This is a genomic window from Streptomyces sp. NPDC001700 (assembly GCF_053596435.1).
The window spans coordinates 1-113339 of the sequence record NZ_JBSFGE010000028.1 but is presented as its reverse complement, the minus strand read 5'-3'; the positions used below and the strand labels follow the sequence as shown (position 1 = coordinate 113339).

General features: G+C 73.5%; 100 protein-coding genes and 1 pseudogene (1 of these 101 running past the window's edge). 56 read left to right on the top strand and 45 right to left on the bottom strand.

Going from position 1 to position 113339, the window contains the following annotated elements:
* Positions 1-126 carry the 5' portion of a GAP family protein gene (locus tag ACWC5C_RS35665; protein WP_450882394.1) on the bottom strand. Its footprint begins 507 nt before the window's first position, so the window shows 126 of its 633 coding nt (coding positions 1-126); its start codon is at positions 124-126; its stop codon lies beyond the left edge, outside the window.
* A gap of 186 nt (positions 127-312) precedes the next feature.
* On the opposite strand from ACWC5C_RS35665, the gene ACWC5C_RS35660 reads away from it, so the two are divergent.
* Positions 313-696 carry an SHOCT domain-containing protein gene (locus ACWC5C_RS35660; RefSeq protein ID WP_385442284.1) on the top strand — a complete coding sequence of 128 codons (384 nt, stop codon included), beginning with the start codon at positions 313-315 and terminating at the stop codon, positions 694-696.
* A gap of 223 nt (positions 697-919) precedes the next feature.
* Here the strand turns inward: ACWC5C_RS35660 and ACWC5C_RS35655 are convergent, their stop codons facing one another.
* Positions 920-1984 carry a LacI family DNA-binding transcriptional regulator gene (locus tag ACWC5C_RS35655; RefSeq protein ID WP_450882392.1) on the bottom strand — a complete coding sequence of 355 codons (1065 nt, stop codon included), beginning with the start codon at positions 1982-1984 and terminating at the stop codon, positions 920-922.
* Between the two features lie 156 nt (positions 1985-2140).
* Between ACWC5C_RS35655 and ACWC5C_RS35650 the strand changes: the two genes are divergently transcribed.
* Positions 2141-3115 (top strand): ROK family protein, encoded by a 975-nt coding sequence (locus ACWC5C_RS35650; RefSeq protein WP_450882390.1) that lies wholly within the window; start codon positions 2141-2143, stop codon positions 3113-3115.
* 62 nt (positions 3116-3177) lie between these two features.
* Positions 3178-4788: a serine/threonine-protein kinase gene (locus ACWC5C_RS35645; RefSeq protein ID WP_450882389.1), complete on the top strand. Its 1611-nt coding sequence runs from the start codon at positions 3178-3180 to the stop codon at positions 4786-4788.
* A gap of 57 nt (positions 4789-4845) precedes the next feature.
* Here the strand turns inward: ACWC5C_RS35645 and ACWC5C_RS35640 are convergent, their stop codons facing one another.
* Positions 4846-6927 (bottom strand): NPCBM/NEW2 domain-containing protein, encoded by a 2082-nt coding sequence (locus ACWC5C_RS35640; RefSeq protein ID WP_450882387.1) that lies wholly within the window; start codon positions 6925-6927, stop codon positions 4846-4848.
* A 210-nt stretch (positions 6928-7137) separates the two neighbouring features.
* On the opposite strand from ACWC5C_RS35640, the gene ACWC5C_RS35635 reads away from it, so the two are divergent.
* The 4 genes from ACWC5C_RS35635 to ACWC5C_RS35620 all read left to right on the top strand — a co-directional run bounded on the left by ACWC5C_RS35635 (position 7138) and on the right by ACWC5C_RS35620 (position 11357).
* Positions 7138-8421 (top strand): ABC transporter substrate-binding protein, encoded by a 1284-nt coding sequence (locus ACWC5C_RS35635; RefSeq protein ID WP_450882385.1) that lies wholly within the window; start codon positions 7138-7140, stop codon positions 8419-8421.
* Between the two features lie 12 nt (positions 8422-8433).
* Complete coding sequence (locus ACWC5C_RS35630; protein ID WP_385442296.1) at positions 8434-9348, top strand: carbohydrate ABC transporter permease; 915 nt, start codon at positions 8434-8436, stop codon at positions 9346-9348.
* Positions 9345-10208 carry a carbohydrate ABC transporter permease gene (locus ACWC5C_RS35625; RefSeq protein ID WP_385442298.1) on the top strand — a complete coding sequence of 288 codons (864 nt, stop codon included), beginning with the start codon at positions 9345-9347 and terminating at the stop codon, positions 10206-10208. Before ACWC5C_RS35630 ends, ACWC5C_RS35625 begins: the two co-directional genes overlap by 4 nt.
* Positions 10209-10322: 114 nt before the next feature.
* The gene (locus ACWC5C_RS35620) at positions 10323-11357 is read left to right on the top strand and encodes an NUDIX hydrolase (protein WP_450882382.1); all 1035 of its coding nucleotides are present in this window, start codon (positions 10323-10325) and stop codon (positions 11355-11357) included.
* Between the two features lie 9 nt (positions 11358-11366).
* On the opposite strand, the gene ACWC5C_RS35615 is transcribed toward ACWC5C_RS35620, so the two are convergent.
* Positions 11367-12728 carry a M20/M25/M40 family metallo-hydrolase gene (locus ACWC5C_RS35615; RefSeq protein WP_450882380.1) on the bottom strand — a complete coding sequence of 454 codons (1362 nt, stop codon included), beginning with the start codon at positions 12726-12728 and terminating at the stop codon, positions 11367-11369.
* A 149-nt stretch (positions 12729-12877) separates the two neighbouring features.
* On the opposite strand from ACWC5C_RS35615, the gene ACWC5C_RS35610 reads away from it, so the two are divergent.
* Positions 12878-14083, top strand: coding sequence for a geranylgeranyl reductase family protein (locus ACWC5C_RS35610; RefSeq protein WP_385442305.1), 1206 nt, complete (start codon positions 12878-12880; stop codon positions 14081-14083).
* A 7-nt stretch (positions 14084-14090) separates the two neighbouring features.
* On the opposite strand, the gene ACWC5C_RS35605 is transcribed toward ACWC5C_RS35610, so the two are convergent.
* Entirely contained in the window at positions 14091-14543 is a 453-nt protein-coding gene (locus ACWC5C_RS35605; RefSeq protein ID WP_450882378.1) for a nitroreductase/quinone reductase family protein, read from the bottom strand.
* A gap of 140 nt (positions 14544-14683) precedes the next feature.
* Between ACWC5C_RS35605 and ACWC5C_RS35600 the strand changes: the two genes are divergently transcribed.
* The 3 genes from ACWC5C_RS35600 (at position 14684) to ACWC5C_RS35590 (ending at position 17477) form a co-directional block, all read left to right on the top strand.
* Entirely contained in the window at positions 14684-15382 is a 699-nt protein-coding gene (locus tag ACWC5C_RS35600) for a TetR/AcrR family transcriptional regulator (RefSeq protein ID WP_450882376.1), read from the top strand.
* An 89-nt stretch (positions 15383-15471) separates the two neighbouring features.
* Positions 15472-16806 (top strand): sensor histidine kinase, encoded by a 1335-nt coding sequence (locus tag ACWC5C_RS35595; protein WP_450882374.1) that lies wholly within the window; start codon positions 15472-15474, stop codon positions 16804-16806.
* A 5-nt stretch (positions 16807-16811) separates the two neighbouring features.
* Complete coding sequence (locus ACWC5C_RS35590; RefSeq protein WP_450882414.1) at positions 16812-17477, top strand: response regulator; 666 nt, start codon at positions 16812-16814, stop codon at positions 17475-17477.
* Positions 17478-17502: 25 nt separating this feature from the next.
* Here the strand turns inward: ACWC5C_RS35590 and ACWC5C_RS35585 are convergent, their stop codons facing one another.
* The 4 genes from ACWC5C_RS35585 to ACWC5C_RS35570 form a co-directional block, all read right to left on the bottom strand.
* On the bottom strand, positions 17503-18402 hold the full coding sequence (locus ACWC5C_RS35585; protein WP_450882372.1) for a DUF2797 domain-containing protein: 900 nt from the start codon (positions 18400-18402) through the stop codon (positions 17503-17505).
* The gene (locus tag ACWC5C_RS35580; RefSeq protein WP_450882370.1) at positions 18399-18644 is read right to left on the bottom strand and encodes a DUF6332 family protein; all 246 of its coding nucleotides are present in this window, start codon (positions 18642-18644) and stop codon (positions 18399-18401) included. Before ACWC5C_RS35580 ends, ACWC5C_RS35585 begins: the two co-directional genes overlap by 4 nt.
* A 58-nt stretch (positions 18645-18702) precedes the next feature.
* The gene (locus ACWC5C_RS35575) at positions 18703-19437 is read right to left on the bottom strand and encodes a maleylpyruvate isomerase family mycothiol-dependent enzyme (RefSeq protein WP_450882368.1); all 735 of its coding nucleotides are present in this window, start codon (positions 19435-19437) and stop codon (positions 18703-18705) included.
* Between the two features lie 61 nt (positions 19438-19498).
* Positions 19499-20731, bottom strand: a complete 1233-nt coding sequence (locus ACWC5C_RS35570; RefSeq protein ID WP_450882366.1) for an MFS transporter — start codon at positions 20729-20731, stop codon at positions 19499-19501.
* Here ACWC5C_RS35570 and ACWC5C_RS35565 point away from each other — a divergent pair.
* Complete coding sequence (locus ACWC5C_RS35565; protein WP_385442321.1) at positions 20722-21975, top strand: ROK family protein; 1254 nt, start codon at positions 20722-20724, stop codon at positions 21973-21975. The genes ACWC5C_RS35570 and ACWC5C_RS35565 overlap by 10 nt on opposite strands.
* 6 nt (positions 21976-21981) lie before the next feature.
* On the opposite strand, the gene ACWC5C_RS35560 is transcribed toward ACWC5C_RS35565, so the two are convergent.
* From ACWC5C_RS35560 to ACWC5C_RS35545, 4 genes are all read right to left on the bottom strand, one after another.
* Positions 21982-22569: a DUF4865 family protein gene (locus ACWC5C_RS35560; RefSeq protein ID WP_450882364.1), complete on the bottom strand. Its 588-nt coding sequence runs from the start codon at positions 22567-22569 to the stop codon at positions 21982-21984.
* Between the two features lie 38 nt (positions 22570-22607).
* On the bottom strand, positions 22608-23189 hold the full coding sequence (locus ACWC5C_RS35555) for a TetR/AcrR family transcriptional regulator (RefSeq protein ID WP_450882362.1): 582 nt from the start codon (positions 23187-23189) through the stop codon (positions 22608-22610).
* A 98-nt stretch (positions 23190-23287) separates the two neighbouring features.
* Complete coding sequence (locus ACWC5C_RS35550; RefSeq protein WP_450882360.1) at positions 23288-23923, bottom strand: ATP-binding protein; 636 nt, start codon at positions 23921-23923, stop codon at positions 23288-23290.
* A 186-nt stretch (positions 23924-24109) separates the two neighbouring features.
* Positions 24110-24436, bottom strand: a complete 327-nt coding sequence (locus ACWC5C_RS35545; RefSeq protein WP_385442328.1) for a hypothetical protein — start codon at positions 24434-24436, stop codon at positions 24110-24112.
* 175 nt (positions 24437-24611) lie between these two features.
* Here ACWC5C_RS35545 and ACWC5C_RS35540 point away from each other — a divergent pair, with 175 nt between their 5' ends.
* Positions 24612-25733, top strand: a complete 1122-nt coding sequence (locus ACWC5C_RS35540) for a PLP-dependent cysteine synthase family protein (protein ID WP_450882358.1) — start codon at positions 24612-24614, stop codon at positions 25731-25733.
* A gap of 36 nt (positions 25734-25769) precedes the next feature.
* On the opposite strand, the gene ACWC5C_RS35535 is transcribed toward ACWC5C_RS35540, so the two are convergent.
* Together ACWC5C_RS35535 and ACWC5C_RS35530 are read right to left on the bottom strand one after the other, a co-directional pair.
* Positions 25770-26240 carry an SRPBCC family protein gene (locus ACWC5C_RS35535; protein WP_450882356.1) on the bottom strand — a complete coding sequence of 157 codons (471 nt, stop codon included), beginning with the start codon at positions 26238-26240 and terminating at the stop codon, positions 25770-25772.
* 44 nt (positions 26241-26284) lie between these two features.
* On the bottom strand, positions 26285-27136 hold the full coding sequence (locus tag ACWC5C_RS35530) for a DeoR/GlpR family DNA-binding transcription regulator (protein WP_450882354.1): 852 nt from the start codon (positions 27134-27136) through the stop codon (positions 26285-26287).
* A 556-nt stretch (positions 27137-27692) separates the two neighbouring features.
* Between ACWC5C_RS35530 and ACWC5C_RS35525 the strand changes: the two genes are divergently transcribed.
* Positions 27693-29729, top strand: coding sequence for a hypothetical protein (locus ACWC5C_RS35525; protein ID WP_450882412.1), 2037 nt, complete (start codon positions 27693-27695; stop codon positions 29727-29729).
* Here the strand turns inward: ACWC5C_RS35525 and ACWC5C_RS35520 are convergent.
* The 5 genes from ACWC5C_RS35520 to ACWC5C_RS35500 all read right to left on the bottom strand — a co-directional run bounded on the left by ACWC5C_RS35520 (position 29699) and on the right by ACWC5C_RS35500 (position 36314).
* Positions 29699-32140, bottom strand: a complete 2442-nt coding sequence (locus ACWC5C_RS35520) for a right-handed parallel beta-helix repeat-containing protein (RefSeq protein WP_450882352.1) — start codon at positions 32138-32140, stop codon at positions 29699-29701. The genes ACWC5C_RS35525 and ACWC5C_RS35520 overlap by 31 nt on opposite strands.
* Positions 32141-32342: 202 nt before the next feature.
* Complete coding sequence (locus tag ACWC5C_RS35515) at positions 32343-32945, bottom strand: Rv1733c family protein (protein ID WP_450882410.1); 603 nt, start codon at positions 32943-32945, stop codon at positions 32343-32345.
* Positions 32946-33036: 91 nt separating this feature from the next.
* A complete protein-coding gene (locus ACWC5C_RS35510) occupies positions 33037-34680 on the bottom strand; it encodes a GAF domain-containing protein (protein WP_450882408.1) in 1644 nt (547 codons plus the stop codon).
* 184 nt (positions 34681-34864) lie between these two features.
* Positions 34865-35752, bottom strand: coding sequence for a universal stress protein (locus tag ACWC5C_RS35505; RefSeq protein ID WP_450882350.1), 888 nt, complete (start codon positions 35750-35752; stop codon positions 34865-34867).
* Positions 35753-35846: 94 nt separating this feature from the next.
* Complete coding sequence (locus ACWC5C_RS35500; RefSeq protein ID WP_257231666.1) at positions 35847-36314, bottom strand: ATP-binding protein; 468 nt, start codon at positions 36312-36314, stop codon at positions 35847-35849.
* A 209-nt stretch (positions 36315-36523) separates the two neighbouring features.
* On the opposite strand from ACWC5C_RS35500, the gene ACWC5C_RS35495 reads away from it, so the two are divergent.
* Both ACWC5C_RS35495 and ACWC5C_RS35490 read left to right on the top strand, forming a co-directional pair.
* Positions 36524-36973 carry a cyclic nucleotide-binding domain-containing protein gene (locus tag ACWC5C_RS35495; protein WP_450882348.1) on the top strand — a complete coding sequence of 150 codons (450 nt, stop codon included), beginning with the start codon at positions 36524-36526 and terminating at the stop codon, positions 36971-36973.
* Between the two features lie 134 nt (positions 36974-37107).
* The gene (locus tag ACWC5C_RS35490) at positions 37108-37827 is read left to right on the top strand and encodes a response regulator (protein ID WP_385442343.1); all 720 of its coding nucleotides are present in this window, start codon (positions 37108-37110) and stop codon (positions 37825-37827) included.
* 313 nt (positions 37828-38140) lie between these two features.
* On the opposite strand, the gene ACWC5C_RS35485 is transcribed toward ACWC5C_RS35490, so the two are convergent.
* On the bottom strand, positions 38141-38986 hold the full coding sequence (locus tag ACWC5C_RS35485) for an MOSC domain-containing protein (RefSeq protein ID WP_450882345.1): 846 nt from the start codon (positions 38984-38986) through the stop codon (positions 38141-38143).
* A gap of 135 nt (positions 38987-39121) precedes the next feature.
* Positions 39122-39634: a DUF6643 family protein gene (locus tag ACWC5C_RS35480; RefSeq protein ID WP_385442347.1), complete on the bottom strand. Its 513-nt coding sequence runs from the start codon at positions 39632-39634 to the stop codon at positions 39122-39124.
* Positions 39635-39845: 211 nt separating this feature from the next.
* Here ACWC5C_RS35480 and ACWC5C_RS35475 point away from each other — a divergent pair, with 211 nt between their 5' ends.
* Positions 39846-41168: a TerD family protein gene (locus tag ACWC5C_RS35475; protein ID WP_450882406.1), complete on the top strand. Its 1323-nt coding sequence runs from the start codon at positions 39846-39848 to the stop codon at positions 41166-41168.
* 10 nt (positions 41169-41178) lie between these two features.
* Here the strand turns inward: ACWC5C_RS35475 and ACWC5C_RS35470 are convergent, their stop codons facing one another.
* Positions 41179-42384 (bottom strand): glycosyltransferase, encoded by a 1206-nt coding sequence (locus tag ACWC5C_RS35470; RefSeq protein ID WP_450882404.1) that lies wholly within the window; start codon positions 42382-42384, stop codon positions 41179-41181.
* Positions 42385-42695: 311 nt separating this feature from the next.
* Here ACWC5C_RS35470 and ACWC5C_RS35465 point away from each other — a divergent pair, with 311 nt between their 5' ends.
* Positions 42696-43499 carry a glutamate racemase gene (locus tag ACWC5C_RS35465; protein ID WP_450882343.1) on the top strand — a complete coding sequence of 268 codons (804 nt, stop codon included), beginning with the start codon at positions 42696-42698 and terminating at the stop codon, positions 43497-43499.
* A 72-nt stretch (positions 43500-43571) separates the two neighbouring features.
* A complete protein-coding gene (locus tag ACWC5C_RS35460; RefSeq protein WP_450882341.1) occupies positions 43572-44144 on the top strand; it encodes a hypothetical protein in 573 nt (190 codons plus the stop codon).
* A 362-nt stretch (positions 44145-44506) separates the two neighbouring features.
* Here the strand turns inward: ACWC5C_RS35460 and ACWC5C_RS35455 are convergent, their stop codons facing one another.
* Positions 44507-45577, bottom strand: a complete 1071-nt coding sequence (locus ACWC5C_RS35455; RefSeq protein WP_450882339.1) for an O-antigen ligase family protein — start codon at positions 45575-45577, stop codon at positions 44507-44509.
* A gap of 207 nt (positions 45578-45784) precedes the next feature.
* Here ACWC5C_RS35455 and ACWC5C_RS35450 point away from each other — a divergent pair, with 207 nt between their 5' ends.
* The 3 genes from ACWC5C_RS35450 to ACWC5C_RS35440 are packed head-to-tail and all read left to right on the top strand — an operon-like array spanning position 45785 to position 49114.
* On the top strand, positions 45785-46264 hold the full coding sequence (locus ACWC5C_RS35450; RefSeq protein ID WP_450882337.1) for an NUDIX hydrolase: 480 nt from the start codon (positions 45785-45787) through the stop codon (positions 46262-46264).
* Between the two features lie 55 nt (positions 46265-46319).
* A complete protein-coding gene (locus ACWC5C_RS35445; protein ID WP_450882335.1) occupies positions 46320-47180 on the top strand; it encodes a 3-hydroxybutyrate dehydrogenase in 861 nt (286 codons plus the stop codon).
* Positions 47165-49114 (top strand): helix-turn-helix domain-containing protein, encoded by a 1950-nt coding sequence (locus ACWC5C_RS35440; protein ID WP_450882333.1) that lies wholly within the window; start codon positions 47165-47167, stop codon positions 49112-49114. Before ACWC5C_RS35445 ends, ACWC5C_RS35440 begins: the two co-directional genes overlap by 16 nt.
* Positions 49115-49158: 44 nt before the next feature.
* Here ACWC5C_RS35440 and ACWC5C_RS35435 read toward each other — a convergent pair whose 3' ends face one another.
* From ACWC5C_RS35435 to dhaK, 4 genes are all read right to left on the bottom strand, one after another.
* Entirely contained in the window at positions 49159-50553 is a 1395-nt protein-coding gene (locus ACWC5C_RS35435) for an MFS transporter (protein WP_450882331.1), read from the bottom strand.
* 171 nt (positions 50554-50724) lie between these two features.
* A complete protein-coding gene (locus ACWC5C_RS35430) occupies positions 50725-51153 on the bottom strand; it encodes a PTS-dependent dihydroxyacetone kinase phosphotransferase subunit DhaM (protein WP_450882329.1) in 429 nt (142 codons plus the stop codon).
* Entirely contained in the window at positions 51150-51785 is a 636-nt protein-coding gene (gene dhaL / locus ACWC5C_RS35425) for a dihydroxyacetone kinase subunit DhaL (RefSeq protein ID WP_450882327.1), read from the bottom strand. Before dhaL ends, ACWC5C_RS35430 begins: the two co-directional genes overlap by 4 nt.
* Before the next feature lie 97 nt (positions 51786-51882).
* Positions 51883-52875: a dihydroxyacetone kinase subunit DhaK gene (dhaK, locus tag ACWC5C_RS35420; RefSeq protein ID WP_450882325.1), complete on the bottom strand. Its 993-nt coding sequence runs from the start codon at positions 52873-52875 to the stop codon at positions 51883-51885.
* 142 nt (positions 52876-53017) lie between these two features.
* Between dhaK and ACWC5C_RS35415 the strand changes: the two genes are divergently transcribed.
* Complete coding sequence (locus tag ACWC5C_RS35415) at positions 53018-55162, top strand: pyridoxamine 5'-phosphate oxidase family protein (RefSeq protein ID WP_450882323.1); 2145 nt, start codon at positions 53018-53020, stop codon at positions 55160-55162.
* Between the two features lie 105 nt (positions 55163-55267).
* The gene (locus ACWC5C_RS35410) at positions 55268-56446 is read left to right on the top strand and encodes an acyl-CoA dehydrogenase family protein (protein WP_450882321.1); all 1179 of its coding nucleotides are present in this window, start codon (positions 55268-55270) and stop codon (positions 56444-56446) included.
* Positions 56447-56477: 31 nt separating this feature from the next.
* Here ACWC5C_RS35410 and ACWC5C_RS35405 read toward each other — a convergent pair whose 3' ends face one another.
* From ACWC5C_RS35405 to ACWC5C_RS35395, 3 genes are read right to left on the bottom strand one after another with little or no spacing between them, the layout of a single operon-like run.
* Complete coding sequence (locus ACWC5C_RS35405) at positions 56478-57191, bottom strand: AAA family ATPase (protein ID WP_450882319.1); 714 nt, start codon at positions 57189-57191, stop codon at positions 56478-56480.
* Between the two features lie 31 nt (positions 57192-57222).
* Positions 57223-58032: an SDR family NAD(P)-dependent oxidoreductase gene (locus ACWC5C_RS35400; RefSeq protein ID WP_450882317.1), complete on the bottom strand. Its 810-nt coding sequence runs from the start codon at positions 58030-58032 to the stop codon at positions 57223-57225.
* On the bottom strand, positions 58029-58946 hold the full coding sequence (locus ACWC5C_RS35395) for a helix-turn-helix transcriptional regulator (protein WP_450882315.1): 918 nt from the start codon (positions 58944-58946) through the stop codon (positions 58029-58031). Before ACWC5C_RS35395 ends, ACWC5C_RS35400 begins: the two co-directional genes overlap by 4 nt.
* 247 nt (positions 58947-59193) lie before the next feature.
* Here ACWC5C_RS35395 and ACWC5C_RS35390 point away from each other — a divergent pair, with 247 nt between their 5' ends.
* The 6 genes from ACWC5C_RS35390 to ACWC5C_RS35365 all read left to right on the top strand — a co-directional run bounded on the left by ACWC5C_RS35390 (position 59194) and on the right by ACWC5C_RS35365 (position 65902).
* Positions 59194-60090 carry an oxygenase MpaB family protein gene (locus ACWC5C_RS35390; RefSeq protein WP_450882313.1) on the top strand — a complete coding sequence of 299 codons (897 nt, stop codon included), beginning with the start codon at positions 59194-59196 and terminating at the stop codon, positions 60088-60090.
* 32 nt (positions 60091-60122) lie between these two features.
* Entirely contained in the window at positions 60123-61724 is a 1602-nt protein-coding gene (locus ACWC5C_RS35385; protein WP_450882311.1) for a phytoene desaturase family protein, read from the top strand.
* A gap of 92 nt (positions 61725-61816) precedes the next feature.
* Positions 61817-62920, top strand: coding sequence for a nitronate monooxygenase (locus tag ACWC5C_RS35380; RefSeq protein ID WP_450882309.1), 1104 nt, complete (start codon positions 61817-61819; stop codon positions 62918-62920).
* A 39-nt stretch (positions 62921-62959) separates the two neighbouring features.
* Positions 62960-64540 carry an acyl-CoA synthetase gene (locus ACWC5C_RS35375; RefSeq protein WP_450882307.1) on the top strand — a complete coding sequence of 527 codons (1581 nt, stop codon included), beginning with the start codon at positions 62960-62962 and terminating at the stop codon, positions 64538-64540.
* A 40-nt stretch (positions 64541-64580) separates the two neighbouring features.
* Positions 64581-65270, top strand: coding sequence for an alpha/beta fold hydrolase (locus tag ACWC5C_RS35370; RefSeq protein WP_450882305.1), 690 nt, complete (start codon positions 64581-64583; stop codon positions 65268-65270).
* Between the two features lie 35 nt (positions 65271-65305).
* On the top strand, positions 65306-65902 hold the full coding sequence (locus tag ACWC5C_RS35365) for a chorismate mutase (RefSeq protein ID WP_450882303.1): 597 nt from the start codon (positions 65306-65308) through the stop codon (positions 65900-65902).
* Here the strand turns inward: ACWC5C_RS35365 and ACWC5C_RS35360 are convergent.
* Genes ACWC5C_RS35360 through ACWC5C_RS35350 form a run of 3 tightly spaced genes read right to left on the bottom strand, consistent with a single transcriptional unit; the run spans position 65899 to position 68922 of the window.
* Complete coding sequence (locus ACWC5C_RS35360; RefSeq protein ID WP_450882301.1) at positions 65899-67404, bottom strand: tripartite tricarboxylate transporter permease; 1506 nt, start codon at positions 67402-67404, stop codon at positions 65899-65901. The two genes, ACWC5C_RS35365 and ACWC5C_RS35360, sit on opposite strands and share 4 nt — an antisense overlap.
* Position 67405: 1 nt before the next feature.
* Positions 67406-67912, bottom strand: a complete 507-nt coding sequence (locus tag ACWC5C_RS35355; RefSeq protein ID WP_450882299.1) for a tripartite tricarboxylate transporter TctB family protein — start codon at positions 67910-67912, stop codon at positions 67406-67408.
* Positions 67909-68922: a Bug family tripartite tricarboxylate transporter substrate binding protein gene (locus tag ACWC5C_RS35350; protein WP_450882297.1), complete on the bottom strand. Its 1014-nt coding sequence runs from the start codon at positions 68920-68922 to the stop codon at positions 67909-67911. Before ACWC5C_RS35350 ends, ACWC5C_RS35355 begins: the two co-directional genes overlap by 4 nt.
* 175 nt (positions 68923-69097) lie before the next feature.
* Between ACWC5C_RS35350 and ACWC5C_RS35345 the strand changes: the two genes are divergently transcribed.
* Positions 69098-70171: a DUF5937 family protein gene (locus ACWC5C_RS35345; protein WP_450882295.1), complete on the top strand. Its 1074-nt coding sequence runs from the start codon at positions 69098-69100 to the stop codon at positions 70169-70171.
* A gap of 112 nt (positions 70172-70283) precedes the next feature.
* On the top strand, positions 70284-71126 hold the full coding sequence (locus ACWC5C_RS35340) for an alpha/beta hydrolase (RefSeq protein WP_450882293.1): 843 nt from the start codon (positions 70284-70286) through the stop codon (positions 71124-71126).
* 7 nt (positions 71127-71133) lie between these two features.
* Here ACWC5C_RS35340 and ACWC5C_RS35335 read toward each other — a convergent pair whose 3' ends face one another.
* The gene (locus ACWC5C_RS35335) at positions 71134-72744 is read right to left on the bottom strand and encodes an acyl-CoA synthetase (protein ID WP_450882291.1); all 1611 of its coding nucleotides are present in this window, start codon (positions 72742-72744) and stop codon (positions 71134-71136) included.
* Between the two features lie 164 nt (positions 72745-72908).
* Here ACWC5C_RS35335 and ACWC5C_RS35330 point away from each other — a divergent pair, with 164 nt between their 5' ends.
* The 5 genes from ACWC5C_RS35330 to ACWC5C_RS35310 all read left to right on the top strand — a co-directional run bounded on the left by ACWC5C_RS35330 (position 72909) and on the right by ACWC5C_RS35310 (position 77294).
* Positions 72909-73715 (top strand): crotonase/enoyl-CoA hydratase family protein, encoded by an 807-nt coding sequence (locus ACWC5C_RS35330; RefSeq protein ID WP_450882289.1) that lies wholly within the window; start codon positions 72909-72911, stop codon positions 73713-73715.
* A gap of 30 nt (positions 73716-73745) precedes the next feature.
* On the top strand, positions 73746-74705 hold the full coding sequence (locus tag ACWC5C_RS35325) for a Zn-ribbon domain-containing OB-fold protein (RefSeq protein WP_450882287.1): 960 nt from the start codon (positions 73746-73748) through the stop codon (positions 74703-74705).
* Complete coding sequence (locus ACWC5C_RS35320; RefSeq protein WP_450882285.1) at positions 74706-75767, top strand: thiolase domain-containing protein; 1062 nt, start codon at positions 74706-74708, stop codon at positions 75765-75767.
* 8 nt (positions 75768-75775) lie between these two features.
* A complete protein-coding gene (locus tag ACWC5C_RS35315; protein ID WP_450882402.1) occupies positions 75776-76942 on the top strand; it encodes a thiolase domain-containing protein in 1167 nt (388 codons plus the stop codon).
* 106 nt (positions 76943-77048) lie between these two features.
* Positions 77049-77294, top strand: a complete 246-nt coding sequence (locus ACWC5C_RS35310) for a DUF397 domain-containing protein (RefSeq protein WP_385442440.1) — start codon at positions 77049-77051, stop codon at positions 77292-77294.
* A 4-nt stretch (positions 77295-77298) separates the two neighbouring features.
* Here the strand turns inward: ACWC5C_RS35310 and ACWC5C_RS35305 are convergent, their stop codons facing one another.
* Together ACWC5C_RS35305 and ACWC5C_RS35300 are read right to left on the bottom strand one after the other, a co-directional pair.
* Positions 77299-78027 (bottom strand): leucine-rich repeat domain-containing protein, encoded by a 729-nt coding sequence (locus ACWC5C_RS35305; protein WP_450882282.1) that lies wholly within the window; start codon positions 78025-78027, stop codon positions 77299-77301.
* 58 nt (positions 78028-78085) lie between these two features.
* Entirely contained in the window at positions 78086-79171 is a 1086-nt protein-coding gene (locus tag ACWC5C_RS35300) for an isoafricanol synthase (protein ID WP_450882280.1), read from the bottom strand.
* A gap of 247 nt (positions 79172-79418) precedes the next feature.
* Here ACWC5C_RS35300 and ACWC5C_RS35295 point away from each other — a divergent pair, with 247 nt between their 5' ends.
* The 3 genes from ACWC5C_RS35295 to ACWC5C_RS35285 all read left to right on the top strand — a co-directional run bounded on the left by ACWC5C_RS35295 (position 79419) and on the right by ACWC5C_RS35285 (position 85473).
* Positions 79419-82340 carry an ATP-binding protein gene (locus tag ACWC5C_RS35295; RefSeq protein ID WP_450882400.1) on the top strand — a complete coding sequence of 974 codons (2922 nt, stop codon included), beginning with the start codon at positions 79419-79421 and terminating at the stop codon, positions 82338-82340.
* Between the two features lie 280 nt (positions 82341-82620).
* Positions 82621-83121, top strand: coding sequence for a hypothetical protein (locus ACWC5C_RS35290; protein WP_009713271.1), 501 nt, complete (start codon positions 82621-82623; stop codon positions 83119-83121).
* Positions 83122-83136: 15 nt separating this feature from the next.
* Positions 83137-85473, top strand: coding sequence for a glycosyl hydrolase family 95 catalytic domain-containing protein (locus ACWC5C_RS35285; protein WP_450882278.1), 2337 nt, complete (start codon positions 83137-83139; stop codon positions 85471-85473).
* 1 nt (position 85474) lies between these two features.
* Here ACWC5C_RS35285 and ACWC5C_RS35280 read toward each other — a convergent pair whose 3' ends face one another.
* Positions 85475-87505 carry an N-acetylmuramoyl-L-alanine amidase gene (locus ACWC5C_RS35280; protein WP_450882276.1) on the bottom strand — a complete coding sequence of 677 codons (2031 nt, stop codon included), beginning with the start codon at positions 87503-87505 and terminating at the stop codon, positions 85475-85477.
* A 146-nt stretch (positions 87506-87651) separates the two neighbouring features.
* Complete coding sequence (locus ACWC5C_RS35275; RefSeq protein WP_450882274.1) at positions 87652-88755, bottom strand: aminoglycoside phosphotransferase family protein; 1104 nt, start codon at positions 88753-88755, stop codon at positions 87652-87654.
* Between the two features lie 312 nt (positions 88756-89067).
* Between ACWC5C_RS35275 and ACWC5C_RS35270 the strand changes: the two genes are divergently transcribed.
* Positions 89068-90582: a DNA-binding protein NsdB gene (locus tag ACWC5C_RS35270; protein WP_450882272.1), complete on the top strand. Its 1515-nt coding sequence runs from the start codon at positions 89068-89070 to the stop codon at positions 90580-90582.
* A 56-nt stretch (positions 90583-90638) separates the two neighbouring features.
* On the opposite strand, the gene ACWC5C_RS35265 is transcribed toward ACWC5C_RS35270, so the two are convergent.
* A complete protein-coding gene (locus tag ACWC5C_RS35265; RefSeq protein ID WP_450882270.1) occupies positions 90639-92108 on the bottom strand; it encodes a PP2C family protein-serine/threonine phosphatase in 1470 nt (489 codons plus the stop codon).
* A gap of 331 nt (positions 92109-92439) precedes the next feature.
* Between ACWC5C_RS35265 and ACWC5C_RS35260 the strand changes: the two genes are divergently transcribed.
* The 6 genes from ACWC5C_RS35260 to ACWC5C_RS35235 all read left to right on the top strand — a co-directional run bounded on the left by ACWC5C_RS35260 (position 92440) and on the right by ACWC5C_RS35235 (position 102407).
* A complete protein-coding gene (locus tag ACWC5C_RS35260) occupies positions 92440-93864 on the top strand; it encodes a HEAT repeat domain-containing protein (RefSeq protein WP_450882268.1) in 1425 nt (474 codons plus the stop codon).
* A 286-nt stretch (positions 93865-94150) separates the two neighbouring features.
* Positions 94151-95293 (top strand): glycosyltransferase family 4 protein, encoded by a 1143-nt coding sequence (locus tag ACWC5C_RS35255; protein ID WP_450882266.1) that lies wholly within the window; start codon positions 94151-94153, stop codon positions 95291-95293.
* A complete protein-coding gene (locus tag ACWC5C_RS35250; RefSeq protein WP_450882264.1) occupies positions 95290-96474 on the top strand; it encodes a glycosyltransferase in 1185 nt (394 codons plus the stop codon). The genes ACWC5C_RS35255 and ACWC5C_RS35250 overlap by 4 nt, the downstream gene beginning before the upstream one ends.
* Positions 96471-98153 (top strand): GDSL-type esterase/lipase family protein, encoded by a 1683-nt coding sequence (locus ACWC5C_RS35245; RefSeq protein ID WP_450882262.1) that lies wholly within the window; start codon positions 96471-96473, stop codon positions 98151-98153. The genes ACWC5C_RS35250 and ACWC5C_RS35245 overlap by 4 nt, the downstream gene beginning before the upstream one ends.
* Positions 98150-101797 carry a hydantoinase B/oxoprolinase family protein gene (locus tag ACWC5C_RS35240; RefSeq protein ID WP_450882260.1) on the top strand — a complete coding sequence of 1216 codons (3648 nt, stop codon included), beginning with the start codon at positions 98150-98152 and terminating at the stop codon, positions 101795-101797. The genes ACWC5C_RS35245 and ACWC5C_RS35240 overlap by 4 nt, the downstream gene beginning before the upstream one ends.
* A 205-nt stretch (positions 101798-102002) precedes the next feature.
* Entirely contained in the window at positions 102003-102407 is a 405-nt protein-coding gene (locus tag ACWC5C_RS35235) for a WhiB family transcriptional regulator (RefSeq protein ID WP_450882258.1), read from the top strand.
* Here ACWC5C_RS35235 and ACWC5C_RS35230 read toward each other — a convergent pair.
* Positions 102320-103342 carry an iron-containing redox enzyme family protein gene (locus ACWC5C_RS35230; RefSeq protein ID WP_450882256.1) on the bottom strand — a complete coding sequence of 341 codons (1023 nt, stop codon included), beginning with the start codon at positions 103340-103342 and terminating at the stop codon, positions 102320-102322. The genes ACWC5C_RS35235 and ACWC5C_RS35230 overlap by 88 nt on opposite strands.
* On the bottom strand, positions 103342-103599 hold the full coding sequence (locus tag ACWC5C_RS35225) for a hypothetical protein (protein WP_450882254.1): 258 nt from the start codon (positions 103597-103599) through the stop codon (positions 103342-103344). Before ACWC5C_RS35225 ends, ACWC5C_RS35230 begins: the two co-directional genes overlap by 1 nt.
* Before the next feature lie 132 nt (positions 103600-103731).
* Here ACWC5C_RS35225 and ACWC5C_RS35220 point away from each other — a divergent pair, with 132 nt between their 5' ends.
* Together ACWC5C_RS35220 and ACWC5C_RS35215 are read left to right on the top strand one after the other, a co-directional pair.
* Positions 103732-104412, top strand: a complete 681-nt coding sequence (locus ACWC5C_RS35220; RefSeq protein ID WP_450882252.1) for a HemK2/MTQ2 family protein methyltransferase — start codon at positions 103732-103734, stop codon at positions 104410-104412.
* A complete protein-coding gene (locus tag ACWC5C_RS35215) occupies positions 104372-104680 on the top strand; it encodes a CDGSH iron-sulfur domain-containing protein (protein ID WP_450882250.1) in 309 nt (102 codons plus the stop codon). Before ACWC5C_RS35220 ends, ACWC5C_RS35215 begins: the two co-directional genes overlap by 41 nt.
* On the opposite strand, the gene ACWC5C_RS35210 is transcribed toward ACWC5C_RS35215, so the two are convergent.
* Genes ACWC5C_RS35210 through ACWC5C_RS35200 form a run of 3 tightly spaced genes read right to left on the bottom strand, consistent with a single transcriptional unit; the run spans position 104668 to position 106963 of the window.
* The gene (locus tag ACWC5C_RS35210) at positions 104668-105549 is read right to left on the bottom strand and encodes a 5-oxoprolinase subunit C family protein (RefSeq protein WP_450882248.1); all 882 of its coding nucleotides are present in this window, start codon (positions 105547-105549) and stop codon (positions 104668-104670) included. The genes ACWC5C_RS35215 and ACWC5C_RS35210 overlap by 13 nt on opposite strands.
* On the bottom strand, positions 105546-106199 hold the full coding sequence (locus ACWC5C_RS35205) for a 5-oxoprolinase subunit B family protein (protein ID WP_450882246.1): 654 nt from the start codon (positions 106197-106199) through the stop codon (positions 105546-105548). The genes ACWC5C_RS35210 and ACWC5C_RS35205 overlap by 4 nt, the downstream gene beginning before the upstream one ends.
* Positions 106196-106963, bottom strand: coding sequence for a LamB/YcsF family protein (locus ACWC5C_RS35200; RefSeq protein ID WP_450882244.1), 768 nt, complete (start codon positions 106961-106963; stop codon positions 106196-106198). The genes ACWC5C_RS35205 and ACWC5C_RS35200 overlap by 4 nt, the downstream gene beginning before the upstream one ends.
* Before the next feature lie 135 nt (positions 106964-107098).
* Here ACWC5C_RS35200 and ACWC5C_RS35195 point away from each other — a divergent pair, with 135 nt between their 5' ends.
* The 7 genes and pseudogenes from ACWC5C_RS35195 to ACWC5C_RS35165 all read left to right on the top strand — a co-directional run.
* Positions 107099-107854: a GntR family transcriptional regulator gene (locus ACWC5C_RS35195; protein WP_450882242.1), complete on the top strand. Its 756-nt coding sequence runs from the start codon at positions 107099-107101 to the stop codon at positions 107852-107854.
* Between the two features lie 123 nt (positions 107855-107977).
* Positions 107978-108703, top strand: a complete 726-nt coding sequence (locus tag ACWC5C_RS35190; protein ID WP_450882240.1) for a DUF969 domain-containing protein — start codon at positions 107978-107980, stop codon at positions 108701-108703.
* A complete protein-coding gene (locus tag ACWC5C_RS35185) occupies positions 108700-109668 on the top strand; it encodes a DUF979 domain-containing protein (protein WP_450882238.1) in 969 nt (322 codons plus the stop codon). The genes ACWC5C_RS35190 and ACWC5C_RS35185 overlap by 4 nt, the downstream gene beginning before the upstream one ends.
* Positions 109669-109703: 35 nt before the next feature.
* On the top strand, positions 109704-110348 hold the full coding sequence (pcp, locus tag ACWC5C_RS35180; protein WP_450882236.1) for a pyroglutamyl-peptidase I: 645 nt from the start codon (positions 109704-109706) through the stop codon (positions 110346-110348).
* A complete protein-coding gene (locus ACWC5C_RS35175) occupies positions 110345-111424 on the top strand; it encodes a DUF2891 domain-containing protein (RefSeq protein WP_450882234.1) in 1080 nt (359 codons plus the stop codon). The genes pcp and ACWC5C_RS35175 overlap by 4 nt, the downstream gene beginning before the upstream one ends.
* Before the next feature lie 117 nt (positions 111425-111541).
* Positions 111542-113077, top strand: a complete 1536-nt coding sequence (locus ACWC5C_RS35170; protein ID WP_450882232.1) for a hypothetical protein — start codon at positions 111542-111544, stop codon at positions 113075-113077.
* Positions 113078-113339 (top strand): annotated as a pseudogene (locus ACWC5C_RS35165) (hypothetical protein); the annotation flags it as partial.

The window sequence follows — 113339 nt, the reverse complement described above, 5'->3', positions numbered from 1 at the left end:
CGCCACCCCCAGCAGAAACGCCGCCGACACCCGCACCGGGCGCGCGGTGGTCACCAGGATCACGTCGGCCACGATCTGCGGCCCCGCCATCATCGTGATGGCGAGCGGGAGAATCTGGAGGTCCATGGCCTGCCCTTCCGGCCCCGTCCGTCCTGCCTCCATTGGCACGCGGCCGGGGCGGCGGCGCACCTGGTGATGCGCCGACCGGGGCCCGTACTCCGACCGGTGCGGCGCGCCCGCCGCCGTACGCTGGATACGTCGGCTCCGGTGGTGGCATCGGTCCCGCCGGGCATGTCCGACGGGAGGCAGACCATGGACTACCCACTGCTCAATGTGTTCTGGACCACGATGTGGATCTTTCTGTGGGTCCTGTGGCTGATGCTGCTCTTCCGGGTGATCGGGGACATCTTCCGCGATGACTCGCTCAGCGGCTGGGCCAAGGCGGGCTGGTGCGTCTTCGTCGTCGTCCTGCCCTTCCTCGGCGTCTTCGTGTACCTGATGGCACGGGGTCGTGGGATGGGCGGACGCGAGATGAAGCGGGCTGAGCGGGCGGAGGAGGAGTTCCGCGAGTTCGTCCGGGGGACCGCGGGAACGAGCCACGCCGAGGAGCTGTCACGGCTCGTGGAGCTGAAGAACCACGGTGACATCACGGCCGAGGAGTACGAACGCGCCAAGGCCAAGGTGCTCGCCGCCTGAAGGGAGGCCCGGGACACCGCGGCCGACGGGGTGCCGCCCTCCTGTGAGCGGCCCGCGGCGACCGGTGCCTGCGCGGCCTGGGGGCTCGCCGCGCGGATCGTTCGCGTACGGCGTCCGGTCGTCGCCTCTCCCGTCCCGTCGGCTGGGGTCTCCCGGGCCTCCGCACCCACCGTGACGTGGGCGGCGGCCCGGGGCAACCGGGGCGGGGCCGTTCGCGACGTGCTCAGGACAGGGACGGGGGCAGCTCGCCGGAGCCGCGGGCGATCAGCCGGGTCGGCAGTACGACCCGCTGCGGTTCGCCGCTCGCGCCGTCGAGGCGGCGGAAGAGCAGATCCGCGGCGGTGCGGCCGAGCTGGGCCGCGTCCTGGGCGACCACGGTGATGCCGGGGGAGAGCAGATCGGCGAGTTCGAAGTCGTCGAAGCCGACCAGGGCGACGGGGGCGGCGGGGCCGGGGCGCTCGGCGAGGACCCGCACGACGGTGACCGTCACCCGGTTGTTGCCCGCGAACAGCGCGGTGACCGGCTCGGCGGCGTCCAGCATGGCGGCGGCCGCGCCGCGCACCCGCTCCGGGTCGGTCGGGCCGAGCGAGAGCCAGCCGTCGTGGACCGGCAGCCCGGCCCCGGCCATCGCGGCGTGGTAGCCGCGCAGCCGCTCGGCGGCGGTGTGGATGCCCGGCTGGTCGCCGAGGAAGCCGATCCGGCGGTGGCCCCGGGCGATCAGATGGGCGACCGCGTCCCGCGCGCCGCCGAAGCTGTCGGAGAGCACCGCGTCCGCGTCGATGCGCCCCGCCGGGCGGTCGACGAAGACGGTGGCGACACCGGCCGCCATCTCGGGGGCCAGATAGCGGTGGTCGTCACCCGCCGGAATGACGACGAGGCCGTCCACCCGGCGCGCGCACAGGGCGAGCACCAACTCCTGCTCGCGGACCGGGTCCTCGGCGCTGGAGCCGTTGATCAGCAGCGCGCCATGGGACCGGGCCACCTCTTCGACGGCGCGGCTGAGCGGACCGTAGAACGGGTCGGCGAGGTCCTCCAGGACCAGGCCGACGCTCGCGGTGCGCCCCTTGCGGAGGATGCGGGCGCTGTCGTTGCGGCGGAAGCCGAGCGCGGTGATCGCCTCCCGCACCCGGTGCTCGGTGTCGGGGGTGACGCCCGGCTCGCCGTTGACCACGCGCGAGACCGTCTTGAGGCCGACCCCGGCCCGGGCGGCTACGTCCTTCATCGTGGGCCGGGAACCGTAGCGGTGGGGTGGCGTGGCGGCGGCGGTGTCCCGGGCGGTCTCGGTCACGGTGTGCTCGTCCCGTCGCTGGTCGTCGTGGCGGAAGTGGCGGAAGGGGTGTCGAGCATAGCCTCTGGACAACGTTGTCAGCGGCAGGGAAGACTGTAGCCCGATCCCGACGACACCGACCGATGACACCGACGCCCACCAGGAGAGTCGACAGCCATGGCACGTGACCTCATCGCCGCGCTGGACATCGGCGGCACCAAGATCGCGGGCGCCCTGGTGGACGGCGGCGGCAAGCTGGTCGTACGGGCCCGGCGCGCGACCCCCACGCAGCCCGATGGCACGGCGGTGATGCGGGAGGTCTCCGCGGTGCTGGGCGAACTCGGCTCCACCGCGCACTGGTCCCGGGTGGCCGCCGTCGGCATCGGCAGTGCGGGCCCGGTGGACGCCTCGGTGGGCACCGTCAGCCCCGTCAACATCCCCGGCTGGCGCGACTTCCCGCTGGTCGCCGGGGTCCGGGAGACCACCGGCGAGCTGCCGGTCACCCTCGTCGGCGACGGACCGGCCATGACCGCCGCCGAGCACTGGCAGGGCGCGGCGCGCGGGCGCGCGAGCGCGCTGTGCATGGTGGTGTCCACCGGCGTCGGCGGCGGGCTGGTCCTCAACGGGCGGCTTTACCCCGGCCCCACGGGCAACGCCGGGCACATCGGCCACATCAGCGTCGACCTCGACGGCGATCTGTGCCCGTGCGGCGGGCGCGGCTGCGTCGAGCGCATCGCCAGCGGCCCCAACATCGCCCGCCGGGCGCTGTCCGGCGGCTGGCGGCCGGGCCCGGACGGCGACACCAGCGCCGCGGCCGTCGCCGCCGCCGCGCGCGCCGGTGACCCGGTCGCGCAGGCCTCCTTCGACCGCGCGGCACAGGCCCTGGCCGCCGGGATCGCCGCGACCGCCGCGCTCGTCGAGGTCGAGGTGGCGGTGATCGGCGGCGGGGTGGCGGGCGCCGGTGACGTGCTCTTCGCGCCCCTGCGGCGCGCCCTGCGCGACTACGCGACCCTGTCGTACGTGCGGGGGCTGGAGGTCGTACCGGCGCAGATGGGCACCGACGCGGGCCTGGTCGGCGCGGCCGCCGCGGCGGCCCAGGACCAGCGGCTGGAGGGGTTCGCCCCGGCGGGCGCGCCTGGCGAGTCGAGTTGAGCCGTGCTGTCACCGGCTACCCCTAAGCTGTTCGCTCACTGCTGGCGATGGCGAGGGAGCCGATGGTGGCACCGGGGGACATGGGCGGTGATCTGTCCGGCAGGCTGCTGGGCGGTCGCTATCGGGTGACGGGGCAGCTCGGCCGTGGCGGCATGGGCGTGGTCTGCCGAGCGGTGGACGAAGTGCTGGGCCGGGAGGTCGCGGTCAAGGTGCTGCGGGCCTACACCGACGCGTCCGGCGCGGAGCTGGCCGATCTGCGCACCCGGATGCAGCGCGAGGCGCGCGCCGCGGCCCGGATCCGCCATTCGGGTGTGATCACGGTGCACGATGTGGCGGACGAGGACGGGCTGCCAGTCATCGTCATGGAGCTGATCGACGGCCCGTCACTGGACGACCTGATCGACGAGCGCGGCGTCGTCGACCCCCTGGAGGCCGCCCGGATCGGCGCGAAGGTGGCCGACGCGCTCGCCGCGGGCCATGACGCCGGGGTGCTGCACCGCGATGTGAAGCCGGGCAACGTGCTGATCGACCGCGGCGGCCGGGTCGTGCTCACCGACTTCGGCATCGCCAGCATGGAGGCGCCCGACGACGGCGCGACCACCAAGCTGACCCGCAGCGGCGAGCTGATCGGCTCGCTGGACTACCTGGCGCCGGAGCGCGCCCAGGGCCAGGAGCCGGGCCCGGCCTCGGACGTATGGGCGCTGGGCATGACGCTGTACGCGGCGGTGGAGGGGTCGTCGCCGTTCCGCCGCACCTCCGTGTGGTCGACGCTGACCGCGATCGTCACCGAGCCGCTGCCGGAGCCCCGGCTGGCCGGTCCGCTGGGGCCCGTCCTGCGTGAGCTGATGGACAAGGACCCGCAGCGGCGTCCGACGGCGGCCGAGGCGCGGCAGCTGCTGGAGGCCGTCGCCGCCGGTGCCGCGCCGGAGCCCCGGCCGTCTCCGCCGCGGATCTCGCAGGTCCCGCGGACTCCGACCGCACCGGATCTCGCGGCCGCGCCGCCGGATCCCGCGCCCGCGCCCGCGCCGGGGCGCGGGCGGACGCGGGTGCTGGTGGCGGCGGCGGTCGCCGGGGTGGTGCTCGTCGGGGGCGGCGTGACGTACGCGCTGCTCGGCGGCGAGAGCGATGAGCCGACGACGGGCCAGTCGGGTCAGTCGGACCAGTCCGGCCGGTCGCCGCAGCCGACACGATCCGGAACGCCCGCGTCCGGCGAAGCGCCCCGCGAGGCGACGGGCGAGGCGGACCCGAGCAGCCCGCCCTCGCCACCGGCCTCCCGCGCACCGGGCGGCGCGGAGGACGGCACGCCGGACGGCAAGGACGGCGGCGAGGATGACGACAAGGGCGACGGCGGCAAGGCCACCGCCTCCCCGTCCTCCACCTCCGGCACCGCCCCGGCGTGCAGTGACATCGGCGGCGGCAAGTACAACTGCGTGGTGTGGCGCGACGCCACGTCGCACACCCACGGCGGCGAACCGGTCGGCGCGCTCAAGCAGGGCGTCAACTACTTCTACTGCCAGGAGAATCTGAACCGCCCCGAGCGGTACGGCAAGTGGACGAACGTCTGGTGGGCGAAGACGGACGACGACAACGGCAACAAGGACGTGTACGTCAGCGACGTGTACATCCGGGGCGGCGACAACGACCGGCCCATCCCCGGGCTGCCGGTCTGCTGAGGCAGCCGTAGCGGCCGTACGGGGGAGCGGGCCGGTCATCGTCGTCTCGACCTGACGTCAGCAGCTGAACGCCGCGTCCGCCCAGTCGCCGTGGTCGCTGGTGACGTCGTCCCCGCCGTCGGTGACGATGAGCCGGACCGTCGCCGCGCCGTCGATGTCGGCGGTGATGGCCTTGGCCGGGTCGGCGTTGGTCAGCGGGCCGGTCGACAGCGCCCTGGTGCCGTCCGCCCACACCTCGAAGGCGACCGTTCCGGCGGTGCCCTCCTCGTCGTCCACGCCGACCTTCGCCGTGAAGGCGGAGCATTGGCCACCGGTGTAGTACGTGACCTCGCTGGGCGCGTGCACGCCCAGGCCCTTGGCGTAGGCGGTGCCGTCGAGGGTGATCGGATGGCCGTCGCCCGCCGCGTTCTCGCCGACGCTGGTGTCCTTCTCGACCGGGCCCCAGCCGTTGGACGCGGTCAGCCACGGCAGATCGCTCGCGTAGTTGGCACCGGAGGGCGGGGCGACCACCACGTTCACCGGCACGGGCAGTTCGGTGGAGACCGCCTCGCCGCGCGCCGAGCGGTAGTCGGCGCGCACGGTCAGGTCGTACGCCCCGGGCTTGACGTCCTTCGGCGCGGTGACCTGCCAGCGGGGGTTAAGCTTGCTGCCGCCGGGCAGGGTGGCGGCCCGGGTCGGCGAGGTGGTCTTGATCCGCCAGCCGTCGGGGCCGGTGAGCCCCACCCGGGCCTGGTGGGCCGGGGTGCCGCCGAGGTTGCGGAGCGCCGTCTCGACCGGTGCGGTGTCTCCGGCCTCGGTGAACGGGGCGGCGCCGACGCCGAGTTCGGCGGCGGGCGGGTACGAGGCCCAGCGCCGGTCGGCGGAGACCCGGTAGAGCACCGTGCCATGGGCCGGGACGGTGGCCGCCACGGAGCCCGTGGTGTTCTGGTCCTGGTGCCGCCACAGGTCGCGCAGCCGGTATCCGTCCGCCTGCGGCAGGCCGAGGCGGGCGGCGGTGGTGGTGATGCGCTGCGGCCGGTCGGACTCGTTGAAGAGGGCGACGGCGCGGCTGCCGTCCGCCATCTCCTTGGCGATCACCCAGCGCCCGCCCTCGGAGGAGAGCACGGTGCCCTGCTTGCCCAGCGGGTCCTGGTCGACGGCGATGACATCGCGGTTGCCGAGGATCTCGAACGTCTTGGCGTCGGCCTTGCGCAGATCGGAGCCGATCAGCAGCGGCGCGGCCATGACCGACCACAGCGAGAAGTGGCTGCGGTACTCGGTGTCCGTCATGCCGCCGTTGCCGACCTCCAGCATGTCGGGGTCGTTCCAGCGGCCGGGCCCGGCGTACGGGGCGAGCGGCAGGTTCTTCTTGGCGATCGACAGCATGCTGCCCCAGGTATCACTGATGTCGCCGGTGGTGCGCCAGAGTTGGCCGACATCCGCCGCCCATTCCCACGGCTTGTTCTGCCCCCATTCGCAGATGCTGTAGACGATCGGGCGCCCGGTGGTCTCGGACGCGGCCTTCAGCGCGTCGCGCATGGTGCGGTAGCGCTGCTTTGCGTCTACGCCCTGGTTATTGCAGTTGTCGTACTTGAGGTAGTCGATTCCCCAGTCGGCGAACTGCTGGGCGTCGGACCTTTCATGGCCCAGCGCGCCGGGGAAGCCCGCGGTGTTGCAGGTCTTGGTGCCCGCGCTGGTGTAGATGCCGATCTTGAGGCCCTTGGCGTGGACGTAGTCGGCGACGGCCTTGATGCCGTTCGGGAAGCGCACCGGGTCCGGGACGAGCTTGCCGTTCGCGTCGCGCTGCGGGAGCGCCCAGCAGTCGTCGAGGTTGACGTAGGTGTATCCGGCGGCTTTGAGCCCCTTGCTCACGAAGATGTCGGCGATGCCCTTGACCATCGCCTCGTTGAACTCCGCCCGGCAGTGGGTGGAGTTCCAGTTGTTGAAGCCCATCGGCGGGGTGAGCGCGAGCCCGTCCCCGGGCGCGGCGGTCTCGGCGGCCGGGGTGGCCGGGGCAGCTTCAGCGGCCGCCGGGGCGGGCTGGGCAGCGGCGGCCGGGGCGGCCACGGCGGGGAGGGCGAGACCGGCCGTGCCGAGCAGTGTGGCGGCCAGTCCTCCGATGACTCGGTGTCTCGCGGTACGTAAAGAGCGGTGGCGCATGATGCGGATCCTCCGTTCTCAACGGGTGACGCAGCGTTGCGGACGCGTCACATGCGAGCGTTTACGGTAGGCCTTGTTGGAGTCTGTTGGAAGAGATGCGATAACAGTTGTTCGATATCTCGTCCAAACCCTTGACTATGCCGCCTCTTGCCCGATGGGATCCAGCCACTCGCGTTCGGTTGTGTTTGATTGATCCTCTGTGGAGGGCCCATGGCACAGTCATCGTCAGGACATCGGATCTCCCGCCGTACGTTGCTCCGCGGCACCGCGGTCGGAGCCGGGGCGGTCACCCTCCCGGCGCTCCTCACCGCCTGCGGCGGTCCGGGCAATGAGGTGAAGATGGGCTCCAACGCCTCGGACGCCGTGCCCCGCAAGGCGTTCGCCGAGGTGTTCGCGGCGTACGAGAAGAAGTCCGACAAGAAGGTCAAGGTCAACACCGTCAATCATGAGGCCTTCCAGGAGGGCATCAACCGCTATCTGAAGGGCACCCCGGACGACGTCTTCATGTGGTTCGCCGGATACCGCATGCAGTTCTTCGCCGAACAGGGGCAGCTCGCCGAGATCGACGACCTCTGGAAGGGCTTCAGCGGTTTCTCCGACGCGCTCAAGAAGCAGTCCACCGGCAAGGACGGCAAACAGTACTTCGTGCCGTATTACTACTACCCGTGGGCGGTCTTCTACCGGAAGAGCGTCTTCGAGCAGCACGGCTACGAGATCCCCAAGACCTTCGACGCGTTCCGGGCGCTCGCCAAGCGGATGGACAAGGACGGCCTCGACGCCTTCGCCTTCGGCGACAAGGACGGCTGGCCCGCCATGGGGACCTTCGACTATCTCAATATGCGGGCCAACGGCTACGACTTCCATGTCTCGCTGATGGGCGGCAAGGAGTCCTGGACGGACCCCCGGGTCAGAAACGTCTTCGACCTGTGGCGCGGCCTCATGCCGTACCACCAGCAGGGCGCCAACGGGCGCACCTGGCAGGAGGCGGCACAGAGCCTGGCGCAGAAGAAATCCGGCATGGCGGTCTTCGGGCTGCCCCACCCCGGACAGCAGTTCTCCGCCGCCGACCGCGACGACCTCGACTTCTTCCCCTTCCCCGAAATCGACTCCGCCTACGGCCAGGACGCGGTCGAGGCGCCGATCGACGGATTCCTGCTGGCGAAGAAGTCCAAGCGGCAGAAGGAGGGCAAGGAACTGCTGAAGTACCTCGCCACCCCCGCCGCCGAGGAGATCTACCTGAAGCGGGACCCCAACAACATCGCGTGCAACGACAAGGCGGCCACCTCGTCCTACAACGCGCTGCAGAAGAAGGCCGTGGCGCTCGTCTCCGGCGCCAAGCAGATATCGCAGTTCATGGACCGCGACACCCGGCCCGACTTCGCGTCGCAGGTGATGATCCGGGCGATCCAGCAGTTCATCAACAAGCCGGATGACATCGACACCCTGACCAAGGACATCGAGTCCCAGAAGAAGACCATCTTCGCCGACAGCTAGGAGAACCGCGCCGTGCCGCTCACCACCGCGCGGCGTGCCAAACGGCGGGGACCGCGGAGGTTCACCTCCCGCGACCTCGCCGTCATCGGCGTGCTGCTGGGCATACCCGTCCTGCTCGACCTGGTCCTGGTCTGGGGCCCGACCCTCGCCTCCATCGGCCTGTCCTTCACCAGCTGGGACGGGATCGGCGACCTCCGCTGGGTCGGCTTCGACAACTACCGGAACCTGTTCACCGAATATCCGCCGTTCTGGCCCGCCGTCCGCAACAACCTGCTCTGGGTGGCCTTCCTCGGCCTGGTCGCCACGCCCTTCGGGCTGCTGCTGGCCGTCCTGCTCGACAAGGGCGTCCGGTTCAGCCGCTTCTACCAGTCGACCCTCTATATGCCGGTCGTGCTTTCGCTCGCCATCGTCGGCTTCATCGCGCAGCTGGTCTTCTCCCGCGATCAGGGCGCGCTGAACGCGATTCTCGGCAACGAGAGCCATCCGGTGGACTGGATCGGCGACCCCGACCTCAATATCTGGATGGTGCTGCTGGCGGCCGCCTGGCGGCACACCGGGTATGTGATGATCCTCTATCTGGCCGGGCTCAAATCCGTCGATCCCTCGCTCAAGGAAGCCGCCGCGATCGACGGCGCGAGCGAGACCCAGAGTTTTTTCCGGGTCGTGCTGCCCACGCTGCGGCCGGTCAATGTGATCGTCGGCGTCATCACGGTCATCGAGGCGCTGCGCGCGTTCGACATCGTCTACGCCATCAACCACGGCCGCAACGGCCTGGAACTGCTCTCCGTACTGGTCACCGACAACATCATCGGTGAGGCCAGCCGGATCGGATTCGGCTCCGCCATCGCCGTCGTCCTGCTCACCGTGTCCCTGGGATTCATCGTGACCTATCTGGTCCAGGAACTGCGAGGGGAGAAGAAGGGATGATCGCACGGGTCCGCCCCGGGCGGCTCGGTCTGCACGCGTTCCTGATGACCGTCTCGCTGGCCTTTCTCGCCCCGCTGCTGCTCGCCGTCTACGCCTCGCTGCGGCCGTACGAGGAGACCGCGAAATACGGCTATTTCTCGCTGCCGCGCAATCTGTCGTTCGACTACTACCGGCAGGCGTTCAGCGACTCCGGAATGAGCAAGTACTTTCTCAACTCGATCCTCATCGCGGTCCCCGGAGTGCTGCTGACGCTGTTCCTCGCGTCCTTCGTGGCCTTCTCCGTCACCCGGCTGAAGATGCGCGGCGGGCTCGTCCTGCTGATGGTGTTCACGGCGGGGAACCTGCTGCCGCAGCAGGTCATCGTCACCCCGCTCTATGTCCTGTTCACCAAGATCGAGCTGCCCTACTGGATGTCGGACTCGATGACGATGTACGACTCGTACTGGGCCGTGATCGCCGTCCAGGTCGCCTTCCAGGTCGGGTTCTGCGTCTTCGTCCTCGCGAACTTCATGCGCACCCTGCCGATCGAGATCATCGAGGCGGCGGTGGTGGACGGCGCGGGGGTGTGGACGCGGTACTGGCGCATCACCCTGCCGCTGTGCCGCCCGGCCCTCGCCGCGCTCGCCACGCTGCAATTCACCTGGATGTACAACGACTTCCTGTGGGCGCTCGTCTTCATCTCCGACGGCGACAAGCTGCCCGTCACGTCCGCCCTCAACAACCTGCGCGGGCAGTTCTTCACCGACTACAACCTGCTGGCGGCGGGCTCGGTGCTGGTGGCGCTGCCCACGGTGCTCGTCTTCCTGCTGCTCCAGCGCCACTTCATCGCCGGGCTCACGCTCGGCGCCAACAAGGGCTGAGAAGCCTTGCGGGGACGCCCTGCGACGGCGTGATCCGTCACTCAGTCGGATTCGGGCGTTTCCGTGGCAGGGTGATGCGGGCAACTGTCAGGAGGCGATGGATTAGGGGGAAATGTGATCGTCTGGCTGAACGGTGCGTTCGGCGCGGGGAAGACCACCGCGGCCCGCGAGCTGGTGGACTTCATGCCCGGCAGCACGTTCTACGACCCGGAACTGGTCGGCAACGGACTGCGCATGATGCTGCCGCGCAAGCGTCTGGAGCAGGTCTCCGACTACCAGGACCTGCCGTCGTGGCGGCGGCTGGTCGTGGACACCGGGGCGGCGCTCATCGCGGAGGTCGGCGGCCCGCTCGTGGTTCCGATGACCGTCCTCAGACAGGAGTACCGGGATGAGATCTTCGGCGGCTTCGCCGCCCGGCGTATCCCCGTGCGGCACGTTCTGCTGCACACCGATGAAACGATCCTTCGCCGACGCATAGCCGAGCGCGAGGAGATACCGGGCGACGCGGACGCCAGCGCGTCCGTGCGCCGCTGGTGTCTGGACCACCTCGCGCCCTATCGCGCGGCCCTGAACTGGCTGACCAACGACGCCCATGTGGTCGACACCACCGGGCTCACCCCGCGCCAGACCGCCGAGCACATCGCCGACGCGGTCCGTGAGGGCGCCGGGAAGTGCGACATCGTGCAGACGCCCGAGCCGACGGCCGAGACCCTGGCGGCCGGGGTGCTGCTCTTCGACGAGGCCGACCGGGTGCTGCTCGTCGACCCCACCTACAAGCCCGGCTGGGAGTTCCCCGGTGGCGTCGTCGAGCGCGGCGAGCCGCCGATGTGCGCCGGGCGCCGCGAGGTGGCCGAGGAACTGGGCGTACGGCTCGACGAACCGCTGCGGCTGCTGGTCGCCGACTGGGAACGCCCCCAGCCGCCCGGCTACGGCGGCCTGCGGCTGCTGTTCGACGGCGGCCGCCTCACCACCACCGAGGCCCAGAAGGTCCTACTGCCCGGCGGGGAACTGCGCGGCTGGCGCTTCGTCACCGAGGCCGAGGCCGCCGACCTGCTGCCGCCGGTCCGGTTCAACCGCCTCCGCTGGGCGCTGCGCGCCCGCGAACAGGGCCGCCCGCTCTACCTGGAGGCGGGGGTTCCGGTGGGCTGACCGGCCGATTCAGGCCTTCTTGCCGGTCGCGTACGCCTCCAGGAACAGCGCTTCGGTCAGCGAGAGCTTCTCCAACTCCTCCGGCGAGACGCTCTCGTTGACCGCGTGGATCTGCGCCTCCGGCTCGCTCAGGCCGATCAGCAGGATCTCCGCCTCCGGGTACAGCGAGGCGAGCGTGTTGCACAGCGGGATCGAACCGCCCTGGCCCGCCGTCGCCATCTCCTGGCCGTCGTACGCCACCCGCATGGCCTCGCGCATCGCCTCGTACGCCGGGCTCCCGGTGTCCGCGCGGAACGCCTGGCCCTGGCCGACCTGCTCCACCGCGACCCGCGCGCCCCACGGCGCCGCCGCCTCCAGATGGGCGGACAGCAGCCGGTTCGCCTCGGCCGCGTCCACGCCCGGCGGCACCCGCAGGCTGACCAGCGCCCGCGCGCTCGCCTGGACGGAGGCGGTGGCGCCGACGACCGGCGGGCAGTCGATGCCCAGTACCGTGACGGAGGGACGGGCCCAGATGCGGTCGGCGACCGTGCCCGAGCCCATCAGCTCGACCCCGTCCAGCACCCCGGCGTCCTTGCGGAAGGCCTCCTCCGCGTACTGGAGGCCGTCCCAGGCCGTCTCCGGGGCGAGGCCGTCGACCGTGGTCGAACCGTCCTCCGCGCGCAGCGAGTCCAGCATCCGGATCAGCGCGGCGAGCGCGTCCGGGGCGGCACCGCCGAACTGGCCGGAGTGCAGATTCCCTTCGAGGGTGTCCACCGATACGCGCAGCATCGTCATCCCGCGCAGGGTCGCGGTGACGGTCGGCAGCCCCACCCGGAAGTTGCCCGTGTCGCCGATCACGATCGCGTCGGCGGTCAGCAGTTCCGGATGCGCCTCGGCGTACCGCTCCAGGCCGCCGGTGCCCTGCTCCTCCGAACCCTCCACGATCACCTTGACGTTGACCGGGACGCCGCCGTGCTCCTTCAGCGCGCGCAGCGCCGTCAGATGCATGATCAGGCCGCCCTTGCAGTCCGCCGCGCCGCGCCCGTACCAGCGGCCGTCGCGCTCGGTCAGCTCGAAGGGCGGGCTGAGCCAGGCGTCCTCGTCCAGCGGCGGCTGCACGTCATAGTGCGCGTAGAGCAGGACGGTCGGGGCACCGGCCGGGCCGGGCAGGAAACCGTAGACGGACTGGGTGCCGTCGGGGGTGTCCAGCAGCGCCACGTCCTCGAACCCCTCGGCGCGCAGCGCCGCCGCGACCCACTCCGCCGCCGCCTCGCACCCGCTGCGCGGGAACTGCGCCGGGTCCGCCACCGACGGGAAGGCCACCAGCTCGGCCAGCTCGGCCAGGGCGCGGGGCTGCAGTGCGGCGACGGTGGCGGCGAGGTCCTGTTCCATGGGGGAACGCTCCTGGTTTACGCGGCGTTGAGGGGTGGTGTGCGGAGTGGTGCGGTGCGCCGATCATCCCACAGCAGGTTCGGCCACCGGCGCGCCGTAGGATGCCCGGTAGGCGCAATCAGGACGGGCGATTGGGAGCGGAAGCACACGTGAGCAGCGACAACGCAGCCCCGGACAAAGAGACGGTATGGGACGTCGTCGTGGTCGGCGCGGGGCCCGCGGGTGCCTCCGCGGCCCACGCCGCGGCGTGCGCCGGCCGCCGGGTGCTGCTGCTGGAGAAGGCCGAACTGCCGCGCTACAAGACGTGCGGCGGTGGCATCATCGGCCCCTCGCGCGAGGCGCTGCCGCCCGGTTTCGAGCTGCCGCTGCGTGAGCGCGTCCACGCGGTGACCTTCTCGATGAACGGGAAGCTGTCCCGGACCCGCCGCTCCAAGCACGCGCTGTTCGGGCTGATCAACCGGCCGGAGTTCGACGCCGGTCTGGTCGAGGCGGCCAAGGACGCGGGCGCCGAGGTGCGCACCGGCGTGAGCGTCACCCGGGTTGAGCAGCACGGCCCGTCCGTGCCGGACCGCCGCACCGTGGCGGTCGTCCTCGGGGACGGCGAGACGGTGCTGGCGCGGGCCGTGGTCGGCGCGGACGGCAGCGCGAGCCGGATAGGGGCGCATGTCGGGGTGAAGCTCGACCAGGTGGACCTGGGCCTGGAGGCGGAGATCCCGGTTCCGGAGACGGTCGCGGAGGACTGGGCGGGCCGGGTGCTCATCGACTGGGGCCCGATGCCCGGCAGTTACGGCTGGGTCTTCCCCAAGGGCGACACGCTGACCGTCGGCGTCATCTCGGCGCGCGGCGAGGGCGCGGGCACCAAGCGCTATCTGGAGGACTTCATCGCCCGGCTCGGCCTCGCCGGATTCGAGCCGAGCATCTCCTCCGGCCATCTGACCCGCTGCCGCTCCGACGACTCGCCGCTCTCCCGGGGCCGGGTGCTGGTGTGCGGGGACGCGGCCGGGCTGCTGGAGCCGTGGACGCGGGAGGGCATCTCCTTCGCGCTGCGCTCGGGCCGTCTCGCGGGGGAGTGGGCGGTACGGATCGCCGAGGCGCACGACGCGGTGGACGCCCGGCGCCAGGCCCTCAACTACGCGTTCGCGATCAAGGCCGGTCTGGGCGTGGAGATGGGCGTCGGCCGCCGGATGTACGCGGCGTTCGCCCGCCGTCCCGGGATGTTCCACGCGGCCATCACCGGCTTCCGCCCGGCGTGGCGCGCGTTCACGAAGATCACGCGCGGTACGACGACGCTGGCCGACCTGGTCCGTACCCACCCGGCGGCGCGCCGGGCGCTGGCGGCGATGGACAAGAAGTAGCGGAGGCTCAGGCGTCCGTGACGGTGACGCGGAAGACCGGGTGCATGAGGGCGATCCGGGCGAGTTCGGCGTCGTCGGAGGTGGCGGTCACGCCGTCGAAGAAGGCGCCGACCTCCCACCCCCACCGCTTCAGATAGGCCCGCAGCACCGCCGCCTTCTCCTCGCCCTCGGGCAGCTCGGCGGCGGTGAACGGCCGCGTCCGGCGGCCCTTGCGCAGCTGCCCGCCCCTGGCCGCCCGCAGATTGCGCACCCACTGGGCGTTGCCGCGCGCCGAGACGAGATACCGCTCGCCGTCCAGGGCCAGCGGGTTGACCGGGACGCGCCGCATCGCCCCGCTGGACCGGCCCGGAACGGACAGCTCCGCCGCGCCGAAGAGGCTGAGCCCGTGCCGCGCCAGCCACGCCACGGCACCGTGGACGGGCACCTCGAAGCGGCGGGGCTCGATGTAGTGCTGCGTCATGACGTCCTCCGTCTGCTGCGGTGAACCACCCGCGAGAGCGGTGCTCTCGTTGAAGAGCATTGTGCGCAGAGGTCCCGGAACATGGCAAGAGCGGTGCTCTCGTTTTAGGGCGCCGATCCGAGAGATGGCAGACTGTACGCATGACCGCGATCCGAGGGGCCAGGGAACGGGCCCGCGCCGAAGTGACCGCCGCCATCAAGGAAGAGGCGCGCCGCCAGCTGGCCGACCAGGGCGCGGCCAAGCTGTCGCTCCGGGCCGTCGCCCGCGAGCTGGGCATGGTCTCCTCGGCCCTCTACCGCTACTACCCGAGCCGCGACGAGCTGCTGACCGCGCTCATCGTGGACGCGTATGACGCGATCGGCGCCGCCGCCGAGGCCGCGCTCGCCGCGACGCGCGGCGACGACGCCCCCGTGGCGCGCTGGACGGCGGTCTGCCGGGCGGCCCGGGGCTGGGCGCTCGCCCACCCGCATGAGTACGCGCTGCTCTACGGCTCCCCGGTGCCCGGTTACTCCGCGCCCGAGGCCACCAACGCCCCCGCCGCCCGCATCGCCCTCACCCTCGTCGCGGTCGCCCGCGACGCCCATGCCGCGGGTGCCCTGCGCGTACCGGAGGCGGCGGAGCTGCCGGAGGGGGTGCGGGCGGACGTCGCGGCCCTGACCGACGTCCTCGACGCCGAGCTGCCCGCCGAGGCGCTGGCGGCGCTCGTCGCGGCGTGGGCGCAGCTCTTCGGGCTGATCACCTTTGAGCTGTTCGGCCACTTCCATGGGGTGGTGGCGGCGCGGGAGGAGTTCTTCGGGCACACGGCAGCCGCCCTGGGGCGCCAAGCGGGCCTCCGGTAGCGGGCCCCTGCGGGCTACTCCGGTGGGAGTACGGGCGATCACCGCGCACGGGGGACGCCGTTCGCGGGTGGCCGGTCTAGCGTTGCCGTATGCACGAATTCACGGGGGAGCGGGGGCCTGGGCACGGGCCTGGTAGCGAACCGGGGCGCGGTCCGGGCGGGTGGTGGCGCGGGGCGCCCTGGTACGGCGGGCCGTTCGGCCCGCCGGGCACCTCCGTGCCCTGGCGCTCCTCGCTCGCCGTCGCCGTCATCCAGCTGGTGGGCACGGGGTTCGCCGCCCAGCGGCAGCCCGACCGCACCGACCTCGGCCCCGGCCTGTACGCGCTGCTGCTGGCCGGGCCCGCGCTGCTGCTCCTGCGCCACCGCCATCCCCGGCTCGCCGTCCTCGGCGTCTCGGCGGTGACCTTGGGCTACCTCGCCGTGGGCGGGCCGAACGGCCCGGTCTTCCTCAGCGTCGTCGTCGCCTGCGTCGCGGCCGTCGCCGCCGGGCAGCGGATGGCGGCCTGGTGCGCGGTCGGCGCGCTGTGGGCGGGGCGGCTGCTCATCGCGCACTGGCTCTACCGCTGGCTGCCGCCGCCGGGCGACCCGTCCGCCGGTTGGGGGCAGGAGGCGGCGGTCGCGGCCTGGGCGGCGGCGGTGCTCGCGGCGGCCGAACTCGTCCGCGTACGGCGCGAGCAGTGGGCCCGCGAGCGCGCGGAGCGGGCGGCGGCGGTACGGCGCCGGGCGGACGAGGAGCGGCTGCGGATCGCCCGCGAACTGCACGACGTCCTCGCCCACAGCATCTCGGTCATCAACGTCCAGGCGGGGGTCGGCCTCGCCCTCCTCGACCAGGACCCTGAACAGGCCCGCACCGCCCTGACCACCATCAAGGCGGCCAGCAAGGAGGCGCTGGGCGAGGTACGCCAGGTCCTGGACACCCTGCGCGCCTCCGGCGCCGCGCCGCGCCAGCCCGCCCCGGGCCTGGACCGGCTCCCGGAGCTGACCGAACAGGCGGCGGGCGCGGGGCTGACGGTGGAGGTCGCGACGCGGGGCACCCCGGCCGCCCTGTCGCCGGGCACGGACCTGGCCGCGTTCCGTATCGTCCAGGAGGCGCTGACCAACATCGTCCGCCACTCGGGCTCGCGGACCGCGCACGTCCGGTTGTCGTACGCCCCGCAGGAGCTGGAGCTGCGGGTGGACGATGACGGCCCGGCGACCACGCACGACACGGCGGACCGCGCGACGGGCGGCGGCAACGGCCTGGTCGGCATGCGCGAGCGTGCCGCCGCCCTCGGCGGCACGGTCGAGGCGGGCCCCCGCCCGGACGGCGGTTTCCGCGTGCACGCGCGCATCCCGCTCACCGCCGCGCCCGCCACCGCACACGATGCGCCCAAGACCGCCGCGCCCCACGCGCCCAAGACCGCCGCGCCCGAGGAGGCACCGTGAGCCGAGTGATCCGCGTCCTGCTCGCCGACGACCAGCTCCTGGTCCGCGCGGGCTTCCGGGCGCTGCTGGCCGCCCAGCCGGACATCGACGTGGTCGCCGAGGCCGCCGACGGCGAGCAGGCCCTGAAGGAGGTGCGGGAGCGCCGCCCCGATGTCGTGCTCATGGACATCCGCATGCCCCTCCTCGACGGACTCGCCGCGACCCGCCGGATCACCGCCGACCCCGCTCTCGCCGAGGTGAAGGTGATCATGCTGACCACCTTTGAGCTGGACGAATACGTCTTCGAGGCCATCCGTGGCGGCGCCTCCGGCTTTCTGGTCAAGGACACCGAACCGGAGGAACTGCTGCGCGCGGTGCGGGCCGTGGTCGACGGCGACGCGCTGCTGTCGCCCGGGGTCACCCGCCGCCTCATCGCCGAGTTCGCCGCCCGCTCGAAGGAGCCCGCGCCCGCCTCCGTCCTCGCGGAACTGACCGAGCGGGAACGGGAGGTGATGGCCCTGGTCGGAATCGGCCTGTCGAACGAGGAGATCGCGCGGCGGCTGGTCGTCAGCCCGCTCACCGCCAAGACCCATGTGAGCCGCACGATGGTCAAGCTGGGCGCGCGCGACCGCGCCCAACTCGTCGTCCTCGCCTATGAGTCGGGACTCGTACGCCCCGGCTGGCTGGGCTGACCTCCCCAGCCCGTGGCGCGGCGCGTCAGAACAGCGCCTCCGGACGCGCGGCCTCCCGCGCCGGAACCTCCACCGGGGCCGTCGTCTCCGCGTCCGCCGGGGCCGCGCCGAGTGGACGGCCCGCCAGCAGTCGGCCGTCCAGCAGCAGGGCGCGGCCGTCCGACGTGGTCAGCTGGATGTCCGGGCCCGCCACGCCTTCGACGCGCCCCGCCACCGTGCGGTCGGCGGCGAGCCGGATCACCCCGTGCACCGGACCCAGCCGCTCCAGATGGAACGCCTCGTCGTGGTGGACCGGTGCGAAGGCGGTGACGGCCAGCGACTCCGGCAGACCGCCGAGCCCGCGCGCCCGCGCGTGCAGCGCCGCGAGTTCGGCGGCGCGGTGCTCCCGGGGCGGCGGCGCCTCCCGGGCGGCGCGCTTGGCCGCGTACGGAAAGCGGTCCGGGACGCCGAGCGCGGCGCCCAGCACGGCCTCCGCGCGGCGCGCGGCCATCAGCGGACCCCGGCCGAGCAGCGCGTACGAGAGCGCGGCCTGCTCCAGCAGCCGTACGCCCTGCCGCTCGGCCGCCGTGATCCCGGCCTTGACCAACCCCGGCCCGAACCAGGCGAGATAGACGTCGTACGGGCGGGGGTCGTCGGTGCGGGTGTCGGCGGCGACCGAGTACGAACGGTCGAGCCGGGCGCAGTCCGCGCACTGGGACGAGACGGCGGACGCCGACACCTCGGCGCCGTCCGGGCACGGGGTGTGCCTGGCCCCCCGGCGCACGCCGGTGCAGTGGCGCCCGGGCCCGGTGGTGAAGGCCAGCGGACGGCCCCGCGTCAGCGCGGACGTCCGCTCACCGTGGACCGGATGGCGCCAGACGAGGGCGGGGCCGGAGCCGTACGACCAGCGCAGCCCCGCGCACCGCCACCGCCCGTCCCCGGTCACTCGCGCCGCCCCTTACGAGGCGGCCACAGCACCCGTATCACGCGGTAGGCGAACCCGGCGGTGGCCGCGACGGCGGCCGCCGTCCGCCACGCGGCCTCCTGGGCCTGCCCCAGCTCCCCGAAGAGCGCGGGGCTCGCGACGGCGAAGAAGAGGACGGCCGCCAGCAGCCCGCCCGTGACCAGGGCGAACACGATCTCCACGGTGAGCGCGTCCCGGTCGGCCTGGCTACGGGTTCCGGTCATCCGGCATCAGTCCTCTGTCGTATCCGGTCGCTGGTCCTCTTCTTGGCGCTCTATCCGCTCACAGGGACGACCGCTCCCGCCACACCTGCGCCAGCGACAGATCGCCCTTGCCGCTCAGCGCGCTGTACGGCAGCCGGTTCCACGCCATCATGTACAGCTCCCCGGCCGGGCCGGTCAGCTCGCAGTCCGCGTCCCCCTCGCCGTCCCGCGTGGTGCGCGGGATCGCTTCGCTGAGCCGCACCGTCCAGATGTCGTCGGTGTCCGTGGCCCGCAGCCGCAGGGTGCGCGGGGCGTCCGTACGCACCTTGCTCAGCTCCGTCGCATGGAAACGGAGCAGCAGCTCATCGATCCCGTCCGCCGCGAAGGCCGGGTCGAAGGGCGAGTGGTCCGCGCCGAGCGCCGATTCCGCGTCGACCCGGTGGATCGACGTCTCGTGGGCCTGCCGCCGGGCCCAGAACGCCAGCGGCGCGGGGTCGGGCAGGAACGTGTAGCACTCCAGGGACGGATCAGCGTCGGTGAGCGCCTTGACCAGCGTCCGATGGCTTTCCCGGTACCAGGCGACCAGCTCGGCGCCGTCCCGCTCCGGCTCGTCGGGCAGCTGAATCCGCTCCGTCAGGCCCTCGGCGACGTAGCGGGCCACCCACCGGTGCACCCGCCCGGTGTGCGACAGCAGGTCCCGGACCTGCCACCCGGGGCAGGTGGGCACCCGGGCGTCCGTGCCCGCCTTGGCCGCGGCGTCGGCCAGCAGCTGCCCCTCGCGGTCTACGACGTCGATCAGCTCGGCAATCTCCATGGCGGAATTCTGCCAGCCACCTCTGACATGCGGGGTGACGTGGCGAAATTCAATCCGGCGGTCAATCCGGCCCGGGGCGTACGGCGTTGCGGGTGGCGTACGCGACGACGGCCGCGACCGCCGCCAGCCCCGCGACCGTGGTGAGGGCGGCGGGCAGCGAGAACCAGTCGGCGAGGAAGCCGATCGCGGGCGGGCCCAGCAGCATGCCGCCGTAGCCGAGGGTGGAGGCCGCGGCGACCCCGCTGGGGCCGGTCAGCGCGCCCGCCCGGGCGATGGCCACGGGAAAGAGATTGGCCAGGCCGAGCCCGGTGACCGCGAAGCCCAGCAGGGTGAGCCAGACCGTCGGCGCGAGCGCGCCCAGCAGCATCCCAGCCGCCGCCGTGGCGCCGCCCCCGGTCAACGTCGCGGTCTGGCCGAGCCGTTCGAGCAGCGCCGTACCGGACAGCCGCCCGATGGCCATCGTCAGTGCGAAGACGGAGTAACCGGCGGCCGCGACGCCCGCGGACGCGTCGAGGTCCTCGCGGAGATGGAGCGCGGCCCAGTCCGCCATCGCCCCCTCGCCGTACGCCGTGCACAGGGCGATCAGGCCGAATACCGCCACCAGCCAGCGCGCGGGACCGCGCCGCGCTCCGGCGGATGCCCCGGCCGCCGGGCTCGTATCGGTTTCGGGCGGCGACGGCGGCGGAACGGAGAGCAGGGTGCGGCCCGCGCCCGCCGCGAGCACCAGCCCGACGGCGGCCAGCAGCGCCAGATGGCGGGTGGGGGAGAGCTGGCCCGCGAGCAGCCCGCCGAGCCCCGCCCCGGCCATCCCGCCCAGGCTGAACGCCGCGTGGAAGCTGGGCATGACGGGCCTGCGCAGCGCGGCGATGAGATCGACGGCCGCGCTGTTCATGGCGACGTTGAGCCCGCCGAACGCGGTGCCGAAGACCAGCAGCACCAGCCCGAGAGCGAGCGCGGAATGGGTCAGCGGCGGCAGCGTGACGCTGAGCGAGAGCAGCACGGCGAGGGCGACCGTCGTGGCGTGGCTGCCGAACCGGCGGCAGAGCCACCCGGTGGTCATCATCGTGGCCGTGGCACCCACCGACACGCACAGCAGGGCGAGTCCCAGGGCGCCCGCGGAGGCGCCCGTCTGGTCCTTGATCGCGGGGATGCGGGCCACCCATCCGGCGAACACGAAGCCGTCGAGGGCGAAGAACACCGTGAGGGCGGCGCGGAGTTGGGACAGGGCGCGCTCGGGGGTCGCGGTCCCGCGCTTCCCCGGAATGGCCGTCCATGTTTTGTTTGATGTCGGCACAAAGTGAGAATAGGGGCGTGACCCAGACACGGACAAGGCTCGAGCGGGGCCGGGGCGCTCTCGGCCCGGCACTGGCGCTCGTACACACCGGCCGCGCACCCACCCGCGCGGTGCTCACGACCGAACTCGGGGTGACCCGCGCGACCGCGGGGGCCGTCGCCGCCGAGCTGGAGGCGCTCGGCCTGATCGAGGTCGACGCGCGGCCGCTCGGCTCCGCCGGGGCGCAGGGCCGCCCCTCGCACCGGCTCTCGATCGCCCCGCGCGGGCCCGTCGCCCTCGCCGCCCAGGTGCACGCCGACGGCTTCCGGGCGGCGCTCGTCGGGCTCGGCGGGAACATCGTCGCCACCGCCCCCGGCCGCATGACGGTGCCCGCCGACCCGGCGCACGTCATCGACGCGGTCGTCGAGGCCGGAGCCCAGCTGCTGCGCGAGACCGGCCGCCGCTGCGTGGGCGCCGGGCTGGCCGTGCCGTCCGCGGTCGCGGAGCCCGAGGGCACCGCGCTGAACCCGCTGCACATCGCCTGGCCCGCGGGCGCGCCGGTGCGCGAGCTGTTCACCCGGAGCCTGGCCGAAGCGGGGATCCGCGGCGCGGACGGGGAACCGCTCACCGGCCACGCGGGCAACGACGTCAACCTCGCCGCCCTCGCCGAACACCGGCACGGTGCCGGGGGCGGCGCCCAGCATCTGCTGTGCGTCGCCACCGGACACCGCGGCGTCGGCGGCGCGCTGGTCCTCGACGGGCGGCTGCACACCGGCAGCGCGGGGCTCGCCCTGGAGGTCGGCCATCTGACCGTCAACCCCGAGGGGCCGCCCTGCCACTGCGGCAGCCGCGGCTGCCTGGACATCGAGACCGACCCGCTCGCCTTCCTCGACGCCGCAGGGCGCGAGCCCGGCCCCGAGGGGTCGCTGCTCCAGCAGGCCCGTGACCTGATCCGCGCGGACTACGCCGATCCGTCGGTGCGGGCCGCCGCCGAGCAGCTCATCGACCGCCTGGGCCTCGGGCTCGCCGGGCTCGTCAACATCCTCAACCCCGACCGCATCATCCTCGGCGGCCTCCACCGCGAGCTGCTGGAGGCCGACGCGGAGCGGCTGCGGGCGGTCGTCGCCGAGCGCAGCCTGTGGGGGCGCAGCGGGGGCGTACCGATTCTGCCGTGCACCCTGGACCACAACGGCCTGGTGGGCGCGGCGGAGCTGGCGTGGCAGCCGGCGCTGGACGACCCGCTGACGGCGCTGGGCGTGGCGTAGCGCCGCCTACCAGTGCCGTCCCTCGGGGAGTGCGGTCAGGTCCGGGGCCGAGAGATGGAGCACCTGGTAGCGGTCGCCGGGCTCTTCGGGCGGCGAGGAGTGGGCCCAGAGCGTGAAGCGCACCAGCTCCCAGCCGCGCGGGTCGATGCCGAGCGCCGCCGAGTGCACACCCTCGGCGGTCGCCCGGCGCCGCAGTTCCTCCAGCGCGCCGTCGACGGCCGTCGCGGGATCGGCGGCGGCCGGGACCGGCTCGGTGTGGCGGACGGCGGTGCGCGGCGCGGCGACGGTGGCCGGGCCGCGGTGGAAGGCCAGCCCCTGCCAGTGTTCGACGGCGGGGCGGCCGAAGTCCTGGACGATGCCCCGGAATCCGGGACCCCACAGGAAGCGGTTCATGGCGTCCGGGGCGAACCAGAGGTAGAACGGCGCGTAGGAGTTGACCGGTGAGCCGTCGACCCCGCGCTCGCGGATGCCGTACGCCTTGAGGCCGAGCCCCGGGAAGTCGTCCAGGAGGTGTCCCTTCGACTCCACCCGATGCCGGATGATCTTCATGTCGTAGTCGGCGGGCAGCGTGATCCGGTACTGCATCGCATGCATGAGCGGGCTCTTCTCTTCTCCTGGAACCGGCAATTCCGTTACCTGGCAGGGGAATCGGGCGCCCGGTGGCCGGCCAGCAGGGCGAGCAGGCCGTCCACGGCGCTGTCGAAGGGGGCCGCCGACTCGGCCGCGCGGGCCAGCACATAGCCGCCCTGTACGGTCGCGACGACCGCCGAGGCGGTACGGGCCGGGTCCAGCCCGGCCGTGAACTCGCCGCGCTCCCGCCCCTCGGCGAGGACGTCCGCCAGCCGCCCGCGCAGCCAGTCCAGTGTCTCGTCCACCGGCTGCCGCAGCACCGGATCGGCGATCACATCCGGATCCATCGTCAGCCGCCCGATCGGACAGCCGCGCAACACATCGCGCTCGCGCCGCAGATAGCCGCGCACGCGGTCGTACGCGCCCCCGGGGCCGGACAGCGACGCCTCCGCCGCGGCCCGCAACTCCTCGGCGGTGCGGCGGATGGCCGCGAGCGCGAGATCGGGCTTGCCCGTGAAGTGGTGGTACATGCTGCCCTGGCCCGCCCCCGCCCGCTGCTGGATCGCCTTGGGGCTGGTGCCCACGTAGCCGCGCTCCCACAGCAGTTCCCGGGTGCTCTCGATCAGCCGTTCCGAGGTGGTCATGGGAGGAGTGTACATACCAGTAGGTACAGCGGGGGTGGTGAGCGGGCCGTCCCGTCCGCCTGGGGGCGGGGCGGCCCGAACGCCCGGTGCCGGAACGCTCAGTGGGATACGGCCGACCGGGCGGCCGGTGCCCGCTCCCGTACGGCCGGTGCGGGCGCGGGCGCGGCCACGGGGGCCGGTGCGGGCGCCGGGGATACCGGGGTCACCGGGGATACCGGGGCCGGTGCGGAGGCCGGGGTGGGGGCCGTTACCGGGCGGGTCAGGCCCGCGCGGTGCGGCGGCGCGGTACGGCCCGCTCCGTACGCCGCGTACGGCGAGCCGGTCGCGGTGGCGGGCTGCGGCACGGCCAGGGTGAACCAGACGACCTTGCCGCTGCCGTCGTCCCGTACGTCCATTCCCCAGGTCTGGCTGACCGCCGCGACCAGCGCGAGCCCCCGGCCGTGCGTGGACACGGGGTCGGATTCGCGGACCCGGGGCAGCCGCGGATCCTGGTCGCGGACCGATACCGTCAGCCGGTCCAGCATGAGGGCGATCTCGACCGTGCACTGCTTGTCCGGCTCGGCGTGCCGGTGGACATTGGTGAGCAGCTCGGTGACACCGAGCGCCGCCGGGTCGATGAGCGGATCCAGGTGCCAGTAGCGCAACTGCGCCGACACGATTCTGCGGACCTGACCGATCCGCGACGGCAGGGCTTGCAGCTCCACCGTGCAATGCCTGCTAGGACGACTGATCACGGCTGCGACTCCCTGAAGAAGTTGGGGCTAGCCTGATGCAGATGCGGGCGGCGAACGCGTTCAGCAGTGGTGGCTGCCGTGCGCGACCGGTGGGCCGGTTCTCAGCGTCACCGCTTGTTGACCCTCAGTGATACTGATGCTCGTCCAGGGTCGGTCCCCCCGCGCGCATGCGCAACTCGGCCGCCTTCACCCCTTGCGGACGTGGTCCCGGGCGGACCGGACCGCGTCGAGGAAGCGGCCGGCGGCGCCGGAGCCGGAGGGCTTGGCCGCGTCCTGCTGGCCGAGGGTGAGGCGGTAGCGGGTGCCGTTGACGGTCGCCATCGCCTGGTCGCCGTCCACGAACCACGGTTTGCTCGCCCGGACCGACTGCACGGGCGCGCTGTCGATCTCGCGCCCGTAGCTGGTCAGCAGCTGCAGCCTGCCGTCCTTGATCGAGACCTGTCCGGCGCGGGTGACCGAGCGCAGGAATCGCTCGATCCGCACGCCCCTGGCGTTGAATTCGGTATCGGCCATCACGACCGCCTCCCCGGTGGCTTCCGACTGGCAAGCGCTGCTGCCTCATTCTCCCTGCTGCGCAGTGTGCCCGTGACCGGCCCGGGGCACCAGGGCGCACCGGGGTCCATTTAGGATCGAAACGGACCGAGTATGCCACTCGGAACGGGCACGGGGCACAAGCACGAGGAGCGGCGTGGACAGCACAACGCGGGCGGTCGTCGACACGGTTGACGTGGACCGCAGTGACCACGACTACCGGGCCTGGCTCAAGGAGGCCGTCCGGAAAGTGCAGGCCGACGCACAGCGATCCGCTGACACGCACCTGCTGAGCTTCCCGCTCCCGCAGCGGTGGGGGATCGACCTCTACCTCAAGGACGAGTCCACCCATCCCACAGGGAGCCTCAAGCACCGGCTCGCCCGCTCGCTGTTCCTCTACGGGCTGTGCAATGGCTGGATCCGCCCCGGCAAGCCCGTCATCGAGGCGTCCAGCGGCTCCACCGCCGTATCCGAGGCGTACTTCGCGAAGCTGATCGGCGTCCCCTTCATCGCGGTGATGCCGCGCACGACGAGCCGGGAAAAGTGCCGCCTGATCGAATTCCATGGCGGCCAGTGCCATTTCGTGGACGACCCGCGGAAGATGTACGAGGAGTCCATCGCCCTCGCGGCGGAATCCGGTGGCCACTACATGGACCAGTTCACCTACGCCGAAAGGGCGACCGACTGGCGAGGCAACAACAACATCGCCGAGTCGATCTACCAGCAGCTGCGGCTGGAGCGCTATCCCGAACCGGCCTGGGTGGTCGCCACGGCGGGCACCGGCGGCACCTCCGCGACCATCGCGCGCTATGCGCACTACATGCAGTACGACACCCGGGTGTGCGTCGCCGACCCGGAGAACTCGTGCTTCTTCGACGGCTGGGTGCACCACGACGCCCACGCGTGCAGCGAGTCCGGTTCCCGCATCGAGGGCATCGGCCGCCCCCGGATGGAGCCCAGCTTCCTGCCCGGCGCGATCGACCGGATGATGAAGGTCCCGGACGCGGCGAGCGTCGCAGCCGTGCGGGCGCTGGAACGGGCGATAGGGCGCAAGGCGGGCGGGTCCACGGGGACCGGGCTGTGGAGCGCGCTGAAGATCGTCGCGGAGATGGTGGAGCGGGGGTGCACGGGGAGCGTGGTGACGCTGCTGTGCGACCCGGGCGACCGGTACCTGGACAAGTACTACTCGGACGCCTGGCTGGAGGAACAGGGGCTCGACATCGAGCCGCACGCGCAGGCGATCGACACCTTCCTGGCGACCGGACGCTGGCCGGACTAGTACACCGCCGAAAGCCGAGGCGGACTCAAGCCGCCGTCAGCCCGTCGTCAGCCGCCGGTCCAGGCACCGGACCGCGTCGTGGAACGCCCGCCGCAGCCCGGGGCGGAAGACCCGCGCCGAGGCCCGGACCGGCGCCGTGCCGTCCAGCGCGAACGTGTAGCGCACCACCGTGCCGGAGTGCCACGGCACCAGCCGCCATTCCTCCAGCAGCGCCCGCAGCCCCGGTACGTTCGTCTCGTCGATCCGGTACGCGTACCGCTCGCAGGGGTCCGCCGCCACCACCGTCTCGCGGAAGCGGGTGCCGCCCAGCAGGCGGATCTCCCGCCCCGTCCCGTCGGCCGTCGCGCGGGCGTCGGTCACCTGGCGGAACCAGCGGGGCCAGCCCTCGACATCGGCCAGCGCCCCGAACACCGCCTCGGGCGGCGCCGACGCCTCGGCGGTGAAGGCGAGTTGGACCGGGGCCGTCTCGGTGTAGTCCAGCCCCACGGAACGCAACCGGTATGCCATGCGGCCACGATAGCCGCACGGCTGTCGCTCCGTCAGAGGTCCCGTCAGAGGACCGACGCGGCCTCGCCCGGCTCGCCCGCCACCACCAGCTCCGGCAGATACTCGGCGATCTCGGCACGCGCCGCGGCCGGCAGCCCGGGGTCCGTCACCAGCGCGTCCACCTGGTCCAGCGAGGCGAAGGAACTCAGGCCCACCGTGCCCCACTTGGTGTGGTCGGCGACCACCACCACCCGCCGCGCGGACCGTACGAAGTGGCGATTGGTCTCCGCCTCCGCCAGGTTCGGCGTGGACAGCCCGGCCTCGACCGATATGCCGTGCACGCCGAGGAAGAGCACATCGAAGTGGAGCGCGCGCACCGCGGCGTCCGCGACCGGCCCCACCAGCGTGTCCGACGGGGTGCGCACCCCGCCCGTGAGCACCACGGTGGCCGCCCCGGGGCGCGGCGCGGCCCCGCCGAGCGCCGCCGCCGACCGCTGCGCGTTGTAGAACACGTCCGCCACCCGGACCGAGTTGGTCACCACCGTCAGATCCGGCACCTCCAGCAGCTGCTGGGCCAGCGCGAACGCCGTCGTACCCCCGGCCAGCCCGATCGCCGTGCCCGGGGTGACCATCGCGGCGGCGGCCTTCGCGATGTCCTCCTTGGCGGACAGCTCCAGGCCCGACTTGGCCTCGAACCCCGGTTCGTACGTGCTCGCCTCGGCGACCGGCACCGCGCCGCCGTGCACCTTCTCCAGCACACCCAGCCGGGCCAGCGCGTCCAGATCGCGACGGACCGTCATGTCCGACACATTGAGCTTGCGCGTCAGCTCGTTGACCCGCACTCCACCGCGCCGCCTGACCTCGTCGAGAATCAGGGCGCGCCGCTGCTCGGCGAGGAGATTCTGGTTGTCGCTCACCCTGCCCGTTCCCTTCCGGCCGTCGCACGTCGCCCGCGCGGCCATCTTCGCATGTGGGGCGGACAGCCGGGCCCTGAGTACCGGGGGGTTACGATTTCGCCACGCCCGGCCTGTCATGCTCCGTGTCCCACCCCGCTGGGCACAATCCTGGAGCGAAGACCGGGAGACGACCGGGGGAAGACCGGGGCGGGACGACCGCACGACACCGGGATCGGGGGGCACGGTGGCATCGACCACGGGTACCAGCGCATCGGCAGCGGGGGCGGACCGGGCGCTGGGGGCGCCACCGCCGCCCCGGAACGGTGAACCACCACCCGACCTGGAACTCCTGGTCCACGGCGTCGGCGGCACCACCCCCCAGGAGATGCTGACCGATCCGCGCACCACCCCGGTCACCGGCGACGAGACCGCCGCGGTCTACCGGCGCATCGACGACATCGACGCCGAGTCGCGCCCGGAGGACCACCGGGGCGCCCCGGTCCGCGAGGCGTACGTCTGGTCCAACCTCACCTCCGGCAACAGCGCCCGCGCCCTGTGGCTGCTCCTGCTGCCCTTCATGGTCGTCAACCTGGCCCACTGGATGCGCCCCGCCGCCGACCGGCGGGAGCGCACCGTGCGCACCTACGGGCTGCTGGTGCGGCTGGTCGCGCTCAGCCTGACCGTGCTGCTGATCGCCGGGGCCGGCGAGGTCGCCCTCGATCTGGTCGCCTGGCAGTGCGCGGGCGCGGCCGAGTGCGCCGACGGCACCTGGCTCGGCTTCCTGTCCGCAGGGGACGACGGCTGGTGGAGCCAGCCCGGCCGCCGCCTGGCGCTCGCCGCCGTCGTACCGGCGGCACTCAACGGGCTGCTGTGGTACCTGTCCAACCGCACCTGGAGCGCCTACGAGTCGCAGCCCCCGCTGGAGCGGCCGGTGGACGAGACCTGCGCCGAGTCGGGCAATCAGCCCGCGCTGTGCCTGCCGGGCTTCTGGTACGGCCGCCGCATCGTCGCCCGGCTGCGCGCCGCCCACACCGCCGCGGGCTTCCTGACGATCGCCGCGGCCGTCACCGCGGCCACCGCCGGGTACGACCGCGAGGCGGGCGGCGGCGCCCTGCTGGACGCCGTGGGCTGGACGCTGCTCGCCCTGGTGGTCACCGGCGGGTGCCTGGTGGTGTTCGTGGTGTGCCGCCGAGGCCGCAGCGAGACCAAGGCGGACAGCGATCTGGACCGCCTCACCATCACCGCGCTGCCCGGCGCCGCGCTCGGCGTGCTCGCGCTCGCCGTGCTGTACGCGGGCTGGTCCCGCCCCGGCTGGGTCTCCCACGGGAGGCTGCCCGGCGACCAGACCTTCTGCGTGATCGCCATCGTGCAGGGCGCGCTCATCGTGGCCATCGCGGTGTGCGCCCTGCTCCTGTACCGGGAGGCGCCCACCGCGCGCACCCCGCTGCGCGGACTGGCCGGTCCCGCCGTCGCCATGCTCGCCTGCGGGCTCGGTTCGGTGCTCGCCGGAGGCGTCGCCCAGCGCATCGCCGACTGGCTGGACGGCGGCGCCACCCCGGGCGAGGGCGGCACCATCGCGCCGCCCATCCTGCTGTCCTGGTGGGCCACGGCCATACCGGTCCTGCTGCTGATGATCCTGCTGCTGGCCGTGATCTTCGCCCTGCGGGCCTGGCGGGTACGCGAGCGGCTCATCCCCGGCGTCCTGGACAGCTACCCGGGCGAGCCCGCCGACGCGGTGCGCACCCGCCGGATCGCCACCACCATCGCCCGCGCCGGGCTCACCGACTCCACGCCCTGGCTCGTCGGCCCCGTCGCCCTGTTCACCCTGCTGCTCGGCGGACTCGCGGTCATCGGGACCTGGCTCACCAACGAGGTGCCGGGGCGGGCCGCCGACGACACCCCGGGGTTCATCGACGCGGCCACCCAGACGGCCCAGGCGCTCGGCTCCTGGATGATGGGCTTCGCGGTCCTGATGCTGGTCACCTGGGCCCGCCGCGCGTATCGCAGCCCCTCCGCGCGGCGCACCATCGGCATCCTGTGGGACGTCGGCACCTTCTGGCCGCGCGCCGCGCACCCCTTCGCCCCGCCCTGCTACGCCGAGCGCGCCGTCCCCGACCTGACCTGGCGGATGGAGACCTGGACCCGCACCTACGGCGGCCGCCTCGTCATCTCCGGGCACTCCCAGGGCAGCGTGCTGGCCGCCGCCGCGGTCTGGCAGGTCGACCCGCGCACCCGCGCCCAGGTCGCGCTGCTCACCTACGGCTCACCGCTGGAGCGGCTGTACGGGCGCTGGTTCCCCGCCTACTTCGGCCCCGCCCAACTGCGCTCGCTCCACGGCGAGGTGCGGTGCTGGCGCAACCTGTGGCGCTACACCGACCCCATCGGCGGCCCGATCCGGCTGACCGAGACCGATGGGGCCGACGGGCCCGACGTGGACTGCGACGCCTTCAAGGACCCGCTCGCCTACGGCCGTACCGCCGAACACCCGCTGCCCGCGCCGATCCTGGGGCACGGCGAGTACCAGGCGGACCCGGCCTTCGACCGGGAGCGGGCCGCGCTGCTGGCCCGCCTCCCCGAGCAGGCTCAGAGCAGTTCGGGCAGATCCTCCGGGTAGAGCAGCGTGAGGTCGTCGGTGCTCGGGTCGCTCACCTGCGCGACCCGGCCCGCGTGCCGCTCCACCATCGCCTCGAAGGTCTGCCGGGCGGTACGCCCGTTGCCGAACGCCGGGCCCTTCGGCAGCGCCGTGAAGTACTTCAGCAGCGCCTCCGACGCGCCCTCGCCGATCCGGTACTCCTGGTCGTCGGCCTGCTGCTCCACGATCCGCAGCAGCTCCTCGGGCGCGTAGTCGCCGAAGGTGATGGTGCGGGAGAAGCGGGACGCCACACCGGGGTTGACGGACAGGAAGCGCTCCATCTCCGCCGTGTACCCGGCGACGATGACCACCACCGAGTCCCGGTGATCCTCCATCAGCTTCACCAGGGTGTCGATCGCCTCGCGCCCGAAGTCCCGGCCGGAGTCCTCGGGCGAGAGCGCGTACGCCTCGTCGATGAACAGCACCCCGCCGCGCGCCCGGTCGAACGCCTCCTGGGTGCGGATCGCCGTCGAGCCGATGTGCTCGCCGACCAGGTCCACCCGGGAGACCTCCACCAGGTGGCCGCGCTCCAGCACCCCCAGCGAGGCCAGGATCTCGCCGTAGAGCCGGGCGACCGTCGTCTTGCCGGTGCCGGGGGAGCCGGTGAAGACCAGATGGCGGCGGACGGAGGCGGCCTTCAGCCCGGCCTCCTGACGCCTGCGGCCGACCTCGATCATGTCGGTGAGGGCGCGTACCTCGAGCTTGACGCTCTCCAGCCCCACCAGTGCGTCCAGTTCGCCCAGCACCGTCGTCGAAGGCCGTACGGACACCGGCTCCTCGGCGGGCGCGGCGGTCACGGCCGGGGGCTGGACGGCGCGCTGCGCCGGGAGGCCGCCCAGCAGCCCGCCCGTCGAGGCGGCGGTCTCCACGGCGGGCGCCAGGAGCGCGGGGGCGGTCGCCGGGGTGGTGACGGCGCTGGTGGCGCTCTCGTCGCTGGTGCAGTCCTCGACGGCCGGGCCCGCCTCGGAGAACTCGTAACCGCCGCGCGCGCACCGCTCGGTGCGGCACCGGGTCAGGGTGGTGCGGCAGCCGTCGATGATGTGGAAGCCATAGCCGCTGCTGCCCGTCACCCGGCAGTTGCTGAAGGTGCCGCGGCCCTCGGCGGACACATAGAACCCGGCCTCCGTCGGCGAGGAGACCGTGGTGCGCTCGACCGTCGGGTCGGCGCCCTTGGTGACGATCACTCCGGTCGCGGCGCCGTCGATGACGCAGTTCGCGAGGGTGCCGCCGCTGCCGTGGTCACGGAACCAGGCGCCGGTGGCCGCCTCCCGGATCCGGCAGTCGTCCAGCTGCGCGGTCGCCCCGTCGCTCACCGACACCGCCGTGTTGCGCACCTGCGACAGGTCGCTGTCGACGACGTCCACGCGCGAGCCGCGGTCCAGCACGAACAGCGCGTCGGGCACGTCGCGCACCCGGCACGAGTCGAGCACGGCCGTCGCTCCGTCGCTCACCCACACCGCCGGATAGTCGCCCGTGCTCTCGTGCAGCTCGCACTGGTTGGCGTCCACCCGGGTGCCCGGGTCCCACACCGACAGGCCGTTGCGCCCGAACTTGCGTACGGTCGAACGGGTCAGCGTGAGCACCGAACGGGACCGCAGGTCGACCGCGTTCTCCGGGACGTCGTGGATCTCGCAGTCCGCGAGCGTGAGCACGGCGTCGGTGTCCAGGTTGACGCCGTCGCCCGTGGTCCGGTGCACCTTGCAGTCGGTGAGATGCCCGGTGGCGCGCGAGGACACCGTCACCCCCGCGCCCCGGATCTCGTACACCTCGCAGCCGACGGCCTCCAGCGAACTGCCCTCGCCGGTCAGGGTGACCCCGGCGCCCGACGAGTGGTGGATGCGGCAGCGCTCCAGGCGCGGGCGGGCGCCGCCGCGCACCGCGACGCCGGACTGCCCGGCCGCCATCACCTCGCAGTCCTCGAACACCCCGCCCGCGCCGTCCAGCACGCTGAGGCCGACCCCGGCGGGGTTGTCCACGGTGCAGCGCCGCACGGTCGGCCGGGCGCCGCCGCGCACCTCGATGCCGACGGCGGAACGGGTCGCGACCCGTACGTCCGTCAGCTCCGGGGTGCCCTCCTCGACCAGCAGCGCGGGCGACGCCGAGTCCATGCCCTCCACGTGCAGGTCCGAGACCACCGCCGACGCGCGTATCGTCAGCGCGACGCCGTCGGCGGGGGCGATCCGCACCGAGCCGCGCGAGGAGCCCTCGGGGCCGCGCAGGGTGACGGCCCGTCCCACCACCAGATTCTCACGGTAGGTGCCGGGCGAGATGGAGAGCACATCGCCGTCCCCGGCGGCCTCCAGGGCCGCGGCGAGGGAGGCGTACTCTCCGGTGCGGCGCCGCCACCGCGACGTCCCGCTGTGCGTCACCTGGACGACCGAGCCCTGTGCCATGGTGCTGCTGTGCCCCCACCTCGTGCGTATGCCGGATGTGCGCGACTGTGCCGCTGTTCACGTGAAGGCCCCACCGTAGCGTGCGCGCGGCACGCCGAGTTGACCTGCCCGGAAGGTCCGGCGCACGGGGTGTCCCGTACACAGGGTGTGGTGGTGAAGAGCCGCGCACGGGAGCGGTGCCCGGCTCTACGTTACTGCCGCGTCAGCTGCCCGCGTCGGCTCGGCCCCAGTCCTGACCGGCCCGCTCCCACGCGATGTCCCACTGGGCGTAACGCCGACGCATGAGCCGCCATACGACCAGCCGCCGAGCGCCGTCGACCAGCCCCGCCGTCGCCGCGCCCGCGGCGATCCCGGCCAGCACCGCGTGGGTGGCCGCGGTGGCCGAGTCCAGCGGACGGGCCTTCAGCTGGCCCTGGTCGTCCGTCCAGATCCGGAACGTCTCGCCCGGGTCGGCGCCCGGACCGGCGGCGAGCGTGCCGTCGTGACGGCTGCCGTCCGGGCCCGTCCACTGCGCGAGCACCCTGCGCTGGGCGTCGCGCGCGGAGGCGGTCTCCGGGTCCGAGTCGATGGGTGGCTGTGGCAGCACCTTGACCACGGTCGCCGCCACGTCATGGCGTTCGGCGCGCTGCTCCTGCATGGTCCGTTTCAGCGCCCCATGCGCCAGGGACCCCGCCGCCCAGCCCGCGGCCGGGGCCGCGAGCACGATCAGCACGGCGGCGACCAGCGCCGCGTAAGCCTCTGCCAGGTCGGTCTTACGGCGCAGCGAGTTCCGTCGCCAGCGCCACAAGCCCTTGATCATTCGCATCATCCGCACGTCTTTCGACAATCCCCTTCCCCGTTCGTGGATACCGCATGGGAGGCCGGATATGCGCGAATTCGGTGAAGAGAGAGCCATATCACGGGCTGAGCCCCTTGGCCGTGTGGGCTGGGCCACCTACGGTCCGTGGCACGCGCCACACCACCCGGGTGCCGCCCGCCTCGGGGGTCTCGACGCTCAGCGTGCCGCCCAGCAGCTCGGCCCGCGACCGCATGTTGACCAGGCCCCCGCTGGGCGCGGCGGCGCCGATGCCCACCCCGTTGTCGGTGACCGTGAGGACGACGTCGGCGCCGACCGTGAAGCGCACGTCCACCCGCTGGGCGTACGCGTGCCGGACGGTGTTGCTGAGCGCCTCGGCGAGCACCGCGAGCGCCTGATCGCCGGTCTCGTCCGGTACGTCGGTGTCGACCGGCCCGTCCATCAGCAGCGACGGCGTGAAGCCCAGGATGTCCGACGCCGACCTTACGGCCTTCACCAGCCGCCGCCGCAAGGTGGCCGGTTCGCCGTCCTCGTCGCCGACCGCGCGCAGCGCGAAGATCGTCGAGCGGATGATCTTGATCGTCTCGTCCAGGTCGTCCACCGCCCGGCCGACCCGCTCACCCGCCTCCGGATGCTCGATCAGGCGGCTCGCGCTCTGCAGCGTCAGCCCCGTCGCGAACAGCCGCTGAATCGCCAGATCGTGCAGGTCACGGGCGATCCGGTCGCGGTCGTGGAGCAGCGCCAGATGCTCGGACTCGGCACGGTGACGGGCCAGTTCGAGCGCGAGCGCCGCCTGCGCGGCGAAGCCCGACAGCAGCTCCACCTCGTGGTCGTCGAACGCGGGCCGCCCGGCCAGACGGCACAGCCGCAGCGCCCCCGAGGACCGCTCGTGCGCGACCAGCGGTACGGCCACCAGCGGGCCGAACTCGCTCTCCTGGTCCGGCAGCGGCCAGGCCCGCGCCCGGGCGTCGGTCCGTACGTCGCTCGCCACCGCGGGCCGCCCGGTGCGCACCGCGAGACCGGCCAGCGAGCCGTCGGAGGGCACCACAAGACCGCCGACGCGCTCCGCGTCATGGCCCTCCGCGACCTCCACCATCAGGCTGTCCGTGCCCGGCGCGGGCAGCAGGATGGCCGCCGAGTCGGCCAGCGAGACCTGGAGGGCCAGCCGGGCGATCAGACTCAGCACCTCGGCCGCCGGAGTGCCCGCCAGCAGCGTGCGGGTGATCACGCCCAGCGCCTCCAGCCACTGCTCGCGGCGGCGGCTCTCGTGGTACAGCCGGGCGTTGTCGATGGCCACCCCGGCGGCGACCGACAGAGTGGTCAGCACCGCCTCGTCGTCGGGGTCGAACTGCGCGCCGCCGCGCTTCTCCGTGAGGTACAGATTGCCGAACACCTGGTCCCGGACCCGGATCGGCACCCCCAGGAACGAGCGCATCGGCGGATGGTGCTCCGGGAAACCGTGGCTCGCCGGATGCTCGGACAGGTCGGTCAGCCGCAGCGGCTGCGGATGGCGGATCAGCTCGCCCAGCAGACCGTGGCCGCTCGGCAGCGGGCCGATCCGGTGCGCGAGGCCCTCCGATATGCCCACCGGCAGGAACTGCGACAGCCGGTCGCTGTCGACCACGCCGAGCGCCCCGTACTCCGCGTCCGCCAGCACCACCGCCGACTCCACGATCCGCCGCAGCACCTGCTCCAGGTCCAGCTCGCGGCCCACGCTGAGCACGGCCTCCAGCAGGCTGTGCATCCGCCCCTGAGTGGCCCGGGCGGCGTCCAGCCGCGCCTGCAGCTCGTCGAGCAGCTGATCCAGCCGGAGTTGAGGCAGCGTGGGATGGTGCCCCTGATCCCCACGAGCCTGATCCTCACGAGCCGACACGTGGACCCCCCTTAGTCTCCGCCGCTGCACACAGCGTATCGAGGGGGAGTGACCGTCAGGGCTGCGGGACCACCGCCACCGGGCAGCGGGCGTGGTGCAGGACGGCGTGGTTGACCAGCCCCAGCTGCATCCCGAAGTGGCCCTGCCGCCGCCGGGCGCCCACCACCAGCAGGTCGGCGTCGTCCGACGCGTCCAGCAGCGCCTTGCGGGCCGGGCCCTCGAACGCCCGGTACGCCACGGGTACGGGCGGCCGCGCCATCTCCGTCACCCCGCCCAGCGCCTCGTCCAGCAGCTCGGCGGCGTGCCCGGAGTGGTCCTCGTGCGGCCCATGGTCCTCCGGCCCCGCGCAGCGCCAGGCGTGCACCGCCGCCAGCTCGCAGCCGCGCAGCCGGGCCTCCCGGAGCGCGAAGGCGACGGCGGGGGAGGGCGGGGTGTGGTCGTGCTCGCCGGGGCGCTCGCGCTCGGCGATACCCACCGCGACGCGGTTCATCCGGCCGTCCCCGCCCTCCGGGCGGCCACGGACGACGATCACCGGGCAGGACGCGCGGGCCGCGATGCCGAGCCCCACCGAGCCCAGCAGCAGCGACGCGAACTCGCCGCGCCCGCGCGACCCGACGACCACGGCCTCCGCGCTCTGCCCGGCGCGCAGCAGGGCGGTCACCGCCTCGTCGGGCGCCAGATCGGTCATCACCTTCAGCGCCGGTGCGCGCCGCCCGGCCCGCTCGGCCGCGGTGGCCAGCACGGTCTCGCTGTGCAGTCGCTCGGTGGGGCGGTCGGCGGCCGCGGCGGGTACGTAGCCCTCGTACCGCTCCCACAGGGAGGCGTGCACGATGCGCAGGGGGAGACCCCGCCGGGCCGCCATGTCGGCGGCCCAGTCCAGCGCGCCGGAGGCGGCGTCCGAACCGTCGACCCCGACGACCACGGGAAGCTCCACGGTGCCCACCGCCTCTCCTGTCGGCACATGGCTGTATGCCCGCTCATTGTCCCGCCGAAGCGGTGGCCATGACGCGGTATCGGGGCAGCGGGAGTAACGCGGGCTAACGCAGCCGCATGGCGAGCGTCACGACGGCGCCCATGGCCCCGGCGCTGATCACCAGCCGGTCGGTGACCAGGCGGGTCAGCCACAGTCCGCGGCCGCTGGTCGCGCCGTCCAGCCCGGGGAGGATCTGCGGGATGACGTCCTCGGAGAAGCCGGGGCCGGAATCGCTGATCCGGCACTCCAGCTCGTCGCCCACGCGTCGCAGCAGCAGGGAGCCCGTTCCGCCCGCGTGTTCGATCGCGTTGCTGGCGATCTCGTCGACGGCGAGGACGAAGTCGCCGCGGCGGGCCTCGCTGAGCCCGGCCCAGGCGGCGCACTCCTCGACGAGGACGCGCAGCCGCGGCAGCTCGCCCGCGGTGAAGCGGCGGTGCAGCAGATGTTCCAGGTGTGCTCCGGCTCGGTTGGCGGACCGACGGAGAGAGTCGGCTGGCACCAGGGCCTCCCGTGTGACGAGGGCGAGCGACATCAGGCTCGATGAAGGAGCCGAGGGTATGGGGTGTGGGGTGCCATGGGGAGGTGTGACCGTGAATGACGTGTCATATCCCCAACTCGACTGGAAATGACTACAGGAGGGTCGGTACGCGTTCATCGGCGTACCGCTTCGGATCGGCGGCGGCTCGCACGCACGGTCACCGCCGAGGGGCGAGGCGGGGGAGGAGACGGCAGAGTGAGGACATGAAGGGACTTCTGGGCGCGTTGAAACCCGAGCACCGCGAGCGGCTGATGGCGCTCGCCGACGATGTGTCCTTCCCCTCGGGCAGCCGCATCTTCGAGGAGGGCCGGAAGGCCGACCGCTTCTGGGTCATCCGCACCGGCGCCATCACCCTCGACCTGCGGGTCCCGGGCCGCCGGGCCGCGGTGATCGAGACCCTGGGCCCCGGCGAGCTGATCGGCTGGTCCTGGCTGTTCCCGCCGGACACCTGGCACCTGGGGGCGGAGGCGCTCAGCCCGGTGCGCGCGTACGAGTTCGACGCGGAGACGGTGCGCAGGCTCTGCGACGACGACGCGGAGCTGGGCTACGCGCTCGCGCTGGCCTGCGCCCAGGTCATCGGGCGGCGTCTGCAGGCCGCCCGCACCCGGCTGCTGGACCTGTACGGGCCGTACGCGGGCGGCATGTCCCCCTGACCTTGAGCGGACTGATCTTGGGTAGGACCGTGATCGGGGAGGGCCGAATGGCCCCTTACCCCTTCCCACGGCAGGACGTAAGAGTGGGCAGCCGGATCACGACCGGCGCCCCGCGCGCTACGGAGGAGAGGGCAGTGCCCGAGACAGCCGACACCGCCGATGCCGGGGGAGTCGACCCTCCCGCCGAGCCCATCGGGGTCTTCCTGCTCGACGACCACGAGGTGGTGCGGCGGGGCCTGCGCGACCTGCTCGACGCGGAGCCTGATCTCACGGTCGTCGGCGAGGCGGCGAGCGCCCGCGAGGCCATCGCCCGCGCCCCCGCCGTACGGCCCCGGGTGGCGGTGCTCGACGTACGGCTGGGCGGGTCGGGCGAGGGGGCCGACCACGAAGGGATCGCGGTCTGCCGGGAGTTGCGGGCCCGGCTGCCCGGGCTGGCCTGTCTGATGCTCACGTCCTTCGACGACGACGAAGCGCTCTTCGACGCCATCATGGCGGGCGCCGCGGGCTATGTGCTCAAGCAGATCAACGGCTCCGACCTGGTGTCCGCCGTACGCACCGTGGCGGGCGGCCGGTCGATGCTCGACCCGGGCGCGACCGCCCGCGTCATGGCCCGGCTCCGCGGACCCCAGCCCAGCGTGCCCGACGAGCTGGAGCGGCTGTCCCCGCGCGAACGGGAGATCCTGGAGCTGATCGGGGACGGGCTGACCAACCGGCAGATCGCCGAGCGGCTGTTCCTCGCCGAGAAGACCGTCAAGAACCGGATCTCCTCGATCCTGTCCAAGCTGGGTGTGGGACGGCGGATCCAGGCCGCGGTGATCGCCGAGCGGATCAGGGAGCGCGAGACCGGGCAGTGAGCCGTGTGCCGTGAGGCGTGTGCCGGGCCGGTGCGCGGATCCGTGCGCGCTGCGCGGTGCTGTGCCTGGCCGGTGCGCGGGGTCGCGGGGGGCACGAGGCCGGTCCCCATCCGGCCCCGCACCCCACGCCGAACGGGGCTCGGCCGGTCGTGGATGCTCATCACCGCAGTGAAGTGAGAGCCCGGCTGCCCCGTGGTCAACCGGCTCACACCGCCGGCGGCCAGCATCCCGCGCCCCGCCCCCGGCCGGGGAGGGCCGAACGGCCCCGGTCCGGGGCCGTATGGGCCACCGCGCGGCCGCCACCCCGCCGCGGCTACTCCAGGATCTCGACCGGGTCGCCCAGCCGCAGCGTGCCCGTGCCCTCCGGCACCAGGTTCTGCCCGAAGATCAGGGCGTCCCCCACCCGCCGGTGCCGCGCCAGCGTCCGCAGCGGCTCCTTGCCGCGCTCCCCGGTGCTCTGGTCGGTCGTGGTGATGACACAGCGGGAGCACGGTTTGGCCACCCGGAAGACGACCTCGCCGATCCTTATCCGCCGCCACTCGTCCTCGGCCCAGGGCGCGGTGCCGTCGATGACGACGTTCGGCCGGAAGCGGTTCATCGGCAGGGGGCCCTCATCCGGGTGGTCGCCCTGGGCGATGAGCGAGTTGAGCGCGTGCAGCGACGCGGTGGTGGTGAGCAGCAGCGGAAACCCGTCGGCGAGGCTCACGGTCTCCCCGCCGAGCGCGTACTCCGGGGTCAGCGGCCGCCGCCGCGCCGGATCGTCGAGATGGACCAGCCGCGCCTCGGCCCCCAGGAACTCGCTGAACCAGGCGTCGGCGTCCTCTCCCGCCGACACCACCTCGACCTCCGTCCGCGCCAGCATCACCGGGAAGGGGGCGAGCGACGGCACCGACGGGTCCCCCGGCCCGGGGGCGGTCACGGTCAGCGGCTCATGGCCCTCGGCGCTCAGCCGGACGCCACCGCCCGGCAGCGGCTCGGCCGAGGCGAGCGCCAGCCTCGGCTGCTGGCGCTGGGTCACATAGCGCCCGTCGGGCTCGACGACCATCCACCTGCGGTCCCCGGCCAGCCCCCAGGGCTCCACCGTCGCGGCACCTGGCGCCAAGCCCGCGACGGACTTGACGGGGTAGACGTGGACGGCGCTCAGCTCTGGGTTGACCATGCCGAACATCCTGCCAGCAGGGTCCGACAGGCCGGGATGGCCACGGGGTGAACACATGCCGGGGCCCGGAGGTCCGAAAGTCGGACCACCGGGCCCCGGCCGCGTTGCGAAGGGTGCGCGAAAAGTGCGCAGGGGTCAGTAGCCGCCCCCCGGCTGCTGGGGACGCCCCGGGTACTGCTGCTGCTGACGGCCGTACGGGTCGTCGTACGGGGACGGCGCGGGAGCCGCCGGGCGGGGCGCCTGAGGGCGCGGCATCGCCGGGCGCATCGCCTCGTACCCGTTCGGCGCCGCCTGGCGGGGCTGCTGCGCGCCCGGGTAACCGCGCGGGCCACCCTGCGGCGGGATGTACGGGGAGGGGGCCTGCTGGAGCCCGCCCGGCTGCATGCCGCCGGGCTGCATTCCACCCTGCTGCGGGGCCTGCTGCTGATAGCCCTGTTGCGGGTTCTGCTGGGAGGGGGCGGCCGGGAGCGCGGGAAGCGCCGAGGGCAGTGCCGGGAGGTGACTTCCGCTGTCGTACGCGGAAGGCACCCGGATGGGTGCGATCTGAGGCGTTCCCCGCTCGGCGACAAGGCTGTCGTAGATGGGGGTGTCCGGGAAGGACGGCGAGGAGTAGTAGCCGCCGCCGTAGGTGCTGCGGGGGGAGGTCATAGACCATAAGTTAAGCCCACCATGTGCTGATTGGGGAGCCCGGTAAGAAGGTTGTTTTCAGTGTTCGGAGCGGTCGTGGATCCCCAATCGGACGGAACCCGGGAAAAACGGTCGTCAGGGTACGTTGAGATCCTGTAAAGAGCGCGTTTTCAGAGGGTCACATGCCCGTCCAGAAATGAAGCGAACAGAAAGACAGGGGGACAGCATGGCGATGCGCAAAGGCAGCAATATCCAGGTCACGGCAGGGGAGGTGCGGGTCGAACTCGGCTGGCGCTCCGGCCCCGGAGCGCCGGATGTGGACGCCTCCGCGCTGCTGCTGGTGTCCGGAAAGGTTCGCTCCGACGCGGACTTCGTGTTCTACAACCAGGCGGTGCACACGTCGGGTGCCGTTCGTCACGAGGGCAAGCGGACGGCCGGTGATTCCGTGACCGACACCCTCGCGGTCGATCTGGGCCGGGTGGAGCCCGCGGTCGAGACCGTGGTGCTCGCCGCCTCCACGGATGGCGGAACGTTTGGCCAGGTGCCCGGCCTGTTCATCCGGGTCCTCGACGCGTCCGGCGGCGCCGAGATCGCCCGCTTCGACAGCGAGGACGCCTCCGTGGAGACCGCGTTCGTCCTCGGTGAGCTGTATCGCAGGCAGGGCGGGTGGAAGTTCCGCGCGGTCGGCCAGGGGTACGGCAGCGGGCTCGCGGGGCTCGCCACCGACTTCGGCATCAGCGTCGACGAACCGCAGCAGGCGCCCGCGCCCGCTTCCGTCCCCGCGCCCCCGGCCGCGCCCCCGGCGCCGCCCTCGGGGCCTCCGGCCGCCGCCGTCCCGCCGCCCCCGGCCGCCGCGCCCGCGCCCCCGGCTGCCGCTGCTGCTCCGGCCGCCGCTCCGGCTCCGGCTTCGGCTCCGGTGAGCCTCAGCAAGGTGACGCTGACCAAGGAGTCGCCCGCCGTCTCGCTCACCAAGCAGGGCGGCACCTCCGGCGCTCTGCGGGTCAACCTCAACTGGCAGGTGCACAAGCAGTTCCAGGGGTGGGGTCAGAAGCTCGGCAGGGCCCTGGCCCTCCACGGTGACCTCGACCTCGACCTGGGCTGCCTGTTCGAACTCGCCGACGGCAGCAAGGGCGTGGTGCAGGCGCTCGGCAACTCGTTCGGCTCGCTGCACCAGCCGCCGTTCATCCACCTCGACGCCGACGACCGGACCGGCGCCCGGTCGTCCGGCGAGAACCTCACCGTCAACCTCGACCGCAAGGACGCGTTCCGCCGCATCCTCGTCTTCGTCACCATTTACGAAGGTGCCCGCAGCTTCGCGAACCTGCACGCCACCGTCACTCTTCAGCCACAGTTCGGTGCGGCGGTCGATTTCTCCCTCGACGAGTGCACCGTGCCGTCCACGGTCTGCGCGCTCGCGCTCATCACCAACAACGGCGGCGACCTCGTCGTCCAGCGCGAGGCCCGCTATCTGGTGCCGGACCGCGGCGTCAGCCCGCAGCGCACCCTCGACCACGCGTACGGCTGGGGCATGAACTGGACCCCGGGACGCAAGTGAGGGCTGTGCCTCATTCGCCGGGCGCGGCGCTGGGGCGGGCGTACGTGCGCCCCTTCCAGGCCGCGCCCCGCCCCCGCCAGTGCCGCACCGCGGAGTCGACGGTCATCAGCAGATAGAGAAGGGCCGTCAGCGGCAGCAGCGGAGCCAGCCAGAGGGTCTGCCGGTAGTAGCGCAGCATCGGGACGTACGTAGCGGTCATCAGCGCCCACGCGGCCGCACCCGCCGCGAGCGGCGCCGGGCGCCCGGTGAGCGCGCCCGCGCACAGCGCGACGGGCGGCGCGAGGTACACCACCGCGAGCCCCGCGACGGCCGCCATCAGCAGCAGCGGACTGTGCCGCAGCTGGGCGTACGCGCTGCGCGCGACCATCCGCCACAGCTCCCCGAGCCCCGGGTACGGCCGTACGCTGTCGACCCGGTCGGCGAGGCCCAGCCAGGTCGCCCCGCCGGAGCGCTTGACCGCGCGGGCGAGCGCCACGTCGTCGATGACCGCCTGCCGGATGGCCTCCGGGATCCCGGCCCGCTCGGCCGCCTCCCGGCGCAGCAGCACGCAGCCGCCAGCGGCGGCCGCCCAGCGCCCCCGGCGGCGGTTGACCCAGCGGAACGGGTACAGCTGGGCGAAGAAGTACACGAACGCCGGGACGATCAGCCGTTCCCAGCCGGTCGTCACCCGCAGCCGCGCCATCTGCGACACCAGGTCCAGGTCATGGGCGCGGGCGGCCCGCACCAACTCCCGCAGCGAGTCCGGTTCATGAGCGATGTCGGCGTCCGTCAGCAGCAGGAAGTCGGCCTGGCGGGTGCTCTCGTGGCTGCTCTTGGCGAGCGCGATTCCGTGCCGTACCGCCCACAGCTTCCCGGTCCAGCCGGGCTCCGGCTCACCCGGTGAGGCGACGGTCAGCGGCAGTCCGCCGTGGGTGTCGGCGAGTTCGCGGGCCAGCTTTCCGGTGCCGTCGGAGCTGCCGTCGTCGATCAGGAAGACCTCGGCCGGGCCCGGGTAGTCCTGGGCGAGCAGCGACGGAAGGCTCGCCGGGAGGACGGCGGCCTCGTCCCGGGCGGGCACCACGATGGCCACCGAGGGCCAGTCGCCCGGTCCGCCCGGCTCCTCACCGGCGTCACCGGATGGGGCCCGGGGCAGCCGGATGTCCGTACGCCAGAAGAACCCCTGGCCCAGCAGCAGCCACACCCATGCCACCAGCGCACCGGCGGCGATCCACGTCAGCAGGCTCACCCGCCGCAGTCTGCCCGAACCCGCGCCCGGGTGCCGGGGATTAGGGGGTGTCTTCCGGATCATGCCGGGCTCCCGACGCCGCTGTGACATCAGCCGCTGCCGCGGCGGGCGGCACCTCGCGGCCCCGCGCTCGTCGCTCCCCCAGCTACCGCTGGGCGGTGCCCCCTCGCGCCTCCCCCAGCTGCCGCTGGGAGGTGCCCCCTGCGCCCCCAGCTACCGCTGGGAGGTGCCCCCTGACGCCGCTCGCTGATCCGGCCTGACCCGAAAGACACCCCCTAGGGCCGATCCATTAAAGTGATCGGGTGAAGATCGCGCTCATGGACTCCGGATTCGGCCTGCTGCCCGCCGCGGCCGCGATGCACCGCCTTCGACCCGACGCCGATCTCGTTCTCTCCTCCGACCCCGACGGCATGCCGTGGGGGCCGCGTACTCCCGAGGGCATCACCGAACGCGCCCTGGCCTGCGCCCGCGCCGCCGCCGCGCACCGGCCCGACGCGCTGATCATCGCCTGCAACACCGCCTCCGTCCACGCCCTGCCCACCGTGCGGGCCGAGCTGGAGCCCGGGCTTCCGGTCATCGGGACCGTCCCCGCGATCAAGCCCGCGGCGGCCGGTGGCAGGCCCATCGCGATCTGGGCCACGCCCGCCACCACCGGCAGTCCGTACCAGCGCGAGCTGATCCGTGACTTCGCGGACGGCGTCGAGGTGACGGCCGTGCCCTGCCCCGGCCTCGCCGACGCCGTCCAGCACGCCGACGACGCGGCGATCGACGCCGCGGTGGCCGCCGCGGCGGCCCGTACCCCGGACGACGTCCGGGCCGTCGTCCTCGGCTGCACCCACTACGAGCTGGTCGCCGAGCGCATCCGGGCCGCCGTCCAGCCCGCCGGGGCGCCGCCCATCGCCCTCCACGGGTCGGCCGGAGCCGTCGCCGCGCAGGCGCTGCGGCGGATCGGCGCCGAGCCCTCGCTGCCGCCGGGCGCGGCCGCGTCCGCCCGGGGCACCCTCACGGTCATCCTCAGCGGCCGCGAGGCCGCGCTCCCGGAGGACGCGCTCGCCTACGCCGAGGGCGCCCTGCTCGCCCCCGCCGCCGCCCCGGCGCGCCGCTGACCCGCCCCCTCTGACCGGCCAAAACGGCTCGGTCGGCTGCCGTGGTAGCGGAACGTGAGTACCCTGCCAAACATGAGGCCCCACGCCGAGGACCCCGAGCCCCACGGCAAGCAGACCCCGGGCCAGGACACGCCCGCGGTCTGGACCGGTCATGCCCACAACCGTGTGCAGTGGGTGCTGGCGACCGTGGGCGCCGCGTGTGTGGCGCTCGGCATCGACCTGGCCGTCGCCTCCCCCTGGACCACCGGGCTCGCCCCGCTCCTGATGTCGGTCATCGGCTGCCTCGCCGCCGGGCTGCTGATGCTCTTCGGCACGCTCGCCTTCGTCCATGTGGCGGTGCGGGTCGACGAGGAGTGCCTGGAGGTCCGCTGCGGCCATATGGGGCTGCCGCGCCGCCGTATCCCCCTCAGCGACGTGGTCGACGCGGACGTCGCGCCGCGCGTCACGCCCTGCCAGTGGGGTGGCTGGGGTTACCGGTGGCGGCCCGACAAGGGCACGGCGGTGGTGGTGCGGCGTGGTGAGGGGTTGGTGGTGTGGCTGGGTGACGGCCGTATCTTCACGGTGACGGTGGACGACGCGGAGGCGGCCGTCCGCGTCATCCGCGACCGCCTCCGCCTGATCGCGACCCCCACGTCCCAGGTCTGACCGGGGACACCCCGGCCCCCGGGCGCGGCTGCGGTTTTCCCCACCCCGCCCCTTCCCGAAACCGGGGCTCCGCCCCGGGCCCCGGGCTGGGCTTCGCCTCTGGGCCCGGGCTGGGCTTCCCGGGGCAGCCCCCCGGCTCGCGCCTGTGTCCGGCTTCCGTAGGGGGCCTTCGCTGCCGCTGTTGTGGTGGCGGCTTGTTGTGGGCAATCGTTCCGCGGGGCGGAACGGGTGGGCACAACCCGGCCACCGGGCCGCGCTCGGGTGCGAGACGCTCGGCGGGGGCCGGGGTGTCCCCGGTTCGGGAAGGGGCGGGGTGGGGGAAGGGCCCCTCGGTGCGGTGCGGTGCGGTGCGGTGCGGAGCGTCAGGGGACGGTTCGGGCCGGGGGTTCCTCCGGGAGGCTGGCGGTCGCCAGGCCTGCCAGGAGGCCCGCGCCCGCCGTTATCTGCGGGAAGCTGAGCGCGTCGCCCAGGGACGCCTCTACGGCCAGGGCCGTCAGCGCGGCCGCCGCCGTCAGGGCGATCGGGGTGGAGCGGGGTGAGCGCCACAGGGCGTACAGGAGCCAGGCGAAGGCCGCGGCCAGGAGGGCCACGCCCGGCAGGCCCTGGCCGGCGGCCTGCTGGAGTGGGGCGGAGTGCGGCGTGGTCTCCGGTTCGGGCGACGCCGCGACGGCCGGGCTCAGCTCGGCGAAGCGGTCGGGCCCGGTGCCGCGTACCGGGTTCGTCGCGGCGAGGTGGGCCGCGTCCTGCCACAGGCGGACGCGGTGCTCGGTGAGGTTGAGGTGGGCCCGCAGTGAGGGCGGCAGCCCGCCCGGCACCGCGTCCGCCGCGACCGCCCAGCAGCCTCCGACGCCGACCGCGGCGACGAGCGCGAGGGCGGCCAGGCCCGCGAGCCGTCGCCGCAGCCGGGCGGCGGCCAGGGAGCACAGCAGGACCGCGCCGCTCGCGACCCAGCCCGCGGGCGGGCCGGTCACCACGGCGGTGAGCGTGATCGTCAGGGCCAGCAGCCACAGGGCCAGCCGGAGCGCGGGCCGCCGGGCGGCCCACGCGGCGCAGCAGACCGCGCCGGTGGCCAGGGTCAGCTCGGCCGTGGCCAGCCCCTGGTGGCCGCCCGGGCCGGTGTCGGTGGCCAGGGCGAGGCCGAGCCCCGCGAGCCCGGCGGCGGCACCGCACAGGACCGGCAGGAGCGATCCGGCGATGCGGCCGCAGGCGTACCCGGCGGCCACGGCCAGTACGGCGAGCAAAACCCCCTCGGGGCGCGCGGTGCGCCCCATGGCGGAGATGAGCGCCCAGAGGGCGCAGGAAGCGAGGATCGCCACGCCCGCGATGTCGGGCACACTGCCCAAGGGCTGGCTGTAGCGATCGGTGCTGTAGTGATCGCTGCCGTGGTCCTGGTCGTATTCCCTGACGACCGGTTCCAGTGCAGATGACGTCATCCCGTCGACCCCCCGTCGCGGGCATCGCGCGGCGACCGGTAGTCGCGTCGCGAGCCATGCACCAGGAACGGTAGCGCCAGCGGTGAGTTATGTGTATATGTTGCGCAGAAACGATGTGTCAGTGGTGAAACGCGCTCCGAGCGCGCAGAACGGGCGCCGGGCGCGGGCCACCGGCGCGACGCCACGAACGGCGGATACCCTCACCGCATGGCGACCCCCGACTTCATCCGAGGCCTCCGGTCCTCCATCGGTCATCGACTTCTCTACCTGCCGGGCGTGAGCGCCGTCGTCTTCGACGACGAGGGCAGAGTGCTGCTGGGCCGCCGCGCCGACAACGGCCGCTGGGCGATCATCTGCGGCATCCCCGAACCGGGCGAGCAGCCCGCCGAGGCCATCGTGCGCGAGGTGCTGGAGGAGACCGCGGTGCGCTGCGTACCGGAGCGCATCGTGCTCGTACGGACCCTGGCGCCGGTGACGTACCCCAACGACGACCAGTGCCAGTTCATGGACGTCTGCTTCCGCTGCCGCGCGGTGGGCGGCGAGGCGCGGGTGAACGACGACGAGTCGCTGGACGTGCGCTGGTTCCCGCTGGACGCGCTGCCGGACCTCCAGGACTTCTCGCTCACCCGGATCAAGCAGGCGCTCGGCGAGGGGCCGACGTGGTTCGAACCCATCCCGGGGGAGTGAAGAGTGTGCCGCGCCCCCATCGGTCGGGGCGCGGCGCCCGCCTAGTCTGCGCCTCATGAACGCGCCCCCCGCGCCCGGTCACACCCCGGGTTCCGCCCCCCGGCCCGCCGACGCCGGACTCTCCGGCCGTACCGCAGTCGTCACCGGCGCCGCCGGGGGCATCGGACGCGCCTGCACCCTGCGGCTGGCGGCCGCCGGGGTCCGGGTACGGGCGGTCGACCGGGACGCGGAGGGCCTGGCTGACCTGGTCGCCTTCGCCGAGCGCACGGGCCGCTCCGACCGTACGGGCCGCTCCGACCCTACGGCCCGCCCGACCGGCACCGTCGAGGCGTGCGCCCTGGACCTGACCGACCTCGACGCGGCCGAACGGGCCGCCGAGGGCGCCGACATCCTCGTCAACAACGCCGGGATGCAGTGCGTCCGCCCGATCGAGGACTTCCCGCCGGAGGTCTTCTCCCGGATGCTCACGGTGATGCTGGAGGCCCCGTTCCGGATGGTGCGCGGCGCCCTGCCGGGGATGTACGAGCGGGGCTGGGGGCGGATCGTGAACATCTCCTCCGTACACGGGCTGCGCGCCTCCCCCTACAAGTCCGCGTATGTGGCCGCCAAACACGGGCTGGAGGGGCTGTCCAAGACCACCGCCCTGGAGGGCGCGCCCCACGGGGTGACGTCCAACTGCGTCAGCCCCGGCTATGTACGCACCCCCCTGGTCGAGCGTCAGATCGCCGACCAGGCCGCGGCGCACGGCATCTCCCCGGAGCGCGTCGTCTCCGACGTGCTGCTGGCCGACGCGGCGGTCAAGCGGCTGGTCGAGCCGGAGGAGGTGGCGGAGGCCGTGGCGTATCTGTGCGGTCCGCACTCCTCGTTCATCACCGGTGCCTCGCTCACCATGGACGGCGGATGGACGGCCCACTGAACCCGCCCGACGATCCGCCGGAGACCCCGTACCTGGAACTGCTCGCGCGCGGCGCGCCCGCCGAGGCCTACGAGCGCCCCGGCCTGCTCGCCCGCGCCGGGAAGGCCCCGGCCGAGCGGCTGGCCGCCCTGGAGCGCGCCAAGCTGCTCGCCCTGCGGGTACGCGGCGAACTGGAGGGGCGCAGGCGGCGCGAGGCCGAGCTGTCCGCGCTCTTCGAGACCGCCCACGACCTCGCCGGGTTGCGCGATCTGGACGCGGTCCTCCAGGCCATCGTGCAGCGTGCCCGCTCGCTCCTGGGGACCGAGGTCGCGTATCTGACCCTCAACGACCCGACCGCCGGTGACACCTATATGAGGGTCACCGACGGCTCGGTCTCGGCGCGCTTCCAGCAGCTGCGGCTCGGCATGGGGGAGGGGCTCGGCGGGCTCGTCGCCCAGACCGCGCGCCCCTATGTGACCGACAGCTACTTCGACGACCCCCGGTTCCAGCACACCCGCACGATCGACGCGGGCGTCCGCGACGAGGGCCTGGTCGCCATCCTCGGGGTGCCGCTGCTGCTCGGCAGCAACGTCATCGGGGTGCTCTTCGCGGCCGACCGCCGGGTCCGCGTCTTCGAGCGCGAGCAGATCGCCCTGCTCGCCTCCTTCGCCGCCCACGCCGCCGTCGCGATCGATACGGCCCATCTGCTCGCCGAGACGCGGACGGCGCTGGCCGAACTGGAGGACGCCAACGAGATCATCCGGGACCGCAGCGGAGTCATCGAGCGCGCCTCCGAGGTCCACGACCGGCTCGCCGAACTGGTGCTGCGGGGCGGCGGGGTGCACGATGTCGCCGCCGCCGTGGCCGAGGTGCTGAGCGGCTCGGTGGAGTTCCTGGAGGCGGACCAGGCGCCCCCGGACGCCCTCGACCGGTCGCGCGCCGACGGTCACGCCGTACGCCGTGGCGAGGACTGGATCGCGGCCGTCTCGGCGGGCGGCGAACTCCTCGGCGCGCTCGTCCTGCACGGCCACCCCCGGCTCGACCCCGTGGACCAGCGCACCCTGGAGCGCGCCGCCATGGTCACCTCGCTGCTGCAGCTCGCCCGCCGCTCGGCGGGCGAGGCCGAACAGCGGGTGCGCGGCGAGCTGCTGGACGATCTGCTCGACGCGCCCGACCGGGAGCCGCGGCTGCTGCGGGAGCGCGCCGCGCGGCTGCGGGCGGACCTGGACGCGCCCCATGTCGTCCTCGCCGCGAGCATCGACGCGCCCCGCGCCGAACTCGCCCCCGGTACCGCCGAGGACGCCGCCGACCGGCAGCGCCTGTGGTCCGCCGCGTCCCATCTGGCCGCCACCCGGCAGGGGCTCGCCGCCGCGCGCGACGGCGGCACGGTGCTGCTGCTGCCGCTCGCCGACGGCGACAGCGCCGACGCCCTCGCCCGCCGCACCGCCCGCCAGCTGGCCACCGCCGTGCACGCGCCCGTCACCGTCGGCGCCTCCGCACCCGTCGCCGCGCCCGCCGCCCGCCCGGCCGAGGTCGCCGCCTCGTACGCCGAGGCCCGGCGCTGCCTGGCCGCGCTGCGGGTGCTCGGCCGGTCCGGTGAGGGGGCGGCCGCCGAGGACTTCGGCTTCCTCGGCCTGCTGCTGGCCGGTACGCGGGACGGCGCCCCGGACGGCACCCGGGTGCGGGACTTCGTCACGCGCACCATCGGGGCGGTCGTGGAGTACGACGCGCGGCGCGGCACCGGGCTGGTCCGCACGCTCGACGCGTACTTCGCCAGCGGGATGAGCCCGGCGCGCACCAAGGACGCGCTGCACGTGCACGTGAACACCGTGGCGCAGCGGCTGGAGCGGGTGGGGCGGCTGCTCGGCGAGGACTGGCAGGCGCCCGCGCGGTCCCTGGAGATACAGCTGGCCCTGCGGCTGCACCGGCTGACGGCGGGGGCGGCGAAGGGCTGAGCCGGGCGGGCTCTCCTGACGGCCCGCCCGACGCGCCGCTACGCCTACGCCGAGGCCGAACGGGACGCCTCCGACGCCGCCCGGGGCTCATCGCCCGTGCCCGGCCCGATGGCGGACAGGTCGCGGTCGCGGGTCTCCTTCGCCGCGCCGACCGCCACCACCGTCAGCAGCGCCGCCGCGATGACGTACAGGGCGATCGGGGTGGCGCTGTCGTAGTCGGCGAGCAGCGCGGTGGCGATCAGCGGGGCGGGCGCCCCGGCCGCGACCGAGGAGAACTGGGCGCCGATCGAGGCGCCCGAGTACCGCATCCGGGTCGCGAACATCTCCGAGAAGAAGGCCGCCTGCGGCGCGTACATCGCACCGTGGAAGACCAGCCCGACCGTGACCGCGAGGAGCAGCGGCCCGAAGCCCTTGGTGTCGATGAGGGCGAAGAAGGGGAACGCCCACGCGCCGACGCCCACCGCGCCCAGCAGATAGACCGGGCGGCGGCCGATACGGTCCGAGAGCGCGCCCCAGGCCGGGATCGTCGCGAAGTGCACGGCGGAGGCGATGAGTACGGCGTTCAGCGCGCTCTGCTTGCCGAGGCCGACATGGTCGGAGGTGGCGTAGACGAGGACGAACGCCGTGAGCACGTAGTAGCTGATGTTCTCGGCCATCCTGGCGCCCATCGCGACCAGGACGTCCCGCCAGTGGTGGCGCAGGACGGCCACCAGCGGCATCTTCTCCGCCGCGTCGGTCCCGGTGGTCTTCCGGGCCTCGGCCTGGGCCAGCGCGGCCTTGAAGACCGGTGATTCATCGACAGAGAGACGAATCCACAAGCCGACCAGCACCAGCACGCCCGAGAGCAGGAACGGCACCCGCCATCCCCAGGACTCGAAGGCGGACTCGGAGAGCAGAGCGGTCAGCGCGGACAGCACCCCGGTGGCCAGCAACTGTCCGGCGGGGGCGCCGGTCTGCGGCCAGGACGCCCAGAATCCGCGCCGCCGCGCGTCCCCGTGCTCGGACACCAGCAGCACCGCGCCGCCCCATTCGCCGCCGAGCGCGAAGCCCTGCACCAGCCGCAGCGCGGTGAGCAGCACGGGCGCGGCGGAGCCGACGGTGGCGTGGGTCGGCAGCAGCCCGATCGCACAGGTCGCCCCGCCCATCAGCAGCAGGCTCAGGACCAGCAGCTTCTTCCGGCCGAGCCGGTCGCCGTAGTGCCCGAAGACCAGGGCGCCGATCGGCCGGGCCGCGAAGCCGACCGCGTACGTCAGGAAGGACAGCAGGGTGCCGACGAGCGGGTCGGAGTCGGGGAAGAACAGCTTGTTGAAGACGAGCGCGGCGGCCGACCCGTACAGGAAGAAGTCGTACCACTCGATGGTCGTGCCGATGAGGCTCGCCGCGACGACGCGGCGCAGCGAGCCGGGGCTGGTCGGGGGAGCGGGGGCCGGGGTAGCCATGGTTACCACTTCCGAGCGGGTGCGGGGACGGATTCGTGTGCCACACCGTAGAAATGCGCATGTCAGCTCGGATATGTACGGGGGCTCCATACTTGGGCCGCTCGCTGCGGGCCCGGCACCCATACGTACCGGCCCGGGGCAGCCGATGCCCCCGGGCCCGTACGCCCTGCCTCAGACCTTGCGGTAGTCGTACGCCTCCGCGGCGGCCCCCGCGACCGTGTCCACGTCCGCGCCGGTCGACGCGGTGACGACGGCCGCCACCGCGCCCTCCACCAGCGGCGCGTCCACCAGCCGGGAGCCCTCCGGCAGCTCGTCCTCCTCGGCCAGCAGCGCCTTGACGGTCAGTACGGCGCTGCCGAGGTCGACCAGTATGGCCACCCCGGCGCCCTGGTCGACCGCGTACGCCGCCTCCCGTATCAGCTCCTCGCTGGTGCCGAATCCGCCGTCCGGGGTGCCGCCCGCGGCGCGTACGGGCGCGGTGCCGCCGCCCGCCAGCGCGGTGGCCAGCCGGGCGACCGACTCGGCGACCTCCCCGCTGTGCGACACGACGACGACCCCGACCAGCTTCTCCCCGCTCTCATCGGTTATCGGATCGCTCATCGGACGGCCTCCGCGAGCGCCGCGACGATCAGCGCGGACGAGGTGGCGCCGGGGTCCTGGTGGCCGACGCTGCGCTCGCCCAGATAGCTGGCCCGGCCCTTGCGCGCCAGCATCGGTACGGTGGCCAGCGCGCCCTTGTCGGCGGCCTCGCCCGCCGCCGTGAACGACGCGGTGTCGCCGCCCAGCGCCTCGATCGCCGGGAGCAGCGCGTCCAGCATGGTCTTGTCGCCCGGCGCGGCGCCGCCGAGCTGGGCCACCGCGTCCACCCCCGCCCGCAGCGCGTCCGCGAGCTGCTGGGGCGTGACCTCGGCCGCGTCCCCCAGCGCCTTGCCCGCGCGCCGCAGCAGCGTCCCGTACAGCGGCCCGGAGGCGCCGCCCACCTTCGAGATCAGCTGGCGTCCGGCCAGGATGAGCGCGGCGCCGGGCGACCCCGGCGGTTCCTTCTCCAGCGCGTCGGCCACGGCCGCGAAACCGCGCTGCATATTGGTGCCGTGGTCGGCGTCGCCGATCGCGGAGTCCAGCTCGGTGAGCCGGGCCGCGTCGCGCTGTACGGACTCGGCCGCTGCGGTGAGCCAGCGTTGGAAGAAAGAGGTGTCGAGCGCGTGTTCGACTGCGGGTTCACTGCTGGACACAGACGCCTCCTCAGGACGGTAACCGACGGCGACAGCGTACGGATCGGGTCGACCGGCGGGGTGGGCCGGTGGGGTAAGGGGCACGGGGTGGTTCGGGTCAGCAGCCCCAGCGCAGCCCGGCAGTCCGTACGGGCGCGTCCCACAGCCGCAGCAGGTCCTCGTCGACCTGGCACAGCGTGACCGAGGCGCCCGCCATGTCGAGTGATGTGACGTAGTTTCCGACGAGCGTACGTGCCACCGCCACGCGGCGCTCGCCGAGCACCCGGTGCACCTCGGCCGCGAAGCCGTACAGCTCCAGCTGCGGGGTCGCGCCCATTCCGTTGACGAGGACGAGCACCGGATTGTCCGGGCGCAGGTCGTCCAGCACCGCGTCCACCGCGTAGTCGGCGATCTCGCGCGAGGTCATCATGGCCCGCCGCTCCCGCCCCGGCTCGCCGTGGATGCCCACGCCCAACTCCAGCTCCCCGGCGGGCAGATCGAAGGTGGGGCCGCCCTTGGCGGGCGTCGAGCAGGGCGAGAGCGCCACGCCGAAGCTGCGCGCGGACGCGTTGACCTGGCGGGCGATCGCCTCCACCCGCTCCAGCGGAGCCCCTTCCTCGGCCGCCGCACCGGCGATCTTCTCCACGAACAGCGTCGCGCCGGTGCCTCGGCGGCCCGCCGTGTGGGTGCTGTCGGACACCGCCACATCGTCGTCGACGAGCACCCGGGCGACCTGGATGCCCTCGTCCTCGGCCAGTTCGGCGGCCATGTCGAAGTTGAGCACGTCGCCGGTGTAGTTCTTGACGACGAACAGCACGCCCTTGCCGCTGTCCACGGCGGCCGCCGCGCGCACCATCTGGTCGGGCACGGGGGAGGTGAAGACCTCGCCGGGGCAGGCCGCGTCGAGCATGCCGGGCCCCACGAATCCGCCGTGCAGCGGCTCGTGGCCGGAGCCGCCGCCGGAGAGCAGGGCCACTTTGTCGGCCACCGGCGCGTCCCGCCGGACGATGACCCGGTTCTCGACATCCACGGCCAGGTCGGGATGGGAGGCGGCCAGTCCGCGCAGTGCGTCGGCGACCACGGTTTCGGCCACGTTGATGAGCATCTTCATGGGAGTGTTCGTCCTCCACCGGAAGGGGGCTGTGCACCGCTGCAACAGCGTACGGATCCGGCGCGGTCATGGCACCCCTGAGGCGCTGAGCCGAACGGCCTAATAAGCCGAAAAAGGTACATAGGCATCATATGGTGCGCGCATGGAGAACACTGCCGCACCGGCGGCCGCCACCGCGCGCCCGCGCCCGCATCCACCCCAGCCGCCGCGCCACCGGCGCCGCGCGCCGTGGCTCGCGGTGGTCGCCGTCGGCTATGCGGTGGTCCAGCTCGCCGTGGTCGTGCCGCATGTCGGGCACGCGCTGGGCTGGGACGAGTCGGTGTACGTCTCCCAGGTGGACCCGCGCACCCCCTCCGCGTACTTCAGCGCACCGCGCTCGCGCGGCATCAGCATGCTGGTCTCCCCGGTGGTGGCCGCCACGTCCTCCATTACGGTGCTCCGGCTCCTCCTTACGGTGCTTTCCGCGGGCGCGCTCTACGCCGCCTTCCGCGTCTGGAACAGGTTGCTGCCGCGCGGCCCCGTGGCGCTCGCCGCGCTGCTCTTCGCCGGGCTGTGGATCACCACGATCAGCGGCCCGGCGGTGATGCCCAACCTCTGGGTCGCGCTCGGCGCGGTGGCCGCCGTCGGCTGGTTCCTGCGGCTGCCCACCGAGCGCCACGCCCGCTGGTGGCTCGCCGCCGTCATCGCCGGTGTCACGCTCGTCCGTACCCCCGACGGCGGCTGGCTGGCCCTCCCGCTGCTGGCCGTCGCCCTGCGGCTACGGGCCTGGCGGCCCGCCCTGCCACCGCTGGTGGGCGGGCTGCTGCTCGGCGCCGCGCAGTGGATCGGCGAGGCCTACGACCGGTTCGGCGGCGTCGGCGGGCGGCTGGACGTCTCCAGCGAGGTCGAGGGCGGCATGGGCCTCCACTTCGCCGTGGGCGCCGCGCTGCGCAGCCTCAACGGGCCGCAGCTGTGCCGCCCGTGCGAGGTGGGGCTGACCCATCCGGAGCTGACCCTGTGGTGGCTGTCGCTGCCGGTGCTGACCCTCACCGCCGTCACCCTCGCCCTGCGGGACCGTCACGAACGGCGGACCCGGACGCGCGTCGGGCTCGGGCGGCCGTACGTACCGCAGGACCCCGGAGTGCCGGTCACCGTGCTGCCCATCGTCTGCGCGGCCTCCCTCGCCGTCCCGTACCTGCTGCTCATCGACTACTCCGCGCCGCGCTTCCTGATGCCCTCCTACGCCCTGCTCGCCCTGCCCATCGCCGCGCTCGGCTTCCGCGCCGTACGTGACGCGCGCTCGCCGCGCCACATGGCCACCGCGCTCGGCATCGTCGTCCTGCTCCACCTGGGCAGCCAGCTCGCCGTCCTCACCCACACCTCGGCGGTGTCCGAGAAGACCACCGGGCGCTACCGCACCGCCGCCGACGGGCTGAAGCGGCTGGGGCTGCGGCCGCCGTGCCTGGTGGCCGGTGACCGGGCCCTGCCCGTCGCGTACCACGCGGGCTGCGCCTCCGCCCAGACCGCCGGGAACAACCGCTCCACCAGCGTGTCCGGGCTGCTGCGGCGGGCCGGACACGAGCCCACCGCGCTGCTGGTGCGGCGCGACGGCGACGCCCGGCCGCCGTCGTACGCCCGCACCTGGATCGGGTTCCCGCTGGCGGGGACGGCGTGGAGCGCCTATCTGCCGCCGGACCAGGCGCGCCAGGTGACCGCGCGCGGCGCGGGCGAGCCCCTGCCGTCCCGGGAATCCGGACCAAAGATGTCGGGTAATGCCGCGAGCATGGGCGCCATGACGACGCATCCGATCACCAGTTGGGCCGGATTCCAGGCGGCGGAGCCCGGCTTCGCCACGGCCGCGCAGGGGCGCTTCGAGGGCTACCGCACCCATGTCCTGGCCACCGTCCGCCAGGACGGCTCGCCACGGCTGACGCCTCTGGAGGTCAACTTCCGCTTCGGGGAGCTGTGGCTCGGCATGATGCCCGACTCGCGCAAGGCTCTCGACCTGCGGCGCGACCGCCGCTTCTCGATCCAGGCCAACCCGGGCCCCGACACCTCCGCTGGTGGCGATGTCCGGGTCAGCGGCCGGGCCGTCGAGGTCACCGACCGGGACTCGCTCGCCCGCTTCGCCGCCGAAGTCCATCCGCCCGAGCCCTTCCACCTCTTCCGCGCCGAGGTGACCGAGGTCGTGCACACCGCCGTCGAGGGATCCGACCTGGTGCTGCGGACCTGGCGGCCGGGCCATCCCGTACAGGTCGTACGGCGCGGCACGGACGACAGCCCGCCCCGGGTGGACGAGACGGGCTGACCCGCCGCCTGTCGGTCTGCCCGATGGCCCACGGCCCTTCCGAATTTCTGGAACGCGTTCTACCGTGCCCCTCGTCGTGGCGCACGTGAGACTCCAGGAGGGGCCGTGGACCTCGAATACACCCCCGCACAGCGGCAGTTACGAGCCGAGCTGCGCACCTACTTCGCCGAGCTGGTCCCCGACGACGCCTACGCCCGCTACGCGGACCCGGCCGGGCAGAAGCGGTTCTACCGCGAGACCATCCGCCGCCTCGGCACCGACGGCTGGCTGGGCGTCGGCTGGCCCCAGGAGTACGGCGGGCGGGGGCTCGGCCCGGTCGAACAGTTCATCTTCTTCGACGAGGCCGCCCAGGCGGGCGTACCCCTGCCGCTGATGGCCCTCAACACGGTCGGCCCCACGCTCATGCGCTACGGCACCGACGAGCAGAAGCGGTACTTCCTGCCGCGCGTCCTCTCCGGCGAGATCGACTTCGCGATCGGCTACAGCGAACCCGACGCCGGAACCGACCTCGCCGCCCTCACCACCCGTGCCGTACGCGACGGCGACGACTACGTGGTGAACGGCCAGAAGACCTGGACCACCAACGGCGACACCGCCGACTGGGTCTGGCTCGCGGTCCGTACCGACCCCGACGCGAAGCCCCACCACGGCATCAGCATCCTGCTCGTACCGACGACCGACCCCGGCTACTCCTGCACCGTCATCACCACCCTCGCCTCCCACGACACCACCGCCAGCTATTACGAGAACATCCGGGTCCCCGCGAGCCGCCGCGTCGGCGCCGAGAACGAGGGCTGGCGGATGATCACCACCCAGCTCAACTACGAACGCGTCACCCTCGCCGCCCACGGCACCATGGCCATCCGCGCCCTGCGCGGCGTCCGCCAGTGGGCCGCCGACACCAAGCTCCCGGACGGCCGCCGGGTCATCGACCTGGCCTGGGTCCGCGCCCGGCTCGCCCGCACCCACGCCCGGCTGGACGCCATGAAGGTCCTCAACTGGCAGATGGTGGACGCCCTCCAGCGCGACACCCTCACCCCGCACGACGCCTCCGCCGTCAAGGTCTACGGCTCCGAGGCCCGCCGCGACGCCTACGCCTGGCTGATGGAGATCGTCGGCGCCACGGGCCCCCTCAAGGAGGGCTCGGCGGGCGCGGTCCTCCACGGCGAACTGGAACGCGGCTACCGCAGCAGCGTCGTCTTCACCTTCGGCGGCGGCAACAACGAGATCCAGCGGGAGATCATCTCCTGGATAGGCCTGGGCATGCCCCGCGTCCGCCGCTGACCCGATGCGACGAGGGCTGCGGGAGACCCGCCTACGGTTCGACGATGTGCCGCAGATAGGCGTGCGGGTCGGCGAGATAGCGGCGCCAGTGATCCACGACGCCCAGCTCCCGCCAGGCGACCCTCCGCATACCGTGCTCACCCACCTCGATGATGTCCGCGCCCGGCAGCGCGGTCAGCAACGGGGAGTGCGTGGCACAGATGACCTGGCCGCCCTCCTTGGCCAACCGGTCGATGTGCCCGACCAGTTCGAGGCACGAAGAGAAGGAGAGCGCTGCCTCCGGCTCGTCGAGAACGTAGAGCCCGGCGTGCAGGAACTTCCCTCGGAACGCCGCGAGAAAGCCCTCACCATGGCTGACGGAGTCCGGCGAGAACCCCTCCCTGCCCAGGGCGTCCAGCGCGGTCTCGGCGCGTAGGAAGAAGCCCTTGCGGGCTGACCAGCTGGTGGCCATGCGGCGTCCGCGCCCCGAGGCGGCATCGAATCTCATCCGCTCGCCGAGGGCCGACTTGCCGCGCGGGGAGGCGTAGCGCCAGTCGTGGGAGCCGCCGTAGGAGTCCAGCCCGAACCCCTCCGCCAGCGCCTCGGCCAGGGTCGACTTCCCCGAGCCGTTCTCGCCGACCAGAAAGGTCACCGGCGCGGTGAACCGCAGCCCTTCGCCGAGCAGCTGTCGGACGCAGGGCACCGACCAAGGCCAGGTTTCCTCGTCGTACGAGGAGAGATGGGCATACGCGCGTTCGACGATCACGCAACCAGTGTCGCCTGGATTCGGAGCCGTCCTACGGGCGGCGGGAGGCGTCCGGTTTGGCCTTGCGGGCGTGGCGGGCCGCCTTGTACGGCTCGGGCAGGAAGCGGTGTTCGACCGCCGCGCGGCGGGTGGCGCGGTCGCCGCCGATGACCTGGGCCCGGCCGGACATCAGGGCGTCGTAGCCCTGGCGGGCTACCTGGACGCGGCTGTTCTTCTTCATACCGGGGCCGAAGGCGGTGTCGTTCATGCCCGCGCGGGCGTGGAAGTCGCTGTCGGTGGCGCCGGGGAGCAGGGTGGTGACGCTCACGCCGTGGTCCTTGAGTTCCTCGCGCAGGCCCAGGGCGAACATGCGGGTGAAGGCCCGGGAGGGTCCGTAGACGGTCTCGTACGGGGTCGGCAGGGTGGCCGAGAGCGAGGACGTGATGAGGATCCTTCCGTCGCGGCGGGCGGCCATGTGGCGGGCCACGTGCTTGGCGAGGTGGACCACGGAGGTGACGTTGAGGCTGATCAGGCTCAGCTCGTCCGCCAAGTCGGTGTCGAGGAAGGCGCCGCCGATGCTGCGCCCGGCGTTGAGGACGGCCGCCGCCAGGGGGCGGCCGGTGTCCTCGACCGCCTGCCACACCCCTTCGACGCCCTGACGCTCGGCCAGGTCGGCCTGGACGGGGATGACGTGGGCGCCGTGCGCGGCGAAGTCGGCCGCGGCCCGGTGGATCGTGTCGCTGCGGCCGGTGGCCACGAGGTCGTGGCCGTCGCGGGCGAACAGCAGGGCCAGTTCGTAGCCGATCCCGGCCGAGGCGCCGGTGACCAGGGCCAGCGGGCGGTGGGAGGGGTCGGTGCTCACGGTGTGCTCCTGTGGGGTGTGGTCTTGGTCTGTTCGGCTGCCCGGGTCTGTTCCGGTGCCCGGCCGCGCGGCGCGGTGTCGGCGTTCCAGCTGCTCAGCAGCTGCCACGCGTCCTGTGACGGCTGGTCCTTGGCGGGCAGGTAGAGGAAGAGGGTCTGGTCTTCCTCGCCGGGCATGGTGAACGCCTGGTAGTCGATGGTCAGCGGGCCGACCACCGGGTGCCGGAAGCGCTTCTGGCCGAAGGTGCGGTCCAGCACCTTGTGGTCGGCCCACCAGTGGCGGAAGTGCTCGCTCTTCATGGCCAGTTCGCCGACCAGCTCCGCGGTGCGGGTGTCCTCGGGGTGGCGTCCGGCGTCCAGCCGCAGGATCGCCGTCATCTCCGAGGCGATCTTCTCCCAGTCCACGTACAGCTCCCGGGCGGACTCGTCCAGCAGGATCCAGCGGGTGAGGTTGCGCTCCCGGTACGGCATGGCGTCGAAGTCGGCCAGCAGGACCCGGCACAGATGGTTGGTGGCCAGGATGTCCCCGCGCCGCCCGAGGACGAACCCGGCGTGGTCGGTGAAGGAGTCCAGGAACCGGCGCAGGCCGGGGCGGGCCTTCTGGACGACGGGCGGGCTGCGCCGGGCCTTGTTCGTCTGCGGTCGTACGAGGTCGAACAGGTGGGCCCGTTCGGCGTCGTCCAGCCGCAGCGCGGCGGCGACCGCCTCCAGGACGGGCGGGGAGGGGCTGATCTGCCTGCCCTGTTCCAGGCGTGTGTAGTAGTCGGTGCTCACCCCGGCCAGCTGCGCGACCTCCTCGCGCCGCAGGCCGGGGACCCGCCGGTAGGCGCCGCGCTCGGGCAGTCCCACCGATTCCGGGCTGATCCGGGCACGGCGGCGGCGCAGGAATTCGCTGAGATCCACGTTGCGTGCCATGCCTCCATGCTGCCGCGCCTTCCCCCGCCCGGCATGGCCCCAAGGTAGGTCTGTGCGTCCTAGGAAGCCGCTGACCAGGAACGTTCGCCCCAGGTGCCGGTGGGCTTACGTCGCGCGCGGGTACAGCGGGCAGTTCTCCGGGCGGGTGGTTGTGCGGTGAGAGGTGGGCCCGGGGCCGGGATTGTATTTATCTCGGACTTGGCGCAAGACAAACCGCCTCTAGGCTGACCGCAGGAGGTGGTCGGCCATGGCGGCGGCTGTGCGGCAGGGCATACCGGATCTCGACTCGGGGTTGTACGGCCCTGAGTCCGTGACATGGCAGGTTCATGGCGATCCGATGATGTGGATCGCCGGAGTCCGTGCGCTCTATCTGCAGGCCCTGCACCCGCTCGCGGTGCGCGGGGTCCTCCAGAACTCCGACTTCCGCGAGGACGCCTGGGGCCGCTTGCTGCGTACCGCCCGGTTCGTCGCGACCATCACCTACGGCACCACCGAGGCCGCGGAGCGGGCCGGGGCCCGGGTGCGCGGCATTCACCGCCGCCTCTCGGTGACCGACCCCGGCACCGGCGCCCGGCACGCCGTGGACGAGCCCGCGCTGCTGCTGTGGGTGCACTGCGCCGAGGTCGCCTCGTACCTCCATGTCGTACGCCGCTCCGGCTACCCCCTCACCGACGCCCAGGCGGACGGCTATGTGGCCGAGAACCGGGAATCCGCCCGCCTGGTCGGGCTCGACCCCGCCGGAGTGCCGGGCGATACGGCGGAACTGCGCGCGTACTTGGCGAGGGTGCGCCCCGAACTCGCCGCCACCCCCGAGGCCCGCGAGGTGGACGCCTTTCTGCGCAAGCCCCCGGTGCACGCCGCGCTCGCCCCGGCGCGCGACCTGATCTGGGGGCGCTTCGCCGCCCTGGCGTACGCCTCCCTGCCTCCGTACGCCCACGCGCTGTACGGGCGCCCGGCGCCCGCCCCCGCCACCGTCACCCGCCGTCTGCGGGCGACGGGCCGGGCGCTGCGGTGCGTTCCGTCCACGGTGCGCTGGCAGCTGCCGCCGAAGCACATCCTGCGGGCGGTGGAACGTCTCGGCCCGGGCACCCGCCCCTCGCCCCGCAACCTTCCCCGCGACCTTCCCCGCGACGCGGCCGGGTAGCTCGGGCGTTCGTGGCGTGCTAACCAGAGGGCATGCCTCACAGCGATGCCAGCGATGCCAGTGATGTCAGTGATGTCAGTGATGTCAGCGATGCCTACGACGTCGTCATCGTCGGCGGCGGCCACAACGCCCTGATCGCCGCCGCCTATGTGGGCCGGGCCGGACGCAGCGTGCGGGTGCTGGAGCGGCTCGACCACACCGGTGGCGCGGCCGTGTCGACGCGGCCTTATCCCGGGGTGGACGCCCGGCTCTCGCGCTACTCGTACCTGGTCAGCCTGTTGCCCCGGCGCATCGTCGACGACCTGGGGCTGCGGTTCGCGGTCCGCAAGCGGGCCGTCTCCTCGTACACCCCCGCCGTCCGGGGCGGGCGGCCGACCGGGCTGCTGGTGGAGACCGGCGGCGGGGCCCGCACCCGGGAGGCGTTCGCGCGGCTGACCGGTGGGGAGCGGGAGTACGCGGCCTGGGAACGGTTCTACGCGATGACCGGGCGGGTCGCCGAGCGGGTCTTCCCGACGCTGACCGAGCCGCTGCCGGACCGGGCCGCGCTGCGGGCCCGGATCGGTGACGACGCGGCGTGGGAGGCGCTGTTCGAACGGCCGCTGGGGGAGGCGGTCGAGGCGGCGTTCGAGGACGACCTGGTGCGGGGCGTCGTCCTCACCGATGCGCTGATCGGCACGTTCGCCTCCGCCCATGACCCCTCGCTGGCGCAGAACCGCTGCTTCCTCTACCACGTGATCGGCGGCGGCACCGGCGACTGGGACGTGCCGGTGGGCGGCATGGGCGCGTTCACCGACGCGCTCGCCCACGCGGCGAGCCTGGCGGGTGCGCGGATCGCGACCGGCTGCGAGGTCACGGGGATCGCCACCGACGGGACGGCGGCCGAGGTGACGTACGTCGACCAGGACGGCGAACACGTCGTGGGCGCCCGCCATGTACTCGTCGGGGCCGCCCCGCGCGAGCTGGCGCGGCTCCTCGGCGAGGAGCCGCCCGCGCCGCCCGCCGAGGGCGCGCAGCTGAAGGTGAACATGCTGCTGCGGCGGCTGCCCGCGCTGCGCGACCCCGAGGCGGACCCGCGCGAGGCGTTCGCCGGGACGTTCCACATCGCCGAGGGCTACGGCGACTTGGAGGCGGCGTACCGGCAGGCGGCCGCGGGGGAGCTGCCCCGGCGGCCACCGTCGGAGATCTACTGCCACTCGCTGACCGACCCGTCGATCCTCGGCCCGGACCTGGCCGCGCGGGGCTACCAGACCCTGACCCTGTTCGGGCTGCACACCCCCGCCCGGCTGTTCGCGGACGACCCCGAGACGGCCCGCGAGACCTTGCTGCGGGACACCCTCGCCCAGCTCGACGCGCATCTCGCCGAGCCGATCGCCGACTGCCTCGCGTACGACGCCGACGGCAGGCCGTGCATCGAGGCGAAGAGCCCGCTGGACCTGGACCGCGAACTGCGGCTGCCGGGCGGGAACATCTTCCACCGGGAGCTGGCCTTCCCGTACGCCCAGGAGGGCACCGGCCGGTGGGGCGTGGAGACGCGCCACGCCAATGTGCTGCTGTGCGGTGCGGGCGCGGTGCGCGGCGGCGGGGTCAGCGGCATCCCCGGCCACAACGCGGCGATGGCGGTGCTGGGGAAGTAACGCCGAGGCCCCAGCCAATCTGACCGAGCCAATCTGACGTTCCGTCAGAAAAACTCTTCCGCTCCCCGGTCCCCTGCGGCATCCTGCCCCGCATGAAGACGGAGCTGAGCACAAGGCTGGGTGTCGAGCACGCCATCTTCGGCTTCACGCCGTTCCCCGCCGTGGCCGCGGCGATCACCCGGGCGGGCGGGTTCGGCGTGCTCGGCGCGGTCCGCTACGCCGAGGGCGACGAGCTGGCCCGCGATCTCGACTGGATGCAGGAGCACACCGACGGCAAACCGTACGGCCTCGACGTCGTGATGCCCGCGAAGAAGGTCGAGGGGGTGAGCGAGGCCGACATCGAGGAGATGATCCCGCAGGAGCACCGCGCGTTCGTCCAGGAGACCCTGGCCAAGCACGGCGTTCCCGAACTGGCCGAGGGCGAGGCGTCCGGCTGGCGGATCACCGGCTGGCTGGAGCAGGTCGCCCGCAGCCAGCTCGACGTCGCGTTCGACTACCCCGTCAAGCTGCTGGCCAACGCGCTCGGCTCGCCGCCCGCCGATGTCGTCGCCCGCGCCCACGAGCACGGCATCCTCGTCGCCGCGCTGGCGGGCAGCGCCCGCCACGCCCGCCACCACAAGGACGCGGGCCTCGATGTCGTCGTCGCGCAGGGCTACGAGGCGGGTGGCCACACCGGCGAGATCGCGTCCATGGTGCTCACCCCCGAGGTCGTCGAGGCCGTCGATCCGCTGCCGGTGCTCGCCGCGGGTGGCATCGGCAGCGGCGAACAGATCGCCGCCGGGCTCGCCCTCGGCGCCCAGGGCGTATGGCTCGGCTCGATCTGGCTCACCACCGAGGAGGCCGAACTCCACTCGGCCGCGCTCACCAACAAGCTCCTGGCCGCCGGGTCAGGCGACACCGTGCGCTCCCGCGCCCTCACCGGCAAACCCGCCCGCCAGCTGCGCACCGTGTGGACGGACGCCTGGGACGACCCGCAGGGCCCGGGACCGCTGCCGATGCCGCTCCAGGGACTGCTGGTCGCCGAGGCCGTCTCGCGCATCCAGAAGTACGAGGTGGAACCGCTGCTCGGCACCCCGGTCGGCCAGATCGTCGGCCGGATGAACTCCACCCGCAGCGTGCAGGCCGTCTTCGACGACCTGACCCGGGGCTTCGAACGAGCCATCGACCGCGTCAACCGCATCGCCGGACGGGACTGAAACGGGACCGGAAACGGGACCTAAGGAGGGCGACGACCGATGAACGCCACCACCAGTGAGACCCCCACCATCCCCGTCGGCTTCTGGGCCCAGGCCGCGAGCGAACCCGACCGCGTCGTCCTCGTCGCCCCCGACGGCGAGGAGTGGACCGCCGCCCGGCTGCACGCCGCGTGCAACCAGCTCGTCGGCGGGCTGCGCGCCGCCGGGCTCCGGCGCGGCGACGCCTTCGCGGTCGTCCTGCCCAACGGGGTCGAGTTCTTCACCGCCGCGCTCGCCGCCACCCAGGCCGGGCTGTACCTCGTGCCCGTCAACCACCATCTGGTCGGCCCCGAGATCGCCTGGATCGTCTCCGACTCGGGCGCCAAGGTGCTGATCGCCCACGAACGCTTCGGCGCGCAGGCCGCCCTGGCCGCCGACGAGGCCGGGCTGCCCGCCGACCACCGCTACGCGGTCGGCGCCATCGACGGCTTTCGCCCGTACGCCGAACTCCTCCAGGGACAGCCGACCGACCCGCCCGCCGATCGCGAACTCGGCTGGGTCATGAACTACACCTCCGGCACGACGGGCCGCCCGCGCGGCATCCGGCGCCCGCTGACCGGAAAGCTCCCCGAGGAGAGCCATCTGGGCGGCTTCCTGCGCTTCTTCGGGATCAGGCCCCGCGCCGAGGAGCCCGACCACATCCACCTGGTGTGCTCACCGCTCTACCACACGGCCGTCCTGCAGTTCGCGTCCTCGTCCCTGCACATCGGCCACCCCCTGGTGCTCATGGACAAGTGGACGCCCCAGGAGATGCTGCGGCTCATCGACGGCTACCGCTGCACCCACACCCACATGGTGCCCACCCAGTTCCACCGGCTGCTCGCCCTCCCCGAGGAGGTACGGACGTCCTACGACGTCTCCTCGATGCGCCACGCCATCCACGGCGCCGCGCCCTGCCCCGACCACGTAAAACGCGCCATGATCGACTGGTGGGGCGGCTGTGTCGAGGAGTACTACGCGGCGAGCGAGGGCGGCGGCGCCTTCGCCACCGCCGAGGACTGGCTGAAGAAGCCGGGAACGGTCGGCAAACCCTGGCCCATCAGCGACCTCGCCATCTTCGACGACGACGGACGGCAACTGCCGCCCGGCGAACTCGGCACCGTCTACATGAAGATGAGTACCGGCGGCTTCAGCTATCACAAGGACGCGGGCAAGACCGCCAAGAACCGCATCGGGGACTACTTCACCGTCGGCGACCTCGGCCTCCTGGACGACGACGGCTATCTCTACCTCCGCGACCGCAAGATCGACATGATCATCTCGGGCGGGGTCAACATCTACCCGGCCGAAATCGAGTCCGCGCTGCTCACCCACCCCGCCGTCGCCGACGCCGCCGCCTTTGGCATTCCCCACGACGACTGGGGCGAGCAGGTCAAGGCGGTCGTGGAACCCGCCCCGGGCCACACCCCTGGTCCGGAGCTGGCGGCCGCCATCCTCGACCACTGCGCGGAGCGGCTCGCGGGCTACAAGCGCCCCAAGTCCGTCGACTTCATCGCGGAGATGCCCCGCGACCCCAACGGCAAGCTCTACAAGCGGCGGCTCCGGGAGCCCTACTGGGACGGACATGAGCGGCCGGTGTGACGGGGGTGACGGGAGCGGTTTCGGCCGTATCCTCGGCCCCATGCACACACTTGACAGTGTCGAGGTGGACGGGGTCGAGCTGACGTACCGGGTGTGGGGCGCCGTGGGCGACCCGCCCGTCCTGCTGCTGCACGGCCTGGGCGAGGACGGCGTCGACTGGATCGCCATAGCGCGGCGCCTCGCCCCGGGCCGCCGGGTGTACGCGCTGGACCTGCGCGGACACGGAGCCAGTGACTGGCCGGGGGAGTACGCCCTGGAGCTGCTGCGCGACGAGGTCGCCGGGTTCCTCGCGGCGCTCGGGCTGGAGCGCGTCACGCTGATCGGGCACTCGTACGGCGGCGTGGTCGCCTACCTCGTCGCCCAGCGCTTCCCGCAGCTGACGGAGCGGCTGGTCATCGAGGACGCCCCGCCGCTGCTGCCCCAGGACCCGCCGCTGGAGATGCCGCCGCGCCCGGCCGGGCGCATGGCCTTCGACTGGGCGGTGAAGACGCAGTTCACCGAGCAGCGCAACGCCCCGGACCCCCGCTGGACCGAGGGGCTTTCGGCCATCACCGCCCCCACCCTGGTCATCGGCGGCGGCCCGGCCAGCCACATCCCGCAGGAGCTGCTGGCGGAGATGGCGGAGCGGATACCCGACTGCAGCCTGGTCACCATCGACGCGGGCCATTGCGTCCACCAGAACCGCCCGGAGGAATTCCTCGCCGCCCTAGGGGCGTTCCTGGACGCATAGACTCCTGCTCGCGCCGCCGAGAGAGGGGTCCGCCCGTGCGACTGACCAATACCGTGCGCCCTGTTCTGATCGCCGCCATGACCACCGCCATGACCACCGCCGTGCTGGTCGCGGGAGCCGGGGGAGCGGTCGCGGCCCCCTCCCACGGCCAACTGCGGCCGCTGGCCGCGCTGTCCGCGGACCGGCTGCTCGTCGCGGACCAGGTCGCCGCCGCCAAGTGGGGCACCGACAGCCCGATCGACGACCCGGCCCGCGAACAGCAGGTGCTGGACGCGGTGGCGGAGCAGGCCCGGGAGACGGGCGGCGACCCGGTGGCGACGTCGAGGATCTTCCGCGACCAGATCGAGGCGAGCAAGGTCGTCCAGCGCGGCCTGTACCGGCGGTGGCAGGCCGACCCCTCCCAGGCGCCCACCGAGCGCCCCGACCTCGCTAAAGTCCGGCTGGAGATCAACCGGATCAACGGCGAACTGGTCCGGGCGATCACGGCCGCAACGGACGCCCGTACCGCCCCCTCCTGCCCGCCCCGGCTGCTGGCCGGGGCTCTGGCCACGGGCCATGAGAAGCGGCTGGACGGTCTGCACGCGGTGGCGCTGACCCGCGCGCTGCCGTCGGTGTGCGAGACGGCCCCTTAGGCGGATGGTACGGACGACCGGCGGCGCAGCAGCCGCACCGCCATCGGGCCCACCAGGGACGCCAGCGCCAGGCACAGGATGGCGGCGGACACCGGGCGGGTGAGGAAGACCGTCCAGTCGCCCTCGCTGAACGCCAGCGCACGGCGGAACTGGGTCTCGGTCATGGGACCGAGGACCGCGCCGAGGATCAGCGGCGCCACCGGATAGCCGGTACGGCGCATCAGGAAGCCGAGCACCCCGAAGGCCACGGCCACCGCGAGGTCGACGGCGTTCTGCGACAGCGCGTACACGCCGAGCGTGGCGAAGACGAGGATGCCCGCGGTCAGCAGCGGCCGGGGCAGCCGCAGCAGCTTCACCCACAGCGGGATCATGGGCAGGTTGAGCACGAGCAGCATCACATTGCCGATGTAGAGGCTCGCGATCAGCGTCCACACCAGCGCGGACTGGGTCTGGAACAGCTGCGGTCCGGGCTGCACGTCGTACATCTGGAAGGCGATCAGTAGCACACTCGCCGTCGCCGACGTGGGGATGCCGAGCGTGAGCAGCGGCATCAGCACACCCGAGAACGCGGCGTTGTTGGCGGCCTCGGGACCGGCCACGCCCTCGATGGCGCCCTTGCCGAACTGCTGCTTGTGCCGGGAGAGCCTGCGTTCGAGGTTGTAGCTGAGGAAGGTGGGGATCTCCGCGCCGCCCGCCGGGAGGGCGCCGATCGGCAGGCCGATGGCCGTGCCGCGCAGCCACGGCTTCCAGGAACGCCCCCAGTCCTCGCGGCTCATCCCGATCCTGCCGCCCACCGGAAGCATCTGTTCCTCGGGGGCGCGCCGCAGCCGGGCCGCGGTGTACAGCCCCTCGCCGATCGCGAAGAGCCCTACGGCGACGGCCACCACCTGGACGCCGTCGTACAGCTCCGGCACGCCGAAGGCGTAGCGCACCTGGCCGGTGAGGCTGTCGATGCCGACGAGCCCGATCGCCAGCCCCAGGAAGAGGCTGCACAGCCCGCGCGCCGGGGCGTCGGCGACGACCGCGGTGACGGTGGCGAACGCCAGGATCATCACCGCGAAGTACTCGGCGGGCTGGATGCTCTCGGCGACCCGGGACATGGCCGGGCCGATGAAGGTGATCGCTACGGTGGAGATCGTGCCCGCCACGAAGGAGCCGATGGCGGCGGTGGCCAGCGCGGCGCCCGCCCGGCCGGAGCGCGCCATCGGATGGCCTTCGAGCGTGGTCGGCACCGAGGCCGTCTCACCGGGGACGTTGAGCAGGATGGCCGTGGTCGAGCCGCCGTACATGCCGCCGTAGTAGATCCCGGCGAACAGCACCAGCGCGCCGACCGGATCGAAGACGTACGTCAGCGGCAGCAGCAGCGCGACGGTGGTGGCGGGGCCGAGCCCGGGCAGCACGCCGACGAGGGAGCCGAGGGTGCAGCCCGCGAAGGCCAGCAGCAGATGCATCGGGCTGAACGCGCTCGCGAAGCCGTCCGTGAGGTGGGTGAGCACATCCATGTCAGAACGCCAATCGGATGATGCCGGGCGGCAGATGGATGCCCAGCAGACGGTCGAAGAGGACGTACACGGCCAGCGCCAGCACGAGTCCGACCAGCGCGTCACGGAGGAGCTTGCGGCTGCCCAGGACGCGCGCGACCAGGGTGAACAGCACGGCCGTGGACTGCCAGTAGCCGCAGGGGGCGAGCGCGAAGAGATAGCCGATGAGCAGCGCGAGCAGGGTGGCGACCGGGCGCCACTCGGTGAGCCGGGCCTCCTCGCGCGCGTGTTCCGCCTGCTCCCGGTCGGCCCCGCGAAAGGCTTGGACGGTGGAGAACGCGGCCGCTACGCACAGCCCCACCCCCACGAGCAGCGGAAACGCGCGCGGGCCCACGTCCTGCTCGGTGGCCCGCGCGGGGATGGCGAACGCCCAGCCGACCACGACCACCCCGGCGGCGAGGAAGAGCAGCGCCGCCACGCGCGGACCCCAGAGCGCTTCGGACCGTGCCTCGTGTCCCTGGCCGCTCATGAGGTCAGCCCCACGTCGCTCAGCACCTGGGCGACCTGCTTCTGCTGGCGGTCGATGAGCGCGCCGAACCGGCTGCCCGGCAGCCACACCGCCTTCCAGTCGTTCTGCTTCAGGGTCCGCTTCCAGCACGGGGTGCGGCGCATCCGGTCCACCATCGTCACGATCGCCCGCCGTTCGCCGTCATCGAGGCCGGGCGGGGCCATCACCCCGCCGGTGCTCACCACGCTCGCCCCGCCGTAGCCGAGATCTTTGAGGGTCGGGGCGGCCAGCCCCTCGGGACGTTCGTCGCCGCTGATGGCGAGGACCCGCAGCTTGCCCGCCTCGATCTGCGGACGGATCTCCGTCAGTGTCGACATGCCGACCTTGGACGCCCCGCTCAGCAGCAGGTTGAGCACTTCGCCGCCGCCCCCGGTCGGCACGTACGTGATCTTGCTGACGGGGATGCCCCGGGCCTTGGCGAGGGAGGCGACCGTGATGTGGTCGGGGCCGCCCAGCGAACCGCCCACCCAGGACATGGCCTTGGGGTTCCGCTTCATGGCCGCCAGCACCGACGCCAGATCGCGGTACGGGGACCGGGCGGGCACCACGATCACGCTGGGGCTCACGGTGAGCCCGGCGATGGGGGTGAGGGAGGAGAGCCGGACCGGGGAGTCGTTCTGCACCGCGCCCCCGGCCATGGTGACGGTGTCCATGGTCATCAGCTGGTACGGATCGCCTCGGCGGCCGACCATCCGGGCGAGCCCGATGGCCCCGCCCGCGCCCGGCTTGTTGGTGACCGTGACGTCCTCCTCGATGATCTCGCAGCCGGTGAGCGCGGCGCCCATGCCGCGCGCCCGGGCGTCCCAGCCGCCGCCGACGCTGCCGGGGGCCAGGATGGACAGGCCACGGGAGGGGTATCCGGCGGCCGCGGTGGAGTCGTCGGCGGAACCGATGGTGCACGCGCTGCTCACCGTGGCCAGCAGGGTGACGGCCAGAACGACGCGCGGACCGTTCCGGAGGAGAGGGGGCATGGCAACGCTCCGTCGCGGAAGATGCGGGATCGGTACGGGATCGGGGAGGGACGGGGAGACGGGGACCGGCCGGGGGAAATGGGGGAGCGGCCGGGAAGATGACCGGAGCCTGCGCCCCTCGCGGTCCGGCCACAAGACGATTGACAGCAAGGCGTCAATCCCCGACCGTCGACCCATGCCCGTAGTCATCGACCTGGGCCCCGCCCCCGAGGAGCGCATCGCCGCACGGCTGTCGCCGCTCGCCGAGCTGTGTGCCTGTCTGCACGCGCTGGACGAGCCCCGGCACCATCCGGCCAGCCGTCGCTGGGTCGGCGCCGTGCTCCAGGGCGCGGACGAACGGCTGCTCGCGCGGGCCGCGCGATGGGCACCGCTGTGGGGCGCGTTCCGCGCCCGCTATCTGCTGCCCCTCACCGCCGGACCTGAGCGCTCCCTGGACGAGGAGCTGGCCGACATCGGCGGACTGCCCGAGGCCACGTTCACGGCCATGACCGAACAGGCCCTGATCGGGCAGAACAGCCACCGGCCGCAGGTCGCCGAGGGGGATTCCCCCGAGCGGTTCCTCGGTCGGCTGCGGCAGATGTCGGAAAGCCGGTTCGCGCTGGGAGTACGGCTGCTCGCGGGCCCCGCCGCGTTCCGCGACGACCTCACCGACTTCCTCTCCGCAGCCGCAGGTGAGCTGTTCGAGGCGGAGTGGACCCGGCTGCGCGGCGTCCTGGAGGCGGACGTCCGTACGCGCTTCCAAAGACACCGGCTGGACGGCGCCCGGGCACTCGCCGACTTCCCCACCGCCCGCGTCGAGGCCGATCCGCCGCGGGTCGTCTTCGACAAGCTCTACAACGCGCGGGCCAGCCTGACCGACGCGCCCTGCCTGCTGGTGCCCTCGCTGCACATCAACCCGCACATCGCGATCAAGCACTACCCCGGCTATCCGGTGGTCGTGCAGTACCCGGTCCGGGGCGACGGCGACGGCGAGCCGCCCGCCATGGACGAGGTGCTGCGCCGGGTCCGGGCGCTGGACGAGCCGCTGCGCGTCCGGGTGTGCCACGTCCTGCTGCGGCAGTCGATGACGACGACCGAGCTGGCCAGCCACTTCGGCACCACCCCGCCGCAGATGTCGCGCCATCTGCGCAAACTCCGGGAGGCGGGAATGGTGCACACCCACCGGCAGGGGGCCAGGGTGCACTACCAGCTGGACGAGGAGGCCGTCCGCACCCTCGGCGTCGATCTGCTCGCCGCGATGCGCCGCTGACCCCCTGACGTCATTGACGCCTGTGCGGCAATCATCTTGAGGCCGCTGCCGTCCCCGCGTGATCGTGACGGCACCGCCCCGCCCCGGATGGCGGCGCATCGCAGGAGGACATGTGACACCGCGCATCAAGACGACCAAGGCGTTCTACCGCACCGGCGCCACCACCTTCTTCGCCTCACAGCACGACCAGCGGTTCTCCTACAGCCTGCATGTGCCCTCCGCGCACGAGACCACCAGCACCCCGCTCCCGCTGCTGGTGATCCAGCACGGGACCGGCCGCACCGCCGCCGAGTACCGGAACGCGATGGCCGACTTCTCCGAGCGGCACGGCGTCGTCATCCTCACCCCGCTGTTCCCGGCGGCCATCGGGGACCCGGACGATCTGCACAACTTCAAGTTCATCGAGTACGGCGGCATCCGCTACGACCGGGAGCTGCTGGCGATCGTCGACGAGGTCGGGACGCGCTTCACCGTCGACACCGGCCGCTTCATGCTCCAGGGCTTCTCGGGCGGCGGGCAGTTCGCGCACCGCTTCCTGTACCTCCACCCGGAGCGGCTGTGCGCCGTGTCGATCGGCGCGCCGGGCCGGGTCACGCTGATCGACCCGGACCGTGAGTGGTGGCTGGGCACGGCGGGTTTCGAGGAGCGCTTCGGGGCGCCGGTGCGGCTGGAGGAGATCCGTAAGGTGGCGGTCCACATGGTGGTCGGCGCCGAGGACACCGAGACCTGGGAGATCAACAACCCGGGCGACTCCAACTGGATGGACGGCGCCGACGCGCTCGGCCGGACCCGGGTCGAGCGGATCACCGCGCTGCGCGACAACTACCTGGCGCTCGGGATCGACGTCACCCTCGACATCGTGCCGGGGGTCGGGCACAGCGGCCGGGGCGTCCTGGACGCGGTCCGCGAGTTCGCCACCCGCGTGCTGCCGCGCACCCCGCCGCCCGCGTCCTGAGGGCGTGCTACGCCCCGTCTCCCGCCGCGACCGCGCGGGCCCAGCGGTAGTCCGCCTTGCCGCTGGGGGAGCGCTGGATGTGGTCGGTGAAGACGACCGTACGGGGGATCTTGTACCCGGCGAGCCGGGTGCGGCAGTGGTCCCGTACCGCGTCGGCGTCCAGGGCCCCGGCCCCCTCGCGGGGCTGGACGACGGCCGCCACGCGATGGCCCCAGCGCTCGTCCGGGACGCCCGCCACCAGCGCGTCGTACACGTCCGGATGGGCCTTGAGGGCCTGTTCCACCTCCTCCGGGTACACCTTCTCGCCGCCGGTGTTGATGCACTGGGAGCCCCGGCCGAGGACCGTGATCACGCCGTCCTCGTCAACGGTTCCCATGTCGCCGAGGAGCACCCAGCGTTCGCCGTCCGCCTCGAAGAAGGTCTCCGCGGTCTTCTTCGGGTCGTTGTAGTAGCCGAGCGGCACATGGCCGCGCTGGGCGATCCGGCCCGGTTCGCCGGGCGCGACGGGACGGTGGGTCGCCGGGTCCACGACGGCCGTACGGTCGTGAACGCTCACCCGGAAGCCCCGCTCGGGGCCGGAGTCCGCGGTGGCGGTGCCGTTGAAGCCGGACTCCGAGGAGCCGAAGTTGTTGAGCACCAGCGTGTGCGGCGCGAGCGCGGCGAACTGGGCGCGCACGGTGTCCGAGAGGATCGCCCCCGAGCTGCTGACGCTCAGCAGCGGGGAGAGGTCGATGTCCTTGAGGGGCCCGGTGAGGGCGTCCACCAGGGGCCGCATCATCGCGTCGCCGACCAGCGACACCGTACTGACCTTCTCCTTCTCGACCGTCCTCAGCACCTCTTCGGGCACGAACTTCCGGTGGAGGACCACCTTCTGACCGAAGTTGAGGGCGATGAAGGCCGTGAGGGTCGAGGTGCCGTGCATCAGCGGTGCGGTGGGGAAGAACACCAGACCGTCGCCGGAGACCGCCACCCGCTCGGCCAGCTCCTCGGGGCGGCCGACCGGGATGCCGGTCGGCGCGCCGCCGCCGAGCCCGGAGAAGAACAGGTCCTCCTGCCGCCACACCACGCCCTTCGGCATGCCGGTGGTGCCGCCGGTGTAGATGATGAAGCGGTCGTCCGGGGAGCGGGGCGCGAAGCCGCGCCCGTCCGAGCCCGACGCCTCGGCCTCGGCGAACGGGACCGCGCCGGGCGGCCCGTCCCCGGCGCCGACCTGGATGAGATGGCGCAGAGTGTCCGTGCGCGGCAGCGCCGCGGCCACCCGGTCGCCGAACTCGGCGTCGTAGACCAGGGCGGCAAGGTCCGCGTCGCGGTAGAGATAGACCAACTCGTCTTCGACATAGCGGTAGTTGACGTTCACCGGCACGGCCCGGACCTTCAGGCAGGCGAGGACGGTCTGCAGATACTCGACGCCGTTGCACAGGTGGAGCCCCACATGCTCGCCCGGCGCGATCCCCGCGCCCCGGAGGTGGTGGGCGAGCCGGTTGGCGGCGGCGTCGAGCTGGGCGTAGCTCAGCCGCCGCTCGGCGCCGGTACCCGGGTGGTCGGCGTACACCAGCGCTTCTCTGCCGGGCACGGTGTCCACGATCGACTCGAACAGGTCGGCAAGGTTGTACTCCACGGCTCCTCCTGACCTGACATCGGGCGGGCTCGGCGCTCATGACAGCACCGTGGGGGAGAGGTGGGAAGGGCCGCGGCCAAAAAATCTGACTGTCCATCAGATTGCTATTGAAGTCGCTCCGTCACTACTGCAACCTGTTCTAGGTCTGAGACGGGAGGACTGCCGTGCCACACGGGACCGAACACCTCGTCGTCGAGCGCAGAGGCGCCACGCTGGTGCTCACGCTCAACCGGCCAGAGGCCAAGAACGCGCTCTCGTTGCCCATGCTGGTCGGGCTGTACGACGGCTGGATCCAGGCCGACGAGGACGACACCGTCCGATCCGTCGTGCTCACCGGCGCGGGTGGTGTCTTCTGCGCCGGGATGGACCTCAAGGCGCTCGCGGGCGGCGGCCGGATGGAGGGCCAGCACTACCGGGACCGGCTGAAAGCCGACCCCGACCTCCACTGGAAGGCCATGCTCCGCCACCACCGGCCGCGCACACCGGTGATCGCCGCCGTCGAGGGCCACTGCGTGGCGGGCGGCACCGAGATCCTGCAGGGCACCGACATCCGGGTGGCGGGCCGTGGCGCCACCTTCGGGCTGTACGAGGTCCGGCGCGGGCTCTTCCCCATCGGCGGCTCCACGGTGCGCCTGGCCCGCCAGGTGCCGCGCACCCACGCCCTGGAGATGCTGCTCACCGGCCGCCCCTACAGCGCCGAGGAGGCCGAGCGGATCGGGCTGATCGGCCGGGTCGTGGACGACGGCACCGCCCTGGAGAAGGCCCTGGAGATCGCCGAACTCATCAACGCCAACGGCCCGCTCGCCGTCGAGGCGGTCAAGGCATCCGTCTACGAGACCGCCGAGATGACCGAAACCGATGGCCTCGCGTCCGAACTCGAACGCGGCTGGCCCATCTTCGACACCGCCGACGCCAAAGAGGGATCGAAAGCCTTCGCGGAAAAACGCCCCCCGGTCTACCGCCGGTCGTAGTGCTCCGCTGACATCAGAAGGAGACGCCCCATGCCACCTGCTCCCACCCCCGAGGTGCTGCAGGCCCCTCTGGTCGTCGAGTTCCCCTTCACCCGTTCCCTCGGCCCCGTCCAGAGCGCCTTCCTCACGGGCCTGCGCGAGCGCGTCGTGCTCGGCGTACGGACCGCCGACGGCCGGGTGCTCGTCCCGCCCGTCGAATACGACCCGGCCACCGCCGACGAACTGCGCGACCTGGTCGAGGTCGCCCCCACCGGCACCGTCACCACCTGGGCCTGGAACCCGGCCCCGCGCCGTGGCCAGCCCCTGGACACCCCGTTCGCCTGGGCGCTGGTCCGGCTCGACGGCGCCGACACCGCCCTCCTCCACGCCCTCGACGCGCCCGGCCCTGACGCCGTGCGCACCGGCATGCGGGTCCGGGTCCGCTGGGCCGGTGAGCGCACCGGCGCCATCACCGACATCGCCTGCTTCGAACCGTACGACGGCGACGCCACCCATGAAGTCACCCCGCACGACGGGGAGTTCGCCGACCCCGTCACCGGCATCGTCGCCCCCGCCCGCCTCGACTACACGTACGCGCCCGGCCGCGCCCAGTCCCGCTACCTCGCCGCCCTCGCCGGACAGAAGACCGTCGGCGAGCGCTGCCCGTCCTGCCGCAAGGTGTACGTACCGCCCCGTGGCGCCTGCCCCACCTGCGGCGTCGCCACCGACGAACAGGTCGAGGTGGGCCCCGGCGGCACCGTCACCACCTTCTGCATCGTCAACATCAAGGCCCGCAACCTCGACATCGAAGTGCCGTACGTCTACGCGCACATCGCCCTCGACGGCGCCGACCTCGCCCTCCACGGCCGCATCGGCGGCATCCCGTACGACCAGGTGCGCATGGGGCTGCGGGTGACGCCCGTATGGACCGAGGGCGGCCGCTACCCCGATCACTACCGGCCCACCGGCGAACCCGACGCCGACTACGACACCTACAAGGAGCTGTTGTAGATGCGAGACGTCGCCATCGTCGCCTTCGGGCAGAGCGGAACCCGGCGCACCAGCGCCGAGGTCTCCGAAGTCGAGATGCTGATGCCCGTCCTCCACCAGGTGCTCGGCGCGGTGGGCCTGCGGGCGGGCGAGATCGACTTCACCTGCTCCGGCTCCTCCGACTACCTCGCGGGCCGCGCCTTCTCCTTCACCATGGCGCTCGACGGCGTCGGCGCCTGGCCGCCCATCTCCGAGTCCCATGTCGAGATGGACGGCGCGTGGGCGCTCTACGAGGCCTGGGTCAAGCTGCTGACCGGCGAGGCGGACACCGCGCTCGTCTACGCGTACGGCAAGTCCTCGCCCGGCGACCTGCCCGAGGTCCTGACCCGCCAGCTCGACCCGTACTACGTCGCCCCCCTGTGGCCCGACGCGGTCTCCCTGGCCGCCCTCCAGGCCCAGGCGCTCCTCGACGAGGGCACCACCGACGAACGCGCCCTCGCCGAGGTCGCCGCGCGCGGCCGCAACGCCGCAGCCGACAACCCGCACGCCCAGGTGACCCGCTCCGCCCCGCCCGCCGCCCTCCTCGACACCCCGTACCTGGTGCGGCCGCTCCGCCGCCACGACTGCCCGCCCATCGGCGACGGCGCCGCCGCCGTGGTGCTCGCCGCCGGGGACACCGCGCGGCGGCTGTGCGCCCGGCCCGCCTGGATCCGTGGCATGGACCACCGCATCGAACCCCACGGCCTGGGCGTACGGGACCTCACCCGCTCCCCGTCGACCCGGCTCGCCGCGACCCGCGCCGGGGCCTTCGACGCGCCCGCCGACCTCGCCGAACTCCATGCCCCGTTCACCTCGCAGGAGATCATCCTCCGCCGCGAACTGGAGCTGGGCGACGGCGTACGTATCAACCCGTCCGGCGGGGCCCCGGCCGCCCACCCCATGATGGCCGCCGGGCTCATCCGGCTCGGCGAGGCCGCCGCCGCGATCCACCGTGGCGACGGTGACCGGGCGCTGGCCCACGCCACCTCCGGCCCCTGCCTCCAGCAGAACCTGGTCGCCGTCCTGGAAGGGGAAGCCCGGTGAGCCGTCCAGTGAGCAAGGAACCGGTGGCCGTCGTAGGCGTCGGCCAGACCAAGCACACCGCCGCCCGGCGCGATGTCTCCCTCGCCGGGCTGGTCCGGGAGGCCGCCGTACGGGCCCTGGAGGACGCCGAGCTGACCTGGGCGGACATCGACGCCGTCGTCATCGGCAAGGCGCCCGACTTCTTCGAGGGCGTCATGATGCCCGAGCTGTACCTCGCCGACGCGCTCGGCGCGGTCGGCAAACCCATGCTGCGCGTGCACACCGCCGGATCGGTCGGCGGCTCCACCGCGCTCGTCGCCGCCAACCTGGTCGCCGCCCGCGTCCACGGCACCGTGCTCACCCTGGCCTTCGAGAAGCAGTCCGAGTCCAACGCCATGTGGGGGCTCTCGCTGCCCGTCCCCTTCCAGCAGCCGCTGCTGGCCGGGGCGGGCGGCTTCTTCGCGCCGCACGTCCGCGCGTACATGCGGCGCACCGGCGCGCCCCCGGCCGTCGGCGCGCTCGTCGCCTACAAGGACCGCCGCAATGCCCTGCGCAACCCCTACGCCCACCTCCACGAACACGATCTGACGCTGGAGAAGGTGCAGTCGTCGCCGATGCTGTGGGACCCCATCCGCTACTCCGAGACCTGCCCCTCCTCCGACGGCGCGTGCGCCATGGTGCTCACCGACCGCACCGGCGCCGGCCGCGCCCCCCGCCCGCCCGCCTGGATGCACGGCGGCGCGATGCGCAGCGAGCCGACGCTCTTCGCGGGCAAGGACTGCGTCTCGCCGCGCGCCGGGCGCGACTGCGCCGCCGACGTCTACCGGCAGGCCGGGATCACCGACCCGCGCCGGGAGATCGACGCGATCGAGATGTACGTACCGTTCAGCTGGTACGAGCCCATGTGGCTGGAGAACCTGGGCTTCGCGGAGGAGGGCGAGGGCTGGAAGCTCACCGAGTCGGGCGTGACCGAGATCGGCGGCGAACTCCCCGTCAACCCCTCGGGCGGCGTGCTGTCCACCAACCCCATCGGCGCCTCCGGCATGCTCCGCTTCGCCGAAGCGGCCCTCCAGGTGCGTGGCCAGGCGGGCGAACACCAGGTCGAGGGCGCCCGCACGGCGCTCGGCCACGCCTATGGCGGCGGCTCGCAGTTCTTCGCGATGTGGGTGGTCGCGGCGACGCCTCCCACCGGGTGAGCCCGCGCCCCGCCGGAGGCGATCACTTCCCCCTTTCGTGGCCTGTCCGGCGCCGCCCGCGATCGCTAGGGTGGGGCCGGGACGACGATCCGGGAGGAGCCGACACGTGGCAGACACCACCACGACCGCACAGCCGCTCAGGGGCAACGGCGAGAAGCCCGACCTCGACCTCACGAGCGCCCAGTGGCAGTCGAGCAGCCAGGGGGTGGGCGATGTCGAGATCGCCTTCGTCGAGGGCTTCATCGCGATGCGCCACGGCCGCCGTCCCGAAGGCCCGGCCCTGATCTTCACCCCGGCCGAATGGCGCGCCTTCGTCCTGAACGCCCGCGAGGGCGAGTTCGACCTGACCTGAAGCCTCATCCGAGTACGACGCAGCCCCGCTCGGCGAGCGCCCGGACGACCGGGCCGTCATCGACACCGTCGTCGAGCGGGTTCCAGCGCAGGTCGAGCTTCTCCAGACCGGGCAGGTCCGCGAGCCAGCCGGGAAGCGTCCGGATCCGGTTGCCGCGCAGATCGAGTTGGCGCAGCCGCGGAAGTCCGCGCAGCGGCTCGGGCACCTCGCTCAGTGCGTTCTCCCGCAGCTCCAGCTGGCGCAGTTGACGCAGGTCGCAGACCCCGGCGGGCAGCGCGGTGATCCGGTTGCCGCGCAGCCACAGCTCCCGAAGCGAACCGAGCCGCCCGATCGAGCCGGGCAGCCCGGTCAGCCCGGCGTGCTGGGCGCGCAGCTCCACCAGCCCTGCCAGGCCGCCGAGTTCCTCCGGCAGCTGCCCGAGCGGGTTCTCGCCGACGTTGAGATAGCCGAGCAGGTCGAGCCGTCCGAGTGAACGCGGCAGCCGGGTGAGCCGGTTGTCGTGCAGATAGAGGCAGCGGGTCAGGCCCGACAGCTCGCCGATCTCCTCCGGGATCTCGGTGAGCCGGTTGTGGCCGAGGTCCAGCGTGTGCAGCCGCCGTAGCCGCCCGAGGGCGGGCGGGAGGTGGGTGAGCGTGTTGTCGGCGAGGATGAGCACGCGCAGGCCGGTGCGCTGCCAGATCTCGTCGGGGGCCTCGGCGAGCCCCGCCTTCCACAGGTTCAGGGTGTCGGTCACGGGCCCTTGATACCCGAACGGCCCGCCGGGGCGGGCCGTTCGAACGTAGCGTGTTCGATCAGGCGGGGCCGGTGGCGCTGAGGCCGGCCCACGGTCGTTGACGGCCGTCGCTGACCGCCGCTATGCCCCGTTCGTCGTAGCGGGCCGTCCGCAGGGACCAGCCCAGGTTGCCGCACATCACATGGCGCATCCCGTCCACGTAGTGCTCCGCGTCCCGGCGCAGATCCGCCCCCGCGCCCGCCTCTTCCAGCAGCTGGGGCAGCCGGTCGGCGGTCTGCTCGAACCAGCGGTAGCGGGCGTTGGCGAGGTGCGCGATGTGCTCGACCGCGTCCTCCAGGGAGCCGCCGTGCCGCTGGTGGCGGACGATGACGGTGTTGTGGAGGTCCCCGGCGGCCAGCTCCTTGTCCAGGGAGGCGATGTCGTTGGTGAAGACGACGACGTCGTCCGTGGCCTCCCGCATCCGGGCCAGCGGGTGGCCGCCGTGGAGGGCGGCGGGCAGGGCGTAGCCGCCGAAGCGCTCGTTCAGGTCCAGGCACGGCTGCACGCCGATCGAGTGGCGGCGCAGCGCGAGCACGGCGTCCACCGAGAGCGGGGGGCCCTGGGTGCCGGTGCGGTCGAGGGCCTCTCGGTGGTAGGAGTGCAGATACTCCAGCCAGTGGTGGCGGAAACGTTCCCGCCACACCGGCGGCCGGTCCGCGTGGATGCGCCGCCACAGATCGCGGAAGCTCTCCAGCAGGGGCCCGCCGCCCGCTCCCGGCGCGTCGTCCGGTTCCTCGGTGACCCGTATGACGTCCTGGATCATCCGCGCCACCGCCTCCGGGCGGCAGCCGAGTTCACCGTCGAACTGATCGTCGAACACGAAGTACCAGCCGATGAGGTCATTGCCCACATCCAGCTCCGCGCCGGTCGTCCGGGGGTAGAACAGGCCGTTGAGCAGGTCGAAGCGGAGCGCGTCGTACTCGGCGACCGCGCCCCCGGCGCCGAACACGCCGTACCGCGACAGCCATTGGACGGTGTGCACTCTGGCGGCCCCGGTTCCGGGGCTGGGGTCGGCCGAGGCCGGAATGTCGAGCAGGGCCGCCCGGCTCAGCAGCGCCGCTTGCCGGGTGTGCGGATGCGAAGTGGTCGTGTACGTCGCGTTCATGGCGATATCGCCCCCCTTCGGGATCAAGGGAGGGCCGCGCCGCCACTACCACAAGCCCCCGAGGCGACGGGCCGACCCGATGAATTCGGTCATCCTCGCGTGGTGAACGTGCCATCGATAGAGCGCGAGTTGAATTGGCGTGTGCCAATGGCAATGCCAGAAGGAAATACCCGCATACCGGGCTACGGAGCGTGCCAGACAGGCTACGCTCGGCGTTACGTGCCGAAGGGGAACGAACGTGGCGGACATGATGGACCGGCAGGACCGGACACGTCGGGCACTGCTGGAGCGGGAGGCGGAACTCGCCGCGGTCGACCTGGCGTTGACCGATCTGTGCGGCACCGATCCCGGTGACCCGTCCGGCACCCGCACCGGCGGAGTGATCGCCTTCGCCGGACCGGGCGGTGTCGGCAAGACCGCGGTGCTCGGCGAGATGCGCCGCCGCGCCGCCCACCGAGGCTGCACCGTGATGTCGGCGCGCGGCGGCGAGCACGAGCAGGGCGCCGCGTTCCACGTCGTACGGCAGCTCTTCCAGCCCGTCCTCGCGACGACCGGCGAGGAGGAGCACCGCAGAATCCTGGGCAGCTGGTACGACATCGTCGCGCCCGCCGTGGGCCTGGTCGTCTCCGGCAGCGGCGGCTCACCCGATCCGCAGGGCGTGCGTGACGGCCTGGACTGGCTGGTCACCCGGTTCGCGGTCGAGCACGCCCCGGTCGTCATGATCCTGGACGACGTCCACTGGGCCGACCCCGAATCCCTCGACTGGCTCCTGCGGTTCGCCGCCCGCGCCGTGGACCTGCCGCTGCTGCTCGCCGTCGGCTACCGCCCGGAGGACCTGAGCGCCGACGCCGCGGCGGTGCGCGGCCTCACCGAGCGCCAGGGCTCGCGGCCCCATGTGCTCGCCCCGCTCACCCCGGCCGGGGTCGGCCGCATCGTGCGGGACGTGCTGGGTGAGGAGGCCGACGAGGCGTTCTGCCGCGAGTGCTGGGCGGTGACCGGCGGCAACGCCTTCGAGATCGTCGAGCTGACCGCCAAGGTCCGCGACCGCGACCTGAAGCCGCAGTCGGTCAACCTCGGCGCCCTGCGCGAGCTGGTCGCCGCCGCGAAGGACAGCGGTCTTGGCGACCGGCTGACCCGGCTCGGCACCGCCGCCGTCCGCCTCGCCTGGGCCGTCGCCGTCCTCGGCATCGAGGCCACCCCGTCGCTGACGGCCAACGTCGCCGGGCTCAGCGAGACCGAGGCCGCCGAGCAGGTGGTGCGGCTCGCGGACGCCCGCATCCTCGCCCCGCCACGGCAGGGCACCCACGGCGGCCAGCCGCTGGAATTCCTCCACCCGCTCATCGCCACCGCCGTCTACCAGGCGATCCCCGGCGCGCTGCGCGTGGCCATGCACGGCCAGGCCGCCTCCGTGGTGCTCGCCGCGGGCCTGGGCTCCGCGGCCGCCGGGCGCCATCTGCTGGAGATGCACCCCGAGGGCGACTCCCAGGTGGTGCGCCACCTCAGGGACGCCGCCCGCGAGTATCTGCGCGCCGGTGCGCCCGACGCCGGGCGCCGCTGCCTCGCCCGCGCCCTGCGCGAACCGCCCGCCCCGGAGGAGCGCGCCGCGGTCCTGTACGAGCTGGGCTGCTCCGCCCAGCTCACCGAGCCCTCCGTCACCGTCAACCATCTGCGGGCCGCCCTGGAGGAGCCGGACCTCGGCCCCGACCTGCGCGAGGCGATCACCTACCGGCTCGCCCAGGCGTACGGCCACAGCGGCCGCATGGAGGAGGCCGCGGAGGTCGTCGCGGCCGAGGTGCCCCGCACAACCAGTGCCCGCACCCGGCTGCGGATGCAGGCCGAGCAGTTCATGTGGAACATGTTCCGGGCCGACGAGCGGGAGTCCCCCGCCCGCTCCCGGCGCCTCGCCCGGCTCGCCGACCACCTCACCGGCCGGGGCATGGCCGAGCGCTATCTGCTGGGCCTGCGCGCCTGGGACGCGATGACGCGCGGAGAACCGGCGGCCACCGCCCTCCACTACGCCGAGGAGGCCCTGGGCTCCGGCTTGAGCTGGACCGACGACGACTGGGGCTTCGAGGTGCCCATCCTGGTCGCCCTGATCTTCCTCCACTGCGACCAGCCCGGACGCGCCGAGGCGCTGTTCAACACCGGCATAGCCGAATGCGAGCGCAAGGGCTGGCGCGGCTCCCACCTGGCGTTCGGCATCACCCTCCTCGGATACGCGCGGCTGCGCCGCGGAGCGCTCGTCGAGGCCGAGGAGCTGGCTCGCGAGGGCATGCGCATCGCCGACCTCGTGGGCTCCTCGACCCCCGCCCACTGGACCGCCGTCGGCACCCTCATCGAGACCCTGATCAGCCGTGGCCGGATCCGGGAGGCCCAGGAGTTCGCGGCCGGGCACGGTGGCGAGATCCTCCCGCAGGCCGTGCTCTGCCCCGACGTACCCACCGTCCGTGGCGAACTGCTGCTGGCCTCCAACCTGCACGGCGAGGCCCGGCAGCAGCTCGCCGACGTCGGCAGCCGGATGGACGGGCGCGGCATGCGCAACCCCGCCTGGTGCCCCTGGCAGCTCCACATGTCCCAGGCCCTCGCGCTGACCGACCCCCGCCAGGCCGCCGAGGTCGCCGACGACGCGGTGCGCCGCGCCCGCCAGTTCGGCACCCACTCCGCGATCGGCCGGGCACTGCACAGCGCCGCCGCCGTGGCCCAGGGATCGGAGCGGATCAAGCTGCTGGCCGAGGCCGTCAGCCATCTGGAGCGCTCCCCGTCCGCGTACGACCTGGCCGTGGCCCTGGTCGACCACGGCGCCGCCCTGCGCCGCGTCGGCCTGCCCCAGGAGGCCGGGGACCGGCTCTACCGCGGGCTGGAGGGCGCCGTCCAGTGCGGCGCGGACACCCTGGCGACCCGGGCCCGCGACGAGCTGTCCGCCGCCGGGCTGCGCCCGATGCAGCTGCGGGTCGACCACACCAGCCCCCTCACCTCGCAGGAGCAGGCCGTCGCCGAGCGAGCCGCCGAGGGCTGGCCGGACGCCCGGATCGCCGAGGCGACGGGCCTCGCGGAGCGCGACGTGGCCCGGCTGCTGTCCGACGTCTACCGCAAGGTAGGCACCGACCGCAGCGGCCTGGCCACCCTATTAGGCCCCAACCACCCCTCACGCCCGCAGCCCGCGGACTGAGCCCGGGGACGCCTCGGCGTCAGCGCCGGGGACGCCTGGTGCCCCGTAGCCCGGGGCGGCCCGACGGCTGAGCCCGCAGCTGTCCGCGAGGCGAGCCCGGGGGTGCCTGGTGGCCGGGCAGCTCGGGGCGTCCCGATGGCCGAGTCCGGGGTGTCCAAGAGGCCCGAGTTCGCGGCGCTCTGCCGTCCCGGACCCGGGGGCGGGACAGAGGGGGCCGGGGGGGCCGTAAGAGGCTGCTCCCGGGCGGGGGAACGGGGGGCGGGGCACGTACCATGTCCGCATGTCCTTCCTCCGCCGCCGCAGCGCCGCCACGCCCACCGGGCCGGACTTCGATGTCCTGGCCATGGATCCGGGGGACTGGCCCGGCGATCTTGGCGCGGGGCTGCTGCCCGCACCGGACGGCACCTGCCAGGGCGTCTTCCTGCGCTACGACCTCTTCGGCGGACGCGGCCCGGCGATGATCATCGGGAATCTGCCCGAGGGATCCCCGGCCCGCGAGGTGGCCGAGGGGCAGGCTCCGTTCGAGGTGACCCAGCTGCTGGCGGCCCTCGGCAACGAGGAGCAGGTGCAGGTCGTGGACACCGAGGACACCCCGGTCATGCACGACGACAACCTCCTCATCGTGCGCCGGATCAAGCTGTCCGAAGGCCGGATCTCCTGCGCCCAGTTCGACCGCAGCGACGGTGTCCTCGTCACCATCGCCAGCTGGGACCGGCCGATCACGGACGATCTGTACCGGCTGCTCAAGCCGCTGCCCGCGGAGATGTTCCAGCAGGGCTGAGGGGGAGGCGCCCCGATGGGCCGCACGACGCTCTGGTACGACAGCCCGGCGGCGGACTGGGAGCGCGAGGCGCTGCCCATCGGCAACGGCACGCTCGGCGCCATGGTCTTCGGCGGCACCGCCCGGGAGCGGATCCAGTTCAACGAGAAGTCGTTATGGACCGGCGGTCCGGGATCCGAGTCGTACGACCACGGCAACTGGCGTGAGCCCCGCCCCGGCGCCCTCGCCGCCGTCCAGCGGCTGATCGACGAGCACGGCGCGGCCGCCCCCGAGGACGTGGCGGCCCGGCTCGGGCAGCCGCGCTCCCGCTACGGCGCCTACCAGCCCTTCGGTGACCTCTGGCTGGACATCCCCGGCGTGCCCGGGACCCTGGACAGCTACCGGCGCCGCCTGGAGATCGGCCAGGGCGTGGCCCTCGTGGAGTACACCGCCCAAGGCGGGCGGCACCAGCGCGAGTTCTTCGTCTCGTACCCCGATCGGGTGATCGTCGGACGGCTGAGCGCCGCCCCGTGGGACGTCGGCTTCACCCTGCGCCACACCTCACCCCGCCCCGGCGACCACCACGTCACCGCGCACGACGGGCGGTTGACGATCCGCGGCGCGCTCGCCGACAACGGGCTGCGCTTCGAGGCCCAGGTGCGGGTGGTGTGCGACGGCGGCACCGTGACCACCCAGAAGGACGGCACGCTCACCGTCACCGGCGCCCGCAGCGCCTGGTTCGTCCTCGCGGCCGGGACCGCCTACGCCGACACCCACCCCCACTACCGTGGCGAGGACCCCCACCGGGCCGTCACCGAGGCGGTGGACGCCGCCGTGGACCACGGTTATCCCGCCCTGCTGAGCCGCCATGTCCGCGACCACCGCGCCCTGTTCGACCGTACGGTGCTCGACCTCGGCGGCCAGCCCCCGCCCGGCCTGCCCACCGCCCGGCAGCTCGCCGCGTACACCGGCGGGGACGACCCGGCCGACCGGGCCCTGGAGGAGCTGTTCTTCGCGTACGGCCGCTACCTCCTCATCGCCTCCTCGCGCCCCGGCGCCCCGCTCCCCGCCAACCTCCAGGGCGTCTGGAACGACAGCGTCCAGCCCGCCTGGTCGGCCGACTACCACACCAACATCAACCTCCAGATGGCCTACTGGCCCGCGCACGCCCTGCACCTCGCGGAGACCGCCGAGCCACTGCACCGCTTCATCACGGCCCTGCGCGCCCCCGGCCGGATCACGGCCCGCGAGATGTTCGGCGCCCGGGGCTGGGTCGTGCACAACGAGACCAATCCGTACGGCTTCACCGGCGTCCACGACTGGCCCACCGCCTTCTGGTTCCCGGAGGCGGCCGCCTGGCTGGTCCACCACCTCTACGAGCACTACCGCTTCACCCTCGACACCCGCTTCCTGCGGGGCACCGCGTACCCGGCGATGCGGGAGGCCGCCGCGTTCTGGCTGGACACACTGCGCCCGGACCCCCGGGACGGCACGCTCGTCGTCTCGCCCGGCTACTCGCCCGAGCACGGCGACTTCACCGCCGGGCCCGCCATGTCCCAGCAGATCGTCCACGACCTGCTCACCGCCACCCTGGAGGCGGCCCGCACCCTCGGCGACGACCCCGCCTTCCCAGACGACCCCGCCTTCCGCACCGCGCTGCGGCGCGCCCTGGACGCCCTCGACCCGGGGCTGCGCATCGGCTCCTGGAGCCAGCTCCAGGAGTGGAAGGCCGACCGGGACGATCCCGCCGACACCCACCGCCACGCCTCCCACCTCTTCGCCCTGCACCCCGGACGGCAGATCGCCCCGGACAGCGAGTGGGCCGGGGCCGCCGCGGTCTCGCTGGACGCGCGCGGCGACGGCGGCACCGGCTGGAGCAGGGCGTGGAAAGTCAACTTCTGGGCCCGGCTGCGCGACGGCGACCGCGCCCACCGGCTGCTCGCCGGACAGCTGACAGATTCCACCCTCCCCAACCTGTGGGACACCCATCCGCCGTTCCAGATCGACGGCAACTTCGGCGCCGCCGCCGGGATCGCCCAGATGCTGCTGCAGAGCCACCGCGCGGTGCTGGACGTCCTGCCCGCCCTGCCGCGCCGCTGGCCGGACGGCTCGGTGCGCGGGCTGCGCGCCCACGGCGACCTCACGGTGGACATCACCTGGCGCGAGGGGCGCGCCCGTACCCTCACCGTGGCGGCGGGACAGGACGGACCGGTGCGCATACGCGGCGACCTGTTCGCCCGCCCGTACACCGCCCATGACGACACCACGGGCCACGAGACGCCCGTACGCGCGGACGCTGGAGACGCTGGAGACGTCCGTACGGTCACGCTCGCGGCCCGCGGCGGCCACACCTACCGCTTCACGGCGCGCTGACCTACCGCCCCGACCGCCGCACCCGCACATCGGCGGCCCGGACGAACGCCACCCGGTGCCCGAACTGGATCTGGTAGTACACGTCCTGACCGCGCACCACCTTGTGCCCGGCCTGGTCGAACGTGACCGCCCACAGATACTCGCCCTGGGTCCGCAGCCCCAGCGCGTACCGCTGCCCGGCGAGCAGCTTGTACGGCAGCGGCGAGACCGCCTGCACCGGCACGCCCTCCGGGTACGCCTCCTTCTCCGGGTAGGCGCGCCCGTACACCGGCACCTCCGCCAGACCCGGCTTCGGGGTGACGACGAGCCCCTTGGCGTACACCGCCGTGGGCCGCCGCCGGGGGTTGCGGAACCACGCCTGCTGGCCGAGGTACCAGATCGCCGTCCAGTCGCCCTGCCGCCCCGCCACCGCGTACTGCTGGCCGGTGGTGGCGCGGGCGCCGGTGTCGTTGACGCCGGTGGTCGAGTCGGCGCCGTCCGGCCGCAGCCCGATGTCCTTGACCAGCGGGGCGTCGCCGCTCGGCGCGGTGTGCAGCCGCACGGCGGACGAGCCGTGCGGGGCGCACACCTGGCCCGCCTGCTCGCAGCCCGTGTACACCGGCTCGTATCTCTCGTAGTCCGGGCGGATGGTGACCAGCCCCCCGGAGGCGCCCGCGGTGCGGTGGAACGGCGCGCCGAGGAGGCTGAAGTAGTGCGCCCAGTCCCAGTACGGGCCCGGGTCGGTGTGCATGCCCCTGACGGTGGCGGCCGTCGTGCCGGGCACATTGTCGTGGCCCAGGATGTGCTGACGGTCCAGCGGGATGTCGTACCGCCGCGCCAGCCACTTCACCAGCCGGGCCGACGAGCGGTACATCGCCTCCGTGTACCAGGCGTCGGGCGCGGTCAGGAAGCCCTCGTGCTCCAGGCCGATGGACTTGGCGTTGACGTACCAGTTGCCCGCGTGCCAGGCGACGTCCTTGAGCGGTACGTGCTGGGCGATATGGCCGTCGGAGGAGCGCAGCGTGTACTGCCAGGAGACATACGTCGGGTCCTGGACCAGCTTGAGGGTGGTGTCCCAGGAGCCCTCGGTGTCATGGACGATGATGTAGTCGATCGACTGGGAGACGGGGCGGTTGCCCAGGTCGTGGTTGCCGTAGTCGTTGTCCCCGAACTGCTCGTAGGGCGCCGGGATCCACTCGCACGACACATCGCGCGGCGCCTCGACACGCGGATCCCGCTTGGGGGCCGGCAGGCCGAGCGACCGCAGCTGGCGCCGGTCCGGGACGACCCCGGGGACGGCGTCGAGCGTGATCCGCTCACCGTCGCCCGTGGTGCGCGCCGCGCCGCCGCGGATCACGTCGTAGACGTCGTCGGCGAACACGGCGGCGGCCGGGGCGCTGTCGGCGCCGCAGTACGCCGCCACCGCCGCGTACCAGTCGGCCGGGTCCTCGCTCGGCGGCAGCCCCAGCCGCTTCTGTGTGGCGGCCAGCAGGGCGGCGCCACCGCGCACATTGGCCGCCGCGTCGCCGCGCAGCGCCTCGGCGGACAGGCCCGTCAGCTCGGCGGCCCGGTCCAGGGTGCGCAGCCGCGCGGGCAGCTGGCGCGGCTCGGACACCGAGGCCTCCGGCACGGGCAGGGGCCGCGCCTGGTCGCCCCGGGCGTCCTCGGTGCCCTGGCTATGGTGCGGGGCCGCGGAGAGGGCGGTGAAGGCGTCGGTGAGGTGCATGGGGCCGTAGCCGCCGGTGACGCTGGGGGCGCCTCGGTGGCCGTCCCAGCGGGACTGCAGATACGACACGCCCAGCAGCACGCTCGGCGGCACCCGGTGCTCCTTCGCCGCCGCCGCGAAGGCCCGTTGCAGCGCCCCGGCTGCGGCTGGTGGCCGCTGATCGGCCCGGGCCGCCGGGGCCGCGGCGACGACCGGGAGCAGGAAGGCGGCGGACGCGGCGGCGCCCGCGGTGCGCAGCGCCGTACGGCGGTCGGGGCCCGGTCTGTCCGCGCCGGTACCTGAGTCGCTGTCTGAGTCGTGGGTGCTGTCCTGTGCGGATCCTGGCATTGCAGCCTCCTCGAGGTGGGCTGAGCCGAACCGTAGCCGTGCCTCACCTCCACCGGAGGCACGGCACGGCCTACAGCTATCCGCTGCCAGGCGATCCGTCAATCACCGTCGCGCGAAGAAGGCTTCGCACCCCACCTAACGGCCACTCACCGGGTGCCCACCGCGGCCCGCACGGCGCGCCGGGCCATCCCGCAGTCGTCATGCAGCCGCCGCAGCAGCAGCCGCTGCTCCTCCCCGGCGGCCATCACCCCCGGCACCACCGGCGCGGGATCGTGCATGCTGCGCTGCACAGCGGTCTCGTACCGGCGGATCTCCCGGGTGAGGACGAGCATCAGGTTCACCAGGAAGGCGTCCCGCGCCGCCGGACCCGCCGACTGCGCGAGCTGGCTGATCTGACGCCGGGCCACCGGGGCGTCGCCCAGCACCGCCCACAGCGTCGCCAGGTCGTAGCCGGGCAGATACCAGCCCGCGTGGTCCCAGTCGATCAGGACCGCGCCCGAGGGGGACAGCAGTACGTTGTTCAACAGGGCGTCGCCGTGGCAGAACTGGGCCGGGAGCTGCCGCCCCGCCGCGTGCGAGACGCCGCGCAGCAGCTTGCGCACATCGCCCATGTCCCGGTCGGTCAGCAGCCCCAGCTCGTGGTAGCGGGACAGCCGGGCCGCGTAGTCCACGGGGGCGTCGAACAGATCACCCGGTGGCCGCCACTGGTTGATCCGGCAGATCGCGCCGAGCGCGGCCCGCACATCGGCGCGCGGTGGCGCCTCGGTGGGGTGGCGCTGCGCGGCCACGATCCGCCCGGGCATCCGCTCGATGACCAGCGCGCAGTTGTCGGGGTCGGCGGCGATGAGCCTCGGCACCCGCACGGGTGGACGCTGCCGTACGAACGTGCGGTACATCGCTATCTCGCGACGGAACCGCTCGGCCCACGCTGGAGAGTGGTCCAGCAGGCATTTGGCGACCGCTGTGGTGCGGCCGGTGGAACCGAGCAGGAGGACGGACCGCCCGCTGCGCCGGAGCACCTGGACGGGGTTGAACTCCGGGCAGATGCGATGGACCGAGGCGATGGCGGTGCGCAGCTGGGCACCCTGGGGGCCGGACACATCGAGTCTTCCGCTGGGCGGCACGGAGCCGAGGGCGGGGGTTCGCCGGGGGCGGCCGCCGGGAGCGGGATCGAGGTACGGCCCATTGCCGGGCAGCTGCCGCCGGTACGGCCGAGGCGGGGCGGACACGGAGGACGACGCTGCGTACATGGGCGAGACAGATCCCTTCGTGTGCCGACGATGTACGTACGCCCCCGGCCCCGGTGACGGGGCCGCACCCTGGGGAATGCGGCTGGCATGTGCCAAATGGCAATCTCCACCTGGATTTTCCAGCTGAGTTTTCCAACTGGGCTTTCCAACTGGGCTTTCCAACCATCACCGGGCCGGGTAGCGCACTCCTACATCACACCCGCGCGCGGGTGGCACACCATCTGGCGGACCCTGGCGAACCCTGGCGAATAGTCGCACGGCTCGTGACGGGCCCGTTACTGTCAAGTCAGCCGAGGATCCTGGGGGCTTGACGTGACGAGGGAACCCAACACCCGTCTTGCGGACCTTTTCGGCCTCGCCGGCTGGTCCAAGGGAGAGCTCGCGAGGCTCGTGAACCGGCGTGCGGCGGCCATGGGCCACCCGCAGCTGGCGACCGACACCTCGCGGGTGCGGCGTTGGATCGACACCGGCGAGACGCCGCGCGATCCGGTGCCCAAGGTGCTGGCAGTCCTGTTCACCGAGCGCCTCGGTCGTGTCGTGACCATCGAGGACCTCGGGTTCGGACGAGGTGGGCGCGCGGGAAAGGGGCAGTCCGCCGACGGGCTGCTCTGGCCGCCCGAGTCCACGGCCGCGGTCCTCACCGAATTCACGGGAATGGACCTTATGTTCAACCGACGCGGCTTGGTGGGTGCGGGCGCCGCGCTCGCCGCAGGATCCGCCATCACCGGTGCCATGAGCGAATGGCTGCTCTCCGACCCCACCCTCGCCACCGACGCACCCCGTTCCGACAACCCCCTCTCCGCCGAGCCCGCGGGCTTCGACCGCTATGAGGCAGCCCCGGTGGGCTCCCAGGAGGTCGACGCGCTGGAGGCGTCGGTCGACGTCTTCCGCGCCTGGGACGCGGCCCGTGGCGGCGGGCTGCAGCGCAAGGCCGTGGTGGGCCAGCTCAACGAGGTGGGCGGGATGCTCGCCTATCGCCACCCCGAGGATCTGCAGCGCAGACTGTGGGGTGTCGCGGCCAACCTGGCCGTGCTGGCGGGCTGGATGTCCCATGACGTGGGCCTGGAGCCCACCGCCCAGAAGTATTTCGTCATCGCCGCGCACGCTGCCCGGGAGGGCGGCGACCGGCCCCGGGCGAGTGAGGCGCTGTCCCGCGCCGCCCGTCAGATGGTGCACATCGGCCGCCCGGACGACGCCCTCGATCTGATGCGGCTGGCCTTCTCCGGCGCGGGCGACGAGGCGCTGCCCCGCACCCGCTCCATGTTCCGCACCATCGAGGCCTGGGCGCACGCCTCGAAGGGACACGGCCAGGCGGTGCGGCGCACCCTGGGGGAGGCGGAGGAGCTGTTCGTCTCCGATGAGGACCGGGGGACCCCACCGAGCTGGATGCAGTTGTTCAACGAGGCGGATCTGCACGGGATGCAGGGGCTGGTCTACCGCACCCTGGCCGAGCACGACCCCGCTGTGGCGGCCATCTCGCAGCGGCACGCCATGGAGGCGCTGCGGATGCGGGAGGGCGGCCGTCAGCGGTCGCAGATCTTCGACCACATCTCCATCGCCTCGGCCTGCTTCATCGGCGGCGACCCCGAGCAGGGGACCGCCTCCGCCCGCCAGGCGCTGGCCACGATCGAGCAGAACTCCTCGCACCGCACCTGGGACCGGCTGCGGGAGATGTACCGGCTCACCGCGCCGTACGCGTCGTCCCCCGCGGTACGGGAGCTGCGGGCGGAGCTGCAGCAGGCCATGCCGAAGACGATGGGCCACCAGAAGGGAGCCGGAGGAGGGGCGAAGGGGGCGGGCGGGGCGGTGAAGAGCGCGGTCGTCTAGCGGCCGTCCGGTCAGCGGCAGCCCATCAACCGGTTCAACCGGTCATCTCAGCCGGTTCAACCGATCATCGCGAGCAGTACGCAGGCGTCGCCCTCACGCCGCTCGTCGTCGAACTCCTCGGCCACCACCCGTACGCACTCCTGGGTGCCACGGGCGGCGGCGAACCGTGGCGCGAGCGCGAGCAGCCGCTCGGCCGTCACCGTGGGGTCCTCGGCGAGCCCACCGGCGTGCAGCAGGAGCAGATCGCCCGGCTCCAGCCGCTCCTCGGCCTGGGTGTACGTGGCGCCCGTCGTGCCGCCGAGCAGCACCCCGGCCGGGGGCCGCAGGGCGCGCCCCGCTCCGTCGCGGAACAGCAGCGGGGCGGGGTGCCCGGCCTGCGACCACACCAGGGTGCGGGTGGCCGGGTCGTACCGCCCGCAGACGGCGCTGCCCAGGGCGGGCTGCGCGGAGGCGTCGAGCAGTTGGTTGAGCCGCCCCATCAGCGGGCCCGGCTCTATTCCGGCCACCGCCATGCCGCGCACCGCGCCCAGCACCATCGCCATGCCGGAGGTCGCGGCGACGCCGTGGCCGGTGAGGTCGCCGACGCTCAGCAGGGTGCCGCCGTCGGGCAGTTCGAGCGCGTCGTACCAGTCGCCCCCGATCAGGGCGCTGTTGGCGGAGGGGAAGTAATGAGCGGCGACATCGAGGGCGGTGTCCGTGGGGCCGGTGCCCGTGGGCCGCCCGCCGTGCGCGAGGGGCGCGGAGCCGCGCCATGGCGGCAGGACGGCCTCGTGCAGCTGGACCGCGAGGCGGCGCTCGGTGCGGGCGATGTGCCGCTGGCGCTGGAGCGTGTCGCGGGACTCGCGCACCGCCCGCTCGCTGCGGCGCAGTTCGCTCACATCGCGGAGCACGGCCCACATGGAGGCGGTGCTGCCGTCGCTGTCCAGCACGGGCTCGCCCGCCATGTGCACCGTACGGACGGCGTCGTCCGCGCGGACGACGCGGAACTCGCCGTCGATCGGCTTGCCGTCCACCAGGCAGTCCGTGACCATCGCGGTCAGCACCGGCTGATCGTCGGCGACGACCCACGAGGGCATCTCGTCCAGGGACAGCCCGCCCTCCTCGGGGCCCCGGCCGAAGATCTGGCACAGCTCGTCGGACCACGTCACCTCGTCGGTGAGGAGGTTCCACTCGGCGCTGCCGACGCGGTGGAGCAGCGAGCCGGGCCCGGCGGGCGCGGGAGACCACTTCCGTGGTTCCGCTTCCGGGGTCTCCTTCGCCTCCCCCGGCTGCTCGGACGGCAGCCCCTCGCGCAGCTGGTCCAGATGCTGGCCGAGGTCGTCCAGATGATGGACAGCGAGATCGCACAGGGCGCGCTGCCAGCGCAGCTGGGGTTCGTATGCCGTACCGCTCAGGTCCGCCGTGGTGTCGCGCCGCACGGCCGCGATGCCGCCGCGGAGCCGCCGGGTCTGCGTGATGAGCGCGTCGACCGTGCCGCGCTGGGGCGACGGGGCGGCGGGGTGATCCGCGGAGCGGGGGGGCGGCATGTGTTCTCCGATACGGGCCGGTACGGCGCGGCGCGGCCGGGTCTGAAGGGGTCAGGGGTGTCTTGGGCCGGTAACGACTTTTGCACAGGCTGCGACGTCGCGTAAGTCGTTTGGCAATACCCGATCCGGTGGTGCTTCCGGCATATGCCCATGGCCTTCCTGGGGCAACTCGGACATGGCTCGGTGGAGGGTGCGATTCCGGGTAGGCTGCGGCGCTCGGGATTCCCTCAGTTCAGGTGTTCATCCGGCATATGGCGCCAGGACACCGGCAAGAATGCCGATCGACGGAAATCCCGTTGCCAGCGAACCCCCCGCACCGGATGCTGACCTCATGTTCGATCCAGACATAGCGCCCAGCGGTACCCTGCTCGGCCTCCTTCAGCGAGGCCGCGGCGACGGTACTCTGCATGCCCTCGCCGCGCCGCGGGCCGAGGCGCTCGCGGCACTGCACCACTGCGTGCTGCACGACCCCCGCCGTGACTGGCAGGTCGAGAACCGCTCCCTCTACTACGCCCGGCTCTGCCTGGACCTCGACGCGGACCTCGACGAAATCGAACAGCACCTGTTCCACGCCGACGATCTGGTGAACACCGACGAGGAGCGCACCGGGCTCGCCCTCGCCGTCCTCGGTCACCTCGCCGCGTACGACCGGCTCGACGCGCTGCGGCTGCTGCGCCGGTACGCCGCCGCGGGCAGCAACTGGGAATGGGCCCTGGACGAGTTGGCCCTGCGCGACGACGACGCCGGGCTGCGCGCCCTCGCCCCCGCCATCCTCGGCCGCTTCCCCGCGACCCCCGAAGGTGACGCCGAGCTGGCCGCCGCCGCGCGCGGCGCCTACGAGCCGCGCCCCTGGCGGCTGTGGGCCGACGACCCGGCGCACGGGGCGCGCGTGCGCGCCGTGCAGGAGCAGGGCGCCTTCGACCGCTGGCAGCGCCAGCTGCGCCCCTCCGGGCCGCGTCCCGGCTGGAGCGTCCGCGACGTGCTGGCCTGGGCCCAGGACGAACACGACCTGCGGCCCGGCGCCCGGCGCCCCGACGCCGCCGCCCGCTGCCTCGCCGCCGTCGCCGGTCCGGAGGACCGGCCCGAGCTGCTGGCCGCCGCCGCGTCGGCCCCGGACGCGGCCCGTGCGACCGCCCTGCGGTACCTCGCGGACGTCGGCGACCCCGAGGTGCTGGACCTGGTCGAGGCCGCGGTGACCGAGCCGGACGCCTCTGAGCCCGTCTCCCGGGCCGCCCTCGGCGCGTTCGAGCGCATGCGCAGCATCGCCGCCCTGGACCGCGCCCGGATCTGGGCCCACCGCCCCGACGCGCTCGGCGGCGCGGCCGCCGCGATGCTCGCCGCCCGGGGCGGGCAGTACGACGCGGGCCTCGTGCTCGCCGCCCTCCGCCGTACGGTGCGGGCCGAGGGCCCGCACTCGCAGGCCCTGTGGACGCTCGTGGACGGCGCCGGGCGTCTCGCGATCACCTGCGCCGCCCCCGTCCTGCGCCACGTCTACCGCGAAACCGCCTCCTCCCACCTCCGTGGCCGCGCCGCCCGCGCCCTGGCCGCCACCGATCCCTCGTTCGCGGCGGGTTTCGCGGTCGAATGCCTCTGGGACTGCGAGGAGACCACCCGCGAACTCGCCGCCCGCCACGCCGCCACCGGTGACGCCCGCGTGGTGGAACAACTCCGCAGGCTGGCCGCCGACCCGGCCGAGGAGGCCGAGGTCCAGACCGCGGTCCGCAGCCGCATCGGCCCCGACGCCGCCGGAGTCTGACCCACTCCCCGCCGCGCGCCCCTCTGGGGCGGCCCGATGCCCCGCCGCGCCCGGGGCGTCACTCGGAGTGGCGGGGCTGGTGTGATGGGTCACCGGAATCGGGCCGGGACCGATGTGTTTACGCCATGTGGTCGTCCGTAAACCCCGGGGTTGGTGCCGGATTTCGGGGGGTTCATCCGGCACTCGCCCGGCTTCGGAGGGCGCGGGGGCCAACGCTCACGGGACGTTTCACGGCTCGCAAGGTGCACGATGCCGGGGCCACCCTTCGTACGCCGACAACACCGGTATGCGAGTCGCCATCGTGACCGAATCCTTCCCGCCCGACATCAACGGCGTCGCTCATTGCACGCTGCAGACCGCCCAGCATCTCCACCGGCGCGGTCACCAACCCCTCGTCATCGCCCCCGCGGGTCCGCACGACGGGCCGGCCGACGGGGCCGGGGACACCGACGGGGCGCATCCGTTCCCCGTTGTCCGGATCCCGTCCCTGCCGCTGCCCGGCTATCCGCAGGTGCGCGTCGCACTGCCCAGCCGTCGGCTCGCCACCGCGATCACCTCGCACCGCAGCGATCTCGTCCACCTGGCCAGCCCGTTCGTGCTCGGCGCGCGCGGGATGACGGCCGCGCTGCGGCTGCGGATCCCCGCCGTCGCCGTCTACCAGACCGACCTGGGCGGTTACGCCCGTACGTACCTCGGCGCGGGCGAGAACGCGGCCTGGCGCCGGATACGGGCCGTACACACCGCCGCCGACCGCACCCTCGCCCCGTCCACCGCCGCCGCCCGCGACCTCGACGAGCACGGGGTGCCGCGCATCGCGCTGTGGCCGCGCGGGGTCGACACCGAGCGGTTCCACCCCTCGCGCCGCGACCCGGAGCTGCGCCGCTCGCTGGCGCCCGGCGGCGAGCTGATCGTCGGCTACGTCGGCCGCCTGGCGCCCGAGAAGAACGTCGAGCTGCTGGCCCCGCTGTGCGCACTGCCCGGCGTCCGCGTCGTCGTGGTCGGGGACGGGCCGAGCGAGCCCGCGCTGCGCGCCGCCATGCCCGGCGCCCACTTCCTCGGCCGCCGCACCGGAACCGAGCTGGCCCGCATCTTCGCCTCGCTGGACGTCTTCGCGCACACCGGCCCGCAGGAGACCTTCTGCCAGACCGTGCAGGAGGCGCAGGCCAGCGGCGTGCCGGTGGTCGCGCCCGCCGCGGGCGGCCCGCTCGACCTCGTCGACCACGGCCGTACCGGCCTGCTGGTGCCGCCCGGCGACGCGGACGAGGTGCGCGACGCCGTATCGCTCCTCTCCGCCCACCCCCGGATGCGCGCCTCGGTCGGGCAGGCGGGCCGGGAGGCGGTCGAGGGCCGCACCTGGGAGGCGATCGTCGACCAGCTGATCGACCACTACGCCGAGGTACTGATGGCCCGTACGGCGGTGGCGGCATGAGCGACGCGCCGTCCCTCCGGATCGTCCGGCTCGCCAACTTCGTCACCCCCTCCTCCGGCGGCCTGCGCACCGCGCTGCGCGAGCTGGGCGCGGGCTACCAGGCGGCCGGGCACGAGTCCGTCCTGATCGTGCCGGGGGAGCGCGACACGGACGAGCACACCCGCCAGGGCCGGGTGATCACCCTGCCCGGGCCCGCCGTGCCCGGCACCGGCGGCTACCGGGTGCTCACCGACCGGCGGCGGCTGGCCCGGCTGCTGGACGGGCTCGCGCCCGACCGGCTGGAGGTCTCCGACCGCACCACCCTGCGCTGGACGGGGGAGTGGGCGCGGCGCGCCCGCGTGCCCGCCGTGATGGTCTCCCACGAGAGCGCCGACGCCGTGCTGCGCACCTGGGGCGTGCCCGAGTCGGCCGCCCGGGGCGCGGCCGACCGGCTGAACCGGCGCACCGCGCGGGCGTACGCGCGGGTCGTGTGCACCACGGAGTGGGCGGAGCGCGAGTTCGTACGGATCGGCGCGCGCAATGTCGTACGCGCCCCCCTGGGCGTCGACCTCGGCCACTTCCACCCGTCCCACTTCGACGGCGCCCTGCGCGAGCACCACCGGGGCGGCGCCTCGGTCCTGCTCGTCACGTGCACCCGCCTGTCGCCCGAGAAGCGGCCGGGCCGCGCGCTCGACGCCCTCGCCGAGCTGCGGCGGCGCGGCGTCCCGGCGGCGCTCGTCGTCGCGGGCGACGGCCCGATGCGCGCCCGGCTGGAGGCCCGCGCCCGTGCGGAGGGGCTTCCGGTGACCTTCCTTGGCCACGTCGGCGACCGGTCCCGACTGGCCGCGCTCCAGGCCAGCGCGGACGTCGTCCTCGCCCCTGGCCCGGCGGAGACCTTCGGGCTGGCCGCCCTGGAGGCGCTGGCGTGCGGGTCGCCCGTGGTCGTCAGCGCCCTGTCCGCCCTCCCCGCCATCGTCGGCCCGGCGGGCGCGACGGCGGCCGACGACGGTGCGGCGTTCGCGGACGCCGTCGCCGAGGTCCTGGCCCGCCCCGAGTCCGTACGCCGCGCCACGGCCCGGGCCCGCGCCGAGCGCTTCGGCTGGCCCGCGGCGGTCGACGCCTTCCTGGCCGCCCACGAAGCGCCCGCCACCCGGCCCGACGGCAGCACCCCGGCCCGCACGGCGGTCGGCGGTGCGCGGTGACCACACCGCGCAGCACCCACCCGCCCCACCACCCCCACACCCCGCCACCCCGGGACACCGGACCCGCCACCCCCACGCCGCCCGACGCCGCCGCCCCGACCGCCGGGTCGCCCCGGAACCGGACCGACGCACGCCCCCTCCCGGACGATCCCGCAGCCGTGGTGATCCCGTCCGGCGGCACCGCGAGGATGCACGCCGGTGCCGCCGCGCCGTCGCCCCCACCGACCCCGCCCACCCAACCGCCCCGCCACGCGGTGCCCGCCGACCGAGCGTGCGCCCCGGCAGCACCGCCCCGGCTTGTGGTACGCCCCGTCCCGGACGGGCCCGCCCACCCGGCCATGCCCGCTCCCGTCTTGATGGCCCCGGAGGGCCCGGAGGTTCCCCGCGCGGCGAGCGCGGAGGATGTCCCGGGGGCCCCGGGCAGCGGGGTGATGGCGGGCCCGGCGGCGCCGCCCCGCCACGTGGTGCGGTCCGTCCCGGAGGAGGCCGCACGTCCGGCCGTGCCCGTTCCCGTCTCGACGGCCCCGGCGCGCTCGGACGTCCACCGCGCGGCGCATGTAGCTTCAGTGACCGTCCTCGGAGACGCCGCGAACGACTCGCCGTGCTCTGCCCAGGCCACCAGCGGGGCCGTTTCTGCCGCGCCGGTGGTTCCGGAGCCCCACCGCGCGGGAGCCGTCGGTCCGTCGCCCGCCGAGGCCGACGGCACGGCGTCCGTCCCGGAGGTCCGTCGTACTGTGGCCGCCGGTGGTACGGGTGCCGTGGCGGTGGAGGCCGCGTGCGCCGCGCCGGAAGGCGGTGGGCGGGGCGCGGCGGGGGCCATCCGGTTCGTTGCGCTCGGCGACTCGCTCACCGAGGGGCTCGGGGACCCCGTGCCCGGGGGCGGGTGGCGGGGATGGGCGGCCTTGCTCGCCGGGGCGGCGGGGGAGGCCGTGGACTTCGTCAACGTCTCCCGCAGCGGCGCGCTCGCCGCCGACGTGGCCGGTGAGCAGCTGACCGCCGCCCGCCGGGCCCGCCCCCACCTCGCGTCCGTCGTCGTCGGCATGAACGACACCCTGCGCGACACCTTCGACATCCGCCGCGTCGCCGAGGCCCTGGACGCGACGATCGGCGCGCTGCGCGCCGACGGGACCGTGGTGCTCACCGCGTGCCTGCCCGACCCGGGGCGGATGCTGGGGCTGCCGACCGCGCTGGCCCGGCCGCTGGGGCGGCGTATGCGGGCCGTCAACACGGTGGTGCACGCGCTGTCCGGGCGGCACGGCGCCGTCCACGTGGAGCTGACCGAGCACACCTGGGTCGCGGACCGCGCGGCGTGGAGCGTGGACCGGCTGCATCCGAGCGAGCTGGGGCACCGGATGCTGGCGCGGGAGTTCCACACCGCGCTCACGGCACGCGGCATCGCCATGGGCGAGCCGCCGTCCACGGTGCTCGACGGGCAGCCGCCCTCGCGGGCCGGGAGCGCTTGGTGGATGGCGACCCGGGGCACCCGGTGGGTCGTGGACCGCTGCACCGATCTGCTGCCCGGACTCCTCGCGCTGGCGGCGCAGGAGGTCCGTCACCGCGTGCGGGGGACCGCGCATCAGCTCGACGGGCAGGAGCGGCGGGCGGCGCTCGCAGCGCTCGCCTCACTGCCGCGTCTGGAAGCCCCGGCACCCGCGCACGCTGCGACAATGGCGGGGTGACCGGTCGCTGGGAATTCTGGATCGACCGTGGCGGGACCTTCACGGACGTCGTCGGGAAGCGTCCGGACGGCCGCCTGGTGACGCGCAAGCTGCTGTCCCACCATCCCGAGCGCACCGGGGACGCGGCCGTCGCCGGGATCCGGCAGACGCTGGGGCTCGGGCCGGACGAGCCGGTTCCGGCCGACCGGATCTCCGTCGTCAAGATGGGCACCACCGTCGCGACCAATGCCCTGCTGGAACGTCAGGGCGAGCCCACGGTGCTCGTCGTCACGGCCGGTTTCCGGGACGCGCTGCGGATCGCGTACCAGAACCGGCCCCGGCTGTTCGACCGCCGGATCACGCTGCCGGAGGCGCTGTACGACCGGGTGATCGAGGTGCCCGAGCGGGTGGACGCGCACGGCGCCGTCGTACGCCCCCTGGACCTCGACGCGACCACGGAAGCCCTGCGCGCCGCCCACCGCGACGGCTTCCGCAGTGCCGCGGTCGTCCTGACGCACGGCTACCGGCACGCCGCGCACGAGCGCGCGGTGGGCGGGGCGGCCCGCGACCTCGGCTTCACGCAGGTGAGCTGTTCGCATGAGGTGAGCCCGCTGATGAAGCTGGTGTCGCGCGGCGACACCACCGTGGTCGACGCGTATCTCTCGCCGATCCTGCGCCGCTACGTGGAGGACGTGGCAGCCGAACTGCGCGGCATCCGGCTGATGTTCATGCAGTCCAACGGCGGGCTGCGGGAGGCCGCGCACTTCCGGGGCAAGGACGCGGTGCTGTCGGGGCCCGCGGGCGGCGTCGTGGGCATGGTGCGCTCCTCCGCAGAGGCCGACCACGGCGGTTACGACAGGGTCATCGGCTTCGACATGGGCGGCACCTCCACCGACGTCTCGCACTACGCGGGCGAGTTCGAGCGGGTCTTCGGGACCGAGGTCGCCGGGGTGCGGATGCGCGCGCCCATGATGAACATCCACACCGTCGCGGCGGGCGGCGGCTCGGTGCTCCACTTCGACGGCCGCCGCTACCGCGTGGGCCCCGACTCGGCCGGTGCCGTCCCGGGCCCGGCCTGCTACCGGCGCGGCGGCCCGCTGACCGTGACCGACGCCAATGTGATGCTGGGCCGCGTCCAGCCCGCCCACTTCCCGGCCGTCTTCGGCCCGCACGCCGACGAGCGGCTGGACGCGGAGGCGGTACGGGAGCGCTTCGCCCGCCTCGCCGAGGAGATCGCGGCGGCGACCGGCGACCGGCGCGGCCCGGAGGAGGTCGCGGCGGGGTTCCTGGACATCGCCGTGCTGAACATGGCCAACGCGGTCAAGAAGATCTCCGTACAGCGCGGCCACGACGTCACCCGCTACGCGCTCACCAGCTTCGGCGGCGCGGGCGGCCAGCACGCGTGCGCGGTCGCCGACGCCCTCGGCATCGGCACGGTGATCGTGCCGCCGCTGGCGGGCGTGCTCTCGGCGTACGGCATCGGGGTCGCCGACGCCACCGCGATGCGCGAGCAGGCCGTCGAGACGGAGCTGAGCGAGGAGTCGCTGCCGGACGTACGCGACCTGTGCGCACGCCTGTCGGACCGGACGCGCGACGAACTGCTCGCCGACGGCGTCCCCGGGGAGAGCGTGCACACCACCGCGAGGGTCCAGCTGCGGTACGCGGGCACCGACGCGGCCCTCCCCGTCCCGCTGGACTCCGCCCCCGCGATGACCGACCGCTTCGTACGGGCACACCGCGCGCGCTACGCCTTCACCATGGACAAGCCGCTCGTCGTGGAGGCGGTGTCGGTGGAGGCGGTCGGCGCGGCGGGAGCGGCGGGCGCGGCGAGCGTGGCGGGCGCGGCGAGCGGTCGCGCCGTCGAACAGCCGCCCAGGGAGGGCCACATGGCGCCGGTGGCGACCGTGGAGATGTTCACCGGGGGCCGGTGGCACCACACGGAGCTGTACGAACGCGCCGGGCTGCGCCCCGGGGACACCGTCACCGGCCCCGCGGTCATCGCCGAGGACGACGCCACCACCGTCGTCGACCCCGGCTGGCAGGCGGCCCCGGGCGAGCGCGGTCATCTGCTGCTCACCCGGGTCAGGCCCCGGCCGCGCACGTCCGCCGTCGGCACCGAGGTGGACCCGGTGATGCTGGAGGTGTTCAACAGCCTCTTCATGGCCATCGCCGAACAGATGGGCCTGCGGCTGGAGAACACCGCCCACTCCGTCAACATCAAGGAGCGGCTGGACTTCTCCTGCGCCCTGTTCGACGCGGACGGCAACCTGATCGCCAACGCCCCCCACATCCCCGTGCACTTGGGGTCGATGGGCGAGTCCATCAAGGAGGTGCTGCGCCGCAACGGGGACGCGATGCGCCCCGGCGACGTCTACGCCATCAACGACCCGTACCACGGCGGCACCCACCTCCCGGACGTCACCGTCGTCACCCCGGTCTTCGACGACGCGGACGGCGACGGGACGGAGCTGCTGTTCCTGGTCGCCTCGCGCGGCCACCACGCCGAGATCGGCGGCATCACCCCCGGCTCCATGCCCGCCTTCAGCCGCACCATCGAGGAGGAGGGCGTGCTCTTCGACAACTGGCTGCTGGTGCGGGACGGCGCGCTGCGCGAGCGCGAGACCCGCGACCTGCTGACCGCAGGTCCCTACCCCTCCCGCGCCCCGGACGCCAACCTCGCCGACCTGCGCGCCCAGATCGCCGCCAACGAGAAGGGCATCCAGGAACTGCGCCGGATGATCGGGCAGTTCGGCCTGGACGTCGTGCGCGCCTATATGGGCCACGTCCAGGACAACGCCGAGGAGTCCGTACGCCGTATCGTCGGCGCCCTCCGGGACGGCTCGTACCGCTACGAGACGGACAGCGGCGCCGTCATCCGCGTCACCGTCACCGTCGACCACGCGCGGCGCGCCGCCGTGCTGGACTTCGCCGGTACGTCGCCCCAGCAGCCGGGCAACGCCAACGCGCCCAGCTCGGTGGTGATGGCGGCCGTGCTGTACGTCTTCCGCACCCTGGTCGCCGAGGACATCCCGCTCAACAGCGGCTGCCTGAAGCCCCTGGAGGTCCGCATCCCCGAGGGCTCGATGCTGGCCCCGGCCTATCCGGCCGCCACGGTCGCCGGAAACGTCGAGACCTCCCAGGCCGTCACGGGCGCCCTCTACGCGGCGCTCGGCGTCCAGGCCGAGGGCTCCGGCACGATGAACAACGTCACCTTCGGCAACGACCGCGTCCAGTACTACGAGACCGTCGCCAGCGGTTCGGGCGCGGGCGACGGCTTCGAGGGCGCCGACGCCGTACAGACCCATATGACCAATTCCCGGCTCACCGACCCCGAAGTGCTGGAGTGGCGCTATCCGGTCCGGGTCGAGAGCTTCGCGGTACGGCCGGACAGCGGCGGACGCGGCCACTGGCGCGGCGGCCACGGCGTCACCCGCCGCATCCGCTTCCTGGAGCCGATGACGGTGGCCCTGCTCACCGGCCACCGCCGCGTCGCCCCGTACGGCATGGCGGGCGGCGCGCCGGGCGCGCTCGGCGCCAACCTGATCGAGCGCGCCGACGGCTCGGTGGACCGGCTGAACGGCTGCGACGCGGCCGATGTCGCTACGGATGACGTCCTCGTCGTCCACACCCCGGGCGGCGGCGGTTACGGCCCGGCGGAGGGCTGAGCGCCGCGCCGCTCGGGGAACGCCGCCGCATTGGCGCGATCAACCCCGTTTGCGGTCGCCGTCACCGGAAACCCGACTTCTATCAAGCCCGCCAAGCCTCGTGCGCGAGGTCGGCTTCGTGCCTCCATGACCACTCACTGGACGGCGCGACCTCGCATGGGCGAGGGCGGGAAATTCACCACTAAGCATCACAGAAGGGGCAGTCATGGAGTGGTGGCAGAGCGCGGCATGCGTGGACGAGGACCCCGAGCTGTTCTTCCCGGTGGGGGTGGCCGGACCCGCGGCCCAGGCGCAGCAGGCCCAGGCCAAGGAGGTCTGCCACCGCTGCCCGGTGACCCACGAGTGTCTCGTGTACGCACTGGAGACCGGTGTGACCCACGGCGTGTGGGGCGGCACCGACGAGGAGGAACGCCGGGTGCTGCGCCGCCGGGAGCGGCGTCAGGCGCGCGGCGTGGCAGCGGCAGCGGGGCAGGGCGGCCCGGCCCCGGGCGGCCCGGCCCCGGGCGCCCCGCCGCGCGGCGGTCAGACGTCGCACAGCGGCAGGCGCAGGGACGGGCGGTCGGCGGCCCACGCCCCGAGCAGGCGCTCCGACCAGCGCGCGTCAAGGTAGTCGGTGGCCTGGATCCCGAAGACGACGGCCGGGGCCTGCTCCGGCTCCTGGGCGAGGAAGCCGCCGATGACGTCCCGGCGCATCAGCTGCTCGTGCACCGCGTCGGCCTCGATGTGCTCGGTGAAGAACCGTACGCACCGGGGCTCGGCGCCCAGCCGCTCCAGCGCCCGCGCCAGCCGCCGGGCCCCCGGCGACGAGGTGATCTCCAGGGTGGCGAAGTGCCCGGCCGTCGCGCCGCGCAGCGAGCGGTGCAGCCCGAGCAGCGACATCAGGTTGACGGTGGCGAGCGTCTCGGCGGGCGCCAGGTCCAGGTAGCGGCCGTAACCCGGGTCGAGACCCGCCCCCGCCATCGCCTCGGCGAACAGCCGGGCGTGCACCCGGTCGCCGTGGCCCGCCCCGAACTCGTCGAACTCCACCGCCACCAGCGACGCCTTGGCCTGTCCCGTCAGCCGGGGGATCAGCCACGCCTGCGGGTCGGCCTCCTTGAGCTGGTACAGCGAGCGGTGCGCCAGATATTCGCGCAGCTGTCCCCAGGTGCCACGGCTCGCCAGGTGGTGGCTGACGCCGGGCGCGTCCAGCGGCTCGACCAGCAGCGCGTCCAGCTCACCGGCCACGTCCGCGCCGCCGGGCACGGCCTCGCGCAGCGCGCCGAGGAACCGGTCCTCCAGCGCGGCCCGCAGCCGCAGCAGATCCGGCTGCCACTCCCAGGCCTCGTCGACGCCCGCGAAGCCGCGGTAGTGGAGTTCGTACGCGAGGTACAGCGCGAGCTGAAGGTCCTCGCCGAACGGATCGGCGGCCCCGGCCCCCGGCAGCTCCGTCGGCGGCGGGGCGTGGCACAGGGCGGTACGGACCGCCGCGGACAGCGGGCCACGGGCCTGAGGCAGCGCGGGCGGCCCGGACGCCGCCGTGTCGGGTGCCGCGCTCCGGGCAGGCATCACCGCCGCCGCTCCCCGTTCGGCCCGCCGACGGCGAAGTGGGACCCGTGGCACGGGCAGCCCCAGGCCCGCTCGGCGGCGTCCGGGAAGCGCTGCCGCGTCCAGGCGGTCAGCCGCTCGTAGCGCTCCTCGGTGCTGCCCGCGCCGGGCGTGAGGTGCATGCCGCGCGGGGCGCGGTCGTACGGGAGCACGACGGCGCCCCCGACCTCGGGGCGCCAGTGCGACGCGGGCGCGCACCCGGTGCCAGGACTCGTCATCGACCGCTCCTCCGTCCGCCGCTCGTCCGGTGCTCCTCCGGGCTCGCCGAGTGCCCCCGATCGGCCGCCCGACGCATCGGGCCGGATGCGGCGGGCCGGTTTCGTCCGGTGCGGATGAGGTACCTGGGACGGATGCGACTGATTGCGCCTCCCGGGGTGTACGCGCCGCAAGACGACACCGCCCTGCTGGCCGAGGCGGTGCGCGCTGAGCCCGCCATGCCAGGTGCCCAGGTGCTGGACATCGGAACGGGCACCGGCGCGCTGGCGGTCCTCGCCGCGCGCTGCGGAGCCGTGGGGGTCGAGGCCGTGGACGTCTCCGCCCGCGCGGTGCTCGCGGCCTGGGTGAACGCCCGGCTCTGCCGCGAACCGGTCCGGGTCCGGCTCGCCGGACTGGCGTCCATGGCCCCGGGGCGGCGGTTCGACGTCGTCCTGGCCAATCCGCCCTACGTGCCCGCGCGGCTTCCCCGTCCCTTCGAGCGCGCCGGGGGCGGCCGCGCCTGGAACGGGGGTCCGGACGGCCGGGCGGTGCTGGACCGGCTGTGCGCCCGGATGCCGGGGCTGCTGCGCCCACGGGGCGTGCTGCTGCTGGTGCAGTCCGCGCTGAGCGGCGTCGGAACGACGCTGGAGCGGCTGGCCGACCAGGGGCTCCACGCCGATGTGACGGCACGCCGCGTCGTCCCGTTCGGGCCCGTGCTGCTGCGGCGCAGCGCCTGGCTGGCGGCCAGGGGGCTGATCGGTCCGGGCGACGACAAGGAGGAGCTGGTGGTGATCCGTGCCATCCGTACGACCGAGTGCAGCAGCTGCGCCCGATGAGCCCGGCCCGGCGGGAGCCCCCGCGCGGCGCGTCCTCGTCGACCCCGAGGGCCCGCTGCTGGTCGAGGGCCCGGTGGAGGTCGTCCTGGCGGACGGCCGTACGGTCCGCTCCGACCGGATGATGGTGGCGGTGTGCGCCTGCGGGCGCAGCGCCCGCTACCCCTGGTGCGACACCAGCCACCGCCGCCCGGTCCGCACCCGGGAAGGCTCGGCAGCCCGGGAAGGCCCGGCCCGGGAAGGCCCGACCGGCCAGGCTCAGGACGGCTGACCCGGGCGGCGCAGCGGGGCGAACCGCACCGGAGTGCCGGGCACGGCCTGCGCCGCGGCGGCCACCGAGGCCTCGGGGACGACGCCCACCACGGGATAGCCGCCGGTCGTCGGATGGTCGGCGAGGAAGAGCACCGGGCGGCCGTCCGGCGGCACTTGGAGCGCCCCGAGCACCATGCCCTCGCTGGGCAGCTCGCCCTCCCTGGCGCGCTCCAGCGCGGGGCCCTCGGTGCGCAGCCCGATCCGGTTGCTCGCGGCCGCGACCCGGAAGAGGCCGGTGGTGAGGGTACGCAGCCCCGCGGCCGTGAACCAGTCGTCGCGCGGACCGAGCACCACCGGAAGCACCAGCTCCGATACGACGTTCCTCAGGGGCGCGCAATCCGCGCCCGGCGCCGGTCCGTACGGAGTGCCGAGCCGCACCACCGCGCCGTCGGCGAGCGGCGCCGGGCCGAGCCCGGACAGCACATCGGTGGCGCGGCTGCCGAGCACCGGTTCGGCGTGTACGCCGCCGTCGAACGCCACGTAGGAGCGCACGCCGTACGTCGCCGCCCCGGCCTCCAGCACGGCGCCCGCCGGTACCCGCACCGGCGCTCCCCACGCGGCGGGACGGCCGTCGACGGTGACCGGGCAGGGCGCGCCGGTGACCACCACCGTGGCCGCGCGGCGCAGCCGTACGGCACAGCCGGTCAGAGTGGTCTCCAGGGTCGCGGCCCCGTCCGGGTTCCCGGCCAGGCGGTTGGCGAGCCGGTGGGCGGGCTGGTCGAGCGCGCCGGAGCGGGGCACGCCGAGATGCGCGTGGCCCTCCCGGCCGAGGTCCTGGACGGTGGTGAGCGCGCCCGCCCGCACCACCGAGAAGGCGCTGTCCGTCATGGCGCGCCCCCATCCTCGGGGACGGGTACGAAACGGACCCGGGTGCCGGGGACGAAGAGCGCCGCCGGTTCCCGCGCGGTGTCCCACAGCACCGCGTCCGTCGTCCCGATGAGCTGCCAGCCGCCGGGGGAGGAGCGCGGATAGACGCCGGTGTACGGGCCCGCGAGCGCGACCGAGCCGACCGGGACCCGGGTCCGGGGGGTGGCGCGGCGCGGTACGTGGAAGTGCTCGGGGAGTCCCGTCAGATAGCCGAAGCCGGGGGCGAATCCGCTGAACGCCACCCGGAACTCGGTGCCGGAGTGAATCCGGGCCACTTCCTGGGGCGTGACACCCCACAGCCCGGCGACGTCCGCGAGATCCGGCCCGTCGTAGCGGACGGCGACCTCCACGGCCTCCTCGTCGCCGCGGACCAGCGGCGGTATCTCCCAGCCGATCAGCTCGGCGGCGAGACGTGCCGGATCGGCGACGCCGTCGAGCAGCACGGTGCGCGCGGCGGGGACGATCTCGCGGACGGCGGGCAGCGTCCCGGCGGCGGCGCGGCGCAGCAGTTCGCCGTGGAGCGCCTCCACGGCCTCGCCGGTGCCGACTTCGAGGAGCAGCCCGTGGTCGCCGACCGGCAGGCAGGTCAGGCCGTCCGAGGCGGCGGTCATGCGAAGGCCGCCACGCGGACCCCCGCGCCGGTCAGCTCGCGCCGTACGCGGCGGGCGAGTTCGGCGGCGCCGGGGGTGTCGCCGTGCAGGCACAGGGAGCGCACCTCGGCGTCGATCCGCTGCCCGTCGACCGAGGCCACCGCCTGGTCGCGGGCGAAGCCGAGGGCGCGCTTGACGACGGTGTCGGGGTCGGAGACCACGGCGCCGGGATCACCGCGCGGCACCAGGGTGCCCGCGGCGGTGTACGCGCGGTCGGCGAACGCCTCGGTGATCACCGGCAGCCCGGCCGCCCGCGCGGCCTCGTGCAGCCGGGAGCCGGGCAGGCCCAGTACGGGCAGCGGCCCGCCCGTCGCCAGCGTGATGCCCTCCACCACGGCGGAGGCCTGCGCCGCGTCGTGCACGCTGCGGTTGTAGAGCGCGCCATGCGGTTTGACGTAGGCCACCCGTGACCCGGCGGCCCGGGCGAAGATCTCCAACGCGCCGATCTGGTAGGCGATCTCGTCGGCCAGCTCACGCGGGGGTACGTCCATGGCGCGCCGCCCGAAGCCCGCGAGGTCGCGGTAGGAGACCTGCGCGCCGATGCGGACGCCGCGCTCGGCGGCCAGCGCGCAGACCCGGCGCATGGTCGAGGGGTCGCCCGCGTGGAAGCCGCACGCGACGTTGGCGCTGGTGACGATGGACAGCAGGGCGTCGTCGTCGGTGAGCTGCCAGCGGCCGAAGCCCTCGCCGAGGTCGGCGTTGAGGTCGATCGTCGGGTTCGCCATGGCATCACAAGCTAGCGATCGTTGAACGATCCGACAAGAAGTTATTGTCGCCTTCCTGATTCTGGGCTTCACTTCTCGCCATACGGGACGGATGAGGCAGAGCGAACCGAGCGAACAAGACAAAGGGGAGAGAGCGTGACAAACAGCGTGGAACGGCGGCTCGCCGAGGCGTCCGGGGTGTCCGAGGTGGCCGGAGTCGCCGGACTGGAGGCCGACCGGGCGCTGCTGGGGCGCACCAGCACCGCCGAGCGGGTGGCGGACGTGCTGCGCGACCGCATCGCGGAGGGGTTCTTCCCGCCCGGCACCCGGCTGTCCGAGGACAGCGTCAAGGGGGCGCTGGGCGTCTCCCGCAACACCCTCAGGGAGGCGTTCCGGCTGCTCACCCACGAGCGGCTGCTGGTGCACGAGCTGAACCGGGGTGTCTTCGTCCGCATCGTCACCGTCGACGACCTCCACGACATCTACCGGGTGCGCAGGATGGTGGAGTGCGCCGCCGTACGGGGCCTGGGCGAGCCGCCCTATCCGCTGGAGGCGGTCGAGGCGGCCGTCGCGGCGGGCGAACGCGCCGCGCAGGACCGGGCGTGGCAGGACCTGTCCACCGCCAACATCCGCTTCCACCAGGCCATCGTGGCGCTCGCGGGCAGCCCGCGCGCCGATGAGCTGATGCGCGCGGTGCTGGCCGAACTGCGGCTGGTCTTCCATGTGATGGACGATCCGCGCCGCTTCTACGCCCCCTACCTGGTCCGCAACCGGCAGATCCTGGAGGTGCTGCAGACCGGGGACGCGGCGGAGGCCGAGCGGCTGCTCGCCTCGTACCTGGACGACTCCCAGGCGCAGTTGTCCGGCGCGTACGCGCAGCAGGTTTCCCGGTCGCAGGTTTCTCACCCGTAAACGATCTGGCCCACCACCAATAAGTCGGCGTCAACCTCTTGTCGGATCGTTCAACGAAGTTCTAGCCTCCGTGCAATCTCCTCACGCCCCCCGTGAGGTCCTGTGCGCGGAAAGGCGGGACGCATGATGGTGCTCCTGGGCGTCCTCGTGGTGATCCTCGGATTCGCCACCCGACGCAACCCGTTGCTGGTGGTGGGGGTCGCCGGGATCGTCACCGGGTTCCTGGGCAAGCTCTCGCCCCAGGAGATCCTGGCCGCGTTCGGCAACGGATTCGCCTCCAGCCGCTCGGTGACGATCTTCGTCATCACCCTTCCGGTCATCGGCCTACTGGAGCGCAACGGCCTCCAGGAACAGGCCCGGACCCTCATCGGCAGGCTCGGCAAGCTCACCACCGGCCGCTTCCTCGCCCTGTACCTGCTGATCCGTCAGCTGACCGCGGCGGTCGGCCTCACCAGCATCGGCGGCCCCGCGCAGAGCGTGCGCCCGATGGTCGCGCCGATGGCCGAGGGCGCCGCCGAGCGGCGCTACGGCGCCCTGCCCGAGCGGACGCGCGAGCGCGTCCGCTCGTACTCCGCCAGCGCCGACAACGTCGGGCTGTTCTTCGGCGAGGACTGCTTCCTCGCCATCGGCTCGATCCTGCTCATCACCGGCTTCGTCAACACCACGTACCACACCCATCTGGAACCCCTCCAGCTCGCCTTGTGGGCCATCCCCACCGCCGTCTGCGCCTTCCTCATCCACGGCGCCCGGCTGCTGCGGCTGGACCGCACGCTGGAGAGGGACTTCGCCGCCCCGGGCGGCCCGTCCGCCGCCGTGGGCGGCAGCCGCACCGCGGAGGAGGCCAAGTGATCAAGGCAGAGTGGTTCTTCTGGCTCGTCGGGGCCGTCTTCCTGGCCATGGCCGCCCAGATGGCCGTCGACCGCAGCAACCCCAAGCGCTACGGCTCGGCCGCCTTCTGGGGGCTGCTGGGCGCCTGCTTCTTCTACAGCACCTGGGTGGTCGAGAAGACGGCCCCGGCCGAACCGCTGGGCGTCGCCGTCCTCGCCATGGCCTGTCTGGGCGGGTTCGGGCTCACCGGCCGAGGCGTGCCCCGCACCACCAGCGCCGAGGAGCGCACCGCGACCGCCGCCCGGCTCGGCAGCAGGCTGTTCGTCCCTGCGCTCACCATCCCGCTGGTCGCGGTGGTCTGCGCCTCGTTCGTCAAGGACTGGCGCATCGGCGGCGAACCGGTCCTGGAGGCGGGCAGCGAGACCATCCTCGGCCTCGGCTTCGGCGCCATCGCCGGACTGCTCGTCGGCATGCTCGTGGTCCGCGAGCGCAGGCCCTCGGTCCCGCTGCACTCCGGCCGAGGGCTGCTGGAGTCCATGGGCTGGGCGCTGCTGCTGCCCCAGCTGCTCGCCGTCCTCGGCTCGATCTTCCAGGTGGCCGGGGTCGGCACCCAGGTCGGCAAGATCACCGAACAGCTGCTCCCGGACGGCCAGAAGTACATCGCCGTCGCCGTGTACTGCGTCGGCATGGCCCTGTTCACCGTCGTCATGGGCAACGCGTTCGCCGCGTTCCCGGTGATGACCGCCGCCATCGGCTGGCCGGTGCTCATCGAGCAGATGCACGGCGACCCGCCGGTCGTCCTCGCCGTCGGCATGCTGGCGGGCTTCTGCGGAACGCTGGTGACCCCGATGGCCGCCAACTTCAACCTGGTGCCCGCGGCGCTGCTCGAACTCAAGGACCAGTACGGCCCCATCAAGGCCCAGATCCCCACCGCGGGCGCGCTGCTGGTCTGCAACGTCGCCATCATCTCGCTCTTCGCCTTCTGAAGCCCCTGACCTCGCCTTCTGAGGAGGCCCCTCGTATGACCCGCATACTCCTCACCGGCTTCGAGCCCTTCGGCGGGTCGGCCGTCAACCCCTCCTGGCAGGCCGTCTCCCTGGTCGCCGCCGACCCGCCGCCCGGTCTGACCGTGACCGCCGCCCGGCTCAGCTGCGTCTTCGGCACCGCCCTGGACGAGCTGCGCGCCGCGGTGGAACAGAGCGATCCTGAGGTGGTGGTGTGCGTGGGGGAGGCCGGAGGTCGTCCCGACATCACCGTCGAGCGGGTCGCCATCAACGTCAACGACGCCCGCATACCGGACAACGCGGGACGGCAGCCCGTCGACGGCCCGGTCGTCGAGGGCGGCCCCGCCGCGTACTTCGCCACCCTGCCCGTCAAGGCGTGCGCCGCCGCCGTACGCGCCGCCGGGATCCCCGCCTCCGTATCACAGACCGCCGGGACGTTCGTCTGCAACCACGTCTTCTACGGCCTCGCCCATCTGATCGCCACCGAGCGGCCCGCCCTGCGCGGCGGATTCGTCCACGTCCCGTACCTGCCCGAACAGGTCGTGGACCGGGCCGAACCGTCCCTGCCCGCCGCCACCGTCGCCGAGGCGCTCCGCGCGATCGCCACCACGGCGGCGACCACGGGGACGGACCTACGCAGCGCCGAAGGCGCGACGCGTTGAGCGCGCGGCTCGACGCGTACGCGCGGCGGTTCGCCGCCCTCGCCGTCGCCAACGTCACCCGGGAGTACCCGTACGCCCCGGCGCAGCTGCTGCGCGGGCCCGGGGACCTGGTGCCGCCGCGCACGTACCATCCGGCGTTCTACGGCTCCTACGACTGGCACTCCTCGGTGCATATGCACTGGCTGCTCGTCCGGCTGCTGCGCCGCTGCCCCGGCCGCGTGCCCACGGACAGGATCACCGGCGTCCTGGACGCCCACCTCACGGCCGCCCCTCTCACCGCCGAGGCCGACTATCTGCGGGCCCACCCCTCGTTCGAACGTCCCTATGGCTGGGCCTGGCTGCTGGCGCTCACCGCCGAATGCCGCGCGCTCGGCGGGGCGTTCGGCGGGGCGTTCGGCGGGGCCTTGACGGATGCGGGGAAGCGCTGGGCGGACGCGCTCGCACCGGCCGCCGACGCCGTCGCGGAACTCCTGCTCGGCTGGCTGGAAAAGGCCGCCCATCCGGTACGGCACGGAACCCACGCCAACAGCGCGTTCGCCCTCGGCCTCATCCTGGACAGCGCGTCGCACGCCGGTGTCGGGGCGCTCACCGACCCCGTCGAACGGGCCATTATGGGCTGGTTCGCCCACGATCGTGACGCCCCCGCCCACTGGGAACCCTCCGGACAGGACTTCCTCTCCCCGGCGCTCACCGAGGCCGAGGCGGTCTGCCGGGTGCTGCCGCGCGAGGAGTTCGCGACCTGGCTGGAACGCTTCCTGCCGGGTCTCGACCGCCGCGCGCCCGGGGCCCTCCTCACCCCGCCCCTCGTCACCGACCCCGCCGACCCCCAGATCGGCCATCTCCTCGGGCTCTCCCTCAGCCGGGCCGCCGCGCTGCGCCGCCTCTCCTCGGCCCTCCCGGACGGCGATCCCCGCGTCCCCGTCCTCACGGCCGCGGCCCGCGACCACCTGGCCGCCGGGCTTCCGCACGCCGTCACCGGGGACTTCACCCGCGACCACTGGATCGCCACCTTCGCGGCCCTCGCCCTCGACGGTCCGCCGGGCGGTCCGGGGAACGCCCGTGAAGCCGTAGACTGACCGGTCGGTGAGTCACGGGAGACGCGCCGGTGGACAGGCAGGCATGGCGCGCCCCGACATAGCGGGATCTCCGTGCCGTTTCGTGCGTTGTCGGTGCGACCGCCTAATCTGTGCGACGTGACGTTTCCACCCCCAGGGGCCACCACTGCGCCCCAGCTCAACGGCCATGACGGGGCCGCCCGCCCGGCGCCGGGACCGGCCGCCGACGAGGGCCTGGCCCGGCGGCTGCGCGCGCTCGCGTGCACGGCGCCGCTCCATGACCTGGACACCCGCAAGGCCAACCTCGCGGGGGAGTACGGGGTGTACGCGATGGCCGAGGTCGCCCTCTCGGCCATCGACCTCGTCACGCTCAACATGGACTTCGACACCGGCGCCGACCACGAACAGATAGTGGCCAGGCTGCTGCCCCGTATCGCCGCCCAGGCCCCGGAGCGGCCCGCCGCCCAGCACGAGCGCGTCGCCCGCTGGGTGCTGGAGAACCTGATCAACGTCGGCAGCGTGGACCGCGGCTTCCGCGCGGTGTACGGGACGTTCGGCGCCGACGGCGTGTATGTCCGGCGCGACTACGACTTCAAGCTGATCGAGGAGGTGCCGGGCCCCGGCGGCAGCGTCTATCTGCGCACCACCGACGAAGCCGTCAACGTCCTGGTGGGCGCCCTCGACACGGACGTCACCAGCGCGCAGATCGCCGCCGAGGTCAAGCTGGAGGTGCTGATCAGCCGCGGCCGCCTCGCCGACGCCCAACTCGCCGCCGAGCAGGCCCGCTACCGCACCGTCCAGTACTCGGAGACGCTGCGCCGCACCCTGGACGCCACCCGGCGCAACGTCCGCGCGGTCGACTGGCTGCGCACCGTCCCCGAGATGATCACCGAGGCGCTGGACCACGTCGCCGACCGCTACCGCCACGAGAACGCGATCCTCACCAACATCCGCAAGGCGCGCGACGAGGCCGAGGGCACCGAGCACAAGCGGCGCGCCGCCGAGCTGGTCGACATCGTCAAGGACTGCATCCGGCGCCACACCCAGCTCCAGTCCCGGCTGCTGGAGGCCGGGCCGCTGTTCCGCGCCGAGCAGGACCGCCAGGCCTTCGCCCCGCCCGCCGCGCGCGCCGGACTCGACCTGTACGGACAGCTCCTGGCCCCCATCCTGCCGCTCCCCGTCGAGGAGGCGGGCCGGGTCACCGACGCGTTCTTCGCCCGGGGCACCGGAATGCGGACGCCCACGTCCGTCCGCGTCGGCGACCTGGTCGAGATGCTGCTCACCCCGCCTGTCGAGCGTGAGCACCTGGGCGCGGAGATGCCCGAGCCGGACCTCATCGCGACGCCCGACGACAGCCGCTTCAGCGAGGAGCAGCTCGCGGTCGCCATGGAGCTGCTCGACCTCCCCGCCGACGCCCCGCGCCGCCTCTCCGGCCTCCTCGCCGACGCCCGCCGCCGCGACCCCGACCTGCCCTACCTGATCGCCCTGCTGGCCATCCACGCGGCCAGCCCCCCGGTCGGCACCGCCTACCGCCAGGGCGAACAGCGGCTGCTGTTCGCCGTGGACGACGGCACCGAACTGGAAGACCCCGGCTTCGGCGGCGCCGACCTCATACTGGGCACCGCCCTCCTGGACGCCGCGGGCATGGCGGCCGACCGCACGGAGGTGGCGTAGATGCCCCACCCCGCCGCCGCACGCTCCGGGTCGGTCCCACCGACGCCGCCGCGCGCCCACGCCCCGAGGGCGCGCCCGGCGCCCGCCCGCGCTGCCTTCGCGCCCCGCATGGCCCCGCGCCCGTACGGCGCGCCCGCCCGCGCCGAGGCCGCCGCATTGCCGTGCGCCGGACGCCGTACGCCGTCCGGATCCCCGGCCGGGGCGCTCGCCGACGCCGCGGCATCAGCCGCCGCCCGCACCCCGGCGCGGACGGTGCGGTGCG

Bases quoted from the DNA above. Each gene is read 5' to 3' on its own strand.
- ACWC5C_RS35660 (WP_385442284.1), top strand. From the start codon at position 313: ATGGACTACCCACTGCTCAATGTGTTCTGGACCACGATGTGGATCTTT.
- ACWC5C_RS35650 (WP_450882390.1), top strand. From the start codon at position 2,141: ATGGCACGTGACCTCATCGCCGCGCTGGACATCGGCGGCACCAAGATC.
- ACWC5C_RS35645 (WP_450882389.1), top strand. From the start codon at position 3,178: ATGGTGGCACCGGGGGACATGGGCGGTGATCTGTCCGGCAGGCTGCTG.
- ACWC5C_RS35640 (WP_450882387.1), bottom strand. From the start codon at position 6,927: ATGCGCCACCGCTCTTTACGTACCGCGAGACACCGAGTCATCGGAGGA.
- ACWC5C_RS35635 (WP_450882385.1), top strand. From the start codon at position 7,138: ATGGCACAGTCATCGTCAGGACATCGGATCTCCCGCCGTACGTTGCTC.
- ACWC5C_RS35625 (WP_385442298.1), top strand. From the start codon at position 9,345: ATGATCGCACGGGTCCGCCCCGGGCGGCTCGGTCTGCACGCGTTCCTG.
- ACWC5C_RS35615 (WP_450882380.1), bottom strand. From the start codon at position 12,728: ATGGAACAGGACCTCGCCGCCACCGTCGCCGCACTGCAGCCCCGCGCC.
- ACWC5C_RS35605 (WP_450882378.1), bottom strand. From the start codon at position 14,543: ATGACGCAGCACTACATCGAGCCCCGCCGCTTCGAGGTGCCCGTCCAC.
- ACWC5C_RS35600 (WP_450882376.1), top strand. From the start codon at position 14,684: ATGACCGCGATCCGAGGGGCCAGGGAACGGGCCCGCGCCGAAGTGACC.
- ACWC5C_RS35595 (WP_450882374.1), top strand. From the start codon at position 15,472: ATGCACGAATTCACGGGGGAGCGGGGGCCTGGGCACGGGCCTGGTAGC.
- ACWC5C_RS35580 (WP_450882370.1), bottom strand. From the start codon at position 18,644: ATGACCGGAACCCGTAGCCAGGCCGACCGGGACGCGCTCACCGTGGAG.
- ACWC5C_RS35575 (WP_450882368.1), bottom strand. From the start codon at position 19,437: ATGGAGATTGCCGAGCTGATCGACGTCGTAGACCGCGAGGGGCAGCTG.
- ACWC5C_RS35565 (WP_385442321.1), top strand. From the start codon at position 20,722: ATGTCGGCACAAAGTGAGAATAGGGGCGTGACCCAGACACGGACAAGG.
- ACWC5C_RS35560 (WP_450882364.1), bottom strand. From the start codon at position 22,569: ATGCATGCGATGCAGTACCGGATCACGCTGCCCGCCGACTACGACATG.
- ACWC5C_RS35555 (WP_450882362.1), bottom strand. From the start codon at position 23,189: ATGACCACCTCGGAACGGCTGATCGAGAGCACCCGGGAACTGCTGTGG.
- ACWC5C_RS35545 (WP_385442328.1), bottom strand. From the start codon at position 24,436: ATGGCCGATACCGAATTCAACGCCAGGGGCGTGCGGATCGAGCGATTC.
- ACWC5C_RS35535 (WP_450882356.1), bottom strand. From the start codon at position 26,240: ATGGCATACCGGTTGCGTTCCGTGGGGCTGGACTACACCGAGACGGCC.
- ACWC5C_RS35525 (WP_450882412.1), top strand. From the start codon at position 27,693: ATGGTCGTCAACCTGGCCCACTGGATGCGCCCCGCCGCCGACCGGCGG.
- ACWC5C_RS35520 (WP_450882352.1), bottom strand. From the start codon at position 32,140: ATGGCACAGGGCTCGGTCGTCCAGGTGACGCACAGCGGGACGTCGCGG.
- ACWC5C_RS35515 (WP_450882410.1), bottom strand. From the start codon at position 32,945: ATGCGAATGATCAAGGGCTTGTGGCGCTGGCGACGGAACTCGCTGCGC.
- ACWC5C_RS35510 (WP_450882408.1), bottom strand. From the start codon at position 34,680: ATGCACAGCCTGCTGGAGGCCGTGCTCAGCGTGGGCCGCGAGCTGGAC.
- ACWC5C_RS35500 (WP_257231666.1), bottom strand. From the start codon at position 36,314: ATGTCGCTCGCCCTCGTCACACGGGAGGCCCTGGTGCCAGCCGACTCT.
- ACWC5C_RS35495 (WP_450882348.1), top strand. From the start codon at position 36,524: ATGAAGGGACTTCTGGGCGCGTTGAAACCCGAGCACCGCGAGCGGCTG.
- ACWC5C_RS35485 (WP_450882345.1), bottom strand. From the start codon at position 38,986: ATGGTCAACCCAGAGCTGAGCGCCGTCCACGTCTACCCCGTCAAGTCC.
- ACWC5C_RS35480 (WP_385442347.1), bottom strand. From the start codon at position 39,634: ATGACCTCCCCCCGCAGCACCTACGGCGGCGGCTACTACTCCTCGCCG.
- ACWC5C_RS35475 (WP_450882406.1), top strand. From the start codon at position 39,846: ATGCGCAAAGGCAGCAATATCCAGGTCACGGCAGGGGAGGTGCGGGTC.
- ACWC5C_RS35460 (WP_450882341.1), top strand. From the start codon at position 43,572: ATGAGGCCCCACGCCGAGGACCCCGAGCCCCACGGCAAGCAGACCCCG.
- ACWC5C_RS35455 (WP_450882339.1), bottom strand. From the start codon at position 45,577: ATGACGTCATCTGCACTGGAACCGGTCGTCAGGGAATACGACCAGGAC.
- ACWC5C_RS35450 (WP_450882337.1), top strand. From the start codon at position 45,785: ATGGCGACCCCCGACTTCATCCGAGGCCTCCGGTCCTCCATCGGTCAT.
- ACWC5C_RS35445 (WP_450882335.1), top strand. From the start codon at position 46,320: ATGAACGCGCCCCCCGCGCCCGGTCACACCCCGGGTTCCGCCCCCCGG.
- ACWC5C_RS35440 (WP_450882333.1), top strand. From the start codon at position 47,165: ATGGACGGCCCACTGAACCCGCCCGACGATCCGCCGGAGACCCCGTAC.
- ACWC5C_RS35435 (WP_450882331.1), bottom strand. From the start codon at position 50,553: ATGGCTACCCCGGCCCCCGCTCCCCCGACCAGCCCCGGCTCGCTGCGC.
- ACWC5C_RS35430 (WP_450882329.1), bottom strand. From the start codon at position 51,153: ATGAGCGATCCGATAACCGATGAGAGCGGGGAGAAGCTGGTCGGGGTC.
- dhaK (WP_450882325.1), bottom strand. From the start codon at position 52,875: ATGAAGATGCTCATCAACGTGGCCGAAACCGTGGTCGCCGACGCACTG.
- ACWC5C_RS35415 (WP_450882323.1), top strand. From the start codon at position 53,018: ATGGAGAACACTGCCGCACCGGCGGCCGCCACCGCGCGCCCGCGCCCG.
- ACWC5C_RS35395 (WP_450882315.1), bottom strand. From the start codon at position 58,946: ATGGCACGCAACGTGGATCTCAGCGAATTCCTGCGCCGCCGCCGTGCC.
- ACWC5C_RS35390 (WP_450882313.1), top strand. From the start codon at position 59,194: ATGGCGGCGGCTGTGCGGCAGGGCATACCGGATCTCGACTCGGGGTTG.
- ACWC5C_RS35385 (WP_450882311.1), top strand. From the start codon at position 60,123: ATGCCTCACAGCGATGCCAGCGATGCCAGTGATGTCAGTGATGTCAGT.
- ACWC5C_RS35380 (WP_450882309.1), top strand. From the start codon at position 61,817: ATGAAGACGGAGCTGAGCACAAGGCTGGGTGTCGAGCACGCCATCTTC.
- ACWC5C_RS35375 (WP_450882307.1), top strand. From the start codon at position 62,960: ATGAACGCCACCACCAGTGAGACCCCCACCATCCCCGTCGGCTTCTGG.
- ACWC5C_RS35370 (WP_450882305.1), top strand. From the start codon at position 64,581: ATGCACACACTTGACAGTGTCGAGGTGGACGGGGTCGAGCTGACGTAC.
- ACWC5C_RS35360 (WP_450882301.1), bottom strand. From the start codon at position 67,404: ATGGATGTGCTCACCCACCTCACGGACGGCTTCGCGAGCGCGTTCAGC.
- ACWC5C_RS35355 (WP_450882299.1), bottom strand. From the start codon at position 67,912: ATGAGCGGCCAGGGACACGAGGCACGGTCCGAAGCGCTCTGGGGTCCG.
- ACWC5C_RS35350 (WP_450882297.1), bottom strand. From the start codon at position 68,922: ATGCCCCCTCTCCTCCGGAACGGTCCGCGCGTCGTTCTGGCCGTCACC.
- ACWC5C_RS35345 (WP_450882295.1), top strand. From the start codon at position 69,098: ATGCCCGTAGTCATCGACCTGGGCCCCGCCCCCGAGGAGCGCATCGCC.
- ACWC5C_RS35325 (WP_450882287.1), top strand. From the start codon at position 73,746: ATGCCACCTGCTCCCACCCCCGAGGTGCTGCAGGCCCCTCTGGTCGTC.
- ACWC5C_RS35320 (WP_450882285.1), top strand. From the start codon at position 74,706: ATGCGAGACGTCGCCATCGTCGCCTTCGGGCAGAGCGGAACCCGGCGC.
- ACWC5C_RS35300 (WP_450882280.1), bottom strand. From the start codon at position 79,171: ATGAACGCGACGTACACGACCACTTCGCATCCGCACACCCGGCAAGCG.
- ACWC5C_RS35295 (WP_450882400.1), top strand. From the start codon at position 79,419: ATGATGGACCGGCAGGACCGGACACGTCGGGCACTGCTGGAGCGGGAG.
- ACWC5C_RS35290 (WP_009713271.1), top strand. From the start codon at position 82,621: ATGTCCTTCCTCCGCCGCCGCAGCGCCGCCACGCCCACCGGGCCGGAC.
- ACWC5C_RS35285 (WP_450882278.1), top strand. From the start codon at position 83,137: ATGGGCCGCACGACGCTCTGGTACGACAGCCCGGCGGCGGACTGGGAG.
- ACWC5C_RS35280 (WP_450882276.1), bottom strand. From the start codon at position 87,505: ATGCCAGGATCCGCACAGGACAGCACCCACGACTCAGACAGCGACTCA.
- ACWC5C_RS35275 (WP_450882274.1), bottom strand. From the start codon at position 88,755: ATGTACGCAGCGTCGTCCTCCGTGTCCGCCCCGCCTCGGCCGTACCGG.
- ACWC5C_RS35265 (WP_450882270.1), bottom strand. From the start codon at position 92,108: ATGCCGCCCCCCCGCTCCGCGGATCACCCCGCCGCCCCGTCGCCCCAG.
- ACWC5C_RS35260 (WP_450882268.1), top strand. From the start codon at position 92,440: ATGTTCGATCCAGACATAGCGCCCAGCGGTACCCTGCTCGGCCTCCTT.
- ACWC5C_RS35255 (WP_450882266.1), top strand. From the start codon at position 94,151: ATGCGAGTCGCCATCGTGACCGAATCCTTCCCGCCCGACATCAACGGC.
- ACWC5C_RS35250 (WP_450882264.1), top strand. From the start codon at position 95,290: ATGAGCGACGCGCCGTCCCTCCGGATCGTCCGGCTCGCCAACTTCGTC.
- ACWC5C_RS35235 (WP_450882258.1), top strand. From the start codon at position 102,003: ATGGAGTGGTGGCAGAGCGCGGCATGCGTGGACGAGGACCCCGAGCTG.
- ACWC5C_RS35230 (WP_450882256.1), bottom strand. From the start codon at position 103,342: ATGCCTGCCCGGAGCGCGGCACCCGACACGGCGGCGTCCGGGCCGCCC.
- ACWC5C_RS35225 (WP_450882254.1), bottom strand. From the start codon at position 103,599: ATGACGAGTCCTGGCACCGGGTGCGCGCCCGCGTCGCACTGGCGCCCC.
- ACWC5C_RS35220 (WP_450882252.1), top strand. From the start codon at position 103,732: ATGCGACTGATTGCGCCTCCCGGGGTGTACGCGCCGCAAGACGACACC.
- ACWC5C_RS35210 (WP_450882248.1), bottom strand. From the start codon at position 105,549: ATGACGGACAGCGCCTTCTCGGTGGTGCGGGCGGGCGCGCTCACCACC.
- ACWC5C_RS35205 (WP_450882246.1), bottom strand. From the start codon at position 106,199: ATGACCGCCGCCTCGGACGGCCTGACCTGCCTGCCGGTCGGCGACCAC.
- ACWC5C_RS35200 (WP_450882244.1), bottom strand. From the start codon at position 106,963: ATGGCGAACCCGACGATCGACCTCAACGCCGACCTCGGCGAGGGCTTC.
- ACWC5C_RS35190 (WP_450882240.1), top strand. From the start codon at position 107,978: ATGATGGTGCTCCTGGGCGTCCTCGTGGTGATCCTCGGATTCGCCACC.
- pcp (WP_450882236.1), top strand. From the start codon at position 109,704: ATGACCCGCATACTCCTCACCGGCTTCGAGCCCTTCGGCGGGTCGGCC.